This window comes from Stenotrophomonas sp. 82F1 (assembly GCF_056861525.1).
Window position 1 is genome coordinate 230,687 of sequence record NZ_JBSPUD010000001.1, and the last position, 113,720, is coordinate 344,406.

Genomic DNA, 113,720 nt, shown 5'->3' on the forward strand with positions numbered 1-113,720 from the left:
CTGCCGCAGGGCCCGATTCCGGGCAAGGCATGGGGTGCGGCGATCGCACTGGGCGTGGTCTGCACCGGATTCGCCTTCCTGATGTTCTATCGCCTGATCGGCCGCATCGGCCCGTCGCGTGCGTCAACGGTGACCTACCTGGTGCCGTTGTTCGGTGCTGCGTTCGCCTGGTTGTTCCTGGGCGAAGCAGTGACGGTGCAGATGCTGATTGCCGGTGCGTTGATTCTGGGCAGCGTGGCGGTCAGCCAGAAGGGCTGAGGCTCATTGGCGCCCACGCATCGGTAGCGCCGGGCCATGCCCGGCGAGCCCTTTTCCGCGGCTGCGGGGAGGTGTCACTTTCTTTGCTCGTGCAAAGAAAGTAACCAAAGAAACACGCCGCCACACCGCGAGCCGCCGTGCTTTGCACGTCGGTGCCCTGCGCTTCTCGGCGAATCAGGGGACGGTGCCGAACTCGCTGCGCTCAGACATCGGCACCTCTTCGCCCCTGATTCCCCTGCGATGCTCGGCTCGCTCAAGGCGGACCCAGATCAAAGGCCACAGCTGCATCCAGTAGATCCACGCCATGCGTGGATGCATTTTCTGTTGATCTTGACCTTTCAGTCCGCCTTGAGCGAGCCGAGCATCGCAGGGGACCGACGTGCGAAGCACGGCGGCTCGCGGCCGGCGGAACGTTTCTTTTGGTTACTTTTCTTTGCGTACAAAGAAAAGTAACGCCCATGAACAGTGAAGCACCTTCAGCACGCGCCACGCGCAGAACCCGCGACGGCCTTACTTCACCGGCACCGGGATATTGCACAGGTCGATATGTCCCGCCGGGCGCTTGTAGAAGTCATCCACGCGGTTGCGACGCGCCTCCACCGTGTCGGCGAAGGTCTTCGAATCGGTGCGCAGCACCTGGATGGGGGTGCGCTCGGCCGCGGGCACGTCGCTGACGCGACGGATCGACACGATCGGCGTGCGCAGCTTCGGGTCAGCATAGAAGCCCATCGGTGCCGGTCCACGCGGGATCGCGCTGAGCAGTTCCATGCCCTTCAGCACGCGGCCGACCAGGGTGATGTTGCGGTCCAGCTGGCGCGGCGATTGGCCGGTCACCACGTAGAGTTCTGCACCGATGCTGCTGTCCTCTTCGTTGCTGCGGCCCGCACCCAGCATGCCGTAGCAGTGCGCCAGCCAGGCCTTGCCGGCCTGCGGGTCCTGACCGACCGGGAAGCCGTCGACGAAGCCGGTCTGCGCTGCCCAGCCATCGCGATCCGGCAGCACGCTCACCTTCAAGCCGGTATTGGCACGCTCGAACTCGGCTGGCAGCTTGCGCGCGGCGCTGCCGAACGGCTTGGCCTTGGCTGCATCGTCGGCGTCGGCATCGCCGAACTGCACCACGAAGTTGTCCTGCGAGCGGTAGATGCTGGTGCCGTCCCAGAAGTGCTCGTGGGCGAAGGTCTGGATGTTGGCGACATGGCGCGGGGCGAACTGCGGCGCCAGCTCGATGATCACCCGCCCGGCCGGCAGGTCCATGTAGAGCAGGTTGGCCGGGTCCGGCGTGCGCCAGTCGCTGGCCGCCGATGTGTCGAGGATCTGCTGCGGGCTGCGGTAGGGCGTGGCCGCGCTGGCCATGGCGGGCAGCAGGCAGGCCAGGGCGAGGGTGGTCAGGGCAGGACGGCGACGGTGCGGCATGGGAACCCCGGAACATGAACGAGGCCTCGATTCTGCGCGAGAGTGCGCGCCTGCGCTACGCTGACGTGCTGGCCCCATCCATGCGCGTGCGGCACGATGGTCTTTCTCTCGATGGAGGCACGGGATAGTGATGCCGCACTTTGAAGCGCCCGAAGCCGCACTGCGCGCGATGATCGACCGGATCCTTGTGGGGATCGTCGATGAAGATGTGGACCGTCTGCGCTGGTTGCAGACGTTGTCGCCGCGAGGGCTGTTCAATCTGGATGAGCGGCGACGCAGTTGGTGGGCCCCCAACGATGATGGCCTGCTCGCCCGCCTGCAGGCCTGTCCGGATGCGCCGGTTGAAGTGCAGACGGTGGCGCTGTTCCTGGCAGGCTCGGATGGCAATGGTCACACGCGCGAAGCCGCGTTGCGGATGATGCGCTCGGTGCCCAGCCATCTCACCTTGTCCTGTGCCTTGCTCCGCTGCAATGACTGGGTAGCCGAAGTGCGTGTGGTAGCGCAGGAGGTGGTGATGTCCCTGCTCGCGCAATGCCCGGTGCATGACGTGCTGACTGCCTGGCCGATTGCCGTCCGCTTGCGGGACACACAGCGCGTGCAACGCGATTGGCTCGAGGGCAGCCTGTATGCTTGGCTGTCATTGCCCTCCGCTCAGGCCGTGCTGGAAGGGCTGCTGGGTCATCCAGATGCACGAACCCGGCTGGCAGCCTACGCCGTGGCCCTTCAGATCCATCCGGACCTGGCGGAACTGCGCGCACACGCGCTGTTGGACGGTGATCCACATGTCTCGCACCTGGCGCTTGACCATCTTCTGGAACACGGCGAGCCGGCACAGGTCGAAGCGCAGTGCGCGCTAGCATTGTCCGCTCCCTCGAGCAGGGTACGTGGCGCGGCACTGCGTGCGCTGGTCGAACGCGAAGTACCTGGACTCGATGCGTACATCGAAGCCGCCGCGTTCGACCGTTCGCGCAGCGTGCGCAGGTTGGCGGCGTGGCTGCTTCAACAGCGTCAGGCTACCCCTGCAATCACATTGTGGCGCGATGAGCTCAGGCACCGTACGCGCGGGCGTTGGCGCCAGGCGTTGGAGGCACTGGGCGATTACGCCGAGGCCGGGGATGCGCCTGCATTGCGCAGCCTGTTGCCCCAGGTATCGGCGCGCCATCGACGCAACTGCCTGCGCGGCTGGCTGCGGGCCGAGGACGGTGCCAGCCTGGACTGGCTGCGAGCCGCACTGGAGGAGCAAGGGCGGACCGTGAGCACGCTGCGGGCCCGCGCGACAGCACTGTGGGCCGCGGAGCTGGATCCGGTCCGGCTGATGGCGTTCTGCCACGATGGTCCTTCTACCGTGGCACAGGCAGGCCTGCTGAATCAGTTGATCAGGTTGCCCCTTTGGCAGCACCTCGATCTACTGCTGGACGCGGTGCCGCAGCGCACCGATGAGCAAGCCTGGCACCTGCGGTTGGTGGAGAACTGGCTTCGGGTGAGCCAGCACTACTCACCGTTGGGGGCTCCCCGCCGGCAGGCATTGACCAGCCGGCTTGAAGAGGGCAGGCACACCCTGCCGGAATCAGTCGCCGCGCAGGTGCTCGCGTCGGTACGTCGGGCCTGAATGCGCCTCGCCAACCGGCAGAGTGACTAACGACACATTCGCTATACCGAACTTCGCACTACTGTGGACTTCAACGTAGTGGAGGGCCGGTCATGTCCGAAGACGATGTCCACCTGAAGAAGTTCCAGAAGGAGCTCAGCGCCGGCACGGTCTCGTTGGCCCTGCTGGCGGTGCTGGCCCGCGCCGGGGAGCCGCTGTACGGCTACCTGATCGCCAAGGAGCTGGAGCGCGTGGGCGAGGGCGTGCTCAGCGGCAAGCAGAGCGCGCTGTACCCGGTGCTGCGCAACCTGGAGGGCGCTGGTCTGCTGGAGAGCCATGTGGAGCCGTCCAGCAGCGGGCCGCCGCGCCGCTACTACCGCATCAACGCGCGTGGCCGGGAGGTGCTGGAACAATGGCGCCAGGCGTGGCGCGACACCCGTGATTCCGTCGATTCCGTGTTGGAGGGGGTACCGCAATGAACGACCTGAACCTGGCAGGCAACAGTCTGCCCAGCACCATTCCGCAGTACCTGGCGCAGTTGCGTGCGGCGCTGGACGGTGCCGATCCGGCGATGGTGCAGGACGCCCTGTACGACGCCGAGGAATACCTGCGCTCTGAACTGGCGGCGCAACCCGGCCGCAGCGAAGCCGAGGTCATCGCCGATGTCGCCGGCAGCTACGGTGCACCGGACGAGGTGGCGGAGATCTATCGCGAAACCGAGCTCACGGTGAACCGCGCGCTGCGTACGCCGCGGGCCGACACGGGCCCGGTGCTGCGTGCAGCGGCCGAGGCCAGCGGTGCTGCACCGGCGGCGCAGCCGGCCGCCCCCGTGCAACGCTCGCTGCTGGCGCGCTTCTTCGGCGTGGTGACCGACCCGCACACCTACGGCGCGCTGTTCTACATGCTGTTGTCGCTGGCCACCGGCATCTTCTTCTTCACCTGGGTGGTCACCGGCCTGTCGCTGTCGCTGGGCCTGCTGATCCTGATCATCGGCGTTCCGTTGACCGTGCTGTTCTTCGGCTCGGTGCGTGGACTGGCGTTGCTGGAGGGGCGGCTGGTGGAAGCGCTGCTGGGTGAGCGCATGCCGCGCCGGCCGCAGTACACCGACCGCAGCCGCAGCTGGCTGCAGCGTATCGGCGACATGTTCACCGATGGCCGCACCTGGCTGACCCTGCTGTACTTCGTGCTGATGCTGCCGTTGGGCATCATCTACTTCACCATCGCGGTGACCCTGCTGTCGCTGTCGCTGGGTTTGATCTGGGCGCCGGTGGCGGCGATCTTCAGTGGCGACATCCCCGGCATCTACATCAACGACGTGAACGTGCTGCCGATGGCGGCCTCGCCGCTGGTGGCCATCGTGGTTGCAGCGGTGGGCGTGTTGCTGCTGCTGCTGACGATGCACCTGGCACGCGGCATCGGCAAGCTGCACGGCATGCTGGCCAAGAACCTGCTGGTGCGGTTGTAAGCGGGAGCCCACGCTCTGGTAGGTGCCAACCTTGGTTGGCACGATGCCGCCGGCATCGGGATTCACGGCAGAGCGCCAACCAAGGTTGGCATCTACCAAGAGCATGCCGGCCAGCGGCCGGCACTACCGGAAGCAGGGCGGGTTAACCCGCCTTGCGGCGCAGCGGGGTGACGTTGCTCTTCTTCTTCGTGGCCTTCGCTGCCGGTGCTTCGGCATGCGCGGCGAAGAAGTCACGCACCTTCGGGTAGACCACTTCGCGCCAGCGGCGGCCGCTGAAGATGCCGTAGTGGCCGGCACCATCGACGATGAAGTGTTCACGGCGTTCTGCCGGAATGCCGCTGCACAGGGCCTGCGCCGCTTCGGTCTGGCCGAGCCCGGCGATATCGTCCAGTTCGCCTTCAATGCTCAGCAGCGCGGTATCGCGGATCGCCGACGGATCGACCTTCTCGCCGTTGACCACCCACTCGCCACGCGGCAGCAGGAAGTCCTGGAACACCACGGAAATGGTGTCCAGGTAGTACTTGGCCGGCATGTCCAGCACGGCGTTGTACTCGTCGTAGAAATTGCGATGCGCGTCGGCATCCTCCAGGTCGCCCTTCACCAGGTCGGTGTAGAAATCCCAGTGCGAACTGAAGTGGCGGCTGGGGTTCATCGACAGGAAGCCGGCGTGCTGCAGGAAGCCGGGATACACGCGGCGACCGGCACCGGGATAGCTGGCCGGCACGGTGTGGATGACATTGTTCTCGAACCACGACAGCGGGTTCTGCGTGGCCAGGTTGTTGACCGCGGTCGGGCTGCAGCGCGCATCGATCGGGCCGCCCATCATCACCAGCGTGCGCGGCGTCGGTTCACCGCGGCTGGCCATCAATGACACCGCGGCCAGCACCGGTACGGTCGGCTGGCAGACACTGACCACGTGCAGGCGCTCGACGCCGAGATGGCGGATGAACTCCTGGATGTAGGCGATGTAATCGTCCAGCCCGAACTCGCCTTCGCTACCGGGCACCATGCGCGCGTCAACCCAGTCGGTCACGTACACACGGTGGTCGCGCAGCAGCGTGCGCACGGTATCGCGCAGCAGCGTGGCATGGTGGCCGGACAACGGCGCCACCACCAGCACAAACGGCTGGTTGAGCATGGTGTGCAGCTGGTCGGCTTCATTGCTGTGGCGCTTGAAGCGCAGCAGCTTGCAGAACGGCTTGCTGAGTTCCTCGTGCACCACGATCGGCACGCGCTCGCCCTCGACCTCGATTTCGTTGATGCCCCATTCGGGCTTCTCGTAATCCTTGCCGATGCGGTGGAACAGCTCATTGACCGCCGCCAGGCGATCAGCGCCGGGCATCTGCGACCACCAGTGTCCCTGGTTGGCGAAGAACTTGGCGTTGGCCTGGGCCTGGTGCACCCAGGGGGCGAGCAGGTTGCGGGTCAGTTCGTGCAGTTGATAGAGCATGCCGACCGAATATGTATGGTCTTATGTTGCCGCGCAGCATAGCGCATCCGGCTGTCCCGGACGTTAAGCGGCGCCATTGGCGCCATTCAGCGCGCCGCCTGCTCCAGCGCGGCCGCTTCACCGGCCAGTGCTGGTCCCAGCCAGAGATGGGACCCGACCGCCTGCAGGCCTTGGCGCGTCAGTTCGCGCCGGTACCAGCGGGCCGGACGCGACTGGAAGCCGTCATGGTCGCCCTCGAATTCATCTTCGGCGGCGAAGGTCTCCAGGAATGCCACGCCTGCGGTCAGCTCGGCGACACCGGCCAGGCCCGCGCGCAGTTCGCGGTTGGGCACGTAGTGCATCACGTCCGAACAGACCAGCAGGTCGACCGGGGCGCAGGGCCGCAGCCAGGCGAAATCGCCGAAGCTGGCCAGGTGCAGGTTGCGGGTCCGGCCGTAGCGGCGCACAGCGTACTCGCTGCTGTCGAAACCGAGGTAGTCGACCTTCGGACGCAGTTTCAGCAGCGGCGCGCGCCAGGCGCCTTCGCCGCAGCCGATGTCCAGCACGCTGCGGATCGGTCGTTCCAGGTAGTACTCGGCCGTGGCCACGGCGAGGGCGACCTTGCGCGCCAGGCGCGCGCTGCCACCGATGTCGGCGCGGCGGTACCAGCGTTGGAAATAGGCGGCGTCGTAGGTCTTGTCCATGGCGTTCGGCTGCAGTCGTGAAATCGGCGCCTATCGTACGGCGTTGCAGCACACCATGCGTCGATGTGTCGCGGCGGTTGCACGTGGGGTGGCCTTGCCACGGCATGCGAGAATGGCGGACATCCACGCCAGCCGCCGGAGCGAGCGCATGCAGAGCTACTACTGGGTCAAGACCTTCCACATCGTGTTCGTGGTGGCGTGGATGGCCACGGTGTTCTACCTGCCGCGCATCCTGGTGAACCTGTCCGAGACGGCGGGGCAGCCGGCGGTGGTCGAGCGCCTGCAGCTGATGGGCATGCGCCTGTACCGCTTCGGCCATTCGATGTTCGGCCTGGCGTTCGTGCTCGGCCTTGTGTTGTGGCTGGGCTACAAGGTGATTCCGGACTTCCCGACCATGGTCGCCCCGGGCGGCGCGGGCTGGCTGCATGCCAAGCTGGGCCTGGTGGTGGTGCTGCTGGCGTACTTCATCTGGATCGGGCGCCTGCTCAAGGGTGTGGCCAAGGGCAGGGCGCTGCCGTCCTCGCGCGCGCTGCGCTGGATCAACGAAATTCCGCTGTTGGCGTTCATTCCGATCGTATGGCTGGTACTGGCCAAGCCGTTCTGAGGGGCGTCACTTGGATCCAGTAGATCCACGCCATGCGTGGATGCTGTGCGAGGTACAAACAAGAAGAGCCGGGCGTCTGCCCGGCTCTTTGCGTATCCGACGTCAGGAAACGATCACGCCGCTTCGTAGGTACCGTAGCTGCGCAGGCGCTTGTAGCGCTGGTCCAGCAACTCCTGGGTGGACAGCGCATCCAGCGCGTCCAGCTCGTTCAGCAGCACAGCCTTCAGGCGCTTGGCCATCTGCGTCGGATTGCGGTGGGCGCCGCCGGTCGGCTCGCGCACGACCTTGTCGACCAGGCCCAGGCCCTTCAGGCGCGGCGCGGTCAGGCCCAGCTGCTCGGCGGCGTCCTTGGCCTTGCCGGCGTCCTTCCACAGGATCGAGGCGCAGCCTTCCGGGGTGATGGTCGAGTACACCGCGTATTCCAGCATCACGGTACGGTCGCCCACGCCCAGCGCCAGCGCGCCACCGGAGCCGCCTTCACCGATCACGGTGCAGATGATCGGCACCTTCAGTTCGGCCATCTCGATCAGGTTGCGTGCGATCGCTTCGGACTGGCCACGCGACTCGGCATCGATGCCCGGCCAGGCGCCGGCGGTGTCGATCAGGGTCAACACCGGCAGGCCGAAACGCTCGGCCATCTTCATCAGGCGCAGGGCCTTGCGGTAGCCCTCGGGCTTGGGCATGCCGAAGTTGCGCTTGATCTTTTCCTTGGTGTCGCGGCCCTTCTGGTGGCCGATGACCATCACCGAGCGACCATTGATGCGGGCCAGGCCGCCCATGATCGCCTTGTCGTCGGCGAAGGCACGGTCGCCGGCCAGTTCCTGGAACTCATCGCAGATGATGCGGATGTAGTCGGCGGTGTACGGGCGCGACGGGTGGCGTGCCAGCTGCAGCACCTGCCACGAGGTCAGGTTGCGGAAGATCTGTGCGGTACGCACGCGCAGCTTGTCCTGCAGCGCATGCACTTCGGCCTCGACATTGACCGCCGGCCCGGCACTGGCGTTGCGCAGTTCCTGGATCTTGGCTTCCAGGTCGGCGATGGGTTGCTCGAAGTCGAGGTAGTTCGGATTCATCGGAAGCCGTCGTGTAAAGAAGAGGGGAATTCTAGCCGAATGCGCAGGAACGGCCCGTACGCCTTCGTCTGGAAACCGACGGTAGCGCAGTGGGGGGCGGCGGCGCCAGTCGGGCCGCCGGCCGCCGGTTCAGGGCAGGACCAGCGCGCTGCGGGCCATTTCGGTGCTGCGGATCGTCACGAAGTCGTTGTAGGCCTGGTTGGCCGCCACCGGCAGCTTCGCGCCCAGCGTCATGGTGGCGCGGGTGAAGGCCATCTGCGCCTGGAAGTCTTCCTTGCGCAGGGCCTTCTGCTCGCTGGCCGTGGTGGCCTTCAGCCAGCGCGCATAGATGTCACGCACGGGACCGGCATGGGCCTCGAAGGCCGGGTCCAGCGCAGGCAGCGCGGGCGCCGGTTGCAGCGTGTAGGCGGGCGCCACGTAACCGGCGGGCTGCTCGCGCTTGTAGGCACCGGGCTCGCCCATGCCGGCCTCGACATAGGCGATGAAGTCCGGCGCGGTGAAGATCTTGGTGCTGATCCTGCCGCCGGTCGAATCGACGTGCGCAACCACCTGCTCGTCGGGGAACGGCTCGCGCACGCCGAAGTTCCAGGTCTTGTCGATGAACAGGCCGTGGTGCTTTTCGTACGGTCCCTTGAACTCGACCCCACCCAGCTCGATGCCCAGGCCGCTGACGCCGAAGTTCTTCAGCTTGTCCTCGCCGGTCACATAGATCTCGCGCGCGGTCACGTATTCGCTGAGGCTCGGGTTGATCAGGCCGCCGCGGCCGTCGGCGTAGACGATGAAGCGCACGTCGCCGAGGCGGTCGCTATGCAGCTGATGCTCACCGGCAGCCAGGCTGATCGGCCGCGATGCGTGTGGGGCCACCGGCAGGTCCTTGCCATCGATGCTGATCGCCAGTGGCGCATCGGTCGGGTTGTCGATCTCGAAATCGACCTTGGAGGAACAGCCGGCCAGCGCGAGCGCGGCCACCATCGGCAACAACAGGTTCTTCATTGCGGGCAATCGTCCTTGACGTATGCAGCGGGAAAACAACAACGGATTCGGGGCCAGCCTCAGCTGGCCCAGGGCGGGCTGTAGCGCACCTTCAGCGTGCGCACCGCCGGTTCGGCGCGCAGCGCCTCCATCAGCTTGGAATCGACACGCACCGCGCTCTGTCCGGAGACATCGAGCATGCCGGCGATGCCGCCATCGGGGCCCTTCAGCAGCAGGTCCAGGCGCAGGGGCGTGCGGCCGGGGCGATGGCGGTCGAGCAGGGCGTCGATGCGCTCCCACACTGGTCGCTGCTGGCGCAGGTCCAGCCGCAGTGACAGGCGCGTGGCGTAGTTCGCGCAGACCTCGTCGAAGTCCCAGCACTGGCGGATGCGCAACGCGAAGCCACCATTGAATTCGTCTTCGCGCAGGCCGCCCTTGACCACCAGGATGCGGTCCTTGGTCATCAGGTGGCCGAACTCGGCCATGGCATCGGAGAACGCGCTGCATTCGACGCGGCCACGGCCATCTTCCAGCTGGATGAAGATCTGGCTCTCGCCCTTGCGGCGCACGCCGACCACCTGGCCGGCAAGCACGGTCTGCACTTCCGGGCGCCAGCGCTTCTCGCCGCCACCACTGTTGCTGTTGGCGCTCCAGATCTTTTCCACCGAGCCGAGGTCGGTGCCGACCAGATCGCGCACGTCATCGCGCCAGGGATCGAATGGGTGCCCGCTGAGGTAGAAGCCCAGCGTGTCGCGCTCGCCGTTGAGGCGCTGCAGCAATGGCCACTCCTCGGCTTGCGGCAGGTCGAGCTGGATCGTCGTCGCGCCGGGATCCGGACCGCCGAACAGCGAGTTCTGGCCGGACGCGCGCTCGCGCGCCATCTGTTCGGTGGCCTTGATCACTTCCGGCAGCTGCAGCATCAGCGAGGCACGGTTGTGGCCCAGCTCATCCAGCGCGCCGCAGTTGATCATCGCTTCCAGCGTGCGCCGGTTGAGCTTGGCCGAACCGATGCGGGTGCAGAAATCGAGCAGATCGGTGTAGTCGCCGCCGCGCAGGCGTTCGTCCACCACCGCTTCACAGGCACCCTGGCCGACGCCCTTGATCGCGCCCAGGCCGTACTGGATGGTGTCCGGCGTGGCCGCTTCAAACATGAAGGCGGACTGGTTCACCTTCGGCGGCAGCACGGTCAGGCCCAGGTTGCGCACCTCGTCCAGGAAGCCGACCACCTTTTCGGTGTTGTCCATGTCCGAAGACAGCGTCGCGGCCATGAACTCGGCCGGGTAATGGCGCTTGAGCCAGGCCGTCTGGTAACTGACCAGGGCGTAGGCGGCGGCGTGCGACTTGTTGAAGCCGTAGCCGGCGAACTTCTCCATCAGGTCGAAGATCGCATCGGCCTTGGCTTCGCCGACGCCGTCCTTGGCCGCACCTTCGCGGAAGATCTCGCGGTGCTTGGCCATTTCCGCCGGCACCTTCTTGCCCATCGCACGGCGCAGCAGGTCGGCGCCGCCCAGCGAGTAGCCGCCGACGATCTGCGCCATCTGCATCACCTGCTCCTGGTACACCATGATGCCGTAGGTGTCGCGCAGGATGCGCTCGGTGCGCGGATCGGGATACTCCACGTCTTCGCGCCCGTGCTTGCGGTCGACGAAGGAGGGAATCAGGTCCATCGGGCCGGGCCGGTACAGCGACACCAGCGCGATCAGGTCCTCGAAACGGTCGGGCTTGGCGTCCTTCAGCAGGCGGCGCATGCCCGAGGATTCGAACTGGAACACCGCACCGGTATTGCCCGAGGCGAAGATGTCCTTGTAGGTGGGCGCATCGTCCAGCGGCAGCTGGGTGATGTCCACCGGCGGAATGCCGGCGCGCTCGTGGCGCTTGTTGATCGCCTTCACCGCCCAGTCGATGATCGTCAGCGTGCGCAGGCCGAGGAAGTCGAACTTCACCAGGCCGACTTCTTCAACGTCGTTCTTGTCGAACTGGGTGACCGGATTCTTGCCGCGGCCCTCTTCATCGTGTTCGGCGAACAGCGGGCAGAACTCGCTCAGCGGCTCGGGCGCGATCACCACGCCGCCGGCGTGCTTGCCGGCGTTGCGGGTGAGGTCTTCCAGCTGCCGTGCCAGGTCGATCAGGTCGCGGACATCATCCTCGCTCTGGTAGCGCTGGATCAGCTCGGGCGAGGCCATCTCGCTGTCCTTGCCCTCACCCATCGCGTCCTTCAGCGAGATGCCGAGGATGTTCGGGATCAGCTTGGCGACGCCGTCGACCAGGCCATAGGGGAAGCCGAGCACGCGGCCGGAGTCGCGCACCACCGCCTTGGCCGCCATGGTGCCGTAGGTGATGATCTGGCTGACCCGCTCGCGGCCATACTTGCGCGCGACGTAGTCGATGACTTCGTCGCGGCGGTCCATGCAGAAGTCGATGTCGAAGTCGGGCATCGACACGCGTTCGGGGTTGAGGAAGCGCTCGAACAGCAGGTTGTACGGCAGCGGGTCCAGATCGGTGATCTGCAGCGCCCACGCCACCAGCGAGCCGGCACCGGAACCACGGCCCGGGCCGATCGGGATGCCCTGCGCCTTGCCCCACTGGATGAAGTCGGCCACGATCAGGAAGTAGCCGGGGAAGCCCATCTTGATGATGGTGTCCAGCTCGAACTCGAGGCGGTCGCTGTAATCCTGCGCGGTCATGCCGGGCGCGATGGGATTCTTTTCCAGGCGCGCGGCCAGGCCCTTGCGCGATTCACTGCGGATCCAGCTGTCCAGCGTCTCGTCGTCGGGCACCGGATAGTCGGGCAGGAAGTAGGTGCCCAGGCGCATCTCGATGTTGCAGCGCTCGGCCAGCGCCAGCGTGTTGTCGATCGCATCGGGGATGTCGGCAAACAGCGCGCACATCTCCTCGGCGGACTTCAGGTACTGCTGGTCGCTGTACTCGCGTGGTCGCTTGGGGTCATCCAGCACGCGGCCGGTGGAGATGCACACGCGTGCTTCGTGCGCGCTGAAATCGGACGGCGACAGGAAGCGCACGTCGTTGCTGGCGATCACCGGCAGGCCGCGCTGGCCGGCGGCCATCAGCGCGAACTGGTTGAAGCTCTCTTCGCCATCACGGCCGGTGCGGGTCAGCTCCAGGTGCAGGCCGTCGCCGAACACGCGCTGCCAGTCGGCCAGCTGCTGTTCGGCCAGATCGTGCTTGCCATCCAGCGCCAGGCGCCCGGCCAGGCTGTCACGGCCGGCCAGGGCGAACAGGTTGGCGTTGCCGGCCTTCAGCCAGTCCGGATGCACGGCCACGCCGCCCTCGGGGCGATGGCCTTCCATCCACGCCCGGGTCAGCAGCCGCGACAGGCTCAGGTAGCCCTCGCGGTCGCGGCACAGCAGCGTCATCCGCCACGGGTCCTGGCCTTCCTCGGCGATCATCACGTCGGCGCCGGCGATGGGCTTGATGCCCACGCCTTCGGCGGCCTTGTAGAACTTGACCAGGGCGAACAGGTTGTTGAGGTCGGTTACCGCCAGCGCAGGCAGGCCCAGTTCGACCGAGCGCGACAGCAGGTTGGCCTGCTTGGCTTTTTTCGGGTCAGCCTGGTCCGGCTTGGCCGGCACGCGGATGGTCGAGTCCGCCAGCGAGAACTCGGTGTGGACGTGGAGATGTACGAAGCGGGAGTTGGACATGCCGGACCAGGTTGGAGCGCGCAGGCCCCGGGTGCAGACGCGGGAATCGTCGCCGGGGTCGGGAAGCGCTGGAGTGCCCGGTCAGGGTAGCGAGGGCAGGGGGTTGCCACAAGGCTTGACAGGGGCACGGCGTGGCGCCGGATTCAGGCGTGCGGGAGGCCGCCTTCTGTAGAGCCGAGCCCATGCTCGGCTGCTGTGGACAGCCGAGCATGGGCTCGGCTCTACAACTCCAGCAGGCTCAGGCGATGGCCGCGACAGCCGGCGCTTCCAGGCACTCGCGCACCGGGGCGAAACTGCGCCGGTGCTCCGCGCACGGGCCGTGTTCACGCAGGGCGGCCAGATGCGCCGGGGTGCCGTAGCCCTTGTGCTGGTCGAAGCCGTACTGCGGGTGGCGTGCGTGCAGGTCCAGCATGTAGCGGTCGCGCGAGACCTTGGCCAAGATCGAGGCCGCCATGATCGCCCGGTCGATGCCATCGCCGCCGACCAGCGCCTGCGCCGGCAGCACCAACCCCTTGGGCACCACGTTGCCATCAATGCGGGCGAAGCCGGCCACGTGGGCCACCGCCGCGACGACATCGCGCATGCCCTGCAGCGTGGCTTGATAGATGTTCAGGCGATCAATGGCTTCCACGTCCACCAGCACCACGTGCCAGGCCAGAGCGCGGTCGAGGATGCGGTCATGCAGCTGCTCGCGGCGGGCCGCGGTCAGCTGCTTGGAATCATCCAGGCCGTTCAGTCGTGGCCGCTGCGGATCGAACACCACCGCTGCCACCGCCACTGGGCCAGCCAGTGGTCCCCGACCGGCTTCGTCGACACCGGCGATGCGGTGGCCGGGGTCGATCACCGCAGCACCGTCAAACAGGGCCAGGCTGGCGGCCGCGGCATGGCGACGGCTCATGCTTTTTCCTGGCCGCGGACCAGTAGTTCGCCGACAGCATCGGCTGCACGCGCCGATGCGTTGCGGCGCAGGCGTTCATGCAGGCGTGTGTAGGTGCCCTGCAGGTCGGCGATCCGCTGCGGGTGGTCGAACCACTGCTGGACAGCGGCGGCCAGTTTCTCCGGCGTGCAGTCGTGCTGCATCAGTTCTGGCGCCAGGTCCTGACCGGCAAGGATGTTGGGCAGGGCGAAGCGGTCGACCTTGATCAACCCCAGCGCCTTCACCAGGCGGTAGGTCAGTTCGTTGACCCGGTAGCCGACGACCATCGGCCGCTTCACCAGCATCGCTTCCAGGGTGGCGGTGCCGGAGGCCAGCACCACCACGTCGGCGGCGATCATCGCGTTGCGCGCCTGGCCGTCCAGTACATGCGAGTAGGCCACCGGCAGTGCCGAGCGTGACAGCTGCTCTTCGATCAGGCGACGGCAGGCTGCGTTGGCCGCCGGGACCACCACGTGCAGGCCGGGAATGCGCTCGGACACCTGCCAGGCAGCCTCGAAAAAGGCTTCGCCGAGCTTGGAGATCTCGCCCAGGCGGCTGCCGGGAAGTACGGCCAGCACCTTGGCCGAGGCGGGCAGGCCAAGTTCGATCCGGGCCGCTTCACGGTCGACGTGCAGCGGGATGTCATCGGCCATCGGATGGCCGACGAAGCGCGCGTCGATGCCGTGCTTGGCGTAGATCGGCGGTTCCATCGGAAACAGGCACAGCACCAGGTCGGCGCTGCTGCCGATCTTCTCGGCGCGCTTCTCGCGCCATGCCCATACCGAAGGGCTGACGTAGTGCACGGTGCGCACGCCACGCTGTTTCAGCCAGCGTTCGATGCCCAGATTGAAATCGGGCGCGTCGATGCCGACGAACACGTCCGGTTGCCACTCCAGCGCACGCTGGCGGAACGCCGAACGCAGCTTGAGCAGGCGTGGCAGATGGCGCAGGACTTCGGTCAGGCCCATCACCGCCAGTTCGCTGGCATCGTGCCAGGTCTGGCAGCCGGCGCTGCGCATCGCATCGCCGCCGATGCCGGCGAATTCGGCATGCGGGAAGCGGGCCTTCAGTTCGCGTATCAGGCCCGCACCGAGCAGGTCGCCGGAGGCTTCACCGGCGACCAGCGCGATCCGCAACGGGCGATCACTCAGCACCCGGTGTGCAGGCACGCTGCCGGCCATCGAGGCCAGCGAAATCACCTCGGCGCCGGCCGGCGCCTGGCCGGTCGCGCTGCTCATCGCAGCAGGTGCCTCTCGGTGTGTTCGATGAAGTCCAGCATCGACTTGACGTCGTCGCTGTCCTGCGCCTGCTCGGCCAGCTGCGCCTTGGCTTCGGCCAGCGGCAGGCCCGCCACGTACAGCGTGCGGTAGGCACGCTTGATGGCGGTGATGCGCTCGGGGTCGAAACCGCGTCGCTTCAGGCCCTCGCTGTTGATGCCGCGCGGGCGGCCCAGCGAGTCGGTGCCGACCATGGTGAACGGGGGCACGTCGCCATTGGTCAGCGCGCCCATGCCGAGGAAGGCATGCGCACCGATGCGGCAGAACTGATGCGCGCCGGCAAAGCCGCTGATGATCACGTAGTCACCCACGGTCACGTGTCCGGCCAGCGTGGTGTTGTTGGAGAACACGCAGAAGTTGCCGACGTGGCAATCGTGGGCCACGTGCGTGTAGGCCAGCATCCAGTTGTCATCGCCGATGGTGGTGATGCCGCCGCCGCCACCAGTGCCACGGTTGAGGGTGACGAACTCGCGGAACACGTTGCGGTCGCCGATCACCAGTTCGGTGCGTTCACCGGCATACTTCTTGTCCTGCGGTTCGCCGCCGACCGCGACGTGGCCGATGAAGCGATTGTCGCGGCCGATCCGGGTCGGACCATGGATGCTGCAGTGCGGACCGACCTGGGTGCCGGCGCCGATCTCGACGTCCGGGCCGATGATCGTGAACGCGCCCACGCGGACATCGTCGGCCAGGCGCGCCGACGGATCGATCACGGCAGTGGGATGGATCAGGGGGGCGTTGTCGCTCATCTCGGGCCTCCAGCCAGGGTCATTCGCGGGTGCCGGCGCACAGCACCTCGGCGCAGGCGACGACTTCGCCGTCGACCTTGGCCACGCAGTCGTACACGGCCATGTTGCGGATCACGCGCTTGATCTCCACGTGCATCTCCAGCACGTCACCCGGCACCACCTGCTTGGTGAAGCGGGCCTTGTCGACCTTGACCATGTAGAACAGCTTGGACTGCGCATCGCGGCCCAGGGTGAGCTGGGTCAGCACGCCACCGGCCTGGGCCATGGCTTCGATGATCAGCACGCCGGGCATGATCGGCTGGCCCGGGAAGTGGCCCTGGAAGAACGGCTCGTTGATGCTGACGTTCTTGGTCGCGACGATCGTGCGCTTCTCGTAGTCGATCGACACCACCTTGTCCACCAGCAGGAACGGGTAGCGGTGCGGAAGCAGCGTCTGGATCTGCGCCATGTCCGGCAGGGTCTGGGGCTGGCTCATTCTTTCTCCTTGCTCACAGACAGGATGCGACGGGCCAGTGCATCAAGCTGCTTGAAGCGCGCGGCGTTTTTGCGCCACGTGCGGTTGTCGGTCAGGGGCGTGCCGGAGGAATACTCGCCCGGCTCGGTGATGGAGTTGCGGACCACCGATTTGCCGGTGATCACGACCTTGTCGCAGATTTCGAGATGACCGACGACGCCAACGGCGCCGCCGAGCAGGCAGTAACGGCCGATCTTGGCGCTGCCGGCAATGCCGGTGCAGCCCGCGATGGCCGAGTGGGCGCCGATCTGCACGTTGTGCGCGATCTGCACCAGGTTGTCCAGGCGAACGTCCTCGGCCAGCACGGTGTCTTCCAGCGCGCCACGGTCGACACAGGTGTTGGCGCCGATCTCGCAGTCGTCGCCGATGCGCACGCCGCCAAGCTGCGGCACCTTGATCCATTTGCCAGCGTCCATGGCCAGGCCGAAGCCATCGGCGCCCAGCACGGCGCCGGGATGGATGCGCACGCGCTTGCCCAGCTTGACGCGGGTGACCAGGGTGACGCGGGCGATCAGTTCGCAGCCGCTGTCGAGGGTGCAGTCTTCGCCGATGATGCTGCCGGCGCCGATGATGCAGTTGTCGCCGATGACGCTGCGTGCGCCGATGGTGACGAACGGGCCGATGTGGGCGCTGGCGGCGACCTGCGCCTGCGGATCGATCACTGCGCTGGGGTGGATGCCGGGCGGGCGGGTCGGGGCGATGTCGAACAGCGCGCCGATCTTGGCAAAGGTGGTGTAAGGGTCCTTGGCAACCAGCGCGGTGCCGGGAGCCGCGTCGGCATCCTCGGCGCGCAGCACGACGATGCCGGCCTGGCTGTCGGCCAGCTGGGCGCGGTAGCGCGGGTTGGCGAGGAAGGTCAGCTGGCCGGCACCGGCATGGGCGAGGGTGGCCACGCCATGGATGGCGGTGCTCGGGTCGCCATGGACCTGCAGGCCGAACTGATCGGCGAGTTGCTGGGCGGTGTAGGTAGGAGTATTCACGGCGGGAGTTTAACGTGTGACGCCATTGCGGTCATGCGGGGCGGTTCTGCGGCCAACGGCGGGGCCCCTCGTGGCTGGCAGAGTCAGGCCCGTGGGCTGGGTCGGACGGGTGGGGCCCGCGAGGGACGGCGCAAGTACGTCCATGTAGCCTTGGTCGCCGCATCCATGCGGCTCACACCCTCGCAGGCCCCACCCATCCGCCCTCCGACGGCGTGGCGCGAGTGCCAGCCACGGAAAAACAGGAAAGATCAAAAGCGGAGCGCTCGCTTCCGCCAGCCCTTCCAAACGAAAACGCCGGGCAATGCCCGGCGCTTCGTAACCCGTCTGGTGGAGAGCCCCCCTTCTGTTAAGGGGGGCGCGCCAGCGGCGCGGGGGATAGGTGAAATGCGCGGGCAATTCACCGGAGGTGGATCAGTTCTGAGGAACGTCGTTCCTCAGAACTGGCCACCAAACGTGAATTGCAGGCGTTCGATTTCGTCGCCGTCCTTCTTCTTCAGCGGGAACGCATAGCTGATCGAGATCGGGCCGACCGGGGCGCGCCACAGCAGGGCCACACCGGTGGACACGCGCAGCTCGTTGGCCTTGAAGTTGTCGGTACCGTTGTAGACGTTGCCGAAGTCCACGAAGGCCGACACACGGGCCGACGGGCTGTCGAACAGGCGCGGGAAGTAGGCTTCGACCGAACCGACGGTCTTCAGCGAACCACCCAGCGGCTGGCCGTTCGGGTAACCGCTGGTGACTTCACGCGGGCCGAGGGTGTTGTCCTCGAAACCACGCACCGAGTTGGTACCACCGGCGTAGAAGTTCTCGTAGAACGGCAGGCCGGAGGCGGTCACCGAGCGCAGGTTGCCGTCCTTGTCCGGCACCATCGCGGTCTTGTCATTGCCGTAGCTGTCGCCGTAGCCGACTTCCGCGCGGGTGTTGATCACCAGCGAGGGGATGATCGGCCAGTACTTGCTGATCTGGTAATTCAGCTTGTAGTACTCGACGGTCGAGCCGGGCAGGGTGGTTTCCAGGCCCACACGCTGGTAGGTACCACGGGTCGGCATGAAGTAGTCGTTGCGCGAGTCGCGCGCCCAACCCAGCTCCGTGCGCCACGCGTGGAAGGTCTTGCTGCCCAGCACATTGATGTAGTCGATGATCGACTGCGGGGTCGAGCCCGGGTACGTGGTGATCTGGTTGCTGTCGATGCCGAACATCAGCGAGACGGTGTCGGTCTCGGTGATCGGCACGCCGAACACCACCTGCGCCGAACCATTGGTGCTGTTGTACTGCGCGGTGTTGAAGTCGGAGTAGTCCAGTTCGCGCCAGGACAGGTTGTAGCCCAGCGAGACGCCGTCATCGGTGAAGTACGGGTTGGTGTAGCTGAAGCCGTAGCGCTGCAGGTAGCTGCTGCGCGAGGCTTCGACCGACACGCGGTTGCCGCCGCCGAGGAAGTTGTTCTGCGACAGCTGCACGGAGGTGGTCATGCCGTAGGACTGCGAATAGCCCAGGCCGAACACGAAGCTGCCCGAGGTGGTTTCCTTGACGTTGTAGACGACGTCGACCTGGTCGTTGCTGCCGCTGACGGGCGGGGTTTCCACTTCCACCGCTTCGAAGTAGCCCAGGCGCTGCAGGCGGATCTTGGAACGGTCGATCGCGGCCTGCGAGTACCAGCTGTTCTCGAACTGGCGCATTTCGCGACGCATCACCTCGTCGGAGGTGCGGGTATTGCCCTTGAAGATGATGCGGCGGACGGTCACGCGCGGGCCGGGCACGACCTGCATGTTGACCGCCACGGTCTGCTCGGCGCGGTTGGTGGTCGGAATCGGGTTCACCTTGGCGAAGGCGTAACCGATGTTGGACAGCGAGTTGGTGATCGAGTCGGAGCTGAATTCCAGCAGCGCACGCGAGAACGTGTCGCCGGACTTCTGCACGACCATGCGCTCGACGTCTTCCTGCGGCAGGATCGTATCGCCGCTGACCTTGATCTCGGAGATCTTGTACTGGTCACCTTCGGTCACGCCGGCGGTGATGAACATGTCGCGCTTGTCGGGGCTGATCGACACCTGCGTCGAGTCGATGCTGAAGTCGACATAGCCGCGGTCCAGGTACCAGGAATTCAGCTTCTCCAGGTCGCCGGACAGCTTTTCCTTGGAGTACTGGTCGTCACGGCGGTACCACGACGCCCAGTTGTGCTCCTTGGACTCCCAGTATTCCAGGATGTCCTTGCTGTCGTACTTCTCGGTGCCGACGATGTTGACGTGGCGGATCTTGGCCGCCTTGCCTTCCTTGATCGCGATGGCGATGTCGACACGGTTGCGGTCCAGCGGACTCACCGTCGGGGTGATGTCCACGGTGTATTTGCCACGGTCGTTGTACTGGCGGCGAAGTTCCTGGGTCACGCGGTCCAGGCTCAGGCGATCGAAGGTGCCGCCTTCGGTCAGGCCGATGTCGGACAGGCCCTTGAGCAGCTGGTCGGACTTGATGTCCTTGTTGCCGGTGACGGTCAGCTTGTTGATCGCCGGACGTTCCTTGACGGTCACCACCAGGATGCTGCCCTGGCGATCCAGCTGCACGTCTTCGAAGAAGCCGGTCTTGTACAGGGCGCGGATGGTCTCGCCGACCTTGCTGTCGGTGACGGTTTCGCCACGCTCGACCGGCAGGTAGGTGAACACCGTACCGGAGCTGATGCGCTGCAGGCCGTCGACGCGGATGTCGCTGACAGTGAAGGGCTCGGCTGCCTGGGCCAGGGCGGGAGCGCCGGTGACGGCGGCGAGGGCGAGGGCCAGCAGGCGGCGATTGGGGAGTCGCGTCATGTCACGTCCGGTAGGAAGGTCGATTTCATTGGTAAGGGATGCCGACGCTGTAGACGGCAAAAACATGGAAAAGTTCATCGCGGGACCAGGCCGAGGATGTCGTTGTAGAACGCCAATCCCATCAGCCCGGCCAGCAACGCCAGGCCGATGTATTGGCCGGCGGCGACGGCACGCTCGCTCAGCGGGCTGCCCTTGACCAACTCGATAAGGTAATACAGCAGGTGGCCGCCGTCCAAGATGGGGATCGGCAGCAGGTTGATGATGCACAGGCTAAGCGACAGCAGGGCGAGGAACTGGATGAACCAATCCACGCCACGCTTGGCCGAAATACTGGCGACCCGGGCAATGGTGACCGGGCCGGAAACGTTCTGCAGCGAGGCTTTGCCGGTGACGATCCGGCCCATCATGGCCAGTGAATCGGCGGCCATCCTGCCGGTTTCACGCACCGCCACCGTCACCGACTGCAGCGGGCCGAACTTGAGCAGGGTGTCGTAGGCGGGGCTGTAGCTCTGGGCAAAGCCCGCGCCGATCTGCCAGGTGGGCTGGCCCTTGCCGTCCTTGCCCTGGCGCGGGGTGATCTCCAGCGCCAGGCGCTCGCCACCACGCAGGACCTCGATCATCGCCGGGCCACCGCGGCGGCCGAGGCTGCCCACTTCGCTGATGGCCTGCTCGACGCTGTCGATGCGCTGGCCGTCGATCGCCACGATCAGATCGCCGGGTTGCAGGTGACCCTCCGCAGCCGAACCCTTCACGATGCTGTCCACCAGCGGCGGCTGCAGCCATGCACGCCAGTACACGCCGGCCAGGATGGGGACCCGGCGTTCATCGAAACCAGCCGGCAGCTGCGACAGCGGCAGGGTGCGCGAGCGCAGCTGGTCTGCGGGGTCGAGAACCTCCAGCGTCACGTCGCGGCGGTCCATCGCCGCCGCGGTCAGGGCCATGCTGGCCTCACCCAGGGTGATCACATCGCGGCCGTCCACGCTCAGCAGGCGATCGCCACTGCCGAGCCCGGCCGTGGCGGCCATGCCGGTAGCGCGGCCGACGGTGGCGGAATAGTCCTGCTTGCCGATCACGAACATCGCCCACAGCAGCAGGATGCACAGCAGCAGGTTGGCGATCGGGCCCGCCGCCACGATGGCGATGCGCTGCCACACGGTCTTGTGGTTGAAGGCCTGGCCGCGCTCGTGAGGATGCACCTCGACTTCGCGTTCGTCGAGGAATTTCACGTAGCCGCCCAGCGGGATGGCGGCGATGGCGAACTCGGTGCCGTGGCGGTCGCGGCGCGACCACAGCGGGCGGCCGAAGCCGACCGAGAAGCGCAGCACCTTGACCCCGCACAGGCGGCCGACCCAGTAATGCCCGAATTCGTGGAAGGTGACCAGCAGCCCAAGGCTCACGATCATCCACCAGACCGATCCGATGAAGTCAGTCATGCAGGTTCACATTGGCGGACACGGGCGGCGGCGTCATACGGGATGGGTGCGCTGTTCAGGTGGCGGCGATGGCGTTCAGGGTCAGCTGGCGGGCCCGCTGGTCGGCGGACAACAGAACCTCAAGTGTATCGGCTGGTTCGGTCGGCAGTGTTGAAAGAGCGTTAGCAACCAGCGTCGGAATGGTCAGGAAGCCTATGCGGCCCTGAAGAAACGCTGAAACAGCCTCTTCGTTGGCGGCGTTCAGCACCGCCGGGGCGGTACCACCGGCGCGCATCGCCTGCCATGCAAGGGCCAGGCAGGGGAAGGCGTCGGTGTCGGGGGCCTCGAAATCCAGCCGGCCCTGGGTCAGCAGGTCCAGCCCGGACACGCCCGATTCGATCCGTTGCGGCCAGCCCAGGCCCACCGCCAGGGTGGTGCGCATGTCTGGCAGGCCCATCTGCGCCAAGGTGGAACCGTCAACGAACTCCACCAGCGAATGCACCAGGCTCTGCGGGTGCACCAGCACCTCGATGCGCTCGCCGGGGATGCCGAACAGATGGTGGGCCTCGATCACTTCCAGGCCTTTATTCATCAACGTCGCCGAATCGACCGAGATCTTCGGTCCCATCGACCACTTCGGGTGCGCCACGGCCTGGGCCGGGGTGACCTGCTCCAGTTCGGCGCGGCTGCGCCCGCGGAACGGTCCGCCCGAGGCGGTCAGCAGGATGCGGCGCACGCCGGCACCGTCGAGGCTGGCATCACGTGAACGCAGGCACTGGAAGATCGCGCTGTGCTCGCTGTCGATCGGAATGATCTCGGCGCCGGCACGTTCGGCGGTACGGGTCAGCAGTTCGCCGGCCAGTACCAGGGATTCCTTGTTCGCCAGCAGGATGCGCTTGCCGGCCGCAGCGGCGGCCAGGGTCGAGGACAGGCCGGCGGCGCCGACGATCGCGGCAACCACGGTATCGCAGGCGTCACTGGCCGCCAGCTGGTCCAGCGCGGCATGGCCGGCGTGGGCCTGGGTGGCCAGGCCGGCATCGCGCAGGCCGTCACGCAGTTCGGCATACAGGGTTTCGTCGGCGATCACCGCATGCGCGGGCCGGTGCTGCCGGCACAGGGCCAGCAGCGCCTGTACCTGGCGGCCGGCGGCGAGCACGGTGGCCTGGTAACGCAGCGGATGGCGGGCGATCACGTCAAGCGTGGAGGCACCAATCGAACCGGTGGCGCCGAACACGGCGACCCGGCGCAGGTCTGCAGCAGCATCCATGGTCAGAACCCGAAGATTTCCTTGCCCAGTGCGAACACCGGGATGGCCGCCAGCACGCCGTCGACGCGGTCGAGCACGCCGCCGTGGCCGGGGATCAGGTGGCCTGAATCCTTGGCGCCGGCATGGCGCTTGATCAGGCTTTCAAACAGGTCGCCCAGTACCGAGGCGAACACGGCCACCACTGAAGTGACCAGCAGGCCCGGCAGGTGCGCGGCATCGATGCCGGCCAGCCAGCCCAGGCCGACGGCCACCGCAACACCGGCGATCAGTCCACCGACGAGGCCTTCCCAGGTCTTGTTCGGGCTGATCCGCGGTGCCAGCTTGTGCTTGCCGAAGTGACGGCCGGCGAAGTAGGCGCCTGAATCAGCGGCCCAGACCAGCGCCAGCGCGGCCAGCAGCCACAGGTGGCCCTGATGGCCCGGCGGGTCGCCGCCGGCATGGATCAGTACCAGCGCCGCCCACGCCGGCACGATCGCCAGGGTGCCGGCCAGCAGCTTGAGGATGCGCGCCGGACTGCCGGGTTGCGCGCCGAAGTTGAAGAAGCGCAGCCACACCAGCGCGCCCAGCCACCAGGCCACGCCCACCAGGGTCGCGATCTGGAACAGCACCAGGGTGCCGGCATCGGCCCACACCAGCAGCACCATCAGCACCAGGTTGAGGACCAGCAGCACGGTGCGGGCGAGGGTGTCTTCGACATCGGCCAGTTTCAGCCATTCCCACAGGCCGATCAGCAGCACGGCAGCGGCGGCGGCGGCCAGCCACTGCGTGGGCAGCAGCAGGATCGCAGCAATGGCGACCGGCGCCATGATCAGCGCGGCGAGGACTCGGGTCTTGGTCATGGGCTGGACGTCTCGGTGGCCAGGGCGGCGATCTGGGCGCTGGTCAGGCCGAAGCGGCGCTCGCGGCTGGCGTAGGCATCCAGCGCCAGCTGCAGCTGCGCGGCGTCGAAATCCGGCCACAGCGCTTCGGTGAACCACAGCTCGGTATACGCCAGCTGCCACAGCAGGAAATTGCTGATGCGGGTATCGCCGCCGGTGCGGATGAACAGGTCCGGTGGCGGCAGGTCGGCCAGAGCCACCTGTCGCCCCAGCAGGGATTCGTCGATCTGCTCGGGAAGCAGGCGGCCGGCGGCCACTTCAACGGCCAGTGCGCGTGCGGCACGGGCGATGTCCTGACGGCCACCATAGCTGGCGGCGATCGACAGGGTCAGGGCGCGGTTGTCGGCGGTGCGCTGTTCGGCCAGCTGCATGCGGCTGACCAGGGCAGCACCGAAGCGCTCGCGTTCGCCGATGAAGCGCACGCGCACGCCGCGCCGATGCAGCTCGTCCACTTCGCGGTCGAGCGCGCCGAGGAACAGCTTCATCAACGCATCGACTTCTTCCTGCGGCCGGCCCCAGTTCTCGCTGGAAAACGCGAACAGGGTCAGCGCCGGGATGCCCAGTTCCAGGCAGCGCTCGATGGTGCGATTGACCGCGCGCGCGCCGGCACGATGGCCGATCACGCGGGGGCGACGGCGCTGCTGTGCCCAACGCCCGTTGCCATCCATGATGATGGCGACGTGGCGCGGCAGGGCGGCCGGCAGGGGAGGCGGGACTGAAGGCATCGACTTCAGACCGACATCAGTTCCTTTTCCTTGTCGGCGACGACCTTGTCGATATCCTTGATGTTGGCATCGGTCAACTTCTGGATATCGTCCTCGCCGCGCTTCTTCTCGTCTTCGCTGATGACCTTGTCCTTCAGCAGCTTGGCGACTTCCTTGTTCGCATCCTGACGGATGTTGCGCACGGCGATCTTGGCGCCTTCGCCTTCCTTCTGTACCTGCTTGGCCAGTTCCTTGCGGCGCTCTTCGGTCGGCGGCGGCAGGTTGACGCGGATCGAGGTGCCGATGGTGTTCGGGGTCAGCTCGATGTTGTACAGGCCCTTCTCGATCTCCTTGATCATGCTCTTGTCGAAGGGCGTGACCAGCAGGGAGTGGGCGTCGGGGTTGGAAATGGACGCAACCTGATTCAGCGGCGTGCTGGCGTTGCCGTAAGCATTGACCGTGACGCGGTCCAGCAGGGCCGGCGTTGCGCGGCCGGTGCGGATCGAGGTGAGGGTGTGCTTAAGAGCGTCGATGCTCTTGGCCATGCGCGTCTGCGCGTTGTTCTTGATGTCGTTGAGCATCGCCAGGGTCCTGGATGTAACTGGAATCGGGCGATTATAGGCGAATACGGGACGCCGCCGGGCCTGAATCGGCCCGGAGGTCGCCTTGCGCTCAGCCTCAGGCCGGGTCGCGGCCCTGGACGAGGGTGCCGATGTTCTCGCCGTGCAGGATCTTCAGCAGTTCGCCCGGCTGGCCCATGTCGAACACGCGCATCGGCAGGTCGCTGTCGCGGGCCAGGGCGAAGGCGGCGGTATCCATCACTTCCAGCCCACGGCGGATCACTTCGTCGTAGCTCAGGCTGTCGAAGCGGACGGCGTCGCTGTACTTGTTCGGATCCTTGTCGTACACGCCGTCGACCTTGGTGGCCTTCAGCAGCAGGTCGGCGCCGATCTCGATCGCGCGCAGGGCAGCGCCCGAGTCAGTGGTGAAGAACGGGCTGCCGACGCCCGCGGCGAAGATCACCAGGCGGCCCTTTTCCAGATGGCGGATGGCGCGGCGGCGGATGTAGTCCTCGCACACGTCGTTGATCTTGATCGCGCTCATTACGCGGGCCTTGGCGCCCACTTTTTCCAGCGCATCCTGCATGGCCAGTGCATTGATGACCGTGGCCAGCATGCCCATCTGGTCGCCGGTGACGCGGTCCATGCCGCCAGCGGCCAGGCCTGCACCGCGGAAGATGTTGCCACCGCCGATGACCAGGGCGACTTCGGCGCCGGCCTGCTGGGCCTCGACGACTTCACGGGCCAGGCGATTGATGATCTTGGGGTCGATGCCGTAGTCCTCATCTCCCATCAGCGCCTCCCCGGAAAGTTTCAACAGGATGCGGCGATAGGCGAGCTTGGACATAGGGACCTCGGGTGCGTGGAAATCGCGGGCGATTCTACGCGCAAGCGGCGCGCGGCCAAAGCGTTTTGTGCACTGCGGCGCAAAATACCGGTGGGCCCCGTACATCCGGGGCGCACCATTCAGCCAAGCTCGGCGCCCGCAGTGGCAGACAGTTCATCATGCCCCAGTTCGCCGGGAGAGCGCGCGATGACTCGGTTGCGGCCCAGGTTCTTGGAGCGGTAGAGCACGTCATCGGCGGCGCGCAGCAGGTCCTGCACGCCGGCAAAACGCTCGTAGCCGCCCTGCGTGGCGACGCCGGCCGAGAAGGTGATGAACAGCGGGCCGCCTTCCAGTTCCGCCATCGGGGTGGCGACGATGTTGGCCAGCACCCGGCGGATCACGTCAAGGGCCACCGATTCACTGGTATTGGGCAGCAGCGCGACGAACTCCTCACCACCGAAGCGGGCCACGGTGTCGCTGTTGCGCAGCTGCCCCTGCAGCTTGCCGGCAAAGGCGCGCAGCACCTCGTCACCGGTCAGGTGGCCGTGGGCGTCGTTGATCTTCTTGAAATCGTCCAGGTCGATGAAGGCCACCGACAACGGCCAGCCATGGCGGCCGGCACGCAGGAACTCCTGCTCAAGCACGGCTTCGAGCTGGCGGCGGTTGAGGACGCCGGTCAGGGCGTCGCGATGGGCCTGGTCGGCCAGGCGCTTGGCCCGGGCCTCGAATTCATCGGCGCGGCGTCGGGCCTGGTCGGCATCCTGCAGTTCGCGCAGGTTGCGCAGGGTGGCCAGCTCCTGCGCGTGGTCGATCAGCTCGCGCACGCGGGCCGGCGAATTCAGGCCGTTCTCGAACAGGCTGGCGATGTCCGGCAGCGCTTCGCTGATCCGGGCCAGGACCTGGTCGAAGCGGGCGCTGTCCAGCTCCAGGCGGTCGTGGACCTGCTGCAGGGCGCGCTCGCGGGCGGCATCGGCGTCTTCATCCAGCCAGATGTCGGCAACGGCGCCAGACAGCTGTACGCAGGCCTGGAACGGATTCTCGGCGGTAGCTTCGTCTTCGCTGTGGCGGATGCTGTCGACCAGGTAGCGCGGCAGGCCCCACTCCTCGGCTACCCAGGCGCCGACGTCGGCGTGGCTGCAGCCGAGTTCCTGGCGCTCGCGCGCGATCAGGTCGGGGTTGTCGCGCGCTTCGCGCAGCAGCGGCAGGTAGCGTTCGGATTCGGCCTGGGCCAGGCACAGCACGCCCATGTCCTGCAGTAGTCCGGCCAGCATCAGCTCCTCCAGCCGGCGCAGGCCGCGGGCCTGGCCGAGCTGGCTGGCCGCCAGCGCGCTGAGGATGCTGCGCTTCCAGGCGCGTTGGCGAAGGTCGTGGTCGGCGCCGCCTTTGCCGGTCAGGCCCTGGGTGACAGTGAAGCCCAGGGCGAGGCTGATCGTAGCGTTCAGCCCGAGCATGGTCAGCGCCTGGCCGAGGTTCTCGATCCGGCGCCGGCTGGCGTACAGCGGCGAATTGGCGATACGCAGCATGCGGGCACTCAACGCCATGTCGATGGCGATGATGTCCGCAGCGGTTGCGATGTCCGCTTCCGGGTCCTGGGCCAGTTCGATGATGCGCAGGGCAATACCGGGCGGCGAGGGGAGGTTGCGGCAAAGCGCCAGTGCAGCTGTCAGCTCGGGAGGCATGTCGGGTCGTTCAATTCCATTAGGACAAGAATACCTAGGAATGCATCACAGTCCGCGACTTTCGTTCCTGTTATGTGACTGCAGGTTCCTTATGCCGAGTATCGGCTTGATTCGCACGCAACGCAAAGACCCTTGGTTCCGGTGTGCGCACCCACGGAATGGGCACCCACATGCAGCGCACCAACGGTGCGCATCCGCAGAAAGGGCGCCCACAGGTGGGCAGGCACAAAAAAAGAGCCGCGGTTTCCCGCGGCTCCTTCTGGTTTCATCACAGCCGTGAGGCTGGAATCAGACCTGCATCGCCTTGGCAACTTCGGCGGCGTAGTCTTCCACCACCTTCTCGATGCCTTCGCCAACGACCAGCAGCTGGAAGCCAGCCACGTCGGCGCCGGCAGCCTTGACCACCTGCTCGACGGTCTTGTCGCCGTCCAGCACGTAGCTCTGGCCGTACAGGGTCACTTCGCTGACGATCTTGTTGATCTTGCCGCTGATGATCTTTTCCAGGATGTCGGCCGGCTTGGACTTGTCCTTCTCGGACATCTTGGCCAGTTCGATTTCCTTTTCCTTTTCCACGAACTCGGCCGGCACATCGGCAGCCTTGTTGTGCGGCGGCTTCAGCGCAGCCACGTGCATGGCCAGGCCGCGAGCCAGTTCGGCGTCGCCACCGATCAGGTCGACCAGCACGCCGACCTTGCCGTTGGTGTGGACGTAGGAACCCACGTTGCCGGCGGTGTCCAGCTTGACCAGGCGACGGATGAGGATGTTCTCGCCCAGCTTCTGGATGGCGGTGGCGCGGGCTTCTTCGACGGTTTCGCCGGTGGCCAGCTTGGCGCTCTTCAGCACTTCCACGTCGGTGGCGCCCGATGCCAGGGCAGCGGCAGCGACGGAATCAACGAAGTTCTTGAAGTTGATGTCGTTGGCGACGAAGTCGGTTTCCGAGTTGATCTCGACCAGCACGGCCTTGCCGCCGTCCTGGGCCAGGCCCAGACGACCTTCGGCGGCCACGCGGTCAGCCTTCTTGTCGGCCTTGGCAGCGCCGGACTTGCGCAGCGCTTCAGCAGCGGCGTCGATGTTGCCGCCGGCCTCGGTGAGCGCCTTCTTGCATTCCATCATGCCGGCGCCGGTGCGCTCGCGCAGTTCCTTGACCAGGGAAGCAGTGATTTCCACGGGATTACCTCACGAAAGAAAGGGGTTGGGCCGGCATGGTGGCCGGCCCGTGTGACAGTTTCCTGTCGTCGCGCCATCGGCTGCGGACAGGAAAGGTGGGCGCAATGCGCCCACCGGGGCCTGGATCAGGCCTGGGCTTCGCCCTTGTCGGCAGCAGCCTTCTTGGCCGGAGCGCGGCGAGCCGGCTTGCCTTCTTCGGCAGCAGCGTCGGCGAACTCTTCTTCACGGACGGTGGCAGCGTGCGGTGCAGCAGCCTTGCCTTCCAGCACGGCGTCAGCAGCAGCGCGTGCGTACAGCTGCACGGCACGGATGGCGTCGTCGTTGCCCGGGATCGCGTAATCCACCAGCTCCGGGTTGTAGTTGGTATCGACGACGGCGATCACCGGGATGCCGAGCTTCTTGGCTTCCTTGATGGCGATGTCTTCGTGGCCGATATCGATGACGAAGATCGCGTCCGGCAGACGGTTCATGTCCTTGATGCCGCCCAGCGAGGCTTCCAGCTTGTCGCGCTCGCGACGCAGGCCCAGCACTTCGTGCTTGACCAGCTTCTCGAAGGTGCCGTCGGACTCACCGGCTTCCAGTTCCTTCAGGCGGGCAACCGACTGCTTGACGGTACGGAAGTTGGTCAGGGTGCCGCCCAGCCAACGCTGGTTCATGAACGGCATGCCGCAACGCTCGGCTTCTTCGCGGATCGACTCACGGGCGCTGCGCTTGGTGCCCAGGAACAGGATGGTGCCGCGCTTCTGGGCAACCGACGAGATGAAGTTCATCGCATCGTTGAACAGCGGGACGGTCTTTTCCAGGTTGATGATGTGGATCTTGCCGCGGGCGCCGAAGATGTACGGAGCCATTTTCGGGTTCCAGTAGCGGGTCTGGTGGCCGAAGTGGACGCCGGCTTCCAGCATCTGACGCATGGTGACCTGGGGCATTGCAATACTCCTGATGGGGAACCGGCGAATCCGCCCGCGGGATAGGTATGCGGGACGCGTGGAAACGCTGATGGTTCCGGGGTTGGGCTTCCCTGTTGCCTCCGTGGCCGAACTCCTTGCGGAGCACCCCGGCACGGATGGGGGCAGCAGGTGTGGATTCACCGGTGACGTCCGGTGTGGACGGCGTCCCGCGCACAGGGCGGCAGGACATCCCGGGGATTATAGCCCGCTTGGCTGGCGCGCTGCAATTGCAGGTGCCGGCGCGGCCAGGATCACCGCTGTGCCGTCCTGCAGGCGGGCGTGGAACCGGCCGCCGGCATAGCCATCGGCGCGCGGTGGCAGCTGCCACTGGCGCTGGCGCGCGGCCAGTACGTAGCCGGCAAGACCGGGCAGCAGCAGGCTGCGGTGGCCGTCGGCGGCCTCGTAGGCAAGGTCGCTCAGGCGCGCGTGCCCGTTGCCACTGTTCAGCAGTCGCAGCATGAACTGCGACCCGTTGACCACCACCTCTGCCTGCAGGGACGGGGCCGCCGTGCGGACCGGTTCGCCGCGGAACAGGGGCAGTGAATAGCGTGGCATGGCCGGTTCTGCCGGTGCCAGGATGATACGGAATGCCTGTTCGACGGCCACCGGCGCCGACGACGCCGGCAGCAGCCAGACGCGCTGGCGCGCACCGGCAGGAAGATCCAGCAGGGTCGGACTGGCCAGCACCTGCGCGCTGCGTTGCAGCTGTTCGGCCCCCGGTTGCTGGTCCCACGCCCAGACCTGCACCTGGCCGCGCCAATGCCCAGGGCCGGGGTTGTGCAGCCACAGCTCGGACCGCCCCTGTGCGGCCGGCAGGCGCAGGGTGGTCGGCATCAGATCCAGCGCCTGCACGGGCATGGGCAGCAGGGCCAGCAACAGGGGCAGCAGCCGGTGCATCAGTAGTCAGTAGTAGGTGGTGGGCGGTTCGGAGGTCGCACGCCCTTGCTCGTCCTGTGCTGGCGGGGCCAGTTCACGGACCTGTGGCGGCAGGTGCAGGGTGTCGCTGTGCTGCTGCGGTACCGGGCAACGCGCGCCGCCCTCCGTGCCGGTGCAGCCTTCAACCACGGTCAGGCGGATCTGCAACGGGGCGGGCGCCGGCTCGGCCCAGGCTGTCGTGCTGGCGATGGACATCGCTGCGATCAGTACTGCCCGAACCACCTGCCATCCACCCTGTTGTCGATCTGATGCGCGGTATCGGCCGACATGGGCGATTCTGTAGTGCGGGGCGCCCCTCAGTAGGTGATCGTCACCTGTACCAGGTCGTTGTAGGTGCCGGCCGGCGGTTGGCCGCTCACCGGCGGTACCCGGCCGTAGATCGTCAACGGTTGCGCGCTGCCAGTGCCGACGCCGCTGAAGGTGTCCACGTTGAGCGTATTGCCCCAGCGCTGGCTGCGTGCAGCATCCCGATACAGCTCATAGGTCAGGTAATAGTTGTTGCTGCCGATGGTGGTGCGCATGCGCCGGGTACTGCTCAGTGCAGGGTTGTTCTGGCCGTTGTCGAGGCTGATCTGGAACGCGGTGCGCTTGAGGCAGGTCAGGGTGAGGGTGGCGGTCTGGTCGATGTTGGCGGGAATGCCGCCGGTGACGTTGCCGAAATTCATGGTGGTGGTGAGGTAGCTGCCGCATTGTGGCAGCACGTTGGCAGTGGCATTGAAGGTGAAGGCATTGCTGGCGGTGTTGGTGCCGGTAGCGCCGCCATTGCAGGTGGCCGGAACGGTGGCGTTGCCCAGCAGCACCTCGTTCCAGGCCCAGGTGAGCACCACGCTGGCGCCGCTGAAGGTGCTGCTGTAACTGCCCGATGCCAGCACCTGGTTGGCCGGGATCTGCGCGAACAACTGCACGCTCTGCGCGCCGCTGCCGCCGGTCAGCAGGGGCACGTTGTAGGTCATGGTCAGCTCCTGCGCCGGCGGTACGCCGCGCGGGGTGAGGCCGGTCACCTGGCTGTAGTTGGAGGTGTTGTAGAGCTGGAAATTGAGTGTATCGCCGCTGCCGTTGACCATCGTTCGCCACGGCGTGGTGGTGCTGCCGCCCGTGCCGTTGCCGATGCCCACGCAGACGCGCACGCCGGTGGTGGCGAGCAGGCTCAGCGCGGCGGTGGTGCAGGTCACGGTGATGTTCAGCGTGCCCGAGGTCGGGCCGGCGGCGCCGCTGTTGACGTTGCCGAACGGCAGCAGGGCGTCTGCGGTTGCGGTGCATACGGCCGCGGCGCGGGCCGGCAGGCTGGGCAGCAGGCATGCAAGCAGCAGCAGGCCAAGCAGCAGGCGCAGGCTCATGGCGCCACCTCCGGCACGCATTGCAGCGGCGCCGGGCGCGGCCGTGCTCCCGTAGCGACCACCTGTGGCGACGCCGGTACCCGCGCACGGCACTGCCCCCTGCTGGTGGTGATGTACAGCACGGTGCCAGCGGCCACGTCTTCCAGATACAGCAGTCCGTCGTAACCGACCGAGGCCTGGCGGCCATCCGCCAGCTGCACCTCGCTGCCCGCTTCCAGTGGCTGCCCCGCCATGTCCTGCACGGTGAGGGTCAGCGAAGGCCGCGAGCGCAGGTTGAAGGTCAGCCCGGTGCCGGCACGCTGGCGCGGTGTTACCCAGTCCTCGATGCGATCAGCGCGCATGTCCGCCGGCAGGTCCAGGGTATCGATGGAGACGCGGTTGCGCTGCCAGGACAGCAGCGGGCTGATCAACAGCAGGCCACGATCGTCGGTGACACCGATCAGGCGGTTCTCAAGCCGCACCGGTACACCGCCCACGCCATTGGTGCTGACCACGGCGAAGGCATCGGCGACTTCGCGCGCGGCGAAGGCGTGCCCGGCCATCCACACCAGGCTGCCGCTGGCGCTGCCATAGGCGTAGTTGAGGCCGGACTGGCGCGAGGCACCCAAGGCATAGCGGCCGACATCGTTGAGGATGCCGACTTCGGCCAGGCCGCCGCTGCCGTCGTCGCCGTGGCGCACCTGTGCGCGCCAACCGATACCGCCGGCGCTGCCGTCGCCCGGTACCGGCTGGGTGACATCGGCGACCCAGCTCTGGCTGTCGCCGTTGCGCTGGCTGGACAGGCTGGCCTGGCGGTTGTTGCCCAGGCTTGCGGTCAGCGACAGGTAGACACTGCGGTCATCGCTGTTGTCCAGGTTCTGGTTGACCGACAGGTAGGCCGACCAGCGCTGGCTCCAGCTGCGTGACCAGAACAGGCTGGCATAGCGGTTGTCCTCGCCATCGGGATAGCGCAGGCGCAGGTAGCTGGCGCTCAGGGTGCCCAGCCGCAGCAGGTCCAGGCCGACCGTGGCCTGCTCGCTGATGCTCGGCGGCAGGTTGGCCTGCAGCGCGCCCAGGTCGCGGTAGTCGCCGTGGCTGCGCACGCTGCGCAGATTGACGTTGAAACGACGGTTGTTCCAGCTGTACCCCAGCGACCACTGGCCGCCCTGCAGGCCCTGGTAGCGGCTGTGGGCATAGGCGGCATTGAACACGCCCGCACCGCCCAGCAGCCACCAGCCGCCCACGCCGGCCTGTGCCAGGCCGCCGCCACCTTCGGCGTGTGCTTCGCTGGTGAACGTGTCGCTGACGCCGCCGCGCCAGCTGGCACTTGCCACGGTACGGTCGTCGTAGGCGAAGGAGCGCTCGCCGAACTGCTCGCGCAGCTGGCCGACGCCGAGCGACCAGTCCGACAGGCCCTTGGCCAGCAGCTGCTGGGTGCCGTAGAAGCTGAAATCCAGGGTCTGCATGCGGCCGAACGCATCGGTGACCACGACCTGCGCGCTGCCGTTGCCGCTGATGCCCGGTTGCGCCGCCAGCTGGAATGGTCCGACCGGCACCTGGCCGCTGTACTGGCGCAGGCCATCGACATACAGCTCGACCGTGGATGGCACCACCGCCTGGCCGAGGAAGGCCGGCGTCGGGGTAAGCACACGGTACGGCTGCAATCCGTAATTGCGGCCGATCTGCAGGCCGCCCAGGCGTACCGGCCGGCTCCAGTCGACGAAGCCGCTGTAGAAGTCGCCCACCTCCAGGGTCAGCGCCCTGTCCGGGAAATCCAGGGTCCAGCGCGTGTCCAGGCGTACGCTGTCGCTGCGCCAGTGGCGGTCTCCGGTCTGGTAGCGACGGCTGACCGCGGTGTTCTCGAAGGTGCCGGCACCCACGCCGAACACCCGCAGTTCAGAGCTCAGGGTCAGATTGCCGAGGCGGTCGACGCGGCTGCCATACAGGTCGTAATTGAGCAGGACGCCGGGCGAGGCGCTGCCGCGCGGGGTGCGCACCTGCGGGCGGCTGAGCACGGTCGTGGGCAGGGTCAACTGGTCCAGGGGCACGTCCAGCGCGAGGGTCTGCAGGTGCGCGTCATAACGCACCACCGCGCCGCTGATCTGGTCCAGATACACGGGAGCATCGCCACTGGCATTGAAACCGAGCTGGCGCAGGATCTCGGGGCTGGCCTGCAGGCGGCCGCGATTGTCGGTGAAGGGCAGCAGGCCGCGTGGCGTGCTGTTGAGGGTCACGTCCAGGTACAGCGTCTGGTTGGCCGTGAGTGGGGTCGGTGGTGGCAGCAGGGCATCGGCGGAGACCCCGGAGACATCGGCTGCATGGGCCGCCGGGGACAGGGCCGCACCGAGCGCTGCGCTCATCAGCGCCTCAGCGAGCCGGTGGTGGCGGCAGCGACGTCTGTTCCGACTCGCCATTGAGCTTGGCCGTGATCTGGTCGTTGTCGCGGTCGATCGCCGTGCGCTCCAGCGGCCAGCGCATGACCTGGCCGGGCAGCACGTAGCCCAGCAGGCCGGGATGGACGATGCGCGGCCGCTCCGGGCTGCCCAGGGCGAGGTCGGCGATCTGCGCGTAGCTGTTGCCGGTATTGCCTACTTCCACGCCGTTGCGACCGTCGTCCAGCCGGACCAGGCGGGCGTGCAGCTGCGGTGCCAGCCGGCCGCCGGCGCCGGGTTGCACGAACACCGGGATGGAATAGCGCAGTACGAACTGCATGCCTTCGCTGCGCGTGGCCAGATCGGGCACCTCATCAACGATCAGCCGGTAGTACTGCTGCGCAGCCGGTGCGTCGGCAACGGCGCGCATGACCCGCACCAGCTGCTGCTGGCCCGCTGCCAGTTCCTGCATCGGTGGCGTAGCCAGCAGATCCTCGGTGGGCAGCAGTTGCTCCTTCCCGTCCTGCTGTACCCAACGGAACACCCTTACCTGCAGCTTCACCGGCGAGGTGCCGCTGTTGGTCAACCACAGTTCGCCAGCGCGCTGGCGTGCTTCCAGCTGCAGGCTGGTGGGGGCGACCTGCAGGCTGGTCGCCGAGGCCTCGTTGACCCCAAGCAGGCTGAAGACGAGCAGCGCCACGCCGGTGGCGCGCCACGGGCGGGATCCGGCCATGCGGGCGTGCTCCATCAATAGGTGATCGTGGCGGTAACGGTATCCAGGTAGTTGCCGGTAGCAGCGTTGGCCGTGCTCAGGTTGAGGATCTGGCCGTAGACGATGTAGGGCACCGCCAGCCCGGTGCCGATGCCGGCCTGGGTGTTGGTGCCGGTGGTGGCGCCCCAGACCAGGGTGTGTGCGGCATCCTGGTAGAGCTGGTAGCCCACGTAGTTGTTCGCGGTCACTGCGGCGTTGGTGTTCTTCATCCGCCGCGTGGTGACGTCATTGGCCGTGCCGGCATTGGCACCGGCATTCAGCGCGATGGTGTACGGGGTCAGCGCCGAGCACTGCGCGGTCACAGTGCCCTGGCCCAGGGTGGGGGTGGCGGTGGTGGAGGCGGCGGTACCGAAATCGACGTTGGTGGCTGCGGCCGCAGTAATCGTGCAGGCCTTGGTGACCACCAGGGTGACGTTGAACGTGGTGGTATCAGCGGCGGCCGCCGGGCCTGCCAGCAGCAGGGCCAGGGCCCAGGCCAAAGGGGAACGAGCTGCGGATCGCATGGACAACCTCCCTGACCCGAAGGTCCGTTGAACAGAGCGAAAACGGCACGTTCGGCGCCGCTTTGACGACAGTGGGGCCAGCGTAGGCACCGCAAGTGTCTGTATTCCGTGAGAAACAGGCTATCGAAAGGGTGTGGGCCATCACGCTTTCACCTTCCTTGCCGGATCCGTGCATGGCCCGGATCGCCAGTTGGGTGGCGTTCGTTCAGATTGCGGCCGGATCGGCGATAATGGGTGCCATGAGCGTGAATATCAAAACCCCGCAGGAAATCGAGATGATGCGCATCGCCGGCCGCCTGGCCAGCGAAGTGCTCGACATCGTCACCCCCCACGTCAAGCCCGGTGTCACGACCGAGGAACTGGACCGCATCTGCCACGACCACATCGTGAACGTGCAGGGCGCCATTCCGGCCAACGTCGGCTACCGCGGCTTCCCCAAGACCGTGTGCACCTCGGTCAACAATGTCATCTGCCACGGCATTCCCAGCGAAGGGAAGGTCCTCAAGGATGGCGACATCATCAATATCGACGTCACCGTCATCAAGGACGGCTGGCATGGCGACACCAGCCGCATGTACTTCGTCGGCACCCCGTCGGTGATGGCCAAGCGCCTGGTCGACGCCACCTATGAAGCCATGTGGCGCGGCATCCGCGCGGTGCGTCCGGGCGCAACCCTGGGCGACGTCGGCCATGCGATCCAGAGCTATGCCGAAGGCGAGCGTTTCAGCGTGGTGCGCGAGTACTGCGGCCACGGCATCGGCAAGGTCTACCACGATGAACCGCAGGTGGTGCATTACGGTCGCCCGGGCCAGGGCCTGGTGCTGCAGCCGGGCATGACCTTCACCATCGAGCCGATGATCAACGAGGGCACCCGCTACAACAAGGTGCTGCCCGATGGCTGGACCGTGGTGACCAAGGACCGCAAGCTGTCGGCGCAGTGGGAGCACATGATCGCGGTCACCGAGACCGGCGTGGACGTGCTGACCCTGTCGCCGGGCGAGTCGCAGGTCTCCTGAGGATGCTGCCGGCGAGTTCGCTGCTGGACACGCCGGCCGCGTCGCTCAACGACCCGGACTGGGCTGCTGCTGCGCGCGATGCGCTGCAGCAGGCCGATACGCGCCTGTACCGCCGCTTCGACCAGGGCGACAACATCGAGCGCCTGCTGGCGTTGCGCGCGCGCGCGGCCGATCACCTGATCCGCCATGCCTGGCAGCGCTGCCTGCCGGCCGACAGTGGCCTGTCGCTGTTCGCCGTGGGCGGCTATGGGCGCGGTGAACTGTTTCCGCGCTCGGACATCGACCTGCTGGTGTTCGGCGATTCGCCGGCGCAGCTGGCCCACGAGGAGGCGCTCGCGCGCCTGTTCGCGTTGCTGTGGGATTGTGGCCTGGCAGTCAGTCACGCAGTGCGTTCGGCCGCGCAATGCAGCGAGGCCGCTGCCGACCAGACCGTGCTGACGGCGTTGATCGAAGCGCGCCCGCTGATGGCCGATGAGGCAGCACGGCGCGCGCTGCGTGCGGCGGTGGATGACCGCGAACTGTGGCCACCGCGTGCGTTTTTCCTGGCCAAGCTCGAGGAACTGCGCAACCGCCACCAGCGCTTCGGTGATACCGCCGACAACCTGGAGCCGGACCTGAAGGATGGTCCCGGCGGCCTGCGCGATCTCAACACGCTGGGCTGGATGGCGCTGCGTGCGTTTGGCGTGCGCGATCTGGAAGCACTGGTCGGCCTCGGCCACCTGGGTGCTGACGAGGCCGCCGCGCTGAAACGCGAACGCGCGGTGCTGGCACGACTGCGCTTCGGCCTGCATCTGGTGGCGCGGCGCCCGGAAGAGCGCCTGCGCTTCGATTACCAGAAGACCCTGGCCGCGCGCCTGGGCTTTGAAGACGACGCCGAAAGCCTGGGCGTCGAGAAGATGATGCAGGGCTTCTACCGCGCCGCTTCGGTGGTGCGGCGGATCAGCGATCGTCTGCTGCAGCGCTTCGAGGAACAGTTCGATGGCGAGGCACAGCCCGAACCGCTGACCGTGGGGTTCGCCCTGCGCCGTGGCTATCTGGCGGCCAACGATGCCGACTGGCCGAACGCGGACATCGGCCAGGTCTTCGCGTTGTTCGCCAGCTGGGCCAATAATCCGCAGATCCGTGGCCTGCATTCGTTGACCGCGCGCGCGCTGGCCGAGTCGCTGCCGCTGCTGCCTGCCTATGACCAGGCAGATGCCGACGCGCGCGAACAGTTCATGGCCCTGCTGCGCGGCCAGCGCCCGGTCGACACGCTTTCGCGCATGGCCCGGCTGGGCGTGCTGGGGCAGTGGATTCCGGCGTTCGCCCAGGTCAGCGGGCGCATGCAGTTCGACCTGTTCCATGTCTACACCGTCGACCAGCACACGCTGATGGTCCTGCGCAACATGGGGCTGTTCGCCAGCAGTCGCGCCGACGAACGTTTCTCGATCGCCCATGAAGTCTGGCCGCGCCTGCGCAAGCCCGAACTGCTGCTGCTGGCCGGCCTGTTCCACGACATCGCCAAGGGCCGGGGCGGCGATCATTCCGAACTGGGCGCGGTCGATGCACGGGCGTTCTGCCACGCGCAGGGGCTGAGTGGTTCGGATACCGAACTGGTGGCCTGGCTGGTCGAACAGCACCTGCGGATGTCGGTGACCGCGCAGAAGCAGGACATCGCCGATGCGGACGTGATCCATCGTTTCGCGACCCTGGTCGGCAGCCGCGACCGTCTGGATTACCTCTATCTGCTGACCTGCGCCGACATCGCCGGCACCAGCCCGAAGCTGTGGAACGCGTGGAAGGACCGGCTGCTGGCCGATCTGTACTTCGCGACCCGGCGCGCGCTGCGCGAGGGCCTGGAGCACCCGGTGCCGGCCGCCGAGCGCGTGGCCGAAGCGCGCGACAGCGTGCGTGCGCTGGTGCGCGAGCAGGGCTACGACGATGCCACCATCGACCGCCAGTTCGCGGTGATGCCCGACGAAGGTTTCATCCGCCTGCGCCCGGAACAGCTGGCCTGGCAGGCCGCCGCGCTGGTACCGATCAAGCAGGGCCAGACGCTGGTGAAGGTGCGGCGGATCAGCGTCGATGACCCGGCATTGGAAGTGTTCGTGCACTCGCCGGACCGTGATGGCCTGTTCGCCGCGATCGTGATGACGTTGGACCGCAAGGGCTACGGCATCCACCGCGCGCGCGTTCTGGATGGACCGGCCGACACGATTTTCGATAATTTTGAAGTGAGCCCGGCCGATACGTTTGCCGATGGCAGCAGCGCCAACCTGGAAGCAGCATTGCGTGAGGCGCTCAGTGGCGATCTGACGCGGCTGCGTCCCTCGCGCCGGGTTGTGCCACGCCAGCTGCGCCATTTCCGTTTCGCCCCGCGCATCGAGTTCCGCGATGAACCCGGCGCAACCCGTTTTGCCCTGGTCGCACCCGACCGTCCCGGCCTGCTGGCCGACGTGGCGTTCGTGCTGCGCAACCAGGGACTGCGCGTGCAGGACGCGCGCATTGCCACATTCGGCGAACGCGCCGAAGACACCTTCGTGATCAGTGACGAACACGACCTCCCCCTGACTGAATCCGCCCGGCAGCAGCTGCATGACGCAATGCTGGCCTGCCTGGACCCTGATCGAAACGCCGGAGACCCCGCCTGATGGCCACCAAGCCTGCAAAGAAGACTGCCGCGACCGCCAAGAGCGCAGCAGCCAGAAAGACCACTGCCGCTGAGCCGGTTGCGAAGAAGACTGCCGCGCCGAAGAAGGCTGCGGTGAAGAAGGCGCCGGCGAAGAAGGCCCCGGCCAAGACCGCCGAAGCCGCGCGCGCCGAGAACATCGCACGCAAGTCACTGCGCAAGCCGGCCGGCCCGGGCGTGGAAGAACTGAAGTTCGGCATCGAAAGCGCCTTCGAGCGCCGCGCCACGCTGACCCTGCACGAACTGGAAGGCTCGACCCGTCCGCTGGTCAACCGTGTGATCGACGGCCTGGAAAGCGGCGAATTCCGCGTCGCCGAGCCGGACGGCCATGGTGGCTGGAAGGTCAACGAATGGCTGAAGAAGGCGGTGCTGCTGTATTTCCGCGTCAACGACATGGCCGTGGTCGATGCACGCCCGGCACCGTTCTGGGACAAGGTCGAATCGCGCTTTGCCGGCTATGACGAGGCCAAGTTCCGCCGTGGCGGCGTGCGCGTGGTGCCGGGTGCGATCGCCCGTCGCGGCACGTACTTCGGCAAGGACGTGGTGCTGATGCCGAGCTTCACCAACATCGGTGCCTACGTCGGCGAAGGCACCATGGTCGACACCTGGGCCACCGTCGGTTCCTGCGCGCAGATCGGCCAGCACTGCCACCTGTCCGGTGGTGCCGGCATCGGCGGCGTGCTCGAGCCGCTGCAGGCCAGCCCGACCATCATCGAAGACCATTGCTTCATCGGTGCGCGTTCGGAAGTGGTGGAAGGCGTGGTCGTCGGTCATCACAGCGTGATCGGCATGGGCGTGTTCCTCAGCCAGAGCACCCGCATCTACAACCGCGCCACCGGCGAAATCAGCTACGGCTACATCCCGCCGTACAGCGTGGTGGTGTCCGGCTCGCTGCCGAGCAAGGACGGTACCCACTCGCTGTACTGCGCGGTGATCGTCAAGCAGGTCGATGCCCGTACCCGCAGCAAGACCAGCGTCAACGACCTGCTGCGCGGCCTGGCCGACTGACGGAGCCGCACGCATGAGCACCACCGTCTACGGTCTGAAGAACTGCGATACCTGCAAGAAGGCGAGCAAGTGGCTGGACCGCTTCGGCGTGCCGTACACCTTCGTCGACTACCGCGACAACAAGCCCAGCCCGGAAACGCTGCTGGAATGGGCCGCCCAGCTGGGTGGCCTGGCGGCGATGGTCAACCGGTCCTCCACCACCTGGCGGCAGTTGCCGGACAACCGCAAGGCCGCCGATTCGGAGGCGGAGTGGAAACTGCTGCTGCGCGAGTACCCGCAGCTGATCAAGCGCCCGCTGGTGGTGACCGCCGACGGCAAGGTCAGCCAGGGTTTCAGTGACAACGGCTTCAAGGCGCGCTTCGGCGTGGGCGGCGCGTGAGCGCCGTCCTCGACCTGGCCTGCGATCTGATTGCACGGCCGTCGGTGACCCCGGACGATGCCGGTTGCCAGGCGCTGATCGGTCAACGTCTGCAGGCAGCCGGTTTCACCTGCGAGCACCTGCGGCTGGGCGAGGTCGACAACCTGTGGGCCACCCACGGCAGCGGCGCACCAGTGCTGGTCCTGCTGGGCCACACCGACGTGGTGCCGCCGGGCCCGCGCGAGGCATGGCAGAGCGATCCGTTCGCGCCGCAGATCCGCGATGGCGTGCTGTACGGTCGTGGCACCGCCGACATGAAGGGCAGCGTGGCTGCGTTCGTGGTCGCTGCCGAACAGTTCGTTGCCGCCCATCCGCAGCACACGGGCACGCTGGCGGTGCTGCTGACCAGTGATGAAGAGGGCGATGCCATCGATGGCGTGCGCCATGTCGCGCGGCTGTTCGCCGAGCGCGGCCAGCGCATCGACTGGTGCATCACCGGCGAGCCGTCGTCCACCTCCACGCTGGGCGACCTGCTGCGCGTGGGACGGCGTGGCAGCCTGTCGGCCAAGCTGCGCGTGCAGGGTGTGCAGGGGCATGTGGCCTATCCGGACAAGGCGCGCAATCCGATCCATCTTGCCGCGCCGATGCTGGCCGAACTGAGCGCACGGCGCTGGGACGAGGGCTACGAGAGCTTCCCGTCGACCAGCCTGCAGATCTCCAACATCCATGCCGGTACCGGCGCCAACAACGTGATTCCCGGTGAGCTGGAGGTGGATTTCAACATCCGCTACAACCCGCATTGGGATGCACCGAAGCTGGAGGCGGAGATCACTGCGTTGCTGGACCGTCATGGCCTGCAGTACACGCTGAAGTGGCACCGCAGCGGCGAGCCGTTCTACACGCCCGAAGGGACGTTGCGTGCAGCGGCGCGCGCGGTCCTTGCCGAGCACACCGGACGCGCGCCGGAAGAGAGCACCGGGGGGGGCACCTCCGATGCGCGCTTCATCGCGCCACTGGGTGCGCAGTGCATCGAAGTCGGCCCGGTCAACGCCAGCATCCACCAGGTGGATGAGAACGTGCGCGTGGACGAGCTGGAGGCGCTGCCGGGGCTGTACCAGCGACTGGTTGAACGCCTGCTGGTGTGAGGACGGTGGGTGCCGACCGTTGGTCGGCACGCCTTCCTGTAGAGCCGAGCCATGCTCGGCTGATTTTCCCTGGTAGATGCAGCCGAGCATGGCTCGGCTCTACTATTCCGAAAAAATGAAGAATGGCGGCTCGACCGCTTTCTTCCAGTAGCTCGGCGCGGCCATGTAGAAGCGCTGCGCCTCGGCCTTGGCGAACCAACGCGCCGCCGCATCGCTGTCCCTCTCCACGCCCGGCGCACTCCGGCCCAGCAGCAGCCCGGCGAAGTACTGGCCGAACACATTGCCCTGTTCCGCGGCACGCTGATACATCTGCAGCGCGCGTGCCGGATCGCGCGGCAGGCCCACGCCTTTTTCAAGCAGTGCGCCCAGATCCACCTGCGCTTCGGCATCGCCACGCTCAGCGCGACGCTGGATCTGCGCAACCAGCGGATGCACGGTGTCACCCTGCGCAGCCACCGCATCCGGCAGTCGCGATGATGAACTCGCGTAGCGCTGGTAGATCATTCCGCGCAGGTCCCAGCGCAGCGCCTGTTGTGCGTCACCACGCTGGCGATAGGCCGTGGCGAGCCCGTAGAACGCATAGGGATTGCCGTGGTTGGCCGCCGCCAGGTAGGCGCGTTCGCCACGTCGCCAGGACGCGCGCAGCACCGGTGCCGGGTTGATGTGGGGGCTGTCGGCATGGCGCAGCGTGCCGGAGATCCAGATCCGGCCCAGTGCTTCTTCCGCCTTGGTGTTGTGGAAGGTCCAGGGGGTGACTGCCGCCGCACGCTCGTAATAGGCAATGGCGCGCGGATCGTTGAAGCGTTCAAAGGTTTCCGCGGTATCAAAGGCACCGTCGAAGCTGCCGTCGGTTCCGCGTTGTTCCAGTGCCTGTTGCTGGGCCGGCGGCAGGGCCGAGGGAGGAGGCAGAGTCTGGCAAGCGGCCAGGCCCAGGCAGAGCAGGGCGGCCAGCGCCGCGGTGCGTCCATTGCAGTGTTGCATTCCCGTTACACGATTCAGGGCGGGCCATTATGCGCTTCAGGACGTGGTTGCCGACGCAACTGTTGCGCGGCGGCGGAAACCGGGGTAGGGTCGATGCCATGTCGATCCGCCTGGCCACCGCCGTCAACAACAACAACCGCAATAATCTGCGCGCGAATAATCGTGCGCGGCCGATGCGGGACTGCGCCCTGGGTAGATAGACAGCAACATACGCCCGGACACCAGAAAACCCGCATCGGCCGATGCGGGTTTTTTTGTGCCCGGGCGCAGCCCCACCCGGGCCTGGATGGCCGGTCGAACACCTTCCCCCCGTGTACTTCCCCACAACAGGAGTTCCACCCATGTGTTCGATCTTCGGTATTTTCGGCCTGCAGGCCGGTGACGATCTTCCTTCCCTGCGTCGCCATGCGCTGGAGCTGTCGCAGCGCCAGCGCCATCGTGGCCCGGACTGGAGCGGCGTGTACCTGGACGAAGGCGCGCTGCTGGTCCACGAGCGCCTGGCCATCGTCGATCCGGCCGGCGGCTCGCAGCCGCTGCTGTCCGCGGACGGGCAGCTGGCGCTGGCGGTCAACGGCGAGATCTACAACCACCAGCAGCTCAAGGCCGGCCTCGCCGAAGCCTATGCCTTCCAGACCGGTTCGGACTGCGAGGTGATCAACGCGCTGTACCGCCAGGGCGGATCGCCGGCGCAGTGGCTGGAACAGCTGAACGGCATCTTCGCTTTTGCTTTGTGGGATCGCAGTGCCAGTCGTGTACTGATCGCGCGGGATCCGGTTGGCGTGGTGCCCCTGTACTGGGGCCATGATGCGCAGGGGCGGCTGCGGGTCGCTTCGGAAATGAAGGCGCTGGTCGATACCTGCGCCGACGTTGCCCAGTTCCCGCCGGGCCATTACTACGACAGCGCCAGCGGCGAACTGGTGCGCTACTACCAGCAGCCGTGGCGCGAGTACGACGACGTGCAGGGTCGCCAGGCCGATCTCGCCGAGCTGCGCCAGGCCTTTGAACATGCGGTCGAACGCCAGTTGATGAGTGACGTGCCGTATGGCGTGCTGCTGTCGGGCGGGCTGGATTCATCGCTGGTGGCCGCCGTGGCAGCACGTTATGCGCGCCGTCGCATCGAAGATGGCGGCCAGAGCGAAGCCTGGTGGCCGCGCCTGCATTCGTTCGCCATCGGCCTGAAGGGTTCGCCGGATCTGGCCGCTGCTGCGGTCGCCGCCGAAGCACTGGGCACCGTGCACCACGGCTTCGAATACACCTTCGAGGAAGGACTGGATGTGTTGCCGGAGGTGATCCGCCACATTGAAACCTACGACGTCACCACCATCCGCGCCTCCACGCCGATGTTCCTGCTGGCGCGCCGGATCAAGGCGATGGGCGTGAAAATGGTGCTGTCCGGCGAAGGCAGCGATGAGATCTTCGGCGGCTATCTGTACTTCCACAAGGCACCGGACGCGCGCGAATTCCACCAGGAACTGGTGCGCAAGCTCGACGCCCTGCACAACTACGATTGCCTGCGCGCCAACAAGTCGATGATGGCCTGGGGCGTGGAGCCGCGCGTTCCGTTCCTGGACCGCGAGTTCCTCGACGTGGCGATGCGTTTCGATGCCGCGCACAAGATGGTCGGCGCCGGCTTCGGTGGTCGCCGCATCGAGAAGGCAGTGCTGCGCGAGGCCTTCGAGGGCTACCTGCCCGACAGCATCCTGTGGCGGCAGAAGGAGCAGTTCAGCGATGGCGTTGGCTACGGTTGGATCGATGGCCTGAAGGCGCATGCCGAAGCCCAGGTCAGCGACCGCGTGCTGGCCGCCGCCGACAAGCGCTTCCCGCACAACCCGCCGCAGACCAAGGAGGCGTACTACTACCGCCACCTGTTCGAGCAGTTCTTCCCCAGCCACGCCGCGGCTGAAACCGTGCCGGGTGGCAAGTCGATCGCCTGTTCCTCGCCGGCGGCCATTGCCTGGGATGCCAGCTTCGCCGCTGCCGCCGATCCGTCGGGCCGCGCCATCGCCGGCGTGCACGAGCAGGCGTTGGCCTGACCGGCAGTGCCCGGTCGCCTGACAACGGTAGCGCCGGACCATGCCCGGCGAGCGCACAGCGCCGGAGCAGGCAAGGACGTATCATCGGCGCCCTGCACATTGGGGAATGTTCATGGACGTACAGACCGGAGGTCCCGCGCGACCGACGAAGTGGGCGTGGCGGTACCTGGTATGGGCTGGCGTGCCGTTGCTGGTCGGCCTGCTGCTGGCCCGCTATGCCGGGCCCGGGCTGCCGACGGTGGCCAGCAAGGCCGAGGCCGTGGTCGGCAGTGATTGGGCGCATCACCTGGCCTCGCCGCTCGGCCTGTTCCTGCTGCAGCTGCTGGTGCTGTTGCTGGTCGCCAAGGGTGCCGGCGCGCTGTTGAAGCGTTTCGGACAGCCGGCCGTGATCGGCGAGATGGCCGCTGGCCTGATGATGGGGCCGCTGTTGCTGGGCAGTCTGCTGCCACAGGTGCACGGCGCGCTGTTCCCGGCCGCTTCGCTGGGGCCGCTGGGCATGCTCAGCCAGCTGGGCGTGCTGATGTTCCTGCTGGTGGCCGGCGCCGAGCTGGATCTGGGCGCGCTGCGTGGGCGTCGCCGATTCGCCTTCACTGTCAGCCACGCCGGCATCGCGGTGCCGTTCGTGCTCGGCGTGGTCCTGGCGATCTGGCTGTATCCGCAGCACGGTCCGCAGGGCGTGGGTTTCACCGCGTTCGCGCTGTTCGTTGGCATCTCGATGAGCATCACCGCCTTCCCGGTGCTGCTGCGCATCCTCGCTGATCGCGGCATCACCCACACATCGCTGGGGCAGACCGCCATCGCCTGCGCGGCGCTGGGCGATGCGACCGCGTGGTGCCTGCTGGCGCTGATCGTGGCGGCAGCGCAGGCCACTGGCTGGCTGCCGGCCAGCCTCAACCTGCTGTGCGTGGTGGCGTTCATCGCGCTGATGCTGGGGCTGGTGAAGCCATGGTTTGCCCGCCAGACCATCGCGCCGGGTCGCGAAGGACGCTGGCTGCTGGGCATCCTGCTGCTGTCATTGGCCAGTGCGCTGGTTACCGAAGTGCTCGGCATCCACGCGCTGTTCGGCGCATTCGCTGCGGGTGTGGCGGTGTCGTCCAACGCGCAGCTGCGGCAGCTGCTGGTGGCCAGGGTCGAACCGTTCGCGGTGACCCTGCTGCTGCCGCTGTTCTTCGCCATGACCGGCCTGCGCATGCGTGCCGACGCGCTGCAGGGCAGCGACATCCTGTTGTGCGTGGTGGTGATCGCCGTGGCCACGGTGGGCAAGCTGCTGGGCACCTGGAGTGCGGCGCGCAGCACCGGCATGGCCTCGCGCGAAGCGTGGCGACTGGGGGCGCTGATGAACACCCGCGGGTTGATGGAACTGATCGTGCTCAACCTGGGCTACGAACTGGGCCTGCTCGGCGACCGCCTGTTCGCGGTGCTGGTGATCATGGCGCTGGTGACCACTGCGATGACCGGGCCGCTGTTGAACCTGATCGAGCGCCGCAAGGCCTGAGCCGGTCGCGCGGGCGGGCATTTTGTAGAGCCGAGCCCATGCTCGGCTCCGCACCAGAAGCAGCCGAGCATGGGCTCGGCTCTACAGCGTGCAGCGCACCCTCGGGCATGTCGGTGCCGCCGTCAGTGCACCGGCACCAGCGTCATCGTGTGCTGTGCCTTGCCGGGCAGGAACGGGGTGGGGCGACCATGCACCCAATCCTCGTGTCCCGCGCCCCAGTAAGGCGATAGCGGATGGCCGCTCTGCCCACCCGGCATGTGCACGATGCCGTCGGCCTCGTGGCCGGGCGAGACCACCATCCGCTGCGAGGCGCCGAAGGACGGCGTCTGTACACGCGGCATGTCACGGTCGCCGGGCAGCGGATCGGCCGGCATGCACAACCAGCGGCTGGCGAAGGCGGGCAGGGCGCGCGCGACCGGGTGGCAGATCGCTGCGGTGTTGCGCTCGCCCCAGCTGCGGTGTGCCAGCGGTCCCTGCGTGGACAGCTCCGCTTCGGTGCGACGAGCAGCATCGGCCAGCAGCGCATCCCAGCTGGTGTACGCCGGCGGCAGCAGGTTGGCGGGCCGCTGTTCCAGCATCGGCCAGGCCACGCCTTCCAGCTGCGCCAGGCGTGGTGCCAGGAAATCCTCGCCCAGCTGCGCCCGGGCCGGCGCCAGCAGCGCATCGGTCAGCGTGTCGAGCACCTGTGTACGGAACTCGCGCACCGCCCGGTAGCTGGTCGAATGGATCGCGGCGCGTCCTTCCCAATGCGCGCTCGCAGCACCCAATCGCTTCAGTGCCGGATCGTCGCTGTGCTCGATCACCTCCTGCAGCAGCACCCACCAGCGCTGCAGGAACACCGCGCGCTCGTCCAGCTGGATCGCCAGCAGGTCGTGTTCGTCGAAGCGTTCCTGGGTGGCCAGCAGATCACGGATCTGCCGTCCGCGTGCGCCGAGGTCGTAGCCGCCATTGCCGACGGTGGCAAGGGTTGCCTCGTCCACCACGCGGCTGTTGGCGGTCCACAGCCGATGGCTGGGCGGATCGATCAGGCTCGGCGCGGCGTCGCTGCGGATCGGCCAGGGCGCGCAGCCCTGGTTGGCCTGATTGTCATTGAAACCCAGTGGCGCGCAGTGCGGGCCACGGTCGGGCCGCGCGCCGATGAGGCGCCACGCGATGCGTCCGCTGCGGTCGCCGATCACCAGGTTCTGCGCGGGAATGCCGGCATGGTCGGCGATCTGCAGGGCCTGGTCGAGATCGGCGGCGCGTGCCATGTCGGCGAAGTCCATGCGCACCGCGCCCGGCAACTGCGCGACCCAGCGCAGGGCGTCGCCGCTGCCATCGGCGTGGGTGTGCAGGATTGGCCCCCACGCGGTTTCGCGTACCGGGAAACGCACGTCGGCGCCGCCAGCCACCACGATCCGCTCCTCATGCACGGTCACCACAGCGTCGGCGGGTTCGCTGCGGAAGTCGGCAGTATCGATGTAGCTGTTGGTGAAGCCCCACGCGACATGGCCATTGCTGCCGACGATCACCGCGGGCACGCCCGGCAGCGAGAAGCCGCTGACGTCGACCTGGCCGCCTGCGGCCTGCGGATCGGGGTAGCGCAGGCGCACACGGAACCACAGGCTGGGCGCGCGCAGGCCCAGATGCATGTCGTCGGCGACGATCGCACGGCCATCGGCGGTCAGCGCACCGGCAACGGCGAAATTGTTGCTGCCGACCGCGTCGGCATCTTCGGCAGTTGCGCCGCTCGAAGCCTTCAGTGTGTGCAGGTCCAGCTGGTTGGCGTCGGGCAGGGTGGCATTGCCGCGGGGAGCGCCGGCCAGCGGCGCGTCCCACTCGCTGCCGTCGTGCGCCAGCAGGGCGTACAGGGCCGGCGGCACCACCGCGCGGATGCGCTGCAGGGCCAGTTCGGACGGGTTGCTGGGGTCCTGCAGGTCGGCGTACATGGCCAGGCCCGCCAGCACGCTGTCGCTGGCCTGCCACGGTTGCGGCGCCTGCCGCAGCAGCAGGTAGGCCCATGGCCGTACCGCCAGGCTGTCCAGGCCCTGGTTGACCCCGTCCACATAGGCGCGCACGGCTGTAGGGTCGCTGCCCAGCGCATCCTGCAGATGGGCCTCGGTGCGCGCGCGCAGGCGGTGCACCCGCATGCGCTTGTCGGCCTCGATCGCCTTCGCCCCGAACAGCGCGGACAGCTCACCGGCGGCACTGCGCCGCATCAGGTCCATTTCGAAATAGCGTTCCTGCGCATGAATACGGCCGAGCGCCCGCAGCGCATCGGCCTTGTTGCCGGCGGTGATGGTGACCACCCCCAGCGCATCGCGCTCCACGGTGACCTTGCCGGCCAGCCCGGGCAAAGGGCGCTCGCCGTCCAGCTCGGCCAGGCTGCCGCGCAGCAGCAACCACAGGACCAGCACCGCGAGCAGCACGATCGCGACCAGCGCACCCAGAATCCACCGCCACGTACGACGCATTGCAGGTCCTTCCCGAGCATGTCGGCCGATTGTAGCCGCAGGCGCAACTGCGACTGATTCCGATTAGATCACCGTATTTCCAGATGGGGCACCATGGGCGCCATCGATTCACAGGAGCTCCCCCCATGAAAGGCAACCCGGACGTCATCGCCTGCCTGAAGGAACTGCTGCGCGGCGAACTCGCCGCCCGCGACCAGTACTTCATCCACTCCCGCCGCTACGAGGACCAGGGCCTGTTCGCGCTGTACGAACGCCTGAACCACGAGATGGAAGAAGAGACCCAGCATGCCGACGCGCTGCTGCGCCGGATCCTGTTCCTGGGCGGCGACCCGGACATGCGCCCGCACGCCACCGAGCCGGGCAAGACCGTGGAGGAGATGCTGCGCAAGGACCTGGACACCGAATACGCCGTTCGCAACAACCTCGCCGCCGGCATGAAGCTGTGCGAGGAGAAGGGTGACTACGTGAGCCGCGACATGCTGCTGGCGCAGTTGAAGGACACCGAGGAAGACCACGCGTGGTGGCTGGAACAGCAGCTGGGCCTGATCAAGCGCATCGGCCTGGAGCTGTACCAGCTGAGCAAGATCGACGGCAGCGGCGCCCCGGCGCACTGACCGCTTGATGTAGAGCCGAGCCATGCTCGGCTGCTGCACCTGATGTAGAGCCAAGCCATGCTTGGCTGCTTTCCGCAGAATCACAACGTCCCGTCGCCCGCCAGCACCGGAGCACCGCCAGCCAGCCTTCGCCAGCCAGCTGCTCCACCGCCCGCCAGCCGACAAACAAAGAAGCCGGGGAATGCCCCGGCTTTTTTGTGTCTGACGTCCGGGGTCGGATCCGTTTTCGAAGAAAACGGCTCTGACCCCATCGGGTGAGGCGTGCCAACCAAGGTTGGCATCTACCAGAGGTGATGCCTGGGGTCGGAGCCCTTTCCGCTGGAAAGGGATCCGACCCCGCGGCTCATTCGACCGACAGCCCTTCCACCTTCTGCCAGCCGCGCGGCAGCAGGTGGCCACGGGTGGCGCGGGCGCCCAGATAGGCCTCGAGCTCGTTGAACTTCAGGCCCATCGTGCGCTGGCCACTGCGCACCTGCAGGGTCTGCCCCGGGCTGATCGCCACGATTGCCACCACGCGTTCGGTGGCGAGCTTGGCCTTGGGGATCTCGATGATCTTGTTGCCCTTGCCCTTGTCCAGTTCAGGCAGGTCGTTGGCGGCGATCGCCAGCAGGTTGCCCGAACTGGTCACCGCGACGATGCGGTCGGTGGCCACGTTGGCTACCACCGACGGCGTAAGCACCGACGAGCCCGCCGACAGGTTCAGCATCGCCTTGCCGGCCTTGTTGCGGCCGATCAGGTTCTCGAAGCGGGTGACGAAACCATAGCCGTGGGTCGAGGCCAGCACGAAGCGGGTATCCGGCTCGGCGCTGGCCAGGGTCACGAAGCTGGTGCCCGGCGCCGGCGAGAAGCGGCCGGTCAGCGGTTCACCGTTGCCGCGTGCCGAGGGCAGGGTATGCACCGGCGTGGAGTAGGCACGGCCTTCGCTGTCCAGGAACGCGACCTGCTGGGTGCTGCGTGCACGCACCGCGCCCTGCAGGGCATCACCATCGCGGTAGGACAGGGTCGAGGCGTCGATGTCGTGGCCCTTGGCCGCGCGGATCCAGCCCTTCTCGGACATCACCACCGTCATCGGCTCGCTCGGCACCAGCTCGGTCTCGTCGATGGCCTGCGCGGCCTGGCGCTGCACCAGCGGCGAACGGCGCGCGTCACCGAACTTCTTGGCATCGGCCTGCAGCTCGTCGCGGATCAGCTTCTTCAGCTTGGCCTTGCTGTCGAGGATGCTCAGGATCTTGTCGCGTTCCTTGGCCAGCTCGTCCTGCTCGCCACGGATCTTCATCTCTTCCAGGCGGGCCAGCTGCTTCAGCTTGGTTTCCAGGATGTACTCGGCCTGGTCTTCGGACAGGCCGAAGCGCGCGATCAGCGCCGCCTTCGGTTCGTCCTCGGTACGGATGATGTGGATCACCTCGTCCAGGTTGAGGAACGCCACCAGCAGGCCTTCCAACAGGTGCAGGCGACGCTCGACCTTCTGCAGGCGGTGCTGCAGGCGGCGGGTGACGGTGCTGCTGCGGAACGCCAGCCATTCGCTGAGCAGCGTCTTCAGGTTCTTCACCTGCGGACGGCCGTCCAGCCCGATCACGTTGAGGTTGACGCGGTAGCTGCGCTCCATGTCCGTGGTCGCGAACAGGTGGCCCATCAGCTGCTCGGCGTCGACGCGGTTCGAGCGCGGCACCAGCACCACGCGCACCGGGTTGGCGTGGTCGGACTCATCGCGGATGTCTTCCAGCCACGGCAGCTTCTTGGCGCGCATCTGCGCGGCGATCTGCTCGATCACCTTCGACGGCGACACCTGGAACGGCAACGCGGTGACCACCACGTTGTGCGCTTCCTTGATGTAGGTCGCACGCGCACGCACGCTGCCGTTGCCGGTCTCGTACATGTTCCGCAGGTCGTTGGCCGGGGTGATGATCTCGGCGTTGGACGGGTAGTCGGGGCCCTTCACGTGCTCGCACAGGTCGCGCACGCTGGCGTCCGGATCGTCCAGCAGGTGCAGCAGCGCGCTGACGATCTCATTGAGGTTGTGCGGCGGCACATCGGTGGCCATGCCCACGGCGATGCCGGTGGTGCCGTTCAGCAGCAGATGCGGCAGACGTGCCGGCATCCAGGTCGGCTCCTGCAGGGTGCCGTCGAAGTTCGGCGCCCAGTCGGTGGTGCCCTGGCCCAGTTCGCCCAGCAGTACTTCGGCGATCGGGGTCAGCTTGGATTCGGTGTAACGCATCGCCGCGAACGACTTCGGGTCATCGCTGGAACCGAAGTTGCCCTGGCCTTCGATCAGCGGGTAACGGTACGAGAACGGCTGCGCCATCAGCACCAGCGCTTCGTAGCACGCGCTGTCGCCATGCGGGTGGTACTTACCGATGACGTCACCGACGGTACGCGCGGACTTCTTCGGCTTGGACGCGGCATTCAGGCCCAGCTCGCTCATCGCATAGATGATGCGGCGCTGCACGGGCTTCAGGCCGTCGCCGAGGAACGGCAGGGCGCGATCCAGGACCACGTACATCGAGTAGTCGAGGTAGGCGCGTTCGGCGTACTCGCGCAGCGGCAGTTGTTCGAAACCGTGGAACACGGGGCGGGCAAGATCGGTCATGCGGCGTTGTTACCTATGTCGGGAGGCGGTGACGGCGGTCGCCGCTCTCAATCCAGTGATTATCCGGATGCGGCGGGGGATGCCAAGCCGCGTGCAGGATCCAGGCCCGGTTCCAGGCCGTGGCCGGCCCGTGCCAGGTAGCGTCCGGGCGGTAGCCCGAAGTGTCGCCGGAACACGGTGACGAAGGCGCTGGCGCTGCTGAAGCCCAGTGCGTGGGCGATGTCGGCCACGCTGCGGCCCTCGCTGAGCTGGCGAAGCGCCTCGGCCAGCCGCGCCTGCTGGCGCCACTGGGCGAAGCTGAGGGTGGTCTCGTCGCGGAAATGGCGGGTCAGGCTGCGCGGCGACAGGCCGGCCCAATGCGCCCACTGCGCCAGGCCGCGCTCGTCGGCCGGGTCGGCCAGCAGCTGCGAGGCGATCTTCAGCAGGCGCCGGTCGCGTGGCATCGGCAGATGCATGCGCTGGCGCGGCGCGGCGCGGATCTCGTCCAGCAGCACGTTGATGATGTGCTGCCGCTCGGTGGTGCTCTCGTAGTCCTGCGGCCAGTCGCAGAGGCGTTCGGCCACCGCCTGCGCCAGGCGGGAGATGCCCAGCACGCACGGATCGGCCGGCAGTTCGGCGCACAGCGGTGCGGCCAGCACCATGCCCCAGCCGCGCAGGGGGCCATCGATGTGGACCGTATGTGGTTCGGCCGGTGGCATCCAGCCCGCCGAGCCGGGCGCCAGCGACCAGGTGCCATGCGAGGTGCGGGTGGTCAGCAGGCCACGTTCAACGCAGATCAGCTGCGCGCGGACGTGGTGATGCCAGTCCACTTCGCGGGCCAGGCCCTGCGGGCTGTCGAAGCGGAAGGCGATGACCGGCGGGCCGTCATTGCGCTCGAACCAGTCCAGCGCTTCTTCACGCAGCAGGGTGGCCGGTCCGGGTTCGCCCGCCTTCACGTGGGCTGGCGGTGGCTTGAATGTGACATTCATTGGCTGGATTGTACTACCGGGCCAGTTGGGAGCGCCATTAAGGTGGCGCCTTCACCTGATCCAGCCCATTGCTGCAACACAGCATTCGATGCCAGATCGAATATTTCCATTGAGAAATATTTTTTTTGGAAGAGAATGCTCCCCCATGATCTGTCCTGCAACCACTCCCCCCAGCTTCGGCCTGCTGCTGCGCCAGGTGCGCGACGGCCTGGTCCGCCAGCTCGATGCGTCCATGGCCGAAGAAGACCTCGGCATCGGCTTCACCCACTACATCGGGCTGAAGGTGCTCTCGAACATGGCGCCGTGCACGGCCAACGAACTGGCCCAGGCCATCGACCAGGTGCCCAGCGCGGTCACCCGCCTGCTGGACAAGCTGGAAGCGCTCGGTTGCGTGCGCCGCGAGCCGCATGCCCAGGACCGGCGTGCGCTGCAGATCGTATTGACCGATGACGGCCGCGCGCTGTGGGCGCGGTTGAAGCTGCGCGGCGACGCGGTGATGGATTACGCCCTGCGCGATCTGTCCGCCGACGAACGCACGCAGCTGCTGTCCCTACTGACCCGAATCCGCGATTCCCTGACGACCTCATGAACCCGATCCCGCATCCCACTCTCCGCCGGTCCGGGCGCGCGCTGCTGGTTTCAGCGCTGGCCCTGGCCCTGGCCGCCTGCGCCAGCAGCCGTGGCCTCACCCCGCAGGGCCACGTGCTTGACGTGGACAGCCTGCACAGCGAACGCACCCTGGCCGACAGCGACCTGAGCGCCGCCGGTTTTCCCGCCCAGGACTGGTGGAAGGCACTGGGCGATGCGCAGCTGGATGCGCTGATCGCCGAAGGCCTGGCCGGCCATCCGAGCCTGGACGCCGCCGACGCCCGCCTGCGCCAGGCACAGTCGCAGGTCGGCACCGCGCGCGCCGATCGCCTGCCCAGCCTGTCCGTGTCCGGTGGCTACACCGGCCTGCGCCTGCCCGAATCGATGGCCGGCGATGAGATCGGTGGTCATTACGCCGGCAGCAGCCAGGTCGCCTTCGATTTCAGCTACGGCATCGACCTCTGGGGTGGCAAGCGCGCCGCCTGGGAGGCCGCCGTGGACGGCGCCCACGCCGCTACCGTCGAGGCCCAGGCAGCACGCCTGAACCTGTCCACCGGCATCGCCCAGGCCTATACCGACCTGGCCTACGCCTGGCAGCTCAACGATGTTGCCGAAGAAGAACTGGCGCGCTCGCAGAAGTCGCTGGAGTTGACCCGCCAGCGTCGCAGCGCCGGCATCGACAGTGACCTGCAGGTGCGCCAGGCCGAAGCCCGTGTGCCGGCCGCACAGCAGCAGTTGCTGGCGGCGCAGCAGCGCATCGACGCGGGACGCACTGCGTTGGCCGCGCTGGTCGGCAAGGGCCCGGACCGGGGCCTGTCGATCGAACGCCCGCGGGCGATGAGCCCGTTGGCGCTGCAGCTGCCGGGCGTGGTGCCCAGTGAGCTGCTCGGTCGTCGCCCCGACATCGTCGCCGCGCGCTGGCGGGTGGAAGCGGCCGACAAGCAGATCAAGGTGGCCAAGACCAGGTTCTACCCGAGCCTCAACCTGACCGCGCTGGCCGGCGTGGTCGCACCGAATGTCGGCGACCTGCTGCAGAGCAGCTCCAGCTTCGCCTATATCGGCCCGGCGCTGAGCATGCCGATCTTCGAAGGCGGCAAGCTGCGCGCCAACCTGGCCAACACCGATGCGCAGTACGACCTGGCCGTAGCGAACTACAACCAGGCGGTGCTCGATGCACTGCGCGATGTGGCCGACCAGGTCAACGCAGTGCGCTCGTTGGCGCAGCAGTCGCAGTCGCAGCAGCAGGCGGTGGATACCGCACATGCCGCGTTCGACCTGGCCCAGCAGCGCTACCGCGCCGGCATCGGCAGCTACCTGGACGTGCTGACCGCGCAGTCCATCCTGCTGCAATCGCAGCAGCAGCTGGCCGGCCTGCAGTCGCAGCAGCTGCAGAGCTCGGTGCGCCTGAGCAAGGCCCTTGGCGGTGGTTTCCAGCCCAGTGACGCCGATGCCGCACCGCTTGCCTCCCATTCCGATTCCTCGCATTCCTGAAGACGCCTGCCATGAGCCAGACCCAAGACACTGCGGCCCCCGCCGCCCCCAACCGTCGCGGCAAGCTGCTGCGCGGCCTGTTCGTGATCGTCGTGCTGCTGCTGGCGGCACTGGCGTTGTGGTACTTCATGTTCGGCCGTTGGTTCGAAGAGACCGACGACGCCTACGTGCAGGGCAACCAGGTGCAGATCACCCCGCTGGTGGCCGGTACCGTGGTCGCCATCAACGCCGATGACGGCATGCGCGTGGAGCGCGGCCAGCTGCTGGTGCAGCTGGACCCGGCCGACACGTCGGTGGCCCTGCAGCAGGCCGAAGCCAACCTGGCCAAGACCGTGCGCCAGACCCGCGGCCTGTACCGCAGCGTCGAAGGTGCGCAGGCAGATCTGAACGCACGCCAGGTGACCCTGAAGCGCGTGCGCGACGACTTCGCACGCCGCAAGGGCCTGGCCGCCACCGGCGCCATTTCCAACGAAGAACTGGCCCACGCCCGTGATGAGCTGGCGGCTGCCGAAGCGGCCGTGGCCGGTTCGCGCGAGACCGTCGAGCGCAACCGTGCACTGGTCGATGACACCGTGATCGCCACCCAGCCGGACGTGCAGGCGGCCGCCGCGCAGCTGCGCCAGGCCTTCCTCAACAATGCGCGCTCGGGCATCGTCGCGCCGGTCACCGGCTATGTCGCCCGTCGTTCGGTGCAGGTTGGCCAGCGCGTGCAGCCGGGCAATGCCCTGATGGCGGTGGTACCGACCGAGCAGATGTGGGTCGAGGCCAACTTCAAGGAAACCCAGCTGCGCCACATGCGCCTGGGCCAGGAAGTGGAGCTGAAGTCTGACCTGTACGCCGGTGACGTGAAGTACAAGGGCCGCATCGACAGCCTCGGCCTGGGCACCGGTTCGGCGTTCTCGCTGCTGCCGGCGCAGAACGCCAGCGGCAACTGGATCAAGATCGTGCAGCGCGTGCCGGTACGCATCGCCATCGATGCCAAGCAGCTGGCCGAACACCCGCTGCGCATCGGTCTGTCGATGAAGGCCGAAGTGAGCCTGCGCGACCAGAAGGGCGAAGTGCTGCCGAGCGCGGCCGCCAAGGGCACGGTGTTCGACACCGACGTGTACGCCAAGCAGCTGCACGATGCCGATGAGGTGATCCACACGATCATCCAGGGCAACCTGCCGCAGCAGGGCAAGGCGAGCTGAGGCCGGCCATGTCCGCACAAGCTCCAGCTGCGCCCGGCTCTCCGGGCGCACCGGCGGCGCCGGGTGCGGCCGCCGGCTTCCTGCCCCCCAGTGTGGCCCTGTGCACCGTGGGCCTGGCGATGGCCTCGTTCATGCAGGTGCTCGACACCACCATCGCCAACGTCTCGTTGCCGACCATCGCCGGTAATCTTGGCGCCAGTTCGCAGCAGGCAACGTGGGTGATCACCTCGTTCGCGGTGAGCACCGCGATCGCACTGCCGTTGACCGGCTGGCTCAGTCGTCGCTTCGGTGAGCGCAAGCTGTTCGTGTGGGCCACGCTGGCCTTCGTGATCACCTCGCTGCTGTGTGGCCTGGCCCAGAGCATGGGCATGCTGGTGCTGTCGCGCGCGCTGCAGGGCTTCGTCGCCGGCCCGATGTACCCGATCACCCAGTCGCTGCTGGTCTCGATCTATCCCAGAGAAAAGCGCGGACAGGCGCTCGCGCTGCTGGCGATGATCACCGTGGTGGCGCCGATCTGCGGGCCGATCCTCGGTGGCTGGATCACCGACAACTACAGTTGGGAATGGATCTTCCTGATCAACGTGCCGCTGGGTATCTTCGCTGCGCTGGTGGTGGGTAACCAGTTGAAGGGGCGCCCGGAACACGTCGAAAAGCCGAAGATGGACTACGTTGGCCTGGTCACCCTGGTGATCGGCGTAGGTGCATTGCAGCTGGTGCTCGACCTCGGCAACGACGAGGACTGGTTCTCGTCGATGAAGATCGTGGTGCTGGCCTGCGTGGCGGTGGTGGCGCTGACCGTGTTCCTGATCTGGGAACTGACCGACAAGGACCCGATCGTCGACCTGAAGCTGTTCCGGCACCGCAACTTCCGCGCCGGTACGCTGGCGATGGTGGTGGCCTACGCCGCGTTCTTCAGCGTGGCCCTGCTGATTCCGCAGTGGCTGCAGCGCGACATGGGTTACACCGCGATCTGGGCGGGCCTGGCGACGGCGCCGATCGGCATCCTGCCGGTGATCATGACCCCGTTCGTGGGCAAGTACGCATCGCGCTTCGACATGCGCATGCTGGCCACGATCGCGTTCGTGGTGCTGTCGATGACCAGCTTCCTGCGGTCGGGGTTCAACCTGCAGGTGGACTTCCAGCACGTGGCCGGCGTGCAGCTGATCATGGGCATCGGCGTGGCGCTGTTCTTCATGCCGGTGCTGCAGATCCTGCTGTCGGACCTGGATGGTCGTGAGATCGCGGCCGGCTCGGGCCTGGCCACGTTCCTGCGTACGCTGGGTGGCAGCTTCGCCGCGTCGCTGACCACTTGGCTGTGGGCGCGTCGTACGCAGGTGCATCACGCAGACCTGACCGAACACATCTCGGTGTATCAGCCGGGCATGCAGGACCAGGTGGCAGCGATGGGGCAGGGCGATCTGCAACATGGTGCGGCGGTGTTGAACAACATGATCAACCATCAGGCATCGCAGATGGGCTTCAACGACATCTTCTTCCTGCTGGGCTGGATCTTCCTGGCGATCATCACCTTCCTGTGGCTGGCCAAGCCGCCGTTCGGTGCAGGCGCGGGTGCCGCCGCCGGTGGCGGGCACTGATCGATCGTTGTTGTTGAAACGCAGAAACCCCGCCGGAAGGCGGGGTTTTTTTTGCAGTAGATCCACGCCATGCGTGGATGAACCGCCGCGATAACGATCGCGTTTCAAATTCCGGACATGAAAAAACCCGCTTGCGCGGGTTTGATCATTGTCTGAGTCATGGTGCCCAGGAGAGGACTCGAACCTCCACGAAGTTGCCCCCGCTAGCACCTGAAGCTAGTGCGTCTACCAATTCCGCCACCTGGGCGACTCAGGAGGAGAATTTTGCAGGAAGCTTGGATATGTGTCAACACCATTTCACACATTTTTTTCTGCACCGGCTTCCGCGTCCACATCCAGATGCAGCAGCAGGCTGCGCATCGGCGGCGAGAGTGTTTTCCAGTCGGCAAACGCGGCGCACAGCCGGCGCTGTGCCCATGCGTTGCCGAGTGCAACGGCGACGATGCCGGTGGCCCGTCGGTGCTGACGTGCGATCGTGCGAGGCGCGATGCCCACGCCGATGCCATGGCCCACCATCGTGCACAGGCCTTCGAAGGTCTTCATGCGGATGCGTACGTCGAGCGTGCGTCCGGCCTCTGCCGCCAGTTCTTCGATATAGGTCTGCAGTGCATTGCCGTCGGCCAGCGCGACGAAGGTCTCGCCCAGCACATCGCTGAAATCGAGCGAGCGCCGCGCGGCGAAGCGATGCCCGGCCGGCAGCAGCATCATCAGCGGGTCTTCCGCAACCACATGACGGCGCAGCCCATCGGCGGGGACGGCGTCGCTGATGATGCCGGCCTCTGCCTGTCCGGCACGGATCGCACGCACGACTTCAGTGCTGGTGCGTTCGTGCAGTTCGACGCGCAGGCGAGGGCGTTCGGCGAGCCATGGCGCCAGTCGCGCGGGCAGATAGTTGGTCAATGCCGCAGTGTTGGCATACAGGTGCAGGGTGCCGCGCGCGCCGTGGGCGAAGGCCTGCAGTTCGCCGCGCAGCTGTGCCTGCTGCTGCAGGATCAGGCGCGCGTGATGGGCCAGTGCAGCGCCGGCTTCGGTGAGGCTGACGCCGCGCGGGTGGCGGGTCAGCAGCGCGGTGCCGGCGTCGGTTTCAATGGCGCGCAGGCGTTCGCTGGCCGATCCCAGTGCCAGATTCGCCTCCACGGCGCCGGCGGTGATGCTGCCGGCGTCGGCTACTGCCAGGAACAGGCGCAGATCGGCAATGTCCAGGCGCATGTCGTGACCTCGCAACGTGGCCGCTGCCTTCGGAGCAGCCGAAGGGTGGGGCGGGAATGCCGCATTGTGCGCTGAAGTGCCGGCGGCTCCAATGAAGGCATGAACGAAACGATCTACTTCTATGTGTTGCTGGTGGTGGTGTTCCTGTTGGCCGGGGTGGTCAAGGGGGTGACCGGCATGGGCCTGCCGACCGTGGCGATGGGGCTGCTGGGTGGCGCGTTGTCGCCGGTTGCGGCGGCCTCGATGCTGTTCATTCCGACCTTCGTCACCAATGCCTGGCAGCTGCTGTCCGGGCCATCAGTGGGGCAGATCGTGCGGCGGCTGTGGCCGATGATGCTGGCGGTGGTGATCGCCACGCTCGGTGCCGCCGCGCTGCTGGTGCGGGTGGATCGTGATGTGTCACGGGCCGCGTTGGGCGTGGCGCTGGTGGTCTACGCCGGGTACGCGTTGCTGGCGCCGGTGTTGCGGGTGCCGGCCCGGCGCGAGCGCTGGCTCGGACCGCTGGTGGGCGCGATGTCCGGCGTGGTGACCGGTGCAACCGGCGTGTTCGTGATGCCGGCGGTGCCTTACCTGCAGTCGCTGGGGTTGCAGCGCGACGAGCTGGTGCAGGCGCTGGGCCTGGCATTCACGGTGTCCACGATCTCGCTGACCACGGGGCTTGTGCTGCATGGTGCGTTCGGTGTGCAGCAGCTCGGTCTCAGTGCGTTGGCGGTGGTGCCGTCGCTGGCCGGCATGTGGCTGGGGCAGGTGATCCGCCAGCGCATCAGTGCGCGGGTATTCCGTGCCTGCTTCCTCGGCTTCCTGTTGTTGCTGGGCCTGGAGCTGGTGCTGCGTTCGTGGTGGTGATGCTGGCTGGACGCCAGACAAGAAAAAACCCGCTTTCGCGGGTGTTTTTCATTCTCGACATGGTGCCCAGGAGAGGACTCGAACCTCCACGAAGTTGCCCCCGCTAGCACCTGAAGCTAGTGCGTCTACCAATTCCGCCACCTGGGCGTCGAGGAGGAGAATTATGCGGTGCCGTGACGGAGGTGTCAACACCCTTGCGGATCCGGGGTCGGATCCTGTTTCGCATGCGAGACGGGCTCCGACCCCATGGGTCTCGCGCTGGGGTCAGGGCCCTTTCCTGTGGAAAGTGATCCGACCCTACTGCCGGCCGTCCCCGGATTACAGGCAAAAAAAATCCCCGCCGAAGCGAGGAGTTTTTTCGTTGGTGCCCAGAAGAGGACTCGAACCTCCACGGTTTTACCCGCTAGTACCTGAAACTAGTGCGTCTACCAATTCCGCCATCTGGGCGTTCCAGAGGCGCAATTGTGAAGATGAACCCGGGGGCTGTCAACGATTTCCTGAAAATTCTTAATGGGGAGGCTTCAACCGGTCTGCTGACCCGTTCTGCACGCCCGCAACGGCTACCATGGAGGGCGATGACTACCAAAAAACCAAGCAAGGGCGGGAGCAAGTCCCGCAGTGAAGCCCCCAACAAGGGCGCCAAGCAGGGCACTGCCCGCAACAACAAGCCGGGCAAGCCGTTGCCGGGCTGGCTCCCCGCACTGGCCGAAGGCGGTGCACCGCCTCCAGGGCGTGGCCGCCGCAACGCAGAGGCACCTGGCCCCGCGCCGGGCCGCAAGCTGCCGCCGACGGGCAAGGTGATCGACGATCCCTATGCGTCTCGCGAAGCGGAAAAGTACGAACAACCCATCGCCAGCCGCGAGGCCATCCTGGCCCTGCTGGAACGTTGCGAAGGGCCGCAGACGGCTGAAGAACTCGGTGCGCGCCTTGGCCTGACCGCACCGGACCGTGCCGAAGCGCTGTCGCGCCGGCTCGGCGCCATGGTCCGCGATGGCCAGCTGGTGCAGAACCGCCGCGGTGGCTTCGCACCCATCCAGGCGTTGAACCTGGTCACCGGCGTGGTGATTGCCAATCCGGAAGGGTTCGGCTTCCTGCGCCCGGTCGAGGGCGGTGACGATCTGTTCCTGCCGCCGTATGAAATGCGCAAGGTGATGCACGGCGACAAGGTGTTGGCGCGGGTCACCGGCATCGATCATCGCGGCCGCCGCGAAGGCAGCATCGCCCGTGTGCTGGAGCGCGGCATGACGCGCCTGATCGGCCGCTTCAGCGTCGAGATGGGCATCAACTACGTGGTGCCCGATGACAAGCGCATCCAGCGCAACGTGCAGGTGCCGCCGGACCAGACCGGCGGCGCGCGCGATGGCCAGCTGGTCGTCTGCGAACTGACCCAGGCACCGGACAGCCGCCGCCCGCCGATCGGCCGCATCATCGCCGTGCTTGGTGACAAGCTGACCGCCTCGCTGGTGGTGGAGACCGCGATTCACGGCCACGAACTGCCGTTCGAGTTCCCGCAGGAGGTGCTGGACGAAGCCGCCTCGGTGCCGCTGGTGGTCGAACCGGCGATGATCGGCGACCGCGTCGACCTGCGCAGCACGCCGCTGGTCACCATTGATGGCGAGGACGCCAAGGACTTCGACGACGCGGTGTACTGCGAGCCGAACGCCGACGGTTTCCGCCTGGTGGTGGCGATTGCCGACGTCTCCAACTATGTCCGTCCCGGTACGCCGTTGGATGATGAAGCACAGAAGCGCGCCACCTCGGTGTACTTCCCGGGCTTCGTGGTGCCGATGCTGCCGGAAACGCTGTCCAACGGCATCTGTTCGCTGATGCCGAAGGTCGACCGCATGTGCTTCGTCTGCGACATGCAGATCGACCGCGAAGGCGTCGTCACCCACTCGCGCTTCTACGAAGCGGTGATGAATTCGCACGCGCGCCTGACCTACACCCAGGTGTGGCAGGCGGTGGGCGAGGATGATGCCGGCGCCAAGGCCTTCATCGGTGACCTGCTGCCGCAGGTGCAGCGCCTGCACCAGTTGTACAAGGTGCTGTCGAAGGCGCGCAGCAAGCGTGGCGCGATCGAGTTTGAAAGCAGCGAAGTCCGCTTCGTGCTCGACAACCGCGGCGAAGTCACCCAGGCCGGAATGCTGGTGCGCAACGATGCGCACAAGCTGATCGAGGAATGCATGATCGCGGCCAATGTGGAGGCGGCGAAGTATCTGTTGTCGCGCCATGTGCCGGCGCCTTACCGCGTGCACGAGAAGCCGCCGGAGACCAAGTACGCCGATCTGCTGGAATTCCTCAAGGAGTTCAAGCTGAGTCTGCCGCCGTGGTCGAAGGTGCGCCCGGGCGACTACACCAAGCTGCTGAAGAAGATCCGCGACCGTCCCGATGCCACGCTGCTGGAATCGGTGCTGCTGCGCAGCCAGAGCCTGGCCGTGTACAGCCCCGACAACAACGGCCACTTCGGCCTGGCGCTGGAGGCGTACGCGCACTTCACCTCGCCGATCCGTCGTTACCCGGATCTGCTGGTGCACCGTGCGATCAAGCATGCGCTGTCGGGCAAGCCGCTGGACAAGTTCACCTACAACGCCCGCGAGATGGCCGCACTGGCTCTGCAGTGCTCCGAGCGTGAGCGTCGTGCCGATGAGGCCGAGCGTGAAGTCGATGAGCGTTACCGCGCAGCGTGGATGGAGAAGCACGTCGGTGGCCAGTTCGATGGCGTGATCAGCGGTGTGACCAGCTTCGGCCTGTTCGTGGAACTGGCCGACTCGAAGGTACAGGGCCTGGTGCACGTGACCCAGCTGCCGCAGGACTATTACAAGTTCGACGCGACCCGCAAGACGTTGACCGGTGAGCGCCGTGGCAGCAGTTACCGCCTGGGCGATCAGGTGCGCATCCTGGTGCTGAAGGCCAGCATGGAAGAGCGCAAGATCGACTTCCGTCTGGTCGAGCACAAGGGCGAGGAAGAGGCGGCAAGCCCGGCTCCGCTGCCCGAGCGCGGCAAGCCGGCCAAGCGCACGAAAAAGAAGTACTGATCTGTAGAGCCGAGCCATGCTCGGCTGCGCACACGGTGTGCCGACCAACGGTCGGCACCCACCTCACCCGGTAGGTGCCAACCAACGGTTGGCACCCACCTCACCCGGTAGGTGCCAACCGTTGGTTGGCACGACGTTTCGGAGGAAAGCAGCAATGCAGGGCCAACCCGAATACAGCGGCGGCTGCCAGTGCGGTGCGATCCGCTTCCAGGTGCGTGGCGAGCTGACCGACAGCTCGATCTGCCACTGCCGGATGTGCCAGAAGGCCTTCGGCGCGTACTACGCGCCGCTGGTCTCGGTGCGCGGCGTGCAGTTCAGCTGGACCCGCGGCCAACCGCGCTATTTCCAGTCCTCCAACGTCGTGCGGCGCGGGTTCTGCGCCGACTGCGGCACGCCGTTGACCTATGAAGCCCCCGATGGAGTGGCCGTGGCCGCCGGTGCCTTCGACCAGCCTGAACGCCTGCCGCCGACAATCCAGTATGGCGTCGAGCGCAAGCTGCCCTTCGTCGACGGGCTGGGCAGGCTGCCGGCACGCCGCACCGAAGAGGATGTCGCCGCGCTGGAGTTCCTGGCCACGATCGTGTCCCACCAGCACCCCGACCACGACACCCCGCACTGGCCACCGCGCAGCCGTTCGGCCGAAGGGTGAACGGCGGGTAGCGCCGGGCCATGCCCGGCGAGCGCGAAGCGCGGCCGCCCCTGATGCTCTACCATAGCCACCCCCTTTCCGGTCCTGCCCGCATGAGCAAGAACAGCCAGTGGATCGTCGGCGTCAACGCCGTCGCCTCCTCCATCGAGAACGACGCCGAGAACGTCCGCGAAGTGCTGGTCGAGGCCGGTGCGAAAAACCCGCGCCTGACCGAGATCGAGGAAAACGCCCGCCGCAAGGGCATCGACGTGCGCAAGGTCAACAGCCAGGCGCTGGACGGCGTGGGCGGTTCGGTGCGCCACCAAGGCGTGGCCGCGCGTTATGCCGCCGCCCGCACCTACAACGAGAACGAGCTGGAAGGCCTGGTCACTGCTGCGGAAGGCAAGGCCCTGCTGCTGGTGCTGGACGAGGTGCAGGACCCGCACAACCTCGGTGCCTGCCTGCGCTCGGCCGCTGCGGCCGGTGCCACCGCCGTGATCATCCCCAAGGACAAGTCGGCCACGGTCAATGCCACCGTGCGCAAGACCTCGGCCGGTGCTGCCGACCGCATTCCCGTGGTTGCGGTGACCAACCTGTCGCGCTGCCTGAAGGACCTGCAGAAGCAGGGCGTGTGGATCTACGGCTTGGCCGGTGAAGCCACCGCGTCGCTGTACCAGCTGGACCTGAAGGGCAACATCGCCCTGGTGCTGGGCGGCGAAGCCGATGGCCTGCGCCGCCTGACCCGCGAGAACTGCGACGGTCTGGTCAAGATTCCGATGCCCGGCGAGATCGAGAGCCTGAACGTTTCGGTCGCCGCCGGCGTCAGCCTGTTCGAGGTCGTGCGCCAGCGCGGTTGATCAGACAACCGTCCCTGTGGAGCCGAGCCCACGCTCGGCTGCCGCGCACCGCGCGGCATCGGCATCGAGACGAAAAGCAGCCGAGCGTGGGCTCGGCTCTACAGAAGACGTCACCCCGCGCTACCGCCCAGCGCCTTGAACAGCGTCACGTCGTTGTTCAACTGGCTCTGCCGCACCCGCGCCAGTGACAGTTCTGCATCGCGCCGGGTCTGCTGCGCTTCCAGCCAGGTGCGCAGATCGGTGGCGCCCACGCGATAACGCACTTCCTGCGCGCGCTCCACTTCCACCGCTTCGTCGTAGGACGCCTGTGAGGCGGTCACCTGGCGCAGCAGCTGCTCACGTGCGGACAAGGCGTTGTCCACCTCTGACAGCGCGGTGTACAGCGTCTTGCGGAAGGTGGTGGCGGCGATCTGGTAGTTGGTACCGGCCACGTCCGTATCCAGCTGCGCGCGCTGCAGGTTGAGGAAGGGCAGCGACAGGCCAGCTCCCAGCGTCGCCACCGGATTGCGCAGTACATCGCCCAGCGAGGTCGCGCTGGAACCGAGGCTGCCGGTCAGGCTCAATGCCGGGTAGTACTGGGTGGCGGTCACCCGGATCGTCTTCAGGCTGTTGCGCAGCCGCAGCTCGGCCGCGCGCAGGTCGGGCCGGCGGCCGAGTAGGTCCGCTGGCAGGCCTTCGGCAATGGTCGGGCTCTGCGCCTCCAGCAGGTTCTGCGGTTCGTCCTGCTGCGGCCACGGCGTGCCATCCAGCAGCACGGTCAGTGCATTGCGCACTTCCACCCGCTGTTGTTCCAGCGCGCTCTGCGCCGAACGCTGCGACTGCAGGTTCTGCAGTGCCTGGCGTACTTCCAGCCGCGAAACCGCACCGGCATCGAAGCGTGCCTGCACCAGTTCATGCGTGCGTTGCAGCCGCTCGAGGTTGGCCTGGCCGGTGGCGATGGACTGGTTGAGATAGGCCAGTGCCCAGTACTGGTTGATGACATCGCCGATCACCAGCAGGGCGGTGTTCTGCCGGTCTTCTTCGCTGGCGTCGGCTTCCCAGCGGGCGATGTCGCGCTGGGTGCGCAGGCGGCCCCACAGGTCCACCTCCCACCCCAGCGACACACCGGTGGAATAGCTGCGGCGCCAGTCGTCGGCCTGGTCGGTGGCGCGGCTGCCACTGCCGCTGACGCCGGACGACGAAGGCTGCGGCCACAGCGCGTTGCTGGCCAGCCCGGCCTGCAGGCGTGCACGCTGCACGGCCAGGCCGGCAGCGCCGAGGTCACTGTTGGCGGTCAATGCCTGTGCGACCAGGCGATCCAGGCGCGCATCGCCGAAGCCGGTCCACCAGCGGTCCTTGCGGATGTCGCGGGCCGGGGTGTCCAGGCCACTGCGCGGGTCGTCGGCCGGCGCGTTGAGGGTCGCATCGCCACGACCATAGGTGGCGGCAACGCTGGGGTCTTCAACCGGATAGCGGCCTACCGAAGCGCAGGCGGAGAGTGCAAGCAGCACGGCGCCGGCCAGCAGCAGGCGCGAGGGAGCGGGGAATGGCAGTCGGGTCATCATCTTCATTCGCGGGCCAGGGCCTCCACCGGGTCAAGCTGGGCGGCACTGCGCGCCGGCAGGAAGCCGAACGCCACGCCGATCAGGGTTGAACAGGCGAAGGCGGCAATGATGGAAGCGGTGGAGAACAGCACTTGGAAATCGCTGGCGAAACGGCCGATCAACACGCCCATCAGCAGGGCCAGGCCGATGCCGAGCACGCCGCCGAGCAGGCACACCAGCACCGCTTCGATCAGGAACTGCTGGCGGATGTCGCTCTGCCGCGCACCCACCGCCATGCGCACGCCGATCTCGCGGGTACGCTCGGTCACCGAGACCAGCATGATGTTCATCACGCCGATGCCACCGACCAGCAACGCGATGGCGGCAATGGCGCCGATCAGCAGGGTCATCGTGCGCGTGGTCTGTTCGATGGTGTCGCGGATCTCGGCGCTGTTGCTGAGGAAGAAGTCCTCGGTGCCGTGGCGCATGGTCAGCAGCCGGGTGATCGCTTCCTGCGCAGCATCCATCGGTGTTTCATCGTTCACCCGCACGGTGATGCTGGAAACATGGCTCTGACCGAGCATGCGCGACATCACCGTGGTGTAGGGCACGAACACGCTCAGGCTGGTGCTGCCGCCGAAACCGAAGCTCTGCTTCTTGGCCACCCCGACCACGCGCACCGGCACGTTGCCCAGCAGGATCACCTGGCCGATCGGGTCGCTGTCGGGGAAGAACTGGGTCCGGGTGTTCTCATCGATCACCGCTACCTGGCCGAGTCCCTTCACCGCATCGGTGTCGAAGAAGCTGCCGCTGAGCAGGCTCACGCCCTTCACCCGGAAGTACTGCTCGCCGACGCCGCTGATCTGCGCGGTGGCCGACTGGTTGCGGTAGCGCGCGGTGACCGAGCTGGACACGCTGGGGGTGGCGCTGTCGACGTAGCTTTGCCGCGACAGGGCATCGGCATCGCTGGCCTTGAGGGTCTGCACCCGCGCCGACCGCATGTCGCCGAATCCGCGACCGGGGTAGACGTCGATGGTGTTGGTACCCAGTGCGCTGATGTTCTGCAGGATCTGCTGCTGCGAGCCATTGCCCAGCGCCACCACCGATACCACCGAAGCGATGCCGATGATGATGCCGAGCATGGTCAGGAAGGTACGCAGGCGGTGGGCGTTCATCGCCAGCAGGGCCATCCTGAACGCTTCGGTGAAGCGGTCGCGGGCAGCCAGCCAGCTGCTGCCATGGGCGACGCCCGCGCTCGGTTCGCGTTGCGCTCGGTAGCTGGGCGCGGCCGGATTGGCGCGGTCGGCAATGATCTCGCCGTCGCGGATCTCGATGATGCGCTGTGCGTGCTCGGCGACGCTCATGTCGTGGGTGACGATGATGATGGTATGGCCTTCGGCATGCAGCTCACCAAGGATGGCCATCACCTCTTCGCCGGATTTCGTATCCAGGGCGCCGGTCGGTTCGTCGGCCAGGATCACCTCGCCACCGTTCATCAACGCACGCGCGATCGACACGCGCTGCTGCTGGCCACCGGACAGCTGCCCGGGCTTGTGGTGCATGCGGTCGGCCAGGCCGAGGCGCTGCAGCAGCTGCTCGGCACGCGCGGTGCGCACCGGGCCGGGGCTGCCGGCATACACCGCTGGCACGGCCACATTGCCACGCGCGTCGAGATCGCCCAGCAGGTGGTAGCGCTGGAAGATGAAACCGAAGTGCTCGCGGCGCAGCTCGGCCAGCTCGTCGGGCGCCATTTTCCCGGTCTCGCGGCCCGCTACCTGGTAGCTGCCACGGGTCGGGCGGTCCAGGCAGCCGAGGATGTTCATCAGCGTGGACTTGCCCGAGCCGGACTGGCCGACGATGGCCACCATCTCACCAGCATGGATGTCCAGGTTGACGTCGCGCAGCACGGCGATGACGTCCTCGCCGGCCGGGAATTCGCGTCGCAGGTCGCGCAGGCGCAGCAGCGGCGCCGTCGTGCTCATCGGCGCCCCATGCCCGGGCCGCCGACCCGCATCTGCATGCCGCCGCGGTTGCCGCCACCCGCGGCTGCCGCAGCGCCGCCTTCGCCGACCACCACGCGCTCGCCTTCCTGCAGGCCGGACAGGATCTCGACGTTGGCGCCGTTGTTGATGCCGACCTTGACCTTGCGCGGCTGCGGCTGGCCCTTGTCATCGACCACCCGCACGATGCGCTCGCCGTCGCGCGACTTCGGGCCGAGTGCAACAGCCGGCACCATCAGCACGCCCTTGGCCTGCTTCAGCAGCACCGAGACCTGTGCGGTCATGTCGATGCGCAGGGTGCCATCGGGGTTTTCCACGTCGAACAACGCGTTGTAGTAGACCGCGCTGCTGGAGCTGGAACTGGACGAGCTGCTGGAACTGGACGAGCTCTCGTTGGCGATCGACGCCGGCGCCGGATTGATCTGCCGCAGCGTGGCGTGGTACTTGCGGTCCGGGTCGCCCAGCGTGGTGAAGTACACCGGCATGCCGGCCTTGATCTTGACCACGTCGGCCTCGGAGACCTCGGCGTTGACGGTCACCACGTCCAGCCGCGCCAGCATCACGATGGTCGGTGCGGTCTGGTTGGCGTTCACCGTGCGGCCTTCCTCGGCCACCACCGCCACCACGGTGCCATCCATCGGCGCGACGATGCGGGTATAGGCCAGGTTGGCACGGGCGGTGCCCAGTTCGGTTTCGCGGCCCTTGATCTGCGCTTCGTAGGACTGCAGCTGCGCACGCGCGGTCTTCAGCTGGGCCTCGGCGGCATCGTATTCCTGGCGCGAGGTGGCTTCGGCCGCCAGCATCTGCTGCTGGCGTGCGAACTCCAGTTCGGTCTGCCGCAGGGTGGCCTGCTGCACCGCGCGCTGCGCGGTCACCTGGTCCAGCGAGGCCTGGGCATTGAGTACCTGGTTCTGCTGGGTGGTGGCGTCGATCTCGGCGATCAGGTCGCCTTCCTTCACCGTATCGCCCAGCTGCACCTTCAGCGACTTGATCTGGCCGGAGGCCTGCGCACCGACGCTGACCAGCTTGTAGGCGTCGATCACGCCGGTCGCTTCCACCGTCTGCTCGATGTCGCCGCGGCTGACCGGGGTGGTCGCCAGGGCCGGTGCGGCCGGCTTGCGCAGCAGCCACCAGGCGGAAACGGCGGCGATCAGGACAAGCAGGGCGATCAACATCAGGCGACCCTTGCGGGTCGCGGGCAACAGGCGGGAGATCACGTGGCGGCTTCACTCTGGGGGCCGCAGTGGCGGCGTTGGTGGGCATTGTGAAGATCGAGCGACGCTGTGCTCAATCCTCGGGGTGTGTCTCTATGTAACACTGTCTGCGAGACGGCGTATCAGCAGGTATCCCGCACTGCGGGGGATACAGTGGTACGCATTGGCCTGGATGCGGTTCAGCTGCCGACACGGGATGATTCGCGACATGGAGACTGAAAACCCGATGCACCGTTTGCTGATCGTCGATGACGACAACGATATCCGCACCCTGCTGGCCGAGCAGCTCGGCCGCGCTGGCTACCAGGTCAGCACCGCCGCCGATGGCACCAGCATGCGCCAGCTGCTGGAACGCGAGCACGTGGACCTGATCGTGCTCGACCTCAACCTGCCACGCGAAGATGGCCTGACCCTGTGCCGCGACCTTCGCGCGCGCTCGAACACGCCGGTGATCATGCTCACCGCGCGCGCCGAGCCGATCGACCGCGTGCTCGGCCTGGAAATGGGCGCCGATGACTACCTGGCCAAGCCGTTCGAACCGCGCGAACTGCTGGCGCGCATCCGCAACGTGCTGCGCCGTACCGAAGCGCTGCCGGCCAACCTGGAACCGCTGGCGGTGCGCCGTGCGCGTTTCTCGCGCTGGATCTTCGACCTGGAGCATCGCCACCTGGTCGATCCGGACGGGCGCGTGGTGGTGCTGTCCGGCGCCGAGTTCCGCCTGCTGCGAGTGTTCATCGCCCATGCCAACAAGGTGCTCTCGCGCGAGCAGCTGGTGGCCCTCAGCAGTGGCCGCAACTATGAAGCGCAGGACCGCGCCATCGACCTGCAGGTCAGCCGGCTGCGCAACAAGCTGGCCGATGACGGTGGCCCCGATGGCCTGATCAAGACCGTTCGCAACGAAGGCTACGTGCTGGCCTCGGCCGTCAACCTGGAATAAGCCGCGATGAAGCGCCTGCGCCACTTCCTGTCCTCGATGGTCGGACGGCTGTTCGTGATCCTGCTGCTGGGCATGAGCGTGGCCGCGATCGGCGCGACCATGCTGGCCAGTTCCAAGCGGCAGCAGGAGTTCGAGCGGCAGAACCTGAACCGCATCGCCGATCGCCTGCAGGGCTACATCAACCTGCTGGACGGCAACCCGGAGCTGCGCGAGCGGCTGCTGGAGATCGGTGGCCCCAGCGTGCGCGCACTGCAGCCCGGCGCGCGCATCGGGCGCGCCGACAAGGCGCTGATGGAAGTGCTGGAGGACCGCCCCGGCCCGGTGTCGCGCGCACATGTGCACTTCGCCTCGTTCCGTTCGTGCATTCCCAAGCTGCAGGACCTGCTGCCGCCGCCGCCGCCGGGCCACCACAAGCCGCCGCGCGAACGCGATCCCACCTTCATCCCGCCCAAGTGCCGGGCGGTGGACGTGGTGCTCAACGACGGCACGTTGCTGAAGCTCGCCCTGGATTCGCCAGCGATCGCGCACAACGGCATCCTCGCCGTGGACCCGCTGTTCCTGACCCTGCTGGTGCTGGCCATTGCCGTGTTGGCGTACGTGGTCGCACGCATGGCCAGTGCGCCGCTGCAGGAGCTGGCGGCCGCTGCCGAGGACCTGGGCGATGACCTGCAGCGAGCGCCATTGCCGCTGCGTGGGCCACGCGAAGTGCAGCGCGCCGCCGAGGCCTTCAATGCCATGCAGCATCGGCTGCAGCGCCACTTGGCCGAACGCACGCAGATGCTGGCCGCGATCACCCACGACCTGCAGACGCCGCTGACCCGGCTGCGTCTGCGTTTGGAAAACGTGACCGACGAGACCCTGCGCGAGCGCCTGATCGGCGACCTGGCCGCGATGCAGGCGCTGGTACGCGAGGGTCTGGAACTGGCCCGAAGTGCGGAGAGTGCCGAACAGCGCGCCGCGCTGGACCTGGATTCGCTGCTGGAGAGCATCGTCGAGGACACCGCCGAGGATGGTGCCGACGTCGTCTTCGAAGGCCGCAGCGGCGCGGTGCTGATGCTGCGCCCGCTGGCGATGCATCGCTTGTTTTCCAACCTGGTGGACAACGCGGTGATGTACGCGCAGCGCGCCCGGGTGCGTGTCGAGCGCGGCGAGGGCACGATCACGGTGGTCATCGCCGATGATGGTCCCGGGCTGGCGGATGACCAGCTGGAAGCCGTGTTCGACCCGTTCGTGCGGGTGGAGACCTCGCGTTCGCGCGAGACCGGCGGTGCCGGTCTGGGCCTGACCATCGCCCGCGCACTGGCCGAAAAGGACGGCGGCCGGTTGTGGTTGCGCAACCGCCCCGAAGGCGGGCTGGAAGCAGTGGTGCAGTGGTCGACCAGCGCCGAGGCCCGGTAGCAGCGACGATCCCCGACCCGGTTGCGCCGGGCAGGCCCGGTCGCGGTGACGCCAATGGTGGGGTTTGCCCTATCATCTGCGTACTTCCCCATTCTTCGTCCGATGAGCCTGCCTGTTCCTGCCGGCATGCCGCCCTGCGCGGTGCGGCTGTCCCCGTTCGCGTCTGCTGCCGCCACCGGCATCCGCAGCTGGCCGCCGCCGCTGCGCTGATGGGCGGGCAGGGGGCGGGCAGGCGCCGGGCGGGGCGCCACGCGGAAAGGATCGGTCGCCTGCTGCGACTGGGCGTGCTGTGGCTGCTGCTGGCGATGGCCGCGCCGCTGGCTGCGCAGAGTGGCGCGCCGCCGCTGCGCGACTACGCCATCGACGTGTGGACCTCGCGCAATGGTCTGCCGCACAACTCGCTGCGCGACATCGCGCAGACCCCGGAAGGCCACCTGTGGTTCGCCACCTGGGAAGGCCTGGTGCGCTACAACGGCCTGGATTTCACCGTGTTCGACCGCAGCACCCGGCCGGGGCTGCGCGACAACGGCATCGGCGCGCTGCTGGTCGACACGCAGGGTGGTCTGTGGATCAGCGACTCGCGGGGTAATGTCAGCCACCGCGGCAGCGATGGCCAGTGGCGGGTCTGGGAGCATCAACCGGATACGCCGCAGGTACTGATCCAGTCCATGCAGATGGACAGCCAGGGACGCCTGTGGCTGCTGTATGAAGGCAAGGGCATCGCCTATCTGACCCCGGACAAGGGCATCGTCTACCAGCGTCCACCGCCGGACCTGCCGCTGGCGATGAGCTTCACCAAGATGGCGGTCGACGCGCAGGACCGGGTCTGGATCGGCACCCTCGACGGCCTGGTGCTGCGTGACAACGACGGCGTGCTGCAGCGCGCGCCGGCGGCCTGGGGCGTGGACAAGGGGCTGTCGTGGCCCTACCGCGCACCCGATGGTGCGCTGTGGATCGTCGCGGGCGAGCGCCTGTACCGGGTGGAGGATGATCGCCTGGTGCTGGTGCACCGGCTGCCCGGCCAGCTGCACTTGACCGCGATGCTGCAGGACCGCCATGGCGACCTGTGGCTGGGTACCGAGAACCAGGGCCTGCTGCGCATTTCGGCGCATGGCCTGGAGCGCCTGCCGGCCGGTCTGAACCTGCCCGGCGGGCGTGTGGTCAGCCTGCGCGAGGATGCCGAGGGCAGCATCTGGGTGGGTGCCAACGGCGGCCTGTATCGCCTGCGCGAAACCCTGTTCAGCAGCTACACCGAACGCGACGGCCTCAGCGGCGACTACGTGCGCACGGTGCTCGAAGACCGTGATCGCCGCCTGTGGGTGGGCAGTGCCAGCGGCCTGGACCTGCAGACCGCCGATGGTCGATTCCGCGCGATGCCGCTGCACAACCGCGGTGGCAAGGCGCCCTCGGTACTGAGCCTGGCCCAGGATGCCGGCGGCGATCTGTGGGTGGGTACCTTCGGCGACGGCATCTACCGCTTGCACGCCGATGGACGCCTTCGCCACAACTACGCGGCGGCCGATGGCCTGCCCGGCGGCAACATCCGTGCGATCAGCATCGCGCCTGACGGCGTGGTCTGGGCGGGGACGCAGAAGGGCGTGGTCCGTATCGAGGGTGACAAGGTAACCGTGCCCACGATTGCGGGCATGCCGGCAGGCCTGACCACGGCGCTGGAACACGATCACCAGGGAAATCTGTGGATCGGCACCATCGAAGGCATCCGCGTGCTGCGCGGTGATCGTGTGCAGTCGATCGACCTGGCGCCGCTGGGCGGGGGGCGTAGCGTGTTCGGCTTCCACCAGATCGGCGATGCGATGTGGATCAGCAGTGATCGTGGGCTGTACCGCTGGCAGCGCGGCACGCTGGCGCGCGTGGGGTTGGAGCAGGGCATGCCGGTGGATGCGGTGTTCCAGCTGGTACCCGATCGACTGGGCAATGTGTGGATCAGCAGCAACCGCGGCGTGCTGCGCACCGATATGGCCACGCTCAACGCCGTGGCCGACGGACGCGCGCCGCGGGTAACCGTGGAGCGTTACAACGAAATCGACGGCATGGCCAATGCGCAGGCCAACGGCAGTTCCGGTCCCTCGGCGATCCTGCGCCAGGACGGCACGTTCTGGGTGGTGACCGCCGGTGGCCTGAGCATGGTCGACCCGCAGCGGCTGCAGCGTTTCCGTGAACGCCCGGCACCGCCTGCGGCAATCGAGAACGTACAGGTCGACGGTGCGCCGGTGCACTGGGAAGGCTCCGAGCGCAACCTGATTCCCGGTGGGCGACGGCTTGCGGTGAGCTACGTGGGCCTGAGCTACCTGATGTCCGATCGCATCCGCTACCGCACGCGGCTGGAGGGTCTGGACAATGGCTGGGTGGAGCGAGGCCCGCAGCGCAGCGTGGAGTTCGTCGGCCTGCCGCCTGGCGATTACACGCTGCACGTGGCCGCCTCGCACCCGGGTGGCAGCTGGGGCCATCAGGAAGCGCTGTGGAGCTTCACCGTCGAGCCGTTCTGGTGGCAGCGGCACAGCGTGCAGGCACTGATCGCGCTGGTGCTGCTGGCCGCACTGGTGGCGCTGTACCGCTTCCTGCTGCAGCAGTACAAGGCCAGCAACCTGCGCCTGGCACGCCGCGTGGATGAGGCAACCTTCGACCTGCAGGCGCAGACCGTGCACCTGCAGGCGTTGAACCAGGAAAAGACCGAGCTGGCCGAGCGCCTGGCGCGGCAGGCCGAGGCATTCGAACGACAGGCCCGCGAGGACGCGCTGACCCGGCTGGCCAACCGTCGTGGTTTCGACGAGGCGCTGGCCCGCGACTTCGCCCGCGCTCAGCGCAGCGGCCATCCGCTGTGCCTGGTGGTGCTGGACATCGACCACTTCAAGGACGTCAACGATCAGCACAGCCACAGCATCGGTGATGCAGTACTGGTGGAAGTGGCGCAGGTGATCGCCGCGGCCAGTCGCGATTCGGACCTGCCGGCACGCACCGGCGGCGAAGAATTCGCGCTGCTGCTCAACGACACCCGGCTGGAGGAGGCGGCGCAGCTGTGCGCGCGCCTGCGTGGCCTGTTCCACGACCATCCGGACTGGGCCGGCATACCCGGCCTGCGGGTGACCTTCAGCGCCGGCCTGGTGGAACTGGATGGCGACGACCGCACCCCGGCGCTGCTGTACCAGCGTGCCGACCGTGCGTTGTACCGCGCGAAGAGCGACGGCCGCGATCGCACGAGCATCGGTTGATCCAGTGCGAAGCATCCACGCATGGCGTGGATCTACTGGAGTGCCGCATCAACGGTTGGCACCCATCGAGCGCAGCGACCCGCTGTTGCTCCCGCGTTTCTGATCTTTTCTTTCCGTGGCGCCCAGCAACGTGTCCGTGGCCGGGCGGGTGGGCTGCGCAGGGGCGTGAGCCGCATGGATGCGGCGACCGAGCTTACAGGGACGTACTTGCAGCGTCCCCTGCGCAGTCCACCCGCCCGGCCTTGACCGGAATCGCTGTCAGCCCGCCACGAGGGGCTCCGCCGTTGGCCGCCTTATCGCGGCCAGGCGTTGGCGATCGTGCAGAACAACCGCGCCGTCTGCTCGGTGTCATACACCGCGCTGTGCGCCTCGTTGGCATCCCAGCCCAGCCCGGCCGCCGTGGCCGCGCGCGCCAGCACGGTCTGACCGTAGGCGATACCCGCCAGGGTGACCGTATCGAACACGCTGAACGGATGGAACGGATTGCGCTTGTGCCCGGTACGGGCCACCGCGGCGTTGACGAAGCCGAGATCGAAATGGGCGTTGTGGCCGACCAGGATCGCGCGCTGGCAGCCGTACTTCTTCATCGCCGCACGCACCGGAGTGAAGACGTGATCGAGCGCCGCCTTCTCTTCCTTGGCCAGCCGGAATGGATGGTCGAGGATGATGCCGGTCACTTCCAGCGACTTCGGGTCGATCTCCAGGCCCTCGGCCGGCACCACATGGGCGCTGGCGGTCTGGCCGGGGTAGAGCAGGCCGTTCTCGTCCATCTCGATCGGTACGGCGGCGATTTCCAGCAGCGCGTTGCGCTGGCTGTCGAAGCCGCCGGTTTCAACATCCACCACCACCGGCAGGAAGCCGCGGAAGCGTTGTGACATCGCGCGCTGCGCCTGGGGTACGTCGGGAACAGGGGCGGGGGCAGGTGCGGAAGTGGGGTCAGTCATGTACGGATTCTAGCAGAGCGACCCTGAGCGCCAGGGATCCTGGCAGGTGCCAACCTTGGTTGGCACACTGTGCGCCGACCAAGGTCGGCGTCTACCGGACCGCGCGACGTGCGCCGACCAAGCTCGGCATCTACCGGACCGCGGGCTGCGCCGTGGGGCCCGACGGATACCACCGCGCCAGCACTGCATCCACGCTCAGGCGCCCGGCGCCGGTGAACAGCAGCGGCAGCAGCATCGCCATGAACAGCAGTGGTAGTTTGAAGTTGCCAAAGCCCTGGTCGCTGATCGCGTAGCCCATTGCCAGATCGCCCAGCGAGCTCCATTCGGCCGGCCAGTGCACCGCGTACATTGCCACGACCGTCAGCACCAGCAGGCTGGCGGCGGCAAAGCGGGTGCCAAAGCCGAACAGCAGGCACGCTGCGCCCACCAGTTCGAACCAAGTGGCCAATTGCCAGTTCAGCGCGGCGGGCAACTGGTCGAACGGAAACGGGAAGGCATCCTGCAGGTCGGCGAACCAGTTCTGCCCGTGCAGTTTCTCGCGCCCGGATTCGAAGAATTCCCAGGCAAGCAGCAGGCGCAGGCCAAGCGGGGCCAACCACGGGGCGAAACGGTCCAGCTGGCCGCGGGTTGCGGCCAGGATCGGGGTCTTCATCGGTGAATCTCCTGGAAGGGGCGTCAGGGTGAAGCGCGGAGCGGACCGATCACGCGGGCACGCAGGAACTGCTGCAGCAGTTGCGCACCCGGGGCGGCCAGGGTCTCGGGATCGAGGTGGTGCAGGGCGGCCAGTTGCTGCAGCTGTTGTTGGCCGGTGGCCCCGGGCGCCTCGCCGATCAGCGTCAGCAGATGCACCGCCAGACGGGTCAGGGTGGCAAAGCGCACTGCGCCATCGGCATCGCGCCGTACCAGCAGGCCGGTGGGCTCTGCCGGTGGTTGCGACGGTGCATCGTCGCTACCCAGTTGATACACCGGCCAGTGGTACAGCAGCGGCCAGGCCAGTGGCGAGCGCCGCAACGGCACCTGCAACGGATCGATGTCGCCAGGTTCCGGCAGCGGATCAGCCTGCAGCTGGTACAGCGCGGTCTCCACCCACTCGTAGTGGGCCAGTTCGGCCAACGCCGGGTGCGGCAGCGCCGGCTGCGCTTGCAGCCACTGCACGAACTCGGCCGCCAGCTCGGTGAACAACGGGGTGTGGCAACGGTGGCTGGCGAAATAGTGGCGCACCAGCGCACCCCAGGCCGGTTCGCCCAGCAGGCGCACGCAGACCGGGAAGCCGTTGCTCAACAATCCCAGCAGATTGTTGAACAGCAGGCGTTCGTACACCGCCACCCGGCGCGGGTCCATGCCGGGCGGCGCCGGCACCTGCGCCGGATCGCGCAGGTGTGCGGTGAACGCGTGCTGCTGCGCGCGCAGTCGTTCGGGAGCATCAGCCATGGGCGGCTCCAGCATGCACGGCCTGCAGGCGGTGGATGGTCTGCAGTTCGCCGCGCAGCTCGGCGTAAGGCGGGAAATTGAAGTCGCGTTCGAGCAGGGTAGGGCGCGGGCCGATGCGCGCGTAGGTACGCGCCAGCAGATCCCACACCGGATCGATCACCGGGCTGCCGTGGGTGTCGATCTTCAGGTCCGGAGCGTCGTCCAGGTGCCCGGCCACGTGCAGGCAGACGATGCGCTGCGCGGGCAGGCCGGCAATGAACGTATCGGCGTCGTAGCCGTGGTTGCAGGCATTGACGTAGACATTGTTGACGTCCAGCAGCAGATCGCAGTCGGCCTCGGCCAGCACCGCATTGGTGAAGGCCAGTTCGTCCATCATTGGTTCCGGGGCCAGGTAGTACGACACGTTTTCCACGGCGATGCGGCGGCCGAGGATGTCCTGCACGCGGGCGATGCGTGCAGCGGTGTGGCGTACTGCTTCATCGGTGAATGGAATCGGCAGCAGGTCGTACAGATGGCCCTCGTCGCTGCAGTAGCTGAGGTGTTCGCTGTACAGCGGCACCCGGTGTTGCTCAAGAAAGGCACCCACCTGTGCCAGCAGCTGGGTATCCAGCGCTGCGCTTCCACCCAGTGACAACGACAGGCCGTGGCAGCTCAACGGATGGCGCGTGGCCAGTTCGGCCAGCGCGTCACCGGCGGGGCCGCCTACACCGATCCAGTTCTCCGGCGCGCACTCGAGGAAATCGAAATCGCCGGCGGGTGCGTCGCGCAGGTCCTGCAGCAGGGCGCGGCGCAGGCCCAGGCCCACGGCCGCCGCGGGAAGCGGCGACCGCGGGTGGACGACGCCGGCGCGGACGTCAGTGCTTGCCACCGCACTTGCCTTCGCCGCACTTGCCTTCGGCCGACTTCTTGTCGCCGCCGGTCTTGGCCTTGGCGTCGGCACCGGCCGCTGCCTTGCCCTTGTCGCCGCCGCACTTGCCTTCAGCGCTCTTGCCGTCGGCGCCACACTTGCCTTCTGCATGCTTGGCCGCGTCGGCGGATTTCGCATCGGTCGCCTTCGCGTCGGTGGCCTTTGCCGCCTGGCCGGCAACCAGATAACCCTGGGCGAGATCGCTCATGCTCAGGGCCGAGGCGGAGGCGGTCATGCCGAGGCCTGCGGCCAGGGCGGTGGCGGTCAGCAGGGACAGCGTCTTGTTGGAGGTGCTCATCGGTCGTGCTCCTGGGTGGTGGGCGGGTGCCCGTGGTGAAGCGATGGTGCAGCGATCCTACTCAACGAATCCTCGCCGGGAGTTCAAATTTTCGTGAGAAGTATTGCGACGCCAACAAAAAGGCCGCTGTCGCGAGGACAGCGGCCACCCTGGAGTCGAATCCGGTGTTGCAGTGCAGTATCAGATATCTCCGGCGCTGGAGGTCTCGTCGCGCTTCTGGCGCGGCGGCAACGGCTGTTCGCCGTGCACCAGGAACCACACGTTTTCGGCGATGTTGGTGGCGTGGTCGCCCACGCGTTCCAGGTTCTTGGCCATGAACAGCAGATGGGTGCACGGGGTGATGTTGCGCGGGTCTTCCATCATGTAGGTCAGCAGCTCGCGGAACAGCGCGGTGTACTGCGCATCCAGGCGGGCATCGTCCTCGCGCAGTTCCAGCGCGGCATCGGCATCGTTGTCGCGGTAGGCGGCGATGGCACGGCGGACCTGCTGCGCAGCCAGACGGCCGAGCGCGCGCAGGCCCTGGATCTGTGGCAGCGGCGGCACCTTGCCCAGCGCGATGGAGCGCTTGGCGACGTTGGCCGCGTAGTCGCCGATGCGTTCGATGTCGGCCGGAATGCGCAGGCCGGCAAGGATCTCGCGCAGGTCGCGCGCCATCGGGCCACGCAGCGCCAGGCGCATCACGTCGTGGCTGATCTGCTGTTCCAGCGCATCGATCGCTTCATCGTTGGCGATGATGCGGTGGGCGGCGTTCTCGTCGCGCTTCTCGATGACGTCCATCGACGCCTCCAGCTGGGCGACGGCCATCTCGCCCATGCGCACGATTTCGGCCACCAGGCGCTGCTGCTCTTCGTCGTAGCTTTTGACGATGTGGTCGTTGGGAAGGTTCATGGTCTGCAATCCAGGTAGAGCCAGGCCGCGCCTGGCTGGGACATGTGGCGAAGCGTCAGCGCCGGTCAGCCAAAGCGACCGGTGATGTAATCCTCGGTCTGCTGCTTGGACGGCTGCGAGAAGATCACTTCGGTGCGGTCGTGCTCGATCAGGTCGCCCAGGTACATGAAGGCGGTGTAATCGGACACGCGCGCGGCCTGCTGCATGTTGTGGGTGACGATCACGATGGTGTACTCGTGCTTCAGTTCTTCCACCAGCTGCTCGATGCGGCTGGTGGAGATCGGGTCCAGCGCCGAGGTCGGCTCGTCCAGCAGCAGCACCGACGGGCGCAGGGCCACGGCGCGGGCGATGCACAGACGCTGCTGCTGGCCGCCGGACAGGCCCAGCGCGCTCTGGTTGAGCTTGTCCTTCACTTCGTCCCACAGCGCGCCCTGGCGCAGCGCGTGCTCGACACGGTCGGCCATGTCCGCCTTGGACAGCTTCTCGTGGTGGCGGATGCCGTAGGCCACGTTCTCGAAGATGGTCATCGGGAACGGCACCGGCTTCTGGAACACCATGCCGACCTTGCTGCGCAGGCGGTTCATCGGGTACTTCGGCGACAGGATGTTCTCGCCGTCGAGGATCACCTCACCGCGCGCTTCCAGCTTCGGGTACAGCGCGTAGATGCGGTTGAAAATGCGCAGCAGGGTCGACTTGCCGCAACCGGAGGGACCGATAAGCGCGGTCACGCGCTTTTCCGGGATCTCCAGGTTGATGCCCTTCAGGGCGTGGAACTTGTCGTAGTAGAAGTCCAGTCCACGCGCGGCGAGCTTGACCGGTGCCGGAGCGTGCAGGTTCTCGTGCGAGGCCGGCACCACGATGCGCTGCATCGGCACGGCGTTGGAAAGGTCGTTCATGGCGGTATCCACGGAAAGGTCAGTCATGGGAGATACGGTTGCGCAGCAGGATGCCGCGCGCAGAGAGGCTGACCAGCAGCACGAACACGGTCAGCACCAGCGCGCCGGCCCAGGCCAGCACCTGCCAGGATTCATACGGGCTGCCGGCGAACTGGTTCATCACCACCGGCACCGAGGCCATCGGCTGGAACACGTTGCTGTTCCAGTACTGGTTGCCGAAGGCGGTGAACAGCAGCGGTGCGGTCTCGCCGGAAATGCGGGCCAGCGCCAGCAGGATGCCGGTGATGATGCCGGCCGAGGCACTGCGGTACAGCACCTGCACGATCACCTTCCACTGCGGGATGCCCAGCGACAGGGCGGCTTCGCGCATCTGCGAAGGCACCAGGCGCAGCATCTCGTCGGTGGTACGCACCACCACCGGCAGCACGATGAAGGCCAGCGACAGCGCACCTGCGAAGGCGGAGAAGCTGCCGCCGGTCTGCATCACGTACAGGGTGTAGACGAACAGGCCCAGCACGATGGACGGTGCCGACAGCAGGATGTCGTTGACGAAGCGGACCACGGTGCCGGCTTTGCGGGCGTTGCCGTACTCGGCCAGCCAGGTGCCGGCCAGCACACCCAGCGGGGTGCCGATGCCGATCGCCAGCGCACACATCACTGCGCTGCCGAAGAAGGCGTTGGCCAGACCGCCTTCCTGCATCGGCGGCGGTGTCATCTTGGTGAACAGATCCAGGTTGATGCCGGCCAGGCCCTTCGAGGCCAGGGTGAACAGGATCCAGCCGAGGAAGAACAGGCCGAACAGCGCGGTGGCGCAGGACATCGCGATGGCGATGACGTTGCCGATGCGGCGGCGCAGGTACAGGGAGTCAGCGGTGCTGGACATCAGTTGCCCTCCTTGCGGGACAGGCGCATCAGCATCAGGCGGGCGATGGCGAGCACCACGAAGGTGACGATGAAGAGGACGAAGCCGAGCAGCAGCAACGCCGAGCGGTAGGTTTCAGTGGCTTCGCCGAAGTCGTTGGCGATCAGTGCGGCGATGGTGGTGCCCGGTTCCAGCAGCGACGGCGACAGGCGCACGCTGTTGCCGATCACGAAGGCCACCGCCATCGTCTCGCCGAGTGCGCGGCCGAGGCCGAGGAACACGCCACCGATCACTGCCGAGCGGGTGTAGGGCAGCACGATGTCCCAGCTCACTTCCCACTTGGTGGAACCCAGCGCGTAGGCCGATTCCTTCAGGCGGGTCGGCACGGTCAGGAACACTTCGCGCATCACCGAGGAGATGAACGGGATGACCATGATCGCCAGCACGAAACCCGCGGTGAGCATGCCGATGCCCAGCGGCGGGCCCTGGAACACCGGGCCGATGATCGGCCATTCGCCCAGGGTTTCGTTGAGGAACGGGGTGACGTACTCGGTCATCACCGGCACCAGCACGAACAGGCCCCACATGCCGTAGATGATCGAGGGAATGCCCGCCAGCAGTTCGATGGCGGTACCGACCGGGCCCCGCAGCCAGCGCGGTGCCACTTCGGTGAGGAAGAAGGCGATGCCGAAGCTGACCGGCACGGCGATGACCATCGCGATCAGTGCGGTGACCAGGGTGCCGTAGATCGGGGCGAGGGCGCCGAACTTGTTTTCGACCGGATTCCAGTCGGAAGAGAAGAAGAAGCTCAGGCCCTGCATCTGCAGGGCGTGGCGACCACCCCACAGCATCGACAGTGCGGCGCAGGCCAGTGCGATCAGGACGAAGATGACGGTGCCGACCAGCACCCATCGGAACAGTTTGTCGTTGCGGGCATCACGCGTATCACGCGTGGACGGGGCGGCTACAGGCTGGGCGATGGCATTCATGGGGACGGCAGGGCCAGGAAGGGGCGGGGCAGCACGATGTTCAGGAGACGGTGCCCGCACGTGGCGGGCACCGTCGGGTCCATCACTTCAGTTCGGTCGCCCAGTAGGCTTCGATCTGCTTGACCAGCTCGGCCGGCAGCGGCACGTAGTGCAGTTCGTTGGCCTGGGTCTGGCCGCTTTCGAAAGCCCACTTGAAGAAGGCCAGTGCATCCTGGTTGCGCTTGGCATCCTTCGGCTTCTTCTGCATCAGCATGAAGTTGGTGGCAGTGATCGGCCACGCCTGTTCGCCCGGTGCGTTGGTGATGACCAGGTTGAAGTCCTTGGCGCTGGCCCAGTCGGCGCTGGCGGCAGCGGCGGCGAAGGTCTCAGCGTTCGGCTGCACCCAGGTGCCGGCCGCGTTCTGCAGCGAGGTGTAGGGCATCGCGTTCTGCAGGGCGTAGGCCAGTTCGACGTAGCCGATCGAGCCCTTGATCTGCTTCACGTACGAGGCGACGCCTTCATTGCCCTTGCCACCCACGCCGTCCGGCCACTGCACCGAGGTGCCTTCGCCGACTTTGCTCTTCCACTCCGGGCTGACCTTGGACAGGTAGTTGGAGAAGTTGAAGGTGGTGCCCGAACCGTCCGAACGGTGGACGATGGTGATCTTGCCGTCCGGCAGGGTCACGCCCGGGTTGGCGGCGACGATGGCCGGGTCGTTCCAGGTCTTGACCTTGCCCAGGAAGATGTCGGCGAGCAGGGCGCCACTGAGGCGCAGCTTGCCGGCTTCCAGGCCGTCGATGTTGACCACCGGCACCACGCCGCCGATGGCCGACGGGAACTGGGCCAGGCCGGCCTGGGCCAGCTCGTCGCTGCTCAGCGGCTTGTCCGACGAACCGAAATCAACGGTGCCGGCCTTGATCTGGGCGATGCCACCGCCGGAACCGATCGACTGGTAGTTGATCTTGGCGCCGGTGGCGGTGTTGTAGTCGGCCGACCACTTGGACACCAGCGGGAAGATGAAGGAGGCGCCGGCACCGGAGACCTCAGCGGTCACCTTGTCGCCGGCAGCGGCCGGAGCAGCGGCGCCGTCAGCGGCCGGCTGCTGTGCGGCCTGCTTGTCGCCACCGCAGGCAGACAGGCCCAGGGCGATGGCCAGGGAAAGGGCGGCAAGGCTGGCCGAGTGCAGTTTCATGGTCACTCCATAGCGGGGTAGAGCCGACGGTGTCGGCGGATGCGGCTATGAAATGATGTTTTTGTTACAACCGTATGACGTCCATGACAGAGGTGTCCTGGATCACGTTCTGGCAAGGGTTTCACAGGGGTGGCGTGCCCCCGGCGGGGGCCCGGAGACCACGGATCTGCGCACCGATATGACGATGGAGGCAGGGTGGAGCCGAGCCCATGCTCGGCTGCCCGCGAGGGCAGGCCAGAAGCAGCCGAGCATGGGCTCGGCTCTACAGATGCTCCTGCATGACCCCATCGCCGCAACAACAGATCAACGGAAGCGCGGCGCCTTTCACGACCAACCCTACAAAAAAGAAGAGCGCCGGACCCCGAAGGATCCAGCGCCCGGTGGGGCCGGCGGGGGAGAGAGGACCCGCCGACCCCGTTCCTGCGGGGGAACGCCTTGCAACGAAACTCAGTACTTCAGGTTCTGCGTCCAGTAGGTCTCGATCTGGCGCACCAGCGCGTCCGGCAGCGGCACGTAGTCCAGCTGCTTGGCCTGCGCATCGCCATTCTTGTAGACCCAGCGGAAGAACTCCTGGGTGGCCTTGGCGCCCGCCACGTTCTTCGGCTGCTTGCGCACCAGGATGAAGTTGGTGGCGGTGATCGGCCACGCATCAGCGCCCGGGGCGTTGGTCATCACCAGGTAGAAGTCGCGGGCGTTGGCCCAGTCGGCGCTGGCCGCAGCGGCCGAGAACGATGCGTCCGACGGCTGCACGATCTTGCCGGCCGCGTTCTTCATCGCCGCGTAGGACATCTTGTTCTGCAGCGCATAGGACAGTTCGACGTAGCCGATGCCGCCCTTGATCTGCTTCACGTAGGCAGCAACGCCTTCGTTGCCCTTGCCGCCGATGCCGGCCGGCCACTGCACCGAGGTGCCTTCACCGACCTTGCTCTTCCACTCCGGGCTGACCTTGGACAGGTAGTTGACGAAGTTGAAGGTGGTGCCCGAGCCGTCCGAACGATGGACGATGGTGATCTTGCCGCTGGGCAGGGTCAGGCCGCTGTTCAAGGCGGCAATGGCCGGGTCGTTCCAGGTGGTGATCTTGCCCAGGAAGATGTTGGCCAGGGTCGGACCGTCCAGCTTCAGCGCGCCCGGGGCGACGCCCGCGACGTTGATCACCGGCACCACGCCGCCGATCACCGACGGGAACTGGGCCAGGCCGGCGGCCGCCAGCTCTTCCGGCTTCAGCGGCGCATCGGACGAACCGAAGTCCACGGTCGCAGCCTTGATCTGGGCGATACCACCGCCGGAACCGATCGACTGGTAGTTGACCTTCTTGCCGGTGGCGGTGCTGTAGTCGGCCGACCACTTGGACATCACCGGGTAGATGAACGAGGCGCCCGCGCCGGTGACATCGGCGGCGTTGGCGGCGAACACGGACGACGCGGCCAGAATGGCGACGGCGGCGCGCGACTTGAAGGCGTGGATCACGGGAGAGACTCCTGGGGTGGTCGAGGGGCGGCTGCCCGACGTTTCGGTGCACATTCCATAACGGTTCCATGACACGCCCGCGTCTGTCATATGACGCGGACGTGACAGCCGTCATGGCGCTGCCGATGCCTCCCTTTCAGAGCCCGCGCAACGCCTGCGGAACGGCATAGCGGCCGTCGCTGGGCAGCAGTGTCCAGCGCTGCGCCGGTGCCGTCGTGTCGGTTGCATGGCAGTCGTCGCCCGCAGCGACGCTGATCGTATCGATGCGCTTTTCGCGCACCAGGATCGGTGCCAGACCCGCGGAAGTGCTATTGCCCATTTCCAGCGTGCGCTCGAAGCGGCTGAACTCGCCGGCGCAGCGCGTATCCCATTCGCCGCGACTGCCGCTGACCGCCAGCGGCGCAAGCACCCGGCGCAGTTGCCGGCCATCGCGCACGAACAACTGCAGTTCGGTCTGCGCGAACGGGTTGGGCCCTGAGCTGCCGCTGTAGTCCATGCGCACGCCAAACGCGCGGGTGGCCGGGTCCAGCTGCCAGCGTGCGGTGTCCAGGTGGAGCCCGGTGAAGCGCAGCGCATCGCTGCTGACCGCATCGGCCACGCGGGTCCAGGCCAGCGGCCGGCCACTGGCGGTGTCGATCAGCAACAGATCCAGGTCGCCGCCGCGCACGTCTTCCGAGGCTGGCGCTGTCCATTGCGCGACGGCCAGCAGGGTCGTGCCGGGTTGCGCGGGCCACGCACGGCAGGCGCTGCTGTCGGCATCGGTAAAGCGTGCCGTCACTGGCAAGGCGCCAGCCGGCAACTGCCGATACGCGGCCTCGCGCACGGCCTCTGCATCGTCACAGGCGAGCGCGGTGGCGGGCAGGGCGGCGAGCAGGGCAGCGCACAGCAGGCGGCGCAGGCGAAGGGAAGGGGGCATCCCGAAGGTCCATGTCGACAGGGCAGGGCATCATCGCGCGGCCACCGCCTGCCCACAACGACGAAGGCACGGCCGGAGCCGTGCCTTCGTTCGAACGCGTGCTTCCGGTCTTACCAGAAGAACTGCGCGCGGGCTTCCAGGATGTTCGGATCGTCGTTGACGAAGCCACGGGCGGTCGAGTTGTACTTCTTGCTGTCGACCATCACGTAGTTGAGCATCAGCTTGAAGTTCGAGCGCCAGTACCAGTTGGCGCCGACGGTCCAGATGTCCATCTTGCCGCCGAGCACGCCATCGACGATCGGCGGACGGCCGGCCACCGGGTTGGCGGCGAGGTTGCCGTCGTTCAGGTTCATGTGGTCGTAACGCACGCCCAGCTGCCACTGGCCGCCGGCCGGGTTGTTCGGCAGGCCGGTGCCCGGGGTGCCGCTCTTGTAGCTCCAGCTTTCGCCGGTGACATTCCACACGCCGCTGACGTAGTAGCCGTCACTGGTGTAGTTGTCGTTGGCCATGCGCTTGGCCTTGCTGGTGTAGTACTCGGCCTGGGCCTTGAACGGACCCTGGAAGTACATCGCTTCGGCGCCGATGGTGCTGACGCGGTCGGTGTCGACCAGGTTGCCGCTGTCGACCAGGCGCGCGGTGGCCAGGTCAGCGTTCGGGCGGGCACGCACGCGCAGGGTGTCTGCGTCGGTGTCGTAGTTCACGTAGCTCAGGCCGAAGTGCAGGACCTGGCCCTTCTCGTTGATCGGGGCCCAGGTACCACGTGCGCCGTAGCCGCTGCCGTGGGCCAGGTTGCGGGTCAGTTCGCGGCCGAAGGCGCTGGCGGTGACCGACCAGTTGTCCTGGCCGTAGCTGTAGGCACCGCCGAGGCGACGGGCGACGGCGTAGGTGTTGGTGACCGCAGCCTTGGAGATGAAGTCGTTGTTCTTGGTGCTGGACAGCTCTTCCAGGCTGTTGGGCTGCTTGAACTGGCCGACCTGGATGAAGTGGTTGGCGTTGCCCAGCAGCTTGTACTTCACGTTGGTGTCGAGGAACTTGTCGGCCTTGGCGTCATAGCCGACCACCCACTCCACGTTGCCCGGGCCCTTGCCCTTCAGCACCAGCTCGGCGCGACGCAGTTCGAATTCGCTGTTCTTGCCGTTGCCGGCGTCACCGCCGTTGAGGTCCACGACGTCATTGTCGTACCAGTTGCCGTCGGCCTGGACCAGGCCTTCGAAGGTGATTTCCGAACCGCCGATCACATCGATGGCGACTTCGGCGTGGGCGGCCGGCACATACAGCGCAGCAGCCACGGCGACCGTCAGGAGTTGGTGATGCAGTTTCATGGAGAGGAGCCTTGCAGGCAGGTGGGAAGATGCGCGCAGGCTAAAACGTGAAGATTGCGTAAATGTGACAGTTCGCGCACGGCCGCGATCCGCCGCAGGCCCCGTCACGGCTGGGCCTGCCATTGAAACCGGTTACGTATGACGCCCGGATTGCGTCCCGGTTGCAGTAGATCCACGCCCTGCGAGGATGGTGTTTCCGTGCATCCACGTCATGCGCGGATGCCGCCATCACTCGGCGAGGGTCTTGTCCTTGAACCGGCAGAGATCGGCAATCACGCACCCCGGACAATCCGGCTTGCGCGCTTTGCACACGTACCGCCCGTGCAGGATCAGCCAGTGATGCGCATCGAGCAGGAACTCGGCGGGAATCGCTTTGACCAATCGATCTTCCACCTCGCGCACGTTCTTTCCTGGCGCAAGTCCAGTGCGGTTGGCGACACGGAAGATATGCGTGTCCACCGCCATCACCGGTTCGCCGAAGGCGGTGTTGAGCACTACGTTGGCGGTCTTGCGACCGACACCGGGCAGTGCTTCCAGTGCATCGCGGTCGCGTGGTACTTCGCCGCCGTGCTTCTCCAGCAGCAACGCGCAGGTGGCGATCACGTTCTTCGCCTTCGCATTGAACAGGCCGATGGTGGCGATGTACTTCTTCAGTCCCTCTTCGCCCAGGGCGAGGATTTTCGCCGGCGTGTTGGCAACCGGGAACAGGCGACGGGTGGCCTTGTTGACGCCGACGTCGGTGGCCTGCGCCGACAGTGCGACCGCCACCAGCAGTTCGAACGGCGAACTGTATTCCAGCTCGGTCTTCGGATGCGGGTTGAGTTCGCGCAGGCGGGTGAACATCTCCACCACGTCGGCGCGCGGCATCGTACCGCCGCGGCGCGCAGGTGCGCGCGCGGTCTTCTTCGCGGTCGCCATTACTGCTCCTTGCCGGCGGCGCGGGCCTTGGCCCGGGCGAGGATGGCGGCCGCTGCGGCGGGCAGGGCGGGTTTGGCGTCCGGTGCCGGCGCGGGCGTGCGACGTGCATCACGCTCGGCCTCGCGGCGGGCCAGGCGCACCGCGCGTGCGCGGAAACGTTCGCGCGCGGCCCAGGCACGCTGCAGTTGCAGCTGCATCTGGCAGAGGCGGTCGGGCAGGTCCGGATGATCGGCCAGCAGCCGGTCATCGCCAGCGCGCACGACGTAGTCCATCAGTCCAGCCTGCAGCGCGCCATCGGGATCGTCTGCCTGGACCCGGGCGAACAGCAGCACGGGGTTGGGTCGGGATGCCATGGCAATCAGCGGTTCTGGAAGGCAGGTGGACGGCGCTGCAGGAAGGCGCTGGTGCCCTCGCGCATGTCCTCGGTGGCGAACAGCAGGCCGAACTGCGCACTTTCGTATTCCAGGCCGGCGTCCAGGCTGCATTCGCCGCCCACGTGGACTGCGTCGAGCAGGCCGCGCAGCGCCAGCGGCGCCGACTGTGCCAGCTGCCGGGCCAGGGCCTGTACGCGGGCGTCGAGCTCGGCGGCGGGCACCACCTCGTTGACGATGCCCAGGGCCAGCGCGCGCGCGGCGTCGATCGGGGTGCCCAGCAGGCACAGCTCCAGCGTGGCCGCGCGGCCACACAGGCGCAGCAGTCGCTGGCTGCCGCCGAAGCCGGGAATCAGGCCGAGATTGATCTCCGGTTGGCCGACCTTGGCCGAATCGGCCGCAATGCGCAGGTGGCAGGCCATGGCCAGTTCCAGCCCGCCGCCCAGCGCAAAACCGTTCACGCGGGCGATCACCGGCTTGGGCATGCGTTCGATGCGGCGCATCAGGGCCTGGCCGAGCAGGGAGAAGTCACGTCCCTGAACCGCGCTCAATGTGTTCATTTCCGCGATGTCGGCCCCAGCCACGAAGGCCTTGGGGCCTGCGCCGGTCAGCACCACCACCCGTACCGCCGGATCGGTGGCCGCGTCGCTGAACGCCCCGGCCAGAGCCTGCAGGGTCGCGGCATTGAGGGCGTTGAGTTTGTCCGGACGCTGCACGGTAATGGTGCGGATGGCGCCGTCGTCGCTGACGCCGACCGGGTGGGGAGTGGGGGCCTCGGCCACGGGAAACTCCTGGAACGTTAAAAAAAAGTGAGATTGAACTCTGTAAACGCAGACAGGTCATAGCCTGCGTGGTGAGTAGCGGTTACACGTTGTGGCCGTTATCCTAACCCGTCGCCTCAGGGCGGCGCAGAACGTCCCTGAGTTACCACCCCTGGAGAACTGTTTGATGAAGTTGCGTTCTATCGCGGTCGCCGTCGCGGCCCTGGCCCTGACGGGCAATGCCTTCGCCCAGGACATCGCGTCCGAGAAGGGCAAGCTGAGCTACTACTTCGGTTACGACTACGGCAACAACCTGGCGGAGCTGACCGGTCGCGGTGAGCAGCTGGACATCAACTCGGTGGTGAAGGGTCTGCAGGACGCCTACGCCAAGAAGCAGCCGGCGATCACCGCCGAGCAGCTGAAGCCGGCCGTTGAAGCGTTCCAGAAGCGCGAGCAGGGCCGTGCCCAGGCCGCCAAGGCCGAGTACGAAAAGGCTGCTGCCGACAACAAGACCAAGAGCGATCAGTTCATGGCGCAGAACAAGGCAAAGGCGGGCGTGCAGACCCTGCCGAGCGGCGTTCAGTACCGTGTGATCGAAGCCGGCAAGGGTGCCAAGCCGACCCAGGCCAGCACCGTGCAGCTGGAAGTGGCCGGTCCGTTCCCGTACGGCCAGCGTCCGACCGAGGCTCGTCCGGCCCAGCAGATTCCGTCGATCAAGGTCAGCGAAGTCGAAATGAAGGCCATGCGCGAGACCCTGCTGCAGATGCCGGCTGGCTCGAAGTGGGAAGTGTCCCTGCCGCCGGATCAGGCCTATGGCGCCGACCCGCGCACCCCGTTCCCGCCGAACGTGGCTGTGCAGTTCGAGATCAAGCTGATCAGCGTCAAGTAAGAAGAAACTGCATCAACATCAACGCGCCGGTGATCCCACCGGCGCGTTTTTGTTTCTGCAGCATGCAGCAGCCGTATGGGCCCCATCCCAAATCCGGTCCATTCGCGCTACTGTTGACCGGTGCAAATAATGGAAGAAACGGCGCGTGCTGTCGCAAGTCCCTGCATCAACGTGTGCAAGCTGGATCGCAACCGGCTGTGCGCCGGCTGCGGGCGGCATATCGACGAAATCGCAGGGTGGTCGTCGATGAGCGACAGCGAGCGCACCCACATCCTGCAGCGCGTGCTGCCATTGCGGCAACAGCTGCAGCAGTCGCTGCGAGGCTCGCTGGCCGATCATGAGCGCCTGCTGCGCGCCCTGCACCCGCTGGCCGAGCCGCCGGCAGGCGACGGCTGGAACCGCAGTGAACTGGATGATCTGCTGCCCCCGGGCCCACCGGTCGAGGCGGCGGTGCTGGCCGGCATCGTGCCGCGCGCCAATGGTGCGCAGGTGATCCTGACCCGGCGTACCGAAACCCTGCGGCAACATGGTGGCCAGGTCGGTTTTCCCGGTGGCCGTACCGAGCCGGATGATCGTGATGCGCTGGCCGCCGCACTGCGCGAAAGCCAGGAAGAAATCGCATTGGCGCCGACGCAGGTGCAGGCACTGGGTTATCTCGATCCGTTCGTGACCATCACCGGCTACCGGGTCACCCCGGTGGTGGCGGTGATCGATCCGGATTTCGTGGCGGTACCGCAGCCCAGCGAAGTGGCCGAGGTGTTCGAAGTGCCGCTGGACTATCTGATGGCCGCCGACAACCTGCGCCAGGTCGAAATCAACCATCGCGGCCGCGTCCGCCACGTCCTCGAATACGGCTGGCCCGGCCAGCGCATCTGGGGCGCCACTGCGGCCATCCTGTACAACCTGCGTCGCCGCCTGGAGCAAGTGCAATGAAATCGATCGACCCGCCGTGGACCACCCTCGTCGATGTTGCGACCCTGGCTGCGGCCCTGGGCGACGGAGTACGCGTGGTCGATGCCCGCGCAACTGCTAGCACGGTCGTACGCGTGGTCGATGCACGTGCATCGCTGGCCGATCCGCAGGCGGGCAATGGCCTCTACGCACAGGGACACATTCCCGGTGCGGTGCATGCCGATCTCAACCGCGACCTGTCCGACCTGACGCGGGTCGGCCATGGCCGCCACCCACTGCCGGACAGCGATACGTTCGCCGCGCGGCTGGGGCAATGGGGCATCGGCCCCGATACGCAGGTGGTGGTGTATGACGGCAGCGATGGCAGCATGGCCGCCGCGCGACTGTGGTGGCTGCTGCGCCTGATCGGGCACACGAAGGTGGCCGTGCTCGATGGCGGCATCGCCGCCTGGCAGGCCGCCGGCCAGCCGCTGGCGACCGGCAGCAGCGAGGTCGCGGCGTTGCCGGCGTATCCAGGGCGTTTCGATACCAGCCAGGTTGCCAGCGCGGACGAGATCGAATCGCGCCTCAAGCACGCACCGGGCTGGCTGGTCGACGCCCGCGCAGGCGAGCGTTTCCGTGGCGAGGTGGAACCGCTGGATCCGGTGGCCGGCCATGTGCCGGGAGCGGTCAATCGACCGTTCGCGTTGAACGTGCTGGACGGCCGCCTGCGCGATGCACAGGAACTGCGCGCCGAACTGCAGGGCGTGATCGGCAACCAGGATCCCCAGCGCGTGGTGCTGATGTGCGGCTCGGGCGTGACCGCCTGCCATCTGCTGCTGGCGATGGAAAGTGCGGGCCTGTCCGGCGCGCGCATCTATGCCGACTCCTGGAGTGGCTGGGTCAGCGACAGCAGCCGCCCGGTCGCTACCGGCGCCTGAAGCCGCTTCCTGGACCTGCGCCACTGTAGAGCCGAGCCCACGCTCGGCTGCTTCCGCCTGCAATGCCGTGGAACTGCACCATCCAAGCCGAGCATGGGCTCGGCTCTACGGGACGCGTGCATTGCCTGGCAGCATCACCCCAGCGGCTGCAGCGGCACCTTGGCCAGGATCCGCTGCCACGGGAACAACGGGCCCGGATCGCGCTTGCGCGCCACGGTCACGGCCGGGTCGTCACTGGCAGGTACCTGCTCCAGGTCCAACTGGTCGTGGCCGGCGATCTGCCGCAGCGAGGGGTACTGCAGCACCAGCGCCTGCAGCAACCGTTCCAGCGCCAGCAACTGCGCTTCGGTGTAGGGCTCGTCCATCGCCTGGTGGCGGCTGTCGAGCCAGTGCGGGTAGCGCCCCGAATTGACCAGTTCGATGCCCACCGAGTCGGCATTCATGCCGCGCACGTGGTGGGCGATGCGCTCCGGCGCCACGTACTGCACCACGCTGCCGTCGCGGTCGATGTAGAAATGCCCGCTGTTGCCGGCGCCGCTGTCGTACAGCACGCGCTCGCCGTACTCACGGGCAGTCGCCAGGTCGGGCAGTTCGGTACAGTGGATCACCACCATCGCCAGGCTGGATGGATCGCGCACGGGCAGGCGGTCGTGGTAGGGCAGCGGCTGCAGCTGCAGGCCGGGCAGGAGCGGGTTGGGCATGCGGCGATGCTAGCATTGCCGAATGAAACTGCCTTCCTTTCTGCTGTCGGTCCGCTCCGTGGGAGCGCACGCATGAGCCGCGGTCACTGCATCCTGTCGCACGGTTTCGAGAGCGGCCCGGAGGCGACCAAGGTCACCGCCCTGGCCGAAGTCGCCGAGCGCCTGGGCTGGACCCATGAGCGCCCCGATTACACCGACCTGGACGCGATGAGCGAGGTCAGCCGCGTTGGCGACGTGCGCACCCGCCTGCAGCGCCTGATCGAGCGCACGGCCGCTGCCGCCGCGCAGGGTCCGGTGGTGCTGGCGGGCTCCAGCCTGGGCGCCTACATCTCCGCCATTGCCTCGCTGCAGGTGCCGGTGGTCGGCCTGTTCCTGATGGTGCCGCCAACCACCATGGGCCCGATGCCGGCGCTGGATGCCGCGCCGGTGCCGACCACGGTGGTACAGGCGTGGCATGACGAGGTGGTGCCGGCCGCCGGGGTCATCGCCTGGGCGCAGGTGCGCTCGGCGCAGCTGCTGCTGGTGGACGACGGCCATCGCCTGGAAAACCACGTCGAGGCCTCCGCGCAGGCCTTTGAGCGCCTGCTGCGGCAGCTGTGAAGCCCGGGCGCACGGCGCGCCCGCCCGCATTGACTACAATGGCAGCCCCGCCGCCCATGGCGCGGGCCTGCCGGCCGTGCCTACGGCCCTCCCTTCCGAATGGCCCGGCTCCCTGCCGTGCCTGACCACCTGCGAACCGATCCCGTGAAATTTTTTGTCTCCTGCGCCAAGGGCCTGGAATACCTGCTTGCCGATGAGTTGTCGGCCCTCGGCCTGGAAAAGGCCACTGCCACCATCGCCGGCGTCAACGCCGAGGGCGAACTGGAGCAGGCGCTGCGGATCGTCATGTGGTCGCGGCTGGCCAGCCGCGTACTGTGGCCGATCGACGAGTTCGAATGCCCGGACGAGCAGGCGCTGTATGACGGCGTGCGCGCGCTGCCGTGGCACGAGCACATCAAGCCGGAGATGACCCTGGCGGTGGACGCGCACGTGTCCGGCGACAAGATCACCCATGCCCGTTTCGCCGCGCAGCGGATCAAGGACGCCATCGTCGATCGCATGCGTGACGAAGGGCTCGAGCGCCCCTCGGTCAACACCGATCTGCCGGACGTGCGCGTCAACCTGTCGCTGCGCAAGGGTCGCGCCTCGCTGTCGATCGACCTCGGTGGTGGCCCGCTGCACCGCCGCGGCTGGCGTGGTGCTGCGCATGACGCGCCGTTGAAGGAAAACCTGGCTGCCGCGCTGCTGATGCGTGCGCAGTGGCCGCGCCTGCATGCTGCCGGTGGCGGCCTGCTGGATCCGATGTGCGGCAGCGGCACCCTGCTGATCGAAGGCGCGCTGATGGCCGCCGACGTCGCTCCCGGCCTGATGCGCCATGGCAGTCTGCCGCCGAGCCGCTGGTTGGGCTTCGACAAGGCGGCCTGGAAAACCATCCAGAGCGAAGCGCGTGATCGCGAAGCGGCCGGCCTGGCCGCACTGAAGCCGGTCGTCCACGGCAGCGACATCGATCCGGTGGCGATCCAAGCGGCGCGCGAGAACGCGGAAGTGGCCGGCGTCGCCCATGCCATCCGCTTCACCCGCGCCGATGTGGCTGACCTGCCCACCCCGGAGCAGGAGATCGGCGCGGTGGTCTGCAACCCGCCGTATGACGAACGCCTGGCCGCCGATCCTGCGCTGTACCGCAAGCTCGGCAATGCCCTGCAGAAGGCGGTGCCGCAGTGGCGCGCCAGCCTGCTGTGCGGCAATGACGAACTGGCCTTCGCCACCGGACTGCGTGCCGGCAAGAAATACCAGATGTTCAATGGTGCACTGGAATGTGCACTGATCGTCTGCGATCCGATCGCAGTGCCGGGTCGCGATCCGGCACAGGTGCGCGAGCTGAGCGAAGGCGCGCAGATGGTGGCCAACCGCCTGCGCAAGAACCTGAAGAAGTTCAAGAGCTGGCGTGCCCGCGAGAACATCACCTGCTTCCGCGCCTACGACGCCGATCTGCCGGAGTACGCGGCCGCCATCGACGTCTACGAGGAAGACGGCGGCCAGCGCCGCACCTTCCTGCATGTGCAGGAATACGCCGCACCGGCCGCGATTCCCGAGAACGACGTGCGCCGCCGCCGCAATGAACTGCTGGCTGCTGCGCGCGAGGTGTTCGCCGTGCCACCGGAACAGGTGTCGATGAAGTCGCGCGAACGTGGCAAGGGCGGCAGCAAGTACGGCCGTTTCGAGCAGCGTGATGAGTTCCTCGTGGTACGCGAGAACAACGCGCTGCTGCAGGTGAACCTGTTCGATTACCTCGATACCGGCCTGTTCCTCGACCATCGCCCGCTGCGCCGCCTGATGGCCGAGCAGGCGCGCGGCAAGCGTTTCCTCAACCTGTTCTGCTACACCGGCGTGGCCAGTGTGCAGGCGGCGGTGGCCGGTGCGGCCAGCACCACCAGCGTCGACCTGTCGGCGACCTACCTGCAGTGGTGCTACGACAACCTGGCCTTGAACGGGCAGGGCGGCAACCAGCACCTGCTGGTGCAGGCCGATGCGATGGCCTGGCTGGAAGGCGATCGCGGCCAGTACGACGTGATCTTCTGCGACCCGCCGACGTTCTCCAACTCGGCCCGTGCCGAGGACTTCGACGTGCAGCGCGAACAGGTGAAGATGCTGCGTGCGGCCGTCGCCCGACTGGCGCCGGGCGGCGTGCTGTATTTCTCCAACAACTTCCGCCGCTTCAAGCTGGAAGAGAACGCCATCGCCGAATTCGCCCAGTGCCGCGAGATCAGCGCCAGCACCATCGGCCCGGATTTCGAGCGCAACGCACGCGTCCATCGTGCGTGGGAGCTGAAGCGCCTGGCGTGAACCGACGTCCGGGGTCGGATCCCCTGCGCGCAGCGCAGGGGCTCTGACCCCATCACAGTCGGACCCCATCAAGGTCGGTGGATCCACGCCATGCATCGATGGCGGTACGTGCCTGGGGTCAGAGCCCTTGCGCTGTGCGCAAGGGATCCGACCCCGGTGGCTTCGGCTACACCAACGCCACCACCAGCCCGATAACCGGCAGCGCGACCGCCAGCGGTGCGATCCATTTCGGCCGGTACGGATACAGCGCGAACGCCAGCACGATGCCACCCAGCGTGAGCGCGCCGAGCCACAGCACCGGGCCCATTGCCCAGCCGTGGTCGAGCACACACAGCGCGAACGCCACGGTCAGCAGCAGCCAGCCCAGCACCCGCCATTGCGTGCGCCGTACCGGTGACGCCGCTGCCTTGCCGTGCAGTTCCTGCTGGTGCTTTTCCATCGCCAGCGACAGCGCGGTGAACGCTGTGAACGACAACCCCAGTACCAGCAGCATCATGCGCTGGCCTCCGCTTCCACTGCATCGGCCGGTGCCTTGGTCGCTGCCGCGGCCGCCGCGCGCTTCTTCTTCTCGGCCGCAGTCAGCGGTGGCGTCCAGCGCTGCATGCGCCAGCCGCACAGGGCCAGCATCGCGCCGAAGGCGATCATCGACAGGTCGAAACCGGCCAATGCCCAGTCACCGTTGAACAGGGTCACGCCCAGGTGTGCGTGGGTGGTCAGCGCGTTCACCAGCGGAATCAGCGCGAACGCGGCCGCGCCGATGTACAGCTGCCACGCCCACATCATCCGCTTGGGCCAGATGAAGGCCGCCAGCAACGAGGCGCCCCACGCGTAGAAGAACACGTTCGCCTCGGCATTGGAGCGCTCGGCCAGGCCCAGCGGCAGCAGCCGGTTGCCCCAGAAATAAGCGGCAAAGGCGATCGGCAGGCCGGCCACGGCGCCGATGTTCAGTGCATCGACCAGGCGCAGGCCGAAGCCGGTGCGGCCGCTCTTGGCATGCTTCGGGCGCTCCTTCACTGCCCACAGCACCACGCCACTGGCCACCATCAGGCAGCCGGTCAGGCCGGACAGGAAGAACAGGGCGCGCAGGCCCCAATCGGCGAAGCGGGCCAGGTGCAGGCCATACAGCACGCCACGGGTGGCGGTGGCGCCACCGGAAGGCGGGGTTTCCTGCAGCAGCGCGCCAGTGACCATGTCATAGCGCAGCGCGGGGGTATCGATGGACAAGCGTTTGCCGTCGCGCTGGCGGATGTCGATCACCGCGTTGGCGGCGCCGGGGTTGGCGACGCTGAAACCGGCCACCTCGGTCCCGTGCCAGTGCGTGCGGGCGCTGTCCAGCAGCTGCCGCAGCGGCAGCGGTGCGGCCTTGCCTTCGGCGGGCGCGGTGACTTCGGGCAGGCCACCGAAGGCCTCCGCGTAGAAGGCATCCTGGTCGGTGCCGTAGGCCGCGTTCACTCCCCACGGCAGGTACATGATCATCAACGTGACGATGCCGGTGTAGGTGATCATCGCGTGGTAGGGCAGGGCCATCACCGCGCTGACGTTGTGGAAGTCCAGCCAGGAGCGCAGGCCCTTGTCCTTCCGGAAGGTGAAAAAGTCCTTGAAGATCTTCTTGTGGGTGATCACGCCGGTGATGATCGCCACCAGCATGAACATCGCGCAGAAGCCCACCAGGTAGCGCGCCCACAGCACGGGAATGTAGTGCAGGTCGAAATGCAGGCGGTAGAAGAAGTCGCCGCCACGGGTCTCGCGGGCCTTCAGCTCGGTGCCGGTGTTGGGATCCAGGGTGGCATCGCCAAAGGCGCCGCGGCGTCCCTTGCTCGGATCGGCCAGTGCCTCTGGCAACCGCCAGAACATCTGCATGGCCGGATTGCGTGGCTGCGGCAGGGTGACGAACCAGCTTTCGGCCTGGGGGGCATTGGCCAGCAGGTAGTCGGCCGCGCGCTGCGCCGCCTGGTCGGTGCTGACCGTGCTGCGCGGCAGTTCCGGGCGCATCCAGCGGCTGATTTCCTCGCGGTAGTAGCTGGCGGTGCCGGCCATGAAGATCAGCAGCAGCAGCCAGCCGACCAGCAGGCCGGTCCAGGTATGCAGCCAGGCCATGGATTGGCGGAATCCATTCTTCATGCCCACGCTCCCAGCAGGCGCGAAACGCCGGCCATCAGCAGGGTGGGGGCGAGAATGCCGACCCAGGCGCGCAGCGCACTGCGGGTGGCGAACGCCCACAGCGCCGCACAGGCGGCGACCAGGATCGCCAGCAGCATGCCGGTCAATACGGCCTGGCCGCGCGCGCCCGGCAGGGCCAGCGCGCAGAACACGGTGGTCATCGAGGCAAGCGCGTAGCCGCCGAAGATGGCGGCCAGCGATCGGGACAGCACGCCCCATCGCGGGTTGGCGAAGATGGTGCTGAGGCGGGGGCTGGCGGTTGCGGGCGAGCGGTCCACGGCGGTCCTGCAGGTTGAATGAAAGAGGACCGGCGCACCGAAGCGCGCCGGGGTTGGCCATCCGTGGCCGGGGCCGGTCGCAGAACCGGCCATCCATCAGATCGTCAGAGCTTCCAGCGCAGCGTCATCATCACGTTGCGCGGTTCGCCCCAGTACACGCCGTCGTAGAAACCGACGCGGTTGTAGTACTTCTTGTCCAGCAGGTTGTTCACGTTCACCTGGGCGCTGAAGTTCTCGTTGAAGCGATAGCCGGCCGACAGGTTGAGCAGGTAGATGTCCCCCTGTTCGATCGCCACGCGGTCGCGCTTGCCGCTGACCAGGAAGTCCTCGCGCGGCTTGTTGCTCAGGCTCCAGATGCCGCTCTGCCAGGTCGCGCCGCCACCGATCCAGAAGCGGCCTTCGGCACCACCCGGGCGCCAACTGGCGTTGAGGCGGAACAGATCGACTGGAACGGTGGTGTTCTGGCGAACGCCCAGCGCATTGCGGCTGACGGTGTGGGTGAACCCGGTCGACAGGTTCCAGTGCTCGCCCAGGCTGCCCTGCGCCTCGATTTCCCAGCCCTTCACCTTGTTGCCCTTGCCCGTTGAGCGGTAAGCGCTGATGCCACCGGGCAACGAGTTTTCCGGCACCGAATCATCGAGCTCGGCGACGTTGTCCTTCTCGCCCTTGAACACCGCGACCGAGGTGTTGAGCAGGCCATCGAAGAACTCGGCCTTGAGCCCGGCTTCCCACATGTCACCGACGACCGGTTCGAGGTAGTTGTTGGCCTTGTCGCGGTAGTTCTGCGGCTGGAAGATGTCGGTGTAGCTGACGTAGCCGCTGAAGTAACGGTTGAAGTCGTAGATGAAGCCGGCGTACGGGGTAAGCGAGTCGTCGGGCTTGTAGCCACCGCGGGCGGTACCGGTCAGGCGCCCGGCGTCGTCGTGGGTGTAGTTCCAGCTGCGTGTTTCCCAGCTGCCGTAGCGGGCGCCGAGCACGGCGGTCAGCGGCTCGGCCAGCTGCAGGCGCGCGGCCAGGTAGGCGGCACGCTGGCGCAGCTCGTCCTCCGAGGCGAGATAGCCCAGGCGGGTGACCTGCAGCGGTGCGATGTCGCCGTTCCAGCTGCGCCAGTCCGGCACGCGGGTGTAGCTGTCCGGGTAGTCTGCGGTTTCACTCGCAGGCACTTCGCCCTTGCGCACCGACTGGCCGAAGCCGAATACCAGTTCGTGTTCGCGGCCGAACAACTGGAACGGACCGCCGACGTTGAAGTCGAACACCTGCATGTCGCCGTTTTCACCGAAGCTGCCGACGAAGGCAGAGATGCCGCTGCCATCGGCACGCGGGTAACCGGACGCGCCATACCAGACCGCGCCGTCGGTCTCGCGCTTGGAGCGGGTGTAGGCGAATTTCGCGGCCCAGCCATGGCCCAGCTGCTGTTCGAGGCGGGCGAACGCGCTCTTTTCGATGATCGGCCAGCTGCTCCAGCGCGCCGACAGGTTGGTCGAGCGCGGCAGGTTGGCCGGCTTGCCATCGGCGCCCCAGTACGGCACCACGCCCCAGGTCACGCCGGTGGTGCGCGGCGACTGGTACTCGTAGCCAGCTTCCAGCAGGGTGGTGTCGGTGATGTCGGCCTGGACGATGCCGTAGAAGACGTCCTTGTCCAGCTTGTACACATCGCGGAACGAATCGCTCTGCTGCTTGGCGGCGACCACGCGGGCGCGGATGCGGCCATCCAGGGCGATGGAGCCGCCGAGGTCGGCTTCCAGGCGCTGGTTGCCCCAGCGCCCGAGCGTCAGGTTGGCGCTCATCTGGAACGTATCGGTGGGGCGCTTGCGGACGAAGTTGATGGTGCCCGACGGATCACCGGCACCGGTGGTCAGGCCGGTGGCACCACGCACCACTTCGATGCGGTCGTAGATCACGCTGTCGGTGTTGGTCTTGATGTAGCCACCGAAGGTGTTGAGCATGCCATCGACCTGGAAATTGGTGATGTTGTACCCGCGCGAAACGTAGTTGATGCGTTCGCTGTCGGTGACCGACACCGCCACGCCGGTCACCTGGCCCATCACGTCGGACAGCGAGAACAGGCCCATGTCGTCCAGCCGCTGCCGGGTCACCACGGTCATCGACTGCGGGGTGTGGCGCAGTGACAGGCCAAGCTTGGTTGCGGTGCTGGCCCGCTTGACGGTGTAGCTGTCGGCAATGTCGCCATCGGCGGTTACCTGGACCGTGTCCAGGGTGCGCGCGGACGGGTCGGCAGAACCTTCCTCAGCGTGTGCCAACGGTGCGGTCAACAGTGCGGTCACGGCCAGGGCCAGCAGGGTTGGGCGGGGAGTAGTCAGGAGCGAAGCCATCGGTGCGATTCCATGCAGGACAAAAAACAGGCGATGGCAAACGCACCCATGGCAGCCATGCGCTCCGCGCACGTCACCCAGCGTGATTCCCATCGACGGTGCGTCACCTGCGGCAGGCAGGCGACCCAGTGGTCGGGGGATGTACACGGGCGAAGGGGCGGGTGGGCGCGTGCTTCCGTGCCCCGCTTGGCTAAGCGTACAACCGATCAGTAAATGATAGGCATTCGCATTTCGTTAAGCAAGCGTGACAGCTCCCATCATCCACGCGTGGCGTGGATCTACTGGCCAGGGCTCCGGAATCTCAGTCTAGAAACGGAACAGAACAGTCGCTGCATGCAGCAGCAGGCCGATCAGGCCGCCCACCAGGGTGCCGTTGAAGCGGATGAACTGCAGGTCGCGGCCCACGCTCAGTTCCAGCTGCTCGACCAGGTGGCGCTCGTCCCAGCTCTTCACGGTCTGCGCGATATGGGTGGTGACGCCCTCGCGCAGGCGCCCGGTGAGGCGCTGTGCGCCTTCCAGCAGGTGCTGGTTCAATGCCTCGCGCAACGCCGGGTCCGATTGCAGGCTGTCACCCAGCGAGGCCAGGCTGCGCTGCAGATGACCGACCAGGGCCGAATCCTCACGCTGCAGATCGCCGCGCAGGCTGGCATGGATGCGCGACCACAGCCCCTGTACGTACTCCTGCAGGGCAGGGTGGTCGATCATTTCCTGCTTGAGCTGCTCGACGCGCTCGGCCAGTGCAGGGTCTTCGCGCAGGCGCTGCACGTAGTTGCCCAGCCATTGTTCGTAATCCTGGCGCAGCGGATGCTGCGGCTCGGCCAGCACCTGCTGCAGTTCTTCCAGCACCGCCCGGGCCAGGCGTTCGGCAAGGTTGTCGCCGATCTCATCGATCGGCTTGATCCAGTTCACAGTGCTCGACAGCGTCGGCCATTCACGCTGGATATAGCGCACGATCAGCTGCGAAGCGCGTTCCTTCACTTCCGGTTGATCCAGCCAGCGCCCCAGCCGTTGCAGGCCTTCGTCCAGCACCCGCTGGTGGCGCCCATCGGCGGTCAGCAGGCCCAGCAGTTCGCCGGCGGTGGCCGCGGCATTCCACTGCCGCAGCTGCTGCACCACGAAGGCATGCAGTTGCCGTCGGACTGCGGTCTCGTCGAAGAAGTCCAGCGCCTGCAGTGCCCAGCCGCGGGCCATGTCGGCCAGCATCCGGGAACGCGCGGGATCGGCCAGCCAGCTGCCTAAGCGGCTGGCCGGGTCGAACACCTGCAGCTTGGCCAGCAGCACCGTCGGTTCCAGGAACTGGTCGCGCACGAACAGGGCCAGGCTGTCGCCGATGCGTTCCTTGCTGCGGGGGATGATCGCCGTATGCGGAATCGGCAGGCCCATCGGCCGCCGGAACAGGGCGACCACCGCGAACCAGTCCGCGAGCGCGCCGACCGCGGCAGCTTCGCAGAAGGCCGACACCCAGGCCCAGATACCGCGCTCACCCTGCCAGTGGCTGACCGCGAAGCCGGCCAGCATAAACAGCAACAGGCCAAGGGCGAGGGCTTTCAGGCGCCGCAGCTGGGCGCGGCGCGGATCGATGGCAGACGTCATGCCTGAAGTCTACCCGCAGGCCGGTGACGCCTACCTGTAGAGCCGAGCCCATGCTCGGCTGCTCTTTGCCGCGCGCAAGGCAGCCGAGCATGGGCTCGGCTCTACAGCGGCGTGACGCGATCGGTTACAGCGCTTCCAGCTGCTTGCGCAGGTGGGCCAGCTGTGCGCGCAGGGTGTCGTTCTCGCGGGTCAGGTTCACCACGCGACGGCGCAGGGCCGGGGCATCCTCGCCCAGCTGCTCCAGCGCAGCCAGCACCTCGGCATCGCGGCTGGCGATCTCATCCTCGTTGGCTTCTTCGAAGTCCATTTCCGGCGACTCCGTTTCCGGCTTCGGCGCGCGCGGCTTGCGCTTGGATTCACGCACACGCTTTGCAGCCTGCTTCAATTCGTCCTTGCCACCGGCGGCAGCGGCGCGCTGCTCTTCTTCCGGCAGGTCGGCCACGGCAGCGGCGGCACTGATCGAGATCATGCCGGCCTTCACCGCTTCCACCACCTCGGCCGCGGCCTGGGCATGGATGCGCTCGATCATGCCGACCTGGCTGGTGCTCAGCTTGGCTTCGCGGGCCAGTTCGGCGCGGCTGATCTTCGGCGCCGGCTCCCACGGCGGGCTGTCTTCGCCGGCCTCATCGGCAGGCTCGGCGGTGCCATCGCTTTCGCGCTGCAGCTGTGCCTGCTCGACCTGCTTGCGCGCGGACAGGATGTCGCGCTTGCGCAGGGCCAGCACGCCGCGCTGGAAATCGGAGACGCTGCGCCGGCCCAGGTGCTGCTCGATCATCCACAGGTGCACGTCTTCCATGCTCTGGAAGCGGGTGTTCTGCACGGTATTGAACGGCAGGCCATGCTTCTGGCAGATGCCGTAACGGTTGTGTCCATCCACCAGCACCTCGCCCCACAGCACCAGCGCATCGCGGCAGCCTTCGGCGAGGATGCTGCGCTCCAGCGCCTCGTGTTCGTCCGCGGTGAGCGGGTCGATGTAGGCCTTGAGTTCTTCTTTGACGACGATGTTCATGGGCACGGCAACGGGCAGGAGCGGAACCGCCCATTGTACCCGCTCGCCACAACCGTCCCGGCCTCAGGCAGTAGCCCGGATCATCTCGCCCAAGGTGCCGGTGATCTGGTCGATCTGTGCCTTGTCCACGATCAATGGAGGTGACAACGCAATGATGTCGCCGGTACAGCGCACCAGCAGGCGCCCGTCGTGGAAGCAGCGGCGGAACACTTCGTAGCCACGGCTGCCGGGGGCGTCCTTGCGCGGCGCCAGCTCCACCGCACCGACCAGGCCGAAGTTGCGGATGTCGATCACGTTCGGCAGCCCCTGCAGGGCATGCAACCGCTCCTGCCAGTACTCGCCCAGTTCGATCGCACGCTCGAACAGGCGTTCCTCGGCGTAGACGTCAAGCGTGGCCAGCGCCGCCGCGCAGGCCAAGGGATGGCCCGAATAGGTATAGCCATGGAACAGCTCGATGGCCTGTGGCGGACCCTGCATGAAGCTGGCATGCACGCTGTCGCCGACCAGTACGCCACCCAGCGGCACCGCGCCGTTGCTGGCGCCCTTGGCGAAGGTCAGCAGGTCCGGGGTGACGCCGAAACGCTGTGCGGCGAACGCCATCCCGACCCGGCCGAAACCGGTGATGACTTCATCGAACACCAGCAGGATGCCGTGCTGGTCGCAGATCTCGCGCAGGCGCTGCAGATACCCCGGTGCCGGCAGGATCACGCCGGCCGAACCGGCGATGGGCTCGACGAACACGGCGGCAATGGTGGAGGGATCGTGCAGGGCGATCAGCCGTTCCAGATCGTCGGCCAGCTCGGCGCCCTGGCGCGGCAGGCCCTTGCTGAAGGCATTGCGTGACAGGTCCAGCGTGTGCCGCAGGTAGTCCACGCCGCCGAGCTGCAGACCGAACTGACGGCGGTTGTTGGGCAGCCCGCCCAATGCCATGCCGCCGAAGCCGACCCCGTGGTAGGCCTTCTCGCGGCTGATGAAACGCGTGCGCTGGCCCTCGCCACGCAGGCGATGGTGGGCCAGCACGATCTTCATCGCCGAATCCACCGCCTCCGAGCCCGAGCTGGTGAAGAACACATGGTTGAGCCCGGCCGGGGCCAGCGCCGCCAGTCGCTGCGCCAGGGCGAAGGCCGGCGGCGAACCCATCTGGAAGGCGGGCGAGTAATCGAGCGTGGCGGCCTGCTCGGCGATCGCGTCGACGATGCGCCGGCGCGCATGCCCTGCATTGCAGCACCACAGGCCAGCGGTGCCATCAAGGATGGCGCGTCCATCCACGTCCTCGTAGTGCATGCCCTCGGCGCGCACCAGCATGCGCGGCGCGCCCTTGTACTGGCGGTTGGCAGTGAACGGCATCCAGTACGCGTCCAGTGAATCGGGGCGCTGGGTGGCCAGGTCGTGCAGGTCGCTTGCAGGGGTTTTCATGCCGGCTCCGTCGGGTCCGATGGCTGCGACTCTAGCGCAGCCGCGTCACGGATCTGTCGGCAGGCATGGCCCGGCGCTACCGTTCGGGCCTCGACCTTGTGGTAGCGCCGGGCCATGCCCGGCGAGCGCGCAGCGCGGTCGATCACGGTGGGGTCGCGGCCGCGCCGGTATAAACAAGGATCGTTGATTGCTGGAGCGACCCATGACCCACTTCCCCGACCGCAGCCACTGGCAGGCCCTGTCCAGCCGCGTGGCGATTCCCGGGCAAGCGTTCATCGATGGCCGCTACGTGGATGCCGCCAGCGGCGCGCGCTTTGACTGCATCAGCCCGATCGACGGGCGCGTACTGGGCGCAGTGGCCGACTGTGATGCGCAGGACGTGGACCGTGCGGTGGCCTCGGCGCGCCGCGCGTTCGAGGCAGGCCACTGGTCGCAGGCCAGCCCGGCCCATCGCAAGCGCGTGCTGCTGGCACTGGCCGCGCTGGTGGAGACGCATGCCGATGAACTGGCCCTGCTGGAAACGCTGGACATGGGCAAGCCGATCGGCGATGCGCGCCGCATCGACCTGCCCGGCGTGGTGCGCTGCCTGACCTGGACCGCCGAGGCGGTGGACAAGCTGTACGGTGAAATCGCGCCCACCGGCCCGCACGAGCTGGGCCTGGTGACACGCGAGGCCGCAGGCGTAGTGGCGGCCATCGTGCCGTGGAATTTTCCGCTGTTGATGGCCTGCTGGAAGATTGCGCCGGCCTTGGCGATGGGAAATTCGGTGGTACTCAAGCCCTCCGAGCGCTCGCCGCTGAGTGCGTTGCGGCTGGCCGCACTGGCGGCCGAAGCGGGATTGCCCGAGGGCGTACTGAACGTGCTGCCGGGCCACGGTTCACGCGTGGGTGAGCCGCTGGCCCTGCACATGGACGTGGACGTGCTGGCCTTCACCGGCTCCACCGCGACCGGCGCGAAGCTGCTGGAGTACGCCGGTCGTTCCAACCTCAAGCGGGTCTGGCTGGAATGCGGTGGCAAGAGCCCGCACGTGGTGTTCGCCGATGCGCCGGACCTGGATGCGGCGGCCAAGGGCGTGGCGCAGGGCATCTTCTTCAACCAGGGCGAAGTCTGCACCGCCGGTTCGCGGTTGCTGGTGCAGCGTTCGATCCGCGATGACTTCGTGCACCAGGTGATCGCCTACGGCCAGCGCATGCAGCCCCGCCATCCGCTGGAGGCGGATGCACCGATGGGGGCGCTGGTCGATGCGGCGCACGTGGACAAGGTGCTGGCCGACATCGCCCGCGCCGAAGCCGATGGCGCGCGCCTGCTGCTGGGCGGCCAGCGTGCCGAGGTGGAGGCGGGCGGGTGCTATGTGCAGCCGACGGTGTTCGACCAGGTGCGGCCGGAGCAGGCGCTGGCCCGCGAGGAAGTGTTCGGCCCGGTGCTGGCGGTGCTTGGCTTCGACGACGAAGCCGAGGCCGTGCGCGTGGCCAACGACAGCCGCTACGGGCTGGCCGCCGGCCTGTGGACGCGGGATCTCGGTCGCGCCCATCGCGTGGCCCGCCAGCTGCGTGCGGGCAGCGTGTGGGTGAACGGCTGGGACGGCGGTGACATGACGGCGCCATTCGGCGGCTACAAGCAGTCCGGCAACGGCCGCGACAAATCGCTGCATGCGTTCGACAAGTACAGCGAGATGAAGGCCACCTGGATCCAGTTGTAGCGCCGAGCCGCGCCCGGATGCCTTTGGTAGACGCCAACCTTGGTTGGCGCCGGGCAGATTCATCCACGCATGGCGTGGATCTACTGTAGAGGCGGCATGGTGGGATTCATCCACGCAGAAAGAATTCGTTGGCATCGGTGTCGGCTGAAACCATCGCCCCGTACAGCCACTGCCCCGTGGCAGAATCGGTCGATCCGCCGTTACCCGCCTTGCCGATGTCGACGATCACCGCTGCCGCGCCACCCGTGAATTCTCCCCGCCGTGTCCTGCTGGCCAGCCTGATCGGCACCACCATCGAGTTTTTCGACTTCTACATCTACGCCACCGCCGCGGTGCTGGTGTTCCCGCACCTGTTCTTCCCGGAAAGCAGCGACCAGGCCGCATTGCTGCAGTCGCTGGCGACCTTCGCGGTGGCCTTCATCGCGCGCCCGGTGGGCTCGGCGGTGTTTGGCCACTTCGGTGATCGCATCGGCCGCAAGGCGACCCTGGTGGCCGCGCTGCTGACCATGGGCCTGTCCACGGTCGCCATCGGCCTGCTGCCGACCCATGCGCAGATCGGCCTGTGGGCCCCGGCGCTGCTGGCCTTGTGCCGCTTCGGCCAAGGTCTGGGCCTGGGAGGCGAGTGGGGTGGGGCGGTGCTGCTGGCCACCGAAAACGCACCGCCGGGCAAGCGCGCCTGGTACGGCATGTTCCCGCAGCTGGGTGCGCCGATCGGCTTCCTGCTGTCAGCAGGCATCTTCCTGCTGCTCGGGCGCTGCCTGGGCCAGGACGATTTCCTGCAATGGGGCTGGCGCATTCCATTCGTGGCCAGCGCGTTGCTGGTCGGCCTGGGCCTGTGGGTGCGCCTGAACATCCACGAGACGCCGGATTTCAAGCGCGCGCTGGAGCGCAAGGCGCCGGTACGCCTGCCGATGTGGACCGTGCTGCGCGACCATCCGCTGCCGATGCTGCTGGGTACGCTGGGTGCGTTCGCCACCTTCGTGCTGTTCTATCTGATGACGGTGTTCAGCCTTGGCCACGGCACCGCCGTGCTCGGCTACAGCCGCGAGCAGTTCCTGCTGATGCAGATGGTGGCGATGCTGTTCTTCGCCGCCGGCATCCCGCTGTCGGCACGTTACGGCGACCGCTGGGGAACGCGCCGCACGATGGCCATCGCAAGTCTGCTGATCATCGGCTTCGGCGTGCTGTTCGCACCGCTGTTCCAGCCCGGCAGCCCGTGGCTGGTGCTGACGTTCCTGTGCCTGGGCCTGTTCCTGATGGGGCTGACGTACGGCCCCTGCGGCACCTTCCTGGCCGAGATCTACCCGGTGGAGGTGCGTTACACCGGTGCCTCGCTGTCGTTCAACCTGGCGGGCATTCTTGGCGCAGCCCCGGCGCCATACCTGGCCACCTGGCTGGCCGAGCGCTACGGGCTGGTCGCGGTCGGCTACTACCTGTGCCTGACCGCGGTGATCACGTTGTGTGCGCTGCTGGCGCTGCAGCGCCAACAGCGCTGATCAGCCGAAGAAGCGCTTGAGCGTGCGGCCCAGCCAGCCGCCGCTCTGGTGCTCGCGGGCGAACTGGTTCAGATGCTGCTTGACCTGTTCGGCATAGGCCTGGTCGTCGCCGCGGATGTGGTTGAACAACCAGCGCGAGAGCATGGTGCGCAGCTCGTCGCTGATGTCCTCGCCGGCCTGGAAGCGCATGCGGTATTCCGATACCCGCTTGATGAAGACCTCATGCACACGCTTGTGCGCGGCACAGAACGGATAGCCCGCTTCCTCCATCAGCTCTTCTTCGAATGCGAAGTGCGACATGGTGTAGTCGACCACCTCGTCGATCACTTCGCCTACCGCCGCGCGCTGCAGGCTGGTCTGCGCCACGTGCAGGTGGTTGAGCATCTCGATGATGCGGCGGTGTTGTTGATCGATCACATCGATGCCGATGTTCAGATCGTCCTGCCAGACCAGTAGTGCCATCCCCGGCTCCCCTTCATGCGTATGTCGGGGCCGACTGTAGAGCCGCCGCGCCGGGGCGGCGTTGATCTGGATCAAAGCATGCCGGTCAGGACAGCGCAGCCTCGCGTGGACGCAACGGGCTGGCCACCGTGGTGCAGCTGACCCGGTTGCGGCCGCCGGCCTTGGCCAGGTACAGCTGGCGATCGGCCTCGGAAATCAGCCGGTGCAGCGCATCGCGTTGCGGCCGCAGGCAGCACAGGCCGATGCTGACCGTCATGCGCAGGGTGGCGCTGCCGATGTCCACTTCCAGCGCGGCGATGCGCTGACGCAGCTCCTCGAAATAGAGCAGCGCTTCGTCCTGTTCCATGTCCGGCACCAGCAGGCAGAATTCCTCGCCGCCGAAGCGCGCGATCAGGTCCTGGCTGCGCGCGTGGTCGCCGACGGCACGGGCGACCGCACGCAGCGCATCGTCACCGGCTTCGTGGCCGTGGGTGTCGTTGATGTGTTTGAAATGGTCGATGTCGATCATCGCCACCGCCACGCACTGGCCATGCAGCTGCAGTTGCGGCAGCTGGCGCTGGCTCTGTTCCAGGAAGCAGCGGCGGTTGGGCAGGCCGGTGAGGAAATCGCGGGTGGCCAGGTCCTGCAGCGTGCCGATCAGCTCCAGCTGGTCCACATTCTGCGAGACACGGCAGAAGAACTCTTCGCGCGAGAAGGGCTTGCGCAGGAAGTCATTGGCGCCGTTCTTCAGGAAGCGCGGGATCAACGACGCATCGGTATTGCCGGAAATGCCGATCACCGCCACCTTGTCGCGCGAACGCAGGGTGCGCAGGCGGCGGGTGAACTCCACGCCCTGCATGCCCGGCATTTCCTGGTCGACCACGGCCAGGCGGATCGCCGGGTGCGCCTCGATCGCCGCCAGGCCTTCGCTGCCATCGGCCGCTTCGTACACCTCGTGGCCGTACATGCGCAGCAGGGCGGCGGCATAGCCGCGCGCGGACGGCGAGTCGTCCACCACCAGCGCGGCGATGCGCCGGTTGCGCTCCAGGCGCTGCACCAGCCACACCAGGTAGTCGATGCTGCCCGGGGTATTCTTCAGCACGTAGTCGATGATCTGCTGCTGCAGCACACGCTTGCGCAGGTCCTCGTCATACACACCGCTGACCACCACGGTGGGCAGGTTGCGCTTGAGGAAGAACTCGACCACCGCGTCGCGGTCACCATCGGCCAGCACCAGCCCGGTCAGGACCAGGAACCAGCCGTCCTCGGCAGTGAGCAGGCGGTCGGCCTCGGCCAGCGAGCTGGCCACCACCACCGGCAGCTCCAGGCGCTGCTCGATTGCCTCGCGCAGCATGCCGGTGAACGCGCGCGAGTTTTCCACCAGCAGGATCCGCTGAGGCAGGGGATCGGTCAGGTCGCCATCCAGAGCGGCCTGCGACAGGACGGGCATGATGCGGTGGCTCATGTGGGAAAGTCTTGGCACGGATAGCGGCGGTTTCGGGTGTAACTTTAGCGCAAGGAGGCGAACCTTCTGTCGGCCAATGTTTCATGAGACCTCGGCGCCTTTGCGATGGGGAATGTCGCCCCATCGAAAAGGGGTATCCGATGTCGCGCTGCTGAGTTTGTCGTCGTAAATGGCCTTGCATGGCGCCCCTTGCGGCGCATGGGTATGCTGGCAGTGCCCCTTCCGTCCATTGCGGGGTGGACTATTTCATCCGGTCATGCGGGGCATCGCATTATCTGATCGTGGTCAGGCTTCAGTTGCCTGGACGCTGCCCATTATTTCAACCATGGAGATGCCTGTGAGATTTTCCCGATTTTCGATCGTGGCTTCTGCCGCTGCCTTGCTTGCTGCGCCCGGACTTGCTCTGGCCTGCTGTCCGAGTGGAGGCAATGGTGTCCAGATGGCGCAGGCCGGATTGGGCGAGGCTCAGCCTGCTGCCGTCAACCTCAGTGCTGATCCGGCTTGGTCCGTGTACGCATTCGAGCGTGATGGAGTCGCGTATTACCAGGTCAATGATCTTGCCGGCCAGGTGGTGCTGATCATCGCCAACATCGATTCGACATTCTGGACACTCCCGGCCGGAAAGGCACCAGTTCGCACCTCGCTGCCCTCAAGACAACTGCCCTTGCCGCAGAATGCCCGCCGACGCACTGTTTTCCATGGACCTGACTTCTCGCTTGTCGTCCACGGCGAAGGCCGCGATGCAATCTGGGCCGTCGAGTCCGCCAACAGCAGCAAGTAATCGGTGCTGGAACTGGATTGGGCCAGCCCCGCAGCGGTTGTCCGCTGCGGGGCTGGCCGGGGCACATGCCAAGCTCAGTGCCTGGTGGCTGTTTCGCTGGGATAGCTCACATTTCGAGACGGAACAAGCTGGGGGCTGTCGAGAGGCGTGTCCCGCATCATGATCCTGATCCGGTTGGCCCGGCATTGCACAGCGCCGGAGTAGGCATTTGCCCTGGCCGAGAGCCGCTCGATGGCCAACCCCTGCGTGGCAGGCGCCAAAGTACTGTGCCGATCAAGCAGAGCCACGGTGAACACGATTCCCTGCTGGCCCCCGGATCGCCCGCAACGGGCGCGGATCAGAATCTGGCCTTTTTCTTCCTCCAGCAGCAACAACACCGCTTCGGCAAGCAGACGATAGGCGGCCAACTGCAGCCCCATGCTCAGCTTGCAGGGATCGCCCGCAAGCATCGGGCGGACCAGCCGATGGCTGGAGTCCCATGCCTCGCGCAGGCCGCCGGCCTGCAATGCGACATAGAGTCCCGCGTGCTCGAGTTCGGTGGGATACACCCTGCTGGTCAATTCGCGGAACTGTCGGGAACGTGATGAGAACGTTCGCAACAGATCGGTAGCGGGGCCTTCGTGGCCGTTGGCCCTGAGCAGGTGCGCCGTTTCTCCGAGCACCGCTTCGATATCGTCGGCGATCCGGCGCAGCCCCAGTGCCCGCTCACGAAGATCCCGTTCGTTGGCAAGATGCGCCGAACGTGAAAACGCAATCGCCTGGGAGATCTCCATCGCAGGACGGGTCTGCTGGTGGTAGTGATGGGTGATGCGCGAGCCCAGTGCGAGCAGTGCGGTACTGGTGATGGCAATGATCTGCTGGGTGAAGAACGTGGTCTGGTCGAACGAGCTTGGGAGACCGGTGGTTGGCATGGTCGCGCTCAGCATCAAGTTCATGAGCGGGACACCCACTGCCGCGCCGCGCCAGCCGTGCATGCAGGTGAGGGCGATCACAGGTAGCACCAGCAGCAACTGCAGAAGGGCGCGCGCCATGGGATCGTGGGCACCGACCAGTGCGATGAGGGCACCCAGTACACAGAGGGAACACAGCGCGGCCAGCGTTGGCGGAAGCCTCCAGGCGCTCCAGCCATAGCCGCTGTGGCGGCGCATCCACAGCAGTGCCAGCGGCGCGACCGTGAGAATAGCGATGTAGTCGCCGAGCACGAACAGCGCCGCATTGGAATAGAACGGCATGGTGGGCGGGGCGGGCCACAGCAGGTGGGACAGGCCCAGCTTCAAGGCGCTGGCCACCAATGCGGCCGATGCTGCCACCGACAGCAACCATCCTTCAGTTGTGGCTTCCATCGCCTTGCGATGGAGGTGGATGATCAGTGCAACGGCCGGCATCAGGCAGGCGGAAGCGAGAATCACCCAACCCACGCCATAGGCTTCGATCATCGGATAACGCATCTGCGCGAAGTAGGCGTACTCGCCCAGGATGAGGTAAGGCCAGAGGCGGGGTGGGCACAGCAGCAGCGCTGCGACGCGAACGCCGGCTGGCAGGAAGAACTGATCAACCGACAGCCGCCATGTGGTCCAGCAGGTGATCGCGTACAGGGCGGCGAGCGCAATACCGACCGGTCGGATGCGGAAGCTCAGTTCAAACCCACTCTTCAACCAGTTCAAGCGCAAGCCTCCCTTGCTCGTCGCACGCTATCGCGATCCTGTCGATACATGAACCACTCCCTGACCGGACAGTATCGGGAGATATGGAAAGGCGCAATCTCCGCTTCAGCTGGTGATGCACCGCAAGGGACGCACAGACGAAATGCGGGACAATCAGAGTCACGACTGGTTTGTGACGCGCATCGCAATTCTCTACTCGCGCTGCGCGGCTGGAGGCGGTTGCTGGAATGGATCGATTCCGCTCTCGCGCCATTCTTCACGAACGGAGATCACACCCCCGGGCGGGGTATCGATCGATTCCTCCAGCAGGATTCTTATCCGATTACGACCGCAGTGCAGTGAGCCGCCGTAGGCCAGTATGCGTCCGGCCAGCTGCTCGGCCGCTTGGTCCATGGTCGATCGTGCCAGAGCATGCCTGCGGTCGATCATCGAAGCAAACAGGACAATGCCACGGCGGTCGCCGTGGACGCCGCAACGGCCGCGCACGATGAGCTGGCCGGTTTCGCCTCCAAGCAGGATTGAAACCGCCTCGACGATGGAGCGGTAGGCCGCCAGTTGGAGGTTGGAACTGAGTCTGCAGGGATCGCCACTCAGTCGAGGCTGGCAGACACGGTGAGTGCTGTTCCAGTTTTCGCGCACTCCGCCTGCCTGCAGGGCCACGTACAGCCCCAGCCTTTCCAGCGCCGCCGGGTAAATCATGCTCGCCTGTGCACGGAACAGCCGCGAATGCACTTCAGACGTGTGTTTGAGGCTGTCTGCCACTGCGTGGTGGCCTTGGGCGTGGAGCCAGTTCACCATCTCATTGAGAGACAGGTCCAGCCCGTCGCCCAGGCGGCGCAGGTGGGCGGCGCGTTCGCGCAGGTCCATCTCGCTGGACGTATGCGTTCGCCGGGCGAGAAGGAGGGTGTTCCTTCCATCTTCTTCACGCAGCCGGTGCTGGTTCTGAAAGTGGGTGATGCGGGCACCCAACAGCAACAGGGCGACACTGGCGATGGCCATGGCCTGCTGGGTGGCGAACGTCGCAGCATCGAAGGCTTCGGGTTCGATCTTTGGTGTGGTCAATCCGATGATGAGGTTCACGGTCGCTACGCCGATCGCAGCGCCGCGCCAGCCCAGTAGACACGTCAGGGCGATGGCAGGAATGGGCAGCAGCAGCAGCAACTGCAGGGAGCCGGTGGCAGCAACCGTGGCGGGTGCTACCGGCGTTGCGTGCAAGCCGATGACAAGCGTGGCAACCAGCGACGCAGCCACGGCTGCGACGGACCGCTTGGACCACGATTCTTCGCTGCGCCGGATCCACAGCAGCGCCAATGGTGCAAGAACCAGGATGCCGATGAAATCACCCAGCGCGTAGCGCAGGGCGCTGGTCAGGAAGGCGGTTTCGCGCAGCGGTGGCCACAGCAGGTGGGAAATGCCCAGATTGAGCAGGCTTACGACCACGGCAGCGCACATCGCGATGGAGATGATGCCGACGATCGTGGTGCGCTCCAGCAGCTTCCGGTGCAGGCGCACGATCAGCATCACGGCTGGCATTAGGAATGCCGAGGCGAAGATCACCCAGCTGAGGCCATATTTTTCGAGAAGGGGGATGCGCAACTGCGCGAAGTAAGCGTACTCACCCAGCAGCAGGTAGGGCCACAAGCGTGGCGGGCACAGCAGCAGAGCGGCCACACGGACGCCGGCGGGCAGATAGAACTGGTCCAGGGACATCTTGCGCGCCGCCCAGCAGGCGAGTGCATAGAGCAGCGCCAGCGCCACTCCCTCGGGGCTGACCCGGATTCTCACCAGCAGTCCATCTTTCCACCACTGCATCCACGCGCCCCTTTGTTCCTGGACCAATTATGCAAACAAAGTGCAGCGGCGGATCAAGTCACAGGGTTGACAACGGGTTGGCTACCACAACGCATCGCGCAGCTTGTACCACGACATCGCCGCCACCAGCAGCGGCATGCGCAGCAGCCGTCCGCCGGGGAAGGGCGCGTGCTGCAGGCGCTGGAACACGTCCAGACGCTCGCTCTGGCCCGCAATCGCGGCGGCAATGACCTCGCCGGCCAGCCCGGCCGCTGCCACACCGTGGCCGGAGAACCCCTGCGCGAAGTACAGGTTCCCATCCAGCCGCCCCCAGTGCGGG

98 protein-coding genes and 3 tRNA genes (2 of these 101 running past the window's edge) are annotated in these 113,720 nt (G+C 66.9%); 32 read left to right on the forward strand and 69 right to left on the reverse strand.

Going from position 1 to position 113,720, the window contains the following annotated elements; translation table 11 throughout:
- On the forward strand, positions 1-258 hold the end of the coding sequence (locus tag AC13GI_RS00980; protein ID WP_180164144.1) for a DMT family transporter. The gene continues 615 nt to the left of window position 1, outside the view; the window shows 258 of its 873 coding nt (coding positions 616-873); the start codon falls outside the window, past its left edge; the stop codon is at positions 256-258.
- A 174-nt stretch (positions 259-432) separates the two neighbouring features.
- On the opposite strand, the gene AC13GI_RS00985 is transcribed toward AC13GI_RS00980, so the two are convergent.
- Positions 433-564, reverse strand: coding sequence for a hypothetical protein (locus tag AC13GI_RS00985; RefSeq protein WP_482995255.1), 132 nt, complete (start codon positions 562-564; stop codon positions 433-435).
- Between the two features lie 204 nt (positions 565-768).
- On the reverse strand, positions 769-1,671 hold the full coding sequence (locus tag AC13GI_RS00990) for a peptidylprolyl isomerase (RefSeq protein WP_482995256.1): 903 nt from the start codon (positions 1,669-1,671) through the stop codon (positions 769-771).
- A gap of 130 nt (positions 1,672-1,801) precedes the next feature.
- Here AC13GI_RS00990 and AC13GI_RS00995 point away from each other — a divergent pair, with 130 nt between their 5' ends.
- The 3 genes from AC13GI_RS00995 to AC13GI_RS01005 all read left to right on the forward strand — a co-directional run bounded on the left by AC13GI_RS00995 (position 1,802) and on the right by AC13GI_RS01005 (position 4,724).
- A complete protein-coding gene (locus AC13GI_RS00995; RefSeq protein ID WP_482995257.1) occupies positions 1,802-3,280 on the forward strand; it encodes a hypothetical protein in 1,479 nt (492 codons plus the stop codon).
- Between the two features lie 92 nt (positions 3,281-3,372).
- Positions 3,373-3,738 (forward strand): PadR family transcriptional regulator, encoded by a 366-nt coding sequence (locus AC13GI_RS01000; RefSeq protein ID WP_099821443.1) that lies wholly within the window; start codon positions 3,373-3,375, stop codon positions 3,736-3,738.
- On the forward strand, positions 3,735-4,724 hold the full coding sequence (locus AC13GI_RS01005; RefSeq protein WP_482995258.1) for a sensor domain-containing protein: 990 nt from the start codon (positions 3,735-3,737) through the stop codon (positions 4,722-4,724). The genes AC13GI_RS01000 and AC13GI_RS01005 overlap by 4 nt, the downstream gene beginning before the upstream one ends.
- A 142-nt stretch (positions 4,725-4,866) precedes the next feature.
- On the opposite strand, the gene AC13GI_RS01010 is transcribed toward AC13GI_RS01005, so the two are convergent.
- The gene (locus tag AC13GI_RS01010; protein WP_089239819.1) at positions 4,867-6,174 is read right to left on the reverse strand and encodes a polyhydroxyalkanoate depolymerase; all 1,308 of its coding nucleotides are present in this window, start codon (positions 6,172-6,174) and stop codon (positions 4,867-4,869) included.
- Positions 6,175-6,260: 86 nt separating this feature from the next.
- Positions 6,261-6,857, reverse strand: coding sequence for a class I SAM-dependent DNA methyltransferase (locus AC13GI_RS01015; protein WP_482995259.1), 597 nt, complete (start codon positions 6,855-6,857; stop codon positions 6,261-6,263).
- A 148-nt stretch (positions 6,858-7,005) separates the two neighbouring features.
- Here AC13GI_RS01015 and AC13GI_RS01020 point away from each other — a divergent pair, with 148 nt between their 5' ends.
- On the forward strand, positions 7,006-7,461 hold the full coding sequence (locus tag AC13GI_RS01020; RefSeq protein WP_025877688.1) for a CopD family protein: 456 nt from the start codon (positions 7,006-7,008) through the stop codon (positions 7,459-7,461).
- A gap of 113 nt (positions 7,462-7,574) precedes the next feature.
- Here AC13GI_RS01020 and AC13GI_RS01025 read toward each other — a convergent pair whose 3' ends face one another.
- The 24 genes from AC13GI_RS01025 to AC13GI_RS01140 form a co-directional block, all read right to left on the reverse strand.
- Entirely contained in the window at positions 7,575-8,534 is a 960-nt protein-coding gene (locus tag AC13GI_RS01025; protein ID WP_346602239.1) for an acetyl-CoA carboxylase carboxyltransferase subunit alpha, read from the reverse strand.
- Positions 8,535-8,663: 129 nt separating this feature from the next.
- Complete coding sequence (locus AC13GI_RS01030) at positions 8,664-9,527, reverse strand: hypothetical protein (RefSeq protein WP_482995260.1); 864 nt, start codon at positions 9,525-9,527, stop codon at positions 8,664-8,666.
- A gap of 59 nt (positions 9,528-9,586) precedes the next feature.
- Positions 9,587-13,165 carry a DNA polymerase III subunit alpha gene (dnaE, locus tag AC13GI_RS01035; RefSeq protein ID WP_099821438.1) on the reverse strand — a complete coding sequence of 1,193 codons (3,579 nt, stop codon included), beginning with the start codon at positions 13,163-13,165 and terminating at the stop codon, positions 9,587-9,589.
- 238 nt (positions 13,166-13,403) lie between these two features.
- Entirely contained in the window at positions 13,404-14,063 is a 660-nt protein-coding gene (locus AC13GI_RS01040) for a ribonuclease HII (RefSeq protein WP_089239827.1), read from the reverse strand.
- On the reverse strand, positions 14,060-15,262 hold the full coding sequence (gene lpxB, locus AC13GI_RS01045) for a lipid-A-disaccharide synthase (RefSeq protein ID WP_243380350.1): 1,203 nt from the start codon (positions 15,260-15,262) through the stop codon (positions 14,060-14,062). Before lpxB ends, AC13GI_RS01040 begins: the two co-directional genes overlap by 4 nt.
- Positions 15,263-15,315: 53 nt before the next feature.
- Complete coding sequence (lpxA, locus tag AC13GI_RS01050; protein WP_099821436.1) at positions 15,316-16,107, reverse strand: acyl-ACP--UDP-N-acetylglucosamine O-acyltransferase; 792 nt, start codon at positions 16,105-16,107, stop codon at positions 15,316-15,318.
- 19 nt (positions 16,108-16,126) lie between these two features.
- Positions 16,127-16,582 carry a 3-hydroxyacyl-ACP dehydratase FabZ gene (gene fabZ, locus AC13GI_RS01055; RefSeq protein WP_089239833.1) on the reverse strand — a complete coding sequence of 152 codons (456 nt, stop codon included), beginning with the start codon at positions 16,580-16,582 and terminating at the stop codon, positions 16,127-16,129.
- Positions 16,579-17,601, reverse strand: coding sequence for a UDP-3-O-(3-hydroxymyristoyl)glucosamine N-acyltransferase (lpxD, locus tag AC13GI_RS01060; protein WP_099821435.1), 1,023 nt, complete (start codon positions 17,599-17,601; stop codon positions 16,579-16,581). Before lpxD ends, fabZ begins: the two co-directional genes overlap by 4 nt.
- Positions 17,602-18,035: 434 nt before the next feature.
- Positions 18,036-20,399, reverse strand: a complete 2,364-nt coding sequence (bamA, locus tag AC13GI_RS01065; RefSeq protein WP_099821434.1) for an outer membrane protein assembly factor BamA — start codon at positions 20,397-20,399, stop codon at positions 18,036-18,038.
- 74 nt (positions 20,400-20,473) lie between these two features.
- The gene (gene rseP, locus AC13GI_RS01070) at positions 20,474-21,832 is read right to left on the reverse strand and encodes an RIP metalloprotease RseP (RefSeq protein WP_482995261.1); all 1,359 of its coding nucleotides are present in this window, start codon (positions 21,830-21,832) and stop codon (positions 20,474-20,476) included.
- A gap of 55 nt (positions 21,833-21,887) precedes the next feature.
- Positions 21,888-23,078, reverse strand: a complete 1,191-nt coding sequence (locus AC13GI_RS01075; RefSeq protein WP_165376691.1) for a 1-deoxy-D-xylulose-5-phosphate reductoisomerase — start codon at positions 23,076-23,078, stop codon at positions 21,888-21,890.
- A gap of 2 nt (positions 23,079-23,080) precedes the next feature.
- Positions 23,081-23,917: a phosphatidate cytidylyltransferase gene (locus tag AC13GI_RS01080; RefSeq protein ID WP_025877667.1), complete on the reverse strand. Its 837-nt coding sequence runs from the start codon at positions 23,915-23,917 to the stop codon at positions 23,081-23,083.
- On the reverse strand, positions 23,914-24,681 hold the full coding sequence (uppS, locus tag AC13GI_RS01085) for a polyprenyl diphosphate synthase (RefSeq protein ID WP_089239843.1): 768 nt from the start codon (positions 24,679-24,681) through the stop codon (positions 23,914-23,916). The genes AC13GI_RS01080 and uppS overlap by 4 nt, the downstream gene beginning before the upstream one ends.
- A 5-nt stretch (positions 24,682-24,686) precedes the next feature.
- Positions 24,687-25,241 carry a ribosome recycling factor gene (gene frr, locus AC13GI_RS01090; RefSeq protein WP_099821430.1) on the reverse strand — a complete coding sequence of 185 codons (555 nt, stop codon included), beginning with the start codon at positions 25,239-25,241 and terminating at the stop codon, positions 24,687-24,689.
- 97 nt (positions 25,242-25,338) lie between these two features.
- Entirely contained in the window at positions 25,339-26,067 is a 729-nt protein-coding gene (pyrH, locus tag AC13GI_RS01095) for a UMP kinase (RefSeq protein WP_025877663.1), read from the reverse strand.
- A gap of 119 nt (positions 26,068-26,186) precedes the next feature.
- On the reverse strand, positions 26,187-27,725 hold the full coding sequence (locus AC13GI_RS01100; protein WP_099821429.1) for a sensor domain-containing diguanylate cyclase: 1,539 nt from the start codon (positions 27,723-27,725) through the stop codon (positions 26,187-26,189).
- A 288-nt stretch (positions 27,726-28,013) separates the two neighbouring features.
- A complete protein-coding gene (tsf, locus tag AC13GI_RS01105; protein WP_099821428.1) occupies positions 28,014-28,892 on the reverse strand; it encodes a translation elongation factor Ts in 879 nt (292 codons plus the stop codon).
- A gap of 125 nt (positions 28,893-29,017) precedes the next feature.
- Entirely contained in the window at positions 29,018-29,821 is an 804-nt protein-coding gene (gene rpsB, locus AC13GI_RS01110; protein ID WP_099821427.1) for a 30S ribosomal protein S2, read from the reverse strand.
- A gap of 219 nt (positions 29,822-30,040) precedes the next feature.
- A complete protein-coding gene (locus tag AC13GI_RS01115) occupies positions 30,041-30,739 on the reverse strand; it encodes a fimbrial biogenesis chaperone (RefSeq protein ID WP_482995262.1) in 699 nt (232 codons plus the stop codon).
- A gap of 6 nt (positions 30,740-30,745) precedes the next feature.
- Positions 30,746-30,973 carry a hypothetical protein gene (locus AC13GI_RS01120; protein WP_251476203.1) on the reverse strand — a complete coding sequence of 76 codons (228 nt, stop codon included), beginning with the start codon at positions 30,971-30,973 and terminating at the stop codon, positions 30,746-30,748.
- 101 nt (positions 30,974-31,074) lie between these two features.
- Positions 31,075-32,115 (reverse strand): Csu type fimbrial protein, encoded by a 1,041-nt coding sequence (locus AC13GI_RS01125; RefSeq protein WP_482995263.1) that lies wholly within the window; start codon positions 32,113-32,115, stop codon positions 31,075-31,077.
- Positions 32,112-34,454 (reverse strand): fimbria/pilus outer membrane usher protein, encoded by a 2,343-nt coding sequence (locus AC13GI_RS01130; RefSeq protein ID WP_482995264.1) that lies wholly within the window; start codon positions 34,452-34,454, stop codon positions 32,112-32,114. Before AC13GI_RS01130 ends, AC13GI_RS01125 begins: the two co-directional genes overlap by 4 nt.
- Positions 34,455-34,461: 7 nt before the next feature.
- Entirely contained in the window at positions 34,462-35,214 is a 753-nt protein-coding gene (locus tag AC13GI_RS01135; RefSeq protein ID WP_482995265.1) for a fimbrial biogenesis chaperone, read from the reverse strand.
- Positions 35,214-35,741, reverse strand: coding sequence for a Csu type fimbrial protein (locus AC13GI_RS01140; protein WP_099821422.1), 528 nt, complete (start codon positions 35,739-35,741; stop codon positions 35,214-35,216). Before AC13GI_RS01140 ends, AC13GI_RS01135 begins: the two co-directional genes overlap by 1 nt.
- Before the next feature lie 173 nt (positions 35,742-35,914).
- Here AC13GI_RS01140 and map point away from each other — a divergent pair, with 173 nt between their 5' ends.
- Genes map through dapE form a run of 5 tightly spaced genes read left to right on the forward strand, consistent with a single transcriptional unit; the run spans position 35,915 to position 41,936 of the window.
- The gene (gene map, locus AC13GI_RS01145; RefSeq protein ID WP_100464301.1) at positions 35,915-36,757 is read left to right on the forward strand and encodes a type I methionyl aminopeptidase; all 843 of its coding nucleotides are present in this window, start codon (positions 35,915-35,917) and stop codon (positions 36,755-36,757) included.
- Positions 36,758-36,777: 20 nt separating this feature from the next.
- The gene (locus AC13GI_RS01150) at positions 36,778-39,387 is read left to right on the forward strand and encodes a [protein-PII] uridylyltransferase (protein ID WP_482995380.1); all 2,610 of its coding nucleotides are present in this window, start codon (positions 36,778-36,780) and stop codon (positions 39,385-39,387) included.
- On the forward strand, positions 39,387-40,433 hold the full coding sequence (dapD, locus tag AC13GI_RS01155) for a 2,3,4,5-tetrahydropyridine-2,6-dicarboxylate N-succinyltransferase (protein ID WP_367785499.1): 1,047 nt from the start codon (positions 39,387-39,389) through the stop codon (positions 40,431-40,433). Before AC13GI_RS01150 ends, dapD begins: the two co-directional genes overlap by 1 nt.
- A gap of 13 nt (positions 40,434-40,446) precedes the next feature.
- Positions 40,447-40,812 carry an arsenate reductase gene (locus AC13GI_RS01160; protein WP_165376701.1) on the forward strand — a complete coding sequence of 122 codons (366 nt, stop codon included), beginning with the start codon at positions 40,447-40,449 and terminating at the stop codon, positions 40,810-40,812.
- Positions 40,809-41,936, forward strand: a complete 1,128-nt coding sequence (dapE, locus tag AC13GI_RS01165) for a succinyl-diaminopimelate desuccinylase (protein ID WP_099821417.1) — start codon at positions 40,809-40,811, stop codon at positions 41,934-41,936. Before AC13GI_RS01160 ends, dapE begins: the two co-directional genes overlap by 4 nt.
- Before the next feature lie 102 nt (positions 41,937-42,038).
- Here dapE and AC13GI_RS01170 read toward each other — a convergent pair whose 3' ends face one another.
- Positions 42,039-42,917 carry a tetratricopeptide repeat protein gene (locus AC13GI_RS01170; protein WP_099821416.1) on the reverse strand — a complete coding sequence of 293 codons (879 nt, stop codon included), beginning with the start codon at positions 42,915-42,917 and terminating at the stop codon, positions 42,039-42,041.
- Positions 42,918-43,258: 341 nt separating this feature from the next.
- On the opposite strand from AC13GI_RS01170, the gene asnB reads away from it, so the two are divergent.
- Complete coding sequence (gene asnB, locus AC13GI_RS01175) at positions 43,259-44,950, forward strand: asparagine synthase B (protein WP_482995266.1); 1,692 nt, start codon at positions 43,259-43,261, stop codon at positions 44,948-44,950.
- Positions 44,951-45,056: 106 nt separating this feature from the next.
- Positions 45,057-46,445, forward strand: a complete 1,389-nt coding sequence (locus tag AC13GI_RS01180; protein WP_482995267.1) for a cation:proton antiporter domain-containing protein — start codon at positions 45,057-45,059, stop codon at positions 46,443-46,445.
- 122 nt (positions 46,446-46,567) lie between these two features.
- Here the strand turns inward: AC13GI_RS01180 and AC13GI_RS01185 are convergent, their stop codons facing one another.
- The gene (locus AC13GI_RS01185) at positions 46,568-48,898 is read right to left on the reverse strand and encodes a penicillin acylase family protein (protein WP_482995268.1); all 2,331 of its coding nucleotides are present in this window, start codon (positions 48,896-48,898) and stop codon (positions 46,568-46,570) included.
- A gap of 125 nt (positions 48,899-49,023) precedes the next feature.
- Between AC13GI_RS01185 and bfr the strand changes: the two genes are divergently transcribed.
- Positions 49,024-49,512 (forward strand): bacterioferritin, encoded by a 489-nt coding sequence (gene bfr / locus AC13GI_RS01190; protein WP_025877631.1) that lies wholly within the window; start codon positions 49,024-49,026, stop codon positions 49,510-49,512.
- 343 nt (positions 49,513-49,855) lie between these two features.
- Here bfr and parC read toward each other — a convergent pair whose 3' ends face one another.
- Both parC and AC13GI_RS01200 read right to left on the reverse strand, forming a co-directional pair.
- Entirely contained in the window at positions 49,856-52,099 is a 2,244-nt protein-coding gene (parC, locus tag AC13GI_RS01195) for a DNA topoisomerase IV subunit A (RefSeq protein WP_482995269.1), read from the reverse strand.
- A gap of 59 nt (positions 52,100-52,158) precedes the next feature.
- Entirely contained in the window at positions 52,159-53,067 is a 909-nt protein-coding gene (locus AC13GI_RS01200; protein WP_482995270.1) for an AraC family transcriptional regulator, read from the reverse strand.
- 145 nt (positions 53,068-53,212) lie between these two features.
- On the opposite strand from AC13GI_RS01200, the gene emrR reads away from it, so the two are divergent.
- The 4 genes from emrR to emrB are packed head-to-tail and all read left to right on the forward strand — an operon-like array spanning position 53,213 to position 57,931.
- Positions 53,213-53,656, forward strand: a complete 444-nt coding sequence (gene emrR / locus AC13GI_RS01205; protein WP_482995271.1) for a multidrug efflux system transcriptional regulator EmrR — start codon at positions 53,213-53,215, stop codon at positions 53,654-53,656.
- Complete coding sequence (emrC, locus tag AC13GI_RS01210) at positions 53,653-55,146, forward strand: multidrug efflux transporter outer membrane subunit EmrC (protein ID WP_482995272.1); 1,494 nt, start codon at positions 53,653-53,655, stop codon at positions 55,144-55,146. Before emrR ends, emrC begins: the two co-directional genes overlap by 4 nt.
- An 11-nt stretch (positions 55,147-55,157) precedes the next feature.
- Positions 55,158-56,336 (forward strand): multidrug efflux MFS transporter periplasmic adaptor subunit EmrA, encoded by a 1,179-nt coding sequence (gene emrA / locus AC13GI_RS01215; RefSeq protein ID WP_099819968.1) that lies wholly within the window; start codon positions 55,158-55,160, stop codon positions 56,334-56,336.
- 8 nt (positions 56,337-56,344) lie between these two features.
- Complete coding sequence (emrB, locus tag AC13GI_RS01220) at positions 56,345-57,931, forward strand: multidrug efflux MFS transporter permease subunit EmrB (RefSeq protein ID WP_099819969.1); 1,587 nt, start codon at positions 56,345-56,347, stop codon at positions 57,929-57,931.
- A 160-nt stretch (positions 57,932-58,091) separates the two neighbouring features.
- On the opposite strand, the gene AC13GI_RS01225 is transcribed toward emrB, so the two are convergent.
- Positions 58,092-58,178, reverse strand: a tRNA-Leu gene (locus tag AC13GI_RS01225).
- Positions 58,179-58,228: 50 nt separating this feature from the next.
- Positions 58,229-59,140 carry a LysR substrate-binding domain-containing protein gene (locus AC13GI_RS01230; RefSeq protein ID WP_099819970.1) on the reverse strand — a complete coding sequence of 304 codons (912 nt, stop codon included), beginning with the start codon at positions 59,138-59,140 and terminating at the stop codon, positions 58,229-58,231.
- A gap of 99 nt (positions 59,141-59,239) precedes the next feature.
- Here AC13GI_RS01230 and AC13GI_RS01235 point away from each other — a divergent pair, with 99 nt between their 5' ends.
- Positions 59,240-59,986: a sulfite exporter TauE/SafE family protein gene (locus tag AC13GI_RS01235; RefSeq protein WP_099819971.1), complete on the forward strand. Its 747-nt coding sequence runs from the start codon at positions 59,240-59,242 to the stop codon at positions 59,984-59,986.
- A 60-nt stretch (positions 59,987-60,046) separates the two neighbouring features.
- On the opposite strand, the gene AC13GI_RS01240 is transcribed toward AC13GI_RS01235, so the two are convergent.
- Together AC13GI_RS01240 and AC13GI_RS01245 are read right to left on the reverse strand one after the other, a co-directional pair.
- Positions 60,047-60,133: transfer RNA gene (locus AC13GI_RS01240), tRNA-Leu, on the reverse strand.
- 215 nt (positions 60,134-60,348) lie between these two features.
- Positions 60,349-60,433: transfer RNA gene (locus tag AC13GI_RS01245), tRNA-Leu, on the reverse strand.
- 128 nt (positions 60,434-60,561) lie between these two features.
- On the opposite strand from AC13GI_RS01245, the gene rnr reads away from it, so the two are divergent.
- The 3 genes from rnr to rlmB all read left to right on the forward strand — a co-directional run bounded on the left by rnr (position 60,562) and on the right by rlmB (position 64,506).
- On the forward strand, positions 60,562-63,021 hold the full coding sequence (gene rnr / locus AC13GI_RS01250; protein WP_482995273.1) for a ribonuclease R: 2,460 nt from the start codon (positions 60,562-60,564) through the stop codon (positions 63,019-63,021).
- 154 nt (positions 63,022-63,175) lie between these two features.
- The gene (locus AC13GI_RS01255) at positions 63,176-63,670 is read left to right on the forward strand and encodes a GFA family protein (protein ID WP_100552036.1); all 495 of its coding nucleotides are present in this window, start codon (positions 63,176-63,178) and stop codon (positions 63,668-63,670) included.
- Positions 63,671-63,762: 92 nt separating this feature from the next.
- Complete coding sequence (gene rlmB / locus AC13GI_RS01260; protein ID WP_089239900.1) at positions 63,763-64,506, forward strand: 23S rRNA (guanosine(2251)-2'-O)-methyltransferase RlmB; 744 nt, start codon at positions 63,763-63,765, stop codon at positions 64,504-64,506.
- A gap of 110 nt (positions 64,507-64,616) precedes the next feature.
- On the opposite strand, the gene AC13GI_RS01265 is transcribed toward rlmB, so the two are convergent.
- From AC13GI_RS01265 to AC13GI_RS01275, 3 genes are read right to left on the reverse strand one after another with little or no spacing between them, the layout of a single operon-like run.
- On the reverse strand, positions 64,617-66,056 hold the full coding sequence (locus AC13GI_RS01265) for an efflux transporter outer membrane subunit (protein ID WP_482995274.1): 1,440 nt from the start codon (positions 66,054-66,056) through the stop codon (positions 64,617-64,619).
- Complete coding sequence (locus AC13GI_RS01270) at positions 66,053-68,011, reverse strand: MacB family efflux pump subunit (RefSeq protein ID WP_099819975.1); 1,959 nt, start codon at positions 68,009-68,011, stop codon at positions 66,053-66,055. Before AC13GI_RS01270 ends, AC13GI_RS01265 begins: the two co-directional genes overlap by 4 nt.
- Positions 68,008-69,246: an efflux RND transporter periplasmic adaptor subunit gene (locus tag AC13GI_RS01275; RefSeq protein ID WP_482995275.1), complete on the reverse strand. Its 1,239-nt coding sequence runs from the start codon at positions 69,244-69,246 to the stop codon at positions 68,008-68,010. The genes AC13GI_RS01270 and AC13GI_RS01275 overlap by 4 nt, the downstream gene beginning before the upstream one ends.
- A gap of 205 nt (positions 69,247-69,451) precedes the next feature.
- On the opposite strand from AC13GI_RS01275, the gene AC13GI_RS01280 reads away from it, so the two are divergent.
- From AC13GI_RS01280 to AC13GI_RS01290, 3 genes are all read left to right on the forward strand, one after another.
- Positions 69,452-70,180 carry a response regulator gene (locus tag AC13GI_RS01280; RefSeq protein ID WP_025875399.1) on the forward strand — a complete coding sequence of 243 codons (729 nt, stop codon included), beginning with the start codon at positions 69,452-69,454 and terminating at the stop codon, positions 70,178-70,180.
- Between the two features lie 6 nt (positions 70,181-70,186).
- Complete coding sequence (locus AC13GI_RS01285) at positions 70,187-71,578, forward strand: ATP-binding protein (protein WP_099819977.1); 1,392 nt, start codon at positions 70,187-70,189, stop codon at positions 71,576-71,578.
- 209 nt (positions 71,579-71,787) lie between these two features.
- Positions 71,788-74,808: a two-component regulator propeller domain-containing protein gene (locus tag AC13GI_RS01290; RefSeq protein ID WP_482995276.1), complete on the forward strand. Its 3,021-nt coding sequence runs from the start codon at positions 71,788-71,790 to the stop codon at positions 74,806-74,808.
- Between the two features lie 293 nt (positions 74,809-75,101).
- Here the strand turns inward: AC13GI_RS01290 and rnt are convergent, their stop codons facing one another.
- The 16 genes from rnt to AC13GI_RS01370 all read right to left on the reverse strand — a co-directional run bounded on the left by rnt (position 75,102) and on the right by AC13GI_RS01370 (position 88,970).
- Entirely contained in the window at positions 75,102-75,686 is a 585-nt protein-coding gene (gene rnt, locus AC13GI_RS01295; RefSeq protein WP_032951815.1) for a ribonuclease T, read from the reverse strand.
- Between the two features lie 196 nt (positions 75,687-75,882).
- Entirely contained in the window at positions 75,883-76,404 is a 522-nt protein-coding gene (locus tag AC13GI_RS01300; protein ID WP_482995277.1) for an HvfX family Cu-binding RiPP maturation protein, read from the reverse strand.
- 23 nt (positions 76,405-76,427) lie between these two features.
- On the reverse strand, positions 76,428-77,183 hold the full coding sequence (locus AC13GI_RS01305) for an HvfC family RiPP maturation protein (RefSeq protein ID WP_482995278.1): 756 nt from the start codon (positions 77,181-77,183) through the stop codon (positions 76,428-76,430).
- Positions 77,176-78,051: an HvfB family MNIO-type RiPP peptide maturase gene (locus AC13GI_RS01310; protein ID WP_099819981.1), complete on the reverse strand. Its 876-nt coding sequence runs from the start codon at positions 78,049-78,051 to the stop codon at positions 77,176-77,178. Before AC13GI_RS01310 ends, AC13GI_RS01305 begins: the two co-directional genes overlap by 8 nt.
- Positions 78,038-78,388 (reverse strand): hypothetical protein, encoded by a 351-nt coding sequence (locus AC13GI_RS01315; protein WP_099819982.1) that lies wholly within the window; start codon positions 78,386-78,388, stop codon positions 78,038-78,040. The genes AC13GI_RS01310 and AC13GI_RS01315 overlap by 14 nt, the downstream gene beginning before the upstream one ends.
- 180 nt (positions 78,389-78,568) lie before the next feature.
- Entirely contained in the window at positions 78,569-79,276 is a 708-nt protein-coding gene (phoU, locus tag AC13GI_RS01320) for a phosphate signaling complex protein PhoU (protein ID WP_049465163.1), read from the reverse strand.
- 65 nt (positions 79,277-79,341) lie between these two features.
- Positions 79,342-80,172: a phosphate ABC transporter ATP-binding protein PstB gene (gene pstB, locus AC13GI_RS01325; RefSeq protein ID WP_025875381.1), complete on the reverse strand. Its 831-nt coding sequence runs from the start codon at positions 80,170-80,172 to the stop codon at positions 79,342-79,344.
- Positions 80,173-80,191: 19 nt separating this feature from the next.
- Positions 80,192-81,055, reverse strand: coding sequence for a phosphate ABC transporter permease PstA (gene pstA / locus AC13GI_RS01330; protein ID WP_032951813.1), 864 nt, complete (start codon positions 81,053-81,055; stop codon positions 80,192-80,194).
- On the reverse strand, positions 81,055-82,023 hold the full coding sequence (pstC, locus tag AC13GI_RS01335) for a phosphate ABC transporter permease subunit PstC (protein WP_025875378.1): 969 nt from the start codon (positions 82,021-82,023) through the stop codon (positions 81,055-81,057). The genes pstA and pstC overlap by 1 nt, the downstream gene beginning before the upstream one ends.
- An 82-nt stretch (positions 82,024-82,105) precedes the next feature.
- Positions 82,106-83,194: a phosphate ABC transporter substrate-binding protein PstS gene (gene pstS, locus AC13GI_RS01340; RefSeq protein ID WP_025875376.1), complete on the reverse strand. Its 1,089-nt coding sequence runs from the start codon at positions 83,192-83,194 to the stop codon at positions 82,106-82,108.
- 447 nt (positions 83,195-83,641) lie between these two features.
- Positions 83,642-84,661 (reverse strand): phosphate ABC transporter substrate-binding protein PstS, encoded by a 1,020-nt coding sequence (gene pstS, locus AC13GI_RS01345; protein WP_025875374.1) that lies wholly within the window; start codon positions 84,659-84,661, stop codon positions 83,642-83,644.
- A gap of 136 nt (positions 84,662-84,797) precedes the next feature.
- Positions 84,798-85,577, reverse strand: coding sequence for a PA3715 family protein (locus tag AC13GI_RS01350; RefSeq protein WP_482995279.1), 780 nt, complete (start codon positions 85,575-85,577; stop codon positions 84,798-84,800).
- A gap of 110 nt (positions 85,578-85,687) precedes the next feature.
- A complete protein-coding gene (locus AC13GI_RS01355; protein WP_482995280.1) occupies positions 85,688-86,899 on the reverse strand; it encodes an OprO/OprP family phosphate-selective porin in 1,212 nt (403 codons plus the stop codon).
- A gap of 228 nt (positions 86,900-87,127) precedes the next feature.
- Positions 87,128-87,817 carry an endonuclease III gene (gene nth / locus AC13GI_RS01360; protein ID WP_099819987.1) on the reverse strand — a complete coding sequence of 230 codons (690 nt, stop codon included), beginning with the start codon at positions 87,815-87,817 and terminating at the stop codon, positions 87,128-87,130.
- A complete protein-coding gene (locus AC13GI_RS01365; protein ID WP_482995281.1) occupies positions 87,817-88,170 on the reverse strand; it encodes a hypothetical protein in 354 nt (117 codons plus the stop codon). Before AC13GI_RS01365 ends, nth begins: the two co-directional genes overlap by 1 nt.
- Positions 88,171-88,175: 5 nt before the next feature.
- Complete coding sequence (locus AC13GI_RS01370) at positions 88,176-88,970, reverse strand: enoyl-CoA hydratase/isomerase family protein (RefSeq protein WP_380653417.1); 795 nt, start codon at positions 88,968-88,970, stop codon at positions 88,176-88,178.
- Positions 88,971-89,136: 166 nt separating this feature from the next.
- Between AC13GI_RS01370 and AC13GI_RS01375 the strand changes: the two genes are divergently transcribed.
- The 3 genes from AC13GI_RS01375 to AC13GI_RS01385 all read left to right on the forward strand — a co-directional run bounded on the left by AC13GI_RS01375 (position 89,137) and on the right by AC13GI_RS01385 (position 91,670).
- Complete coding sequence (locus tag AC13GI_RS01375; protein WP_089239934.1) at positions 89,137-89,838, forward strand: FKBP-type peptidyl-prolyl cis-trans isomerase N-terminal domain-containing protein; 702 nt, start codon at positions 89,137-89,139, stop codon at positions 89,836-89,838.
- 129 nt (positions 89,839-89,967) lie between these two features.
- Positions 89,968-90,771: a CoA pyrophosphatase gene (locus tag AC13GI_RS01380; RefSeq protein WP_099819990.1), complete on the forward strand. Its 804-nt coding sequence runs from the start codon at positions 89,968-89,970 to the stop codon at positions 90,769-90,771.
- A complete protein-coding gene (locus AC13GI_RS01385; RefSeq protein ID WP_482995282.1) occupies positions 90,768-91,670 on the forward strand; it encodes a sulfurtransferase in 903 nt (300 codons plus the stop codon). The genes AC13GI_RS01380 and AC13GI_RS01385 overlap by 4 nt, the downstream gene beginning before the upstream one ends.
- A 134-nt stretch (positions 91,671-91,804) precedes the next feature.
- Here the strand turns inward: AC13GI_RS01385 and AC13GI_RS01390 are convergent, their stop codons facing one another.
- Entirely contained in the window at positions 91,805-92,371 is a 567-nt protein-coding gene (locus tag AC13GI_RS01390) for an N-acetylmuramoyl-L-alanine amidase (protein ID WP_089239939.1), read from the reverse strand.
- 72 nt (positions 92,372-92,443) lie between these two features.
- Between AC13GI_RS01390 and AC13GI_RS01395 the strand changes: the two genes are divergently transcribed.
- Together AC13GI_RS01395 and rlmKL are read left to right on the forward strand one after the other, a co-directional pair.
- Positions 92,444-92,971 (forward strand): alpha/beta hydrolase, encoded by a 528-nt coding sequence (locus AC13GI_RS01395; RefSeq protein ID WP_482995283.1) that lies wholly within the window; start codon positions 92,444-92,446, stop codon positions 92,969-92,971.
- Between the two features lie 144 nt (positions 92,972-93,115).
- Complete coding sequence (rlmKL, locus tag AC13GI_RS01400; RefSeq protein WP_482995284.1) at positions 93,116-95,254, forward strand: bifunctional 23S rRNA (guanine(2069)-N(7))-methyltransferase RlmK/23S rRNA (guanine(2445)-N(2))-methyltransferase RlmL; 2,139 nt, start codon at positions 93,116-93,118, stop codon at positions 95,252-95,254.
- 166 nt (positions 95,255-95,420) lie between these two features.
- On the opposite strand, the gene AC13GI_RS01405 is transcribed toward rlmKL, so the two are convergent.
- The 7 genes from AC13GI_RS01405 to aptA form a co-directional block, all read right to left on the reverse strand.
- Complete coding sequence (locus tag AC13GI_RS01405) at positions 95,421-95,750, reverse strand: DUF3325 domain-containing protein (protein ID WP_205403981.1); 330 nt, start codon at positions 95,748-95,750, stop codon at positions 95,421-95,423.
- Entirely contained in the window at positions 95,747-97,375 is a 1,629-nt protein-coding gene (locus AC13GI_RS01410) for a PepSY-associated TM helix domain-containing protein (RefSeq protein ID WP_482995285.1), read from the reverse strand. The genes AC13GI_RS01405 and AC13GI_RS01410 overlap by 4 nt, the downstream gene beginning before the upstream one ends.
- A complete protein-coding gene (locus AC13GI_RS01415; protein ID WP_482995286.1) occupies positions 97,372-97,692 on the reverse strand; it encodes a DUF3649 domain-containing protein in 321 nt (106 codons plus the stop codon). The genes AC13GI_RS01410 and AC13GI_RS01415 overlap by 4 nt, the downstream gene beginning before the upstream one ends.
- Before the next feature lie 104 nt (positions 97,693-97,796).
- Positions 97,797-100,025, reverse strand: coding sequence for a TonB-dependent siderophore receptor (locus AC13GI_RS01420; protein ID WP_482995287.1), 2,229 nt, complete (start codon positions 100,023-100,025; stop codon positions 97,797-97,799).
- 306 nt (positions 100,026-100,331) lie between these two features.
- Positions 100,332-101,618, reverse strand: a complete 1,287-nt coding sequence (locus tag AC13GI_RS01425; RefSeq protein ID WP_482995288.1) for a DUF445 domain-containing protein — start codon at positions 101,616-101,618, stop codon at positions 100,332-100,334.
- Between the two features lie 124 nt (positions 101,619-101,742).
- Complete coding sequence (locus AC13GI_RS01430) at positions 101,743-102,627, reverse strand: ParB N-terminal domain-containing protein (RefSeq protein WP_099819997.1); 885 nt, start codon at positions 102,625-102,627, stop codon at positions 101,743-101,745.
- Positions 102,628-102,690: 63 nt separating this feature from the next.
- Complete coding sequence (aptA, locus tag AC13GI_RS01435; protein WP_176021199.1) at positions 102,691-104,043, reverse strand: omega-aminotransferase AptA; 1,353 nt, start codon at positions 104,041-104,043, stop codon at positions 102,691-102,693.
- A 202-nt stretch (positions 104,044-104,245) separates the two neighbouring features.
- On the opposite strand from aptA, the gene AC13GI_RS01440 reads away from it, so the two are divergent.
- Positions 104,246-105,742, forward strand: coding sequence for an aldehyde dehydrogenase (locus tag AC13GI_RS01440; protein WP_482995289.1), 1,497 nt, complete (start codon positions 104,246-104,248; stop codon positions 105,740-105,742).
- 106 nt (positions 105,743-105,848) lie between these two features.
- Here AC13GI_RS01440 and AC13GI_RS01445 read toward each other — a convergent pair whose 3' ends face one another.
- Positions 105,849-105,971: a hypothetical protein gene (locus AC13GI_RS01445; protein ID WP_279324053.1), complete on the reverse strand. Its 123-nt coding sequence runs from the start codon at positions 105,969-105,971 to the stop codon at positions 105,849-105,851.
- Here AC13GI_RS01445 and AC13GI_RS01450 point away from each other — a divergent pair.
- Entirely contained in the window at positions 105,958-107,238 is a 1,281-nt protein-coding gene (locus AC13GI_RS01450) for an MFS transporter (RefSeq protein ID WP_482995290.1), read from the forward strand. The genes AC13GI_RS01445 and AC13GI_RS01450 overlap by 14 nt on opposite strands.
- Here the strand turns inward: AC13GI_RS01450 and AC13GI_RS01455 are convergent, their stop codons facing one another.
- Positions 107,239-107,700 carry a bacteriohemerythrin gene (locus AC13GI_RS01455; protein ID WP_025875341.1) on the reverse strand — a complete coding sequence of 154 codons (462 nt, stop codon included), beginning with the start codon at positions 107,698-107,700 and terminating at the stop codon, positions 107,239-107,241. It abuts the gene before it with no gap.
- Positions 107,701-107,785: 85 nt separating this feature from the next.
- Positions 107,786-109,129 (reverse strand): diguanylate cyclase, encoded by a 1,344-nt coding sequence (locus AC13GI_RS01460; RefSeq protein ID WP_394195853.1) that lies wholly within the window; start codon positions 109,127-109,129, stop codon positions 107,786-107,788.
- Between the two features lie 271 nt (positions 109,130-109,400).
- On the opposite strand from AC13GI_RS01460, the gene AC13GI_RS01465 reads away from it, so the two are divergent.
- Positions 109,401-109,925, forward strand: coding sequence for a hypothetical protein (locus tag AC13GI_RS01465; RefSeq protein ID WP_340568178.1), 525 nt, complete (start codon positions 109,401-109,403; stop codon positions 109,923-109,925).
- A gap of 74 nt (positions 109,926-109,999) precedes the next feature.
- On the opposite strand, the gene AC13GI_RS01470 is transcribed toward AC13GI_RS01465, so the two are convergent.
- The 3 genes from AC13GI_RS01470 to AC13GI_RS01480 form a co-directional block, all read right to left on the reverse strand.
- Positions 110,000-111,589 (reverse strand): MASE1 domain-containing protein, encoded by a 1,590-nt coding sequence (locus AC13GI_RS01470; RefSeq protein WP_099820203.1) that lies wholly within the window; start codon positions 111,587-111,589, stop codon positions 110,000-110,002.
- 192 nt (positions 111,590-111,781) lie between these two features.
- A complete protein-coding gene (locus AC13GI_RS01475) occupies positions 111,782-113,401 on the reverse strand; it encodes an MASE1 domain-containing protein (RefSeq protein WP_099820003.1) in 1,620 nt (539 codons plus the stop codon).
- A gap of 81 nt (positions 113,402-113,482) precedes the next feature.
- Positions 113,483-113,720 carry the 3' end of an NAD(P)/FAD-dependent oxidoreductase gene (locus AC13GI_RS01480; RefSeq protein WP_482995291.1) on the reverse strand. 1,040 nt of this gene lie beyond the right edge of the window, so 238 of the gene's 1,278 nt are visible here — the last part of the coding sequence; the start codon falls outside the window, past its right edge; its stop codon occupies positions 113,483-113,485.

What these genes read in the sequence shown, in the direction of transcription:
- AC13GI_RS01420 (WP_482995287.1), bottom strand. Translation starts at nt 100,025, where the DNA reads ATGGCTTCGCTCCTGACTACTCCCCGCCCAACCCTGCTGGCCCTGGCC.
- rpsB (WP_099821427.1), bottom strand. Translation starts at nt 29,821, where the DNA reads ATGCCCCAGGTCACCATGCGTCAGATGCTGGAAGCCGGCGTCCACTTC.
- AC13GI_RS01010 (WP_089239819.1), bottom strand. Translation starts at nt 6,174, where the DNA reads ATGCTCTATCAACTGCACGAACTGACCCGCAACCTGCTCGCCCCCTGG.
- AC13GI_RS01350 (WP_482995279.1), bottom strand. Translation starts at nt 85,577, where the DNA reads ATGCCCCCTTCCCTTCGCCTGCGCCGCCTGCTGTGCGCTGCCCTGCTC.
- bamA (WP_099821434.1), bottom strand. Translation starts at nt 20,399, where the DNA reads ATGACGCGACTCCCCAATCGCCGCCTGCTGGCCCTCGCCCTCGCCGCC.
- pstB (WP_025875381.1), bottom strand. Translation starts at nt 80,172, where the DNA reads ATGAACGACCTTTCCAACGCCGTGCCGATGCAGCGCATCGTGGTGCCG.
- AC13GI_RS01280 (WP_025875399.1), top strand. Translation starts at nt 69,452, where the DNA reads ATGGAGACTGAAAACCCGATGCACCGTTTGCTGATCGTCGATGACGAC.
- AC13GI_RS01375 (WP_089239934.1), top strand. Translation starts at nt 89,137, where the DNA reads ATGAAGTTGCGTTCTATCGCGGTCGCCGTCGCGGCCCTGGCCCTGACG.
- AC13GI_RS01135 (WP_482995265.1), bottom strand. Translation starts at nt 35,214, where the DNA reads ATGGAGCACGCCCGCATGGCCGGATCCCGCCCGTGGCGCGCCACCGGC.
- AC13GI_RS01405 (WP_205403981.1), bottom strand. Translation starts at nt 95,750, where the DNA reads ATGATGCTGCTGGTACTGGGGTTGTCGTTCACAGCGTTCACCGCGCTG.
- AC13GI_RS01450 (WP_482995290.1), top strand. Translation starts at nt 105,958, where the DNA reads ATGTCGACGATCACCGCTGCCGCGCCACCCGTGAATTCTCCCCGCCGT.
- lpxA (WP_099821436.1), bottom strand. Translation starts at nt 16,107, where the DNA reads ATGAGCGACAACGCCCCCCTGATCCATCCCACTGCCGTGATCGATCCG.
- AC13GI_RS01315 (WP_099819982.1), bottom strand. Translation starts at nt 78,388, where the DNA reads ATGAGCACCTCCAACAAGACGCTGTCCCTGCTGACCGCCACCGCCCTG.
- emrB (WP_099819969.1), top strand. Translation starts at nt 56,345, where the DNA reads ATGTCCGCACAAGCTCCAGCTGCGCCCGGCTCTCCGGGCGCACCGGCG.
- AC13GI_RS01080 (WP_025877667.1), bottom strand. Translation starts at nt 23,917, where the DNA reads ATGACCAAGACCCGAGTCCTCGCCGCGCTGATCATGGCGCCGGTCGCC.
- parC (WP_482995269.1), bottom strand. Translation starts at nt 52,099, where the DNA reads ATGACCGATCTTGCCCGCCCCGTGTTCCACGGTTTCGAACAACTGCCG.
- AC13GI_RS01230 (WP_099819970.1), bottom strand. Translation starts at nt 59,140, where the DNA reads ATGCGCCTGGACATTGCCGATCTGCGCCTGTTCCTGGCAGTAGCCGAC.
- AC13GI_RS01015 (WP_482995259.1), bottom strand. Translation starts at nt 6,857, where the DNA reads ATGGACAAGACCTACGACGCCGCCTATTTCCAACGCTGGTACCGCCGC.
- AC13GI_RS01475 (WP_099820003.1), bottom strand. Translation starts at nt 113,401, where the DNA reads ATGCAGTGGTGGAAAGATGGACTGCTGGTGAGAATCCGGGTCAGCCCC.
- AC13GI_RS01170 (WP_099821416.1), bottom strand. Translation starts at nt 42,917, where the DNA reads ATGCAACACTGCAATGGACGCACCGCGGCGCTGGCCGCCCTGCTCTGC.
- AC13GI_RS01000 (WP_099821443.1), top strand. Translation starts at nt 3,373, where the DNA reads ATGTCCGAAGACGATGTCCACCTGAAGAAGTTCCAGAAGGAGCTCAGC.
- AC13GI_RS01040 (WP_089239827.1), bottom strand. Translation starts at nt 14,063, where the DNA reads ATGAGCCGTCGCCATGCCGCGGCCGCCAGCCTGGCCCTGTTTGACGGT.
- AC13GI_RS01235 (WP_099819971.1), top strand. Translation starts at nt 59,240, where the DNA reads ATGAACGAAACGATCTACTTCTATGTGTTGCTGGTGGTGGTGTTCCTG.
- AC13GI_RS01385 (WP_482995282.1), top strand. Translation starts at nt 90,768, where the DNA reads ATGAAATCGATCGACCCGCCGTGGACCACCCTCGTCGATGTTGCGACC.
- AC13GI_RS00990 (WP_482995256.1), bottom strand. Translation starts at nt 1,671, where the DNA reads ATGCCGCACCGTCGCCGTCCTGCCCTGACCACCCTCGCCCTGGCCTGC.
- AC13GI_RS00995 (WP_482995257.1), top strand. Translation starts at nt 1,802, where the DNA reads ATGCCGCACTTTGAAGCGCCCGAAGCCGCACTGCGCGCGATGATCGAC.
- AC13GI_RS01300 (WP_482995277.1), bottom strand. Translation starts at nt 76,404, where the DNA reads ATGAAGACCCCGATCCTGGCCGCAACCCGCGGCCAGCTGGACCGTTTC.
- emrA (WP_099819968.1), top strand. Translation starts at nt 55,158, where the DNA reads ATGAGCCAGACCCAAGACACTGCGGCCCCCGCCGCCCCCAACCGTCGC.
- AC13GI_RS01365 (WP_482995281.1), bottom strand. Translation starts at nt 88,170, where the DNA reads ATGGCATCCCGACCCAACCCCGTGCTGCTGTTCGCCCGGGTCCAGGCA.
- AC13GI_RS01285 (WP_099819977.1), top strand. Translation starts at nt 70,187, where the DNA reads ATGAAGCGCCTGCGCCACTTCCTGTCCTCGATGGTCGGACGGCTGTTC.
- AC13GI_RS01430 (WP_099819997.1), bottom strand. Translation starts at nt 102,627, where the DNA reads ATGAACATCGTCGTCAAAGAAGAACTCAAGGCCTACATCGACCCGCTC.
- AC13GI_RS01200 (WP_482995270.1), bottom strand. Translation starts at nt 53,067, where the DNA reads ATGAATGTCACATTCAAGCCACCGCCAGCCCACGTGAAGGCGGGCGAA.
- fabZ (WP_089239833.1), bottom strand. Translation starts at nt 16,582, where the DNA reads ATGAGCCAGCCCCAGACCCTGCCGGACATGGCGCAGATCCAGACGCTG.
- dnaE (WP_099821438.1), bottom strand. Translation starts at nt 13,165, where the DNA reads ATGTCCAACTCCCGCTTCGTACATCTCCACGTCCACACCGAGTTCTCG.
- AC13GI_RS01460 (WP_394195853.1), bottom strand. Translation starts at nt 109,129, where the DNA reads ATGCCCGTCCTGTCGCAGGCCGCTCTGGATGGCGACCTGACCGATCCC.
- AC13GI_RS01265 (WP_482995274.1), bottom strand. Translation starts at nt 66,056, where the DNA reads ATGAAGATGATGACCCGACTGCCATTCCCCGCTCCCTCGCGCCTGCTG.
- AC13GI_RS01410 (WP_482995285.1), bottom strand. Translation starts at nt 97,375, where the DNA reads ATGAAGAATGGATTCCGCCAATCCATGGCCTGGCTGCATACCTGGACC.
- pstS (WP_025875376.1), bottom strand. Translation starts at nt 83,194, where the DNA reads ATGAAACTGCACTCGGCCAGCCTTGCCGCCCTTTCCCTGGCCATCGCC.
- asnB (WP_482995266.1), top strand. Translation starts at nt 43,259, where the DNA reads ATGTGTTCGATCTTCGGTATTTTCGGCCTGCAGGCCGGTGACGATCTT.
- dapD (WP_367785499.1), top strand. Translation starts at nt 39,387, where the DNA reads ATGGCCACCAAGCCTGCAAAGAAGACTGCCGCGACCGCCAAGAGCGCA.
- pstC (WP_025875378.1), bottom strand. Translation starts at nt 82,023, where the DNA reads ATGAATGCCATCGCCCAGCCTGTAGCCGCCCCGTCCACGCGTGATACG.
- AC13GI_RS01395 (WP_482995283.1), top strand. Translation starts at nt 92,444, where the DNA reads ATGAGCCGCGGTCACTGCATCCTGTCGCACGGTTTCGAGAGCGGCCCG.
- nth (WP_099819987.1), bottom strand. Translation starts at nt 87,817, where the DNA reads ATGGCGACCGCGAAGAAGACCGCGCGCGCACCTGCGCGCCGCGGCGGT.
- pyrH (WP_025877663.1), bottom strand. Translation starts at nt 26,067, where the DNA reads ATGTCCAAGCTCGCCTATCGCCGCATCCTGTTGAAACTTTCCGGGGAG.
- aptA (WP_176021199.1), bottom strand. Translation starts at nt 104,043, where the DNA reads ATGAAAACCCCTGCAAGCGACCTGCACGACCTGGCCACCCAGCGCCCC.
- AC13GI_RS01380 (WP_099819990.1), top strand. Translation starts at nt 89,968, where the DNA reads ATGGAAGAAACGGCGCGTGCTGTCGCAAGTCCCTGCATCAACGTGTGC.
- AC13GI_RS01465 (WP_340568178.1), top strand. Translation starts at nt 109,401, where the DNA reads ATGCGGGGCATCGCATTATCTGATCGTGGTCAGGCTTCAGTTGCCTGG.
- lpxB (WP_243380350.1), bottom strand. Translation starts at nt 15,262, where the DNA reads ATGGCCGGCAGCGTGCCTGCACACCGGGTGCTGAGTGATCGCCCGTTG.
- emrC (WP_482995272.1), top strand. Translation starts at nt 53,653, where the DNA reads ATGAACCCGATCCCGCATCCCACTCTCCGCCGGTCCGGGCGCGCGCTG.
- pstA (WP_032951813.1), bottom strand. Translation starts at nt 81,055, where the DNA reads ATGTCCAGCACCGCTGACTCCCTGTACCTGCGCCGCCGCATCGGCAAC.
- AC13GI_RS01125 (WP_482995263.1), bottom strand. Translation starts at nt 32,115, where the DNA reads ATGAGCCTGCGCCTGCTGCTTGGCCTGCTGCTGCTTGCATGCCTGCTG.
- AC13GI_RS01455 (WP_025875341.1), bottom strand. Translation starts at nt 107,700, where the DNA reads ATGGCACTACTGGTCTGGCAGGACGATCTGAACATCGGCATCGATGTG.
- rseP (WP_482995261.1), bottom strand. Translation starts at nt 21,832, where the DNA reads ATGACTGACTTCATCGGATCGGTCTGGTGGATGATCGTGAGCCTTGGG.
- AC13GI_RS01100 (WP_099821429.1), bottom strand. Translation starts at nt 27,725, where the DNA reads ATGCCTCCCGAGCTGACAGCTGCACTGGCGCTTTGCCGCAACCTCCCC.
- AC13GI_RS01425 (WP_482995288.1), bottom strand. Translation starts at nt 101,618, where the DNA reads ATGACGTCTGCCATCGATCCGCGCCGCGCCCAGCTGCGGCGCCTGAAA.
- AC13GI_RS01115 (WP_482995262.1), bottom strand. Translation starts at nt 30,739, where the DNA reads ATGCACCGGCTGCTGCCCCTGTTGCTGGCCCTGCTGCCCATGCCCGTG.
- frr (WP_099821430.1), bottom strand. Translation starts at nt 25,241, where the DNA reads ATGCTCAACGACATCAAGAACAACGCGCAGACGCGCATGGCCAAGAGC.
- rnr (WP_482995273.1), top strand. Translation starts at nt 60,562, where the DNA reads ATGACTACCAAAAAACCAAGCAAGGGCGGGAGCAAGTCCCGCAGTGAA.
- AC13GI_RS01130 (WP_482995264.1), bottom strand. Translation starts at nt 34,454, where the DNA reads ATGAGCGCAGCGCTCGGTGCGGCCCTGTCCCCGGCGGCCCATGCAGCC.
- map (WP_100464301.1), top strand. Translation starts at nt 35,915, where the DNA reads ATGGCCCGGATCGCCAGTTGGGTGGCGTTCGTTCAGATTGCGGCCGGA.
- AC13GI_RS01180 (WP_482995267.1), top strand. Translation starts at nt 45,057, where the DNA reads ATGTTCATGGACGTACAGACCGGAGGTCCCGCGCGACCGACGAAGTGG.
- AC13GI_RS01120 (WP_251476203.1), bottom strand. Translation starts at nt 30,973, where the DNA reads ATGTCCATCGCCAGCACGACAGCCTGGGCCGAGCCGGCGCCCGCCCCG.
- AC13GI_RS01185 (WP_482995268.1), bottom strand. Translation starts at nt 48,898, where the DNA reads ATGCGTCGTACGTGGCGGTGGATTCTGGGTGCGCTGGTCGCGATCGTG.
- AC13GI_RS01390 (WP_089239939.1), bottom strand. Translation starts at nt 92,371, where the DNA reads ATGCCCAACCCGCTCCTGCCCGGCCTGCAGCTGCAGCCGCTGCCCTAC.
- AC13GI_RS01005 (WP_482995258.1), top strand. Translation starts at nt 3,735, where the DNA reads ATGAACGACCTGAACCTGGCAGGCAACAGTCTGCCCAGCACCATTCCG.
- AC13GI_RS01440 (WP_482995289.1), top strand. Translation starts at nt 104,246, where the DNA reads ATGACCCACTTCCCCGACCGCAGCCACTGGCAGGCCCTGTCCAGCCGC.
- AC13GI_RS01025 (WP_346602239.1), bottom strand. Translation starts at nt 8,534, where the DNA reads ATGAATCCGAACTACCTCGACTTCGAGCAACCCATCGCCGACCTGGAA.
- AC13GI_RS01255 (WP_100552036.1), top strand. Translation starts at nt 63,176, where the DNA reads ATGCAGGGCCAACCCGAATACAGCGGCGGCTGCCAGTGCGGTGCGATC.
- bfr (WP_025877631.1), top strand. Translation starts at nt 49,024, where the DNA reads ATGAAAGGCAACCCGGACGTCATCGCCTGCCTGAAGGAACTGCTGCGC.
- emrR (WP_482995271.1), top strand. Translation starts at nt 53,213, where the DNA reads ATGATCTGTCCTGCAACCACTCCCCCCAGCTTCGGCCTGCTGCTGCGC.
- phoU (WP_049465163.1), bottom strand. Translation starts at nt 79,276, where the DNA reads ATGAACCTTCCCAACGACCACATCGTCAAAAGCTACGACGAAGAGCAG.
- AC13GI_RS01305 (WP_482995278.1), bottom strand. Translation starts at nt 77,183, where the DNA reads ATGGCTGATGCTCCCGAACGACTGCGCGCGCAGCAGCACGCGTTCACC.
- AC13GI_RS01270 (WP_099819975.1), bottom strand. Translation starts at nt 68,011, where the DNA reads ATGAGCACGACGGCGCCGCTGCTGCGCCTGCGCGACCTGCGACGCGAA.
- AC13GI_RS00985 (WP_482995255.1), bottom strand. Translation starts at nt 564, where the DNA reads ATGGCGTGGATCTACTGGATGCAGCTGTGGCCTTTGATCTGGGTCCGC.
- AC13GI_RS01075 (WP_165376691.1), bottom strand. Translation starts at nt 23,078, where the DNA reads ATGGATGCTGCTGCAGACCTGCGCCGGGTCGCCGTGTTCGGCGCCACC.
- AC13GI_RS01355 (WP_482995280.1), bottom strand. Translation starts at nt 86,899, where the DNA reads ATGAAACTGCATCACCAACTCCTGACGGTCGCCGTGGCTGCTGCGCTG.
- rlmB (WP_089239900.1), top strand. Translation starts at nt 63,763, where the DNA reads ATGAGCAAGAACAGCCAGTGGATCGTCGGCGTCAACGCCGTCGCCTCC.
- AC13GI_RS01140 (WP_099821422.1), bottom strand. Translation starts at nt 35,741, where the DNA reads ATGCGATCCGCAGCTCGTTCCCCTTTGGCCTGGGCCCTGGCCCTGCTG.
- AC13GI_RS01020 (WP_025877688.1), top strand. Translation starts at nt 7,006, where the DNA reads ATGCAGAGCTACTACTGGGTCAAGACCTTCCACATCGTGTTCGTGGTG.
- AC13GI_RS01290 (WP_482995276.1), top strand. Translation starts at nt 71,788, where the DNA reads ATGGGCGGGCAGGGGGCGGGCAGGCGCCGGGCGGGGCGCCACGCGGAA.
- AC13GI_RS01160 (WP_165376701.1), top strand. Translation starts at nt 40,447, where the DNA reads ATGAGCACCACCGTCTACGGTCTGAAGAACTGCGATACCTGCAAGAAG.
- AC13GI_RS01030 (WP_482995260.1), bottom strand. Translation starts at nt 9,527, where the DNA reads ATGAAGAACCTGTTGTTGCCGATGGTGGCCGCGCTCGCGCTGGCCGGC.
- rnt (WP_032951815.1), bottom strand. Translation starts at nt 75,686, where the DNA reads ATGTCACAACGCTTCCGCGGCTTCCTGCCGGTGGTGGTGGATGTTGAA.
- uppS (WP_089239843.1), bottom strand. Translation starts at nt 24,681, where the DNA reads ATGCCTTCAGTCCCGCCTCCCCTGCCGGCCGCCCTGCCGCGCCACGTC.